This window comes from Pseudoxanthomonas suwonensis (genome assembly GCF_010093235.1).
GTDB lineage: Bacteria > Pseudomonadota > Gammaproteobacteria > Xanthomonadales > Xanthomonadaceae > Pseudoxanthomonas > Pseudoxanthomonas suwonensis.
The window spans coordinates 1-110,452 of the sequence record NZ_PDWP01000011.1; the positions used below are offsets into that span (position 1 = coordinate 1).

The 110,452-nt window shown below is 70.0% G+C and carries 101 protein-coding genes, 2 tRNA genes and 4 pseudogenes; 62 read left to right on the forward strand and 45 right to left on the reverse strand.

Annotated features, from left to right (window positions below; translation table 11 throughout):
• The 3 genes from CSC68_RS06665 to yidD all read right to left on the reverse strand — a co-directional run.
• Positions 1-800: M23 family metallopeptidase (locus CSC68_RS06665; protein ID WP_162202746.1), on the reverse strand; the 800-nt coding region annotated here is incomplete at its 3' end.
• Complete coding sequence (locus tag CSC68_RS06670) at positions 800-2,152, reverse strand: dihydroorotase (protein WP_162202747.1); 1,353 nt, start codon at positions 2,150-2,152, stop codon at positions 800-802. The genes CSC68_RS06670 and CSC68_RS06665, both read right to left, overlap by 1 nt.
• A complete protein-coding gene (gene yidD, locus CSC68_RS06675; RefSeq protein ID WP_162202748.1) occupies positions 2,152-2,394 on the reverse strand; it encodes a membrane protein insertion efficiency factor YidD in 243 nt (80 codons plus the stop codon). Before yidD ends, CSC68_RS06670 begins: the two co-directional genes overlap by 1 nt.
• A gap of 107 nt (positions 2,395-2,501) precedes the next feature.
• Here yidD and dksA point away from each other — a divergent pair, with 107 nt between their 5' ends.
• Positions 2,502-3,617, forward strand: coding sequence for an RNA polymerase-binding protein DksA (gene dksA / locus CSC68_RS06680; RefSeq protein ID WP_162202749.1), 1,116 nt, complete (start codon positions 2,502-2,504; stop codon positions 3,615-3,617).
• A gap of 482 nt (positions 3,618-4,099) precedes the next feature.
• Here the strand turns inward: dksA and CSC68_RS06685 are convergent, their stop codons facing one another.
• The 3 genes and pseudogenes from CSC68_RS06685 to cysS all read right to left on the reverse strand — a co-directional run bounded on the left by CSC68_RS06685 (position 4,100) and on the right by cysS (position 7,249).
• On the reverse strand, positions 4,100-5,338 hold the full coding sequence (locus tag CSC68_RS06685) for an MFS transporter (RefSeq protein ID WP_162202750.1): 1,239 nt from the start codon (positions 5,336-5,338) through the stop codon (positions 4,100-4,102).
• Between the two features lies 1 nt (position 5,339).
• Positions 5,340-5,777 carry a SufE family protein gene (locus CSC68_RS06690; RefSeq protein ID WP_162202751.1) on the reverse strand — a complete coding sequence of 146 codons (438 nt, stop codon included), beginning with the start codon at positions 5,775-5,777 and terminating at the stop codon, positions 5,340-5,342.
• Positions 5,778-5,872: 95 nt separating this feature from the next.
• A pseudogene (gene cysS / locus CSC68_RS06695) lies at positions 5,873-7,249 on the reverse strand (cysteine--tRNA ligase).
• Between the two features lie 145 nt (positions 7,250-7,394).
• Between cysS and CSC68_RS06700 the strand changes: the two are divergent.
• From CSC68_RS06700 to CSC68_RS06760, 13 genes are all read left to right on the forward strand, one after another.
• On the forward strand, positions 7,395-7,949 hold the full coding sequence (locus CSC68_RS06700) for a ribonuclease E domain-containing protein (protein WP_162202752.1): 555 nt from the start codon (positions 7,395-7,397) through the stop codon (positions 7,947-7,949).
• A gap of 305 nt (positions 7,950-8,254) precedes the next feature.
• Entirely contained in the window at positions 8,255-9,268 is a 1,014-nt protein-coding gene (locus CSC68_RS06705; protein WP_162202753.1) for an N-acetylornithine carbamoyltransferase, read from the forward strand.
• Positions 9,269-9,361: 93 nt separating this feature from the next.
• Entirely contained in the window at positions 9,362-10,606 is a 1,245-nt protein-coding gene (locus CSC68_RS06710) for an argininosuccinate synthase (RefSeq protein ID WP_162202754.1), read from the forward strand.
• A gap of 1 nt (position 10,607) precedes the next feature.
• Positions 10,608-11,072: a GNAT family N-acetyltransferase gene (locus CSC68_RS06715; protein ID WP_246193469.1), complete on the forward strand. Its 465-nt coding sequence runs from the start codon at positions 10,608-10,610 to the stop codon at positions 11,070-11,072.
• A gap of 2 nt (positions 11,073-11,074) precedes the next feature.
• Positions 11,075-11,518 carry a GNAT family N-acetyltransferase gene (locus tag CSC68_RS06720; protein WP_162202755.1) on the forward strand — a complete coding sequence of 148 codons (444 nt, stop codon included), beginning with the start codon at positions 11,075-11,077 and terminating at the stop codon, positions 11,516-11,518.
• Positions 11,519-11,532: 14 nt separating this feature from the next.
• On the forward strand, positions 11,533-12,633 hold the full coding sequence (locus CSC68_RS06725) for an acetylornithine deacetylase (protein ID WP_162202756.1): 1,101 nt from the start codon (positions 11,533-11,535) through the stop codon (positions 12,631-12,633).
• Between the two features lie 56 nt (positions 12,634-12,689).
• Positions 12,690-14,021, forward strand: coding sequence for an acetylglutamate kinase (locus CSC68_RS06730; protein WP_162202757.1), 1,332 nt, complete (start codon positions 12,690-12,692; stop codon positions 14,019-14,021).
• 1 nt (position 14,022) lies between these two features.
• Positions 14,023-14,631, forward strand: coding sequence for a GNAT family N-acetyltransferase (locus CSC68_RS06735; protein WP_162202758.1), 609 nt, complete (start codon positions 14,023-14,025; stop codon positions 14,629-14,631).
• Positions 14,628-15,599: an N-acetyl-gamma-glutamyl-phosphate reductase gene (gene argC, locus CSC68_RS06740; protein ID WP_162202759.1), complete on the forward strand. Its 972-nt coding sequence runs from the start codon at positions 14,628-14,630 to the stop codon at positions 15,597-15,599. Before CSC68_RS06735 ends, argC begins: the two co-directional genes overlap by 4 nt.
• Complete coding sequence (gene argH, locus CSC68_RS06745) at positions 15,592-16,887, forward strand: argininosuccinate lyase (protein ID WP_162202760.1); 1,296 nt, start codon at positions 15,592-15,594, stop codon at positions 16,885-16,887. Before argC ends, argH begins: the two co-directional genes overlap by 8 nt.
• A 105-nt stretch (positions 16,888-16,992) precedes the next feature.
• The gene (locus tag CSC68_RS06750) at positions 16,993-17,265 is read left to right on the forward strand and encodes a YciI family protein (RefSeq protein WP_162202761.1); all 273 of its coding nucleotides are present in this window, start codon (positions 16,993-16,995) and stop codon (positions 17,263-17,265) included.
• Positions 17,266-17,269: 4 nt separating this feature from the next.
• Positions 17,270-18,427, forward strand: coding sequence for a glutamate 5-kinase (gene proB, locus CSC68_RS06755; RefSeq protein ID WP_162202762.1), 1,158 nt, complete (start codon positions 17,270-17,272; stop codon positions 18,425-18,427).
• 64 nt (positions 18,428-18,491) lie between these two features.
• On the forward strand, positions 18,492-19,763 hold the full coding sequence (locus CSC68_RS06760) for a glutamate-5-semialdehyde dehydrogenase (protein ID WP_162202763.1): 1,272 nt from the start codon (positions 18,492-18,494) through the stop codon (positions 19,761-19,763).
• Positions 19,764-19,814: 51 nt separating this feature from the next.
• On the opposite strand, the gene CSC68_RS06765 is transcribed toward CSC68_RS06760, so the two are convergent.
• From CSC68_RS06765 to amaB, 9 genes are all read right to left on the reverse strand, one after another.
• Positions 19,815-21,065 carry a CynX/NimT family MFS transporter gene (locus tag CSC68_RS06765; RefSeq protein ID WP_162202764.1) on the reverse strand — a complete coding sequence of 417 codons (1,251 nt, stop codon included), beginning with the start codon at positions 21,063-21,065 and terminating at the stop codon, positions 19,815-19,817.
• Positions 21,066-21,150: 85 nt separating this feature from the next.
• Positions 21,151-21,227: transfer RNA gene (locus tag CSC68_RS06770), tRNA-Pro, on the reverse strand.
• A 66-nt stretch (positions 21,228-21,293) separates the two neighbouring features.
• Positions 21,294-22,214 carry a DMT family transporter gene (locus CSC68_RS06775; protein ID WP_162202765.1) on the reverse strand — a complete coding sequence of 307 codons (921 nt, stop codon included), beginning with the start codon at positions 22,212-22,214 and terminating at the stop codon, positions 21,294-21,296.
• 5 nt (positions 22,215-22,219) lie between these two features.
• Positions 22,220-23,260: a UDP-N-acetylmuramate dehydrogenase gene (murB, locus tag CSC68_RS06780; protein ID WP_162202766.1), complete on the reverse strand. Its 1,041-nt coding sequence runs from the start codon at positions 23,258-23,260 to the stop codon at positions 22,220-22,222.
• A gap of 10 nt (positions 23,261-23,270) precedes the next feature.
• Entirely contained in the window at positions 23,271-24,323 is a 1,053-nt protein-coding gene (locus tag CSC68_RS06785) for a quinone-dependent dihydroorotate dehydrogenase (protein WP_162202833.1), read from the reverse strand.
• 5 nt (positions 24,324-24,328) lie between these two features.
• On the reverse strand, positions 24,329-24,607 hold the full coding sequence (locus tag CSC68_RS06790; protein ID WP_162202767.1) for a DUF4190 domain-containing protein: 279 nt from the start codon (positions 24,605-24,607) through the stop codon (positions 24,329-24,331).
• An 84-nt stretch (positions 24,608-24,691) separates the two neighbouring features.
• A complete protein-coding gene (locus CSC68_RS06795; protein WP_162202768.1) occupies positions 24,692-25,432 on the reverse strand; it encodes a metallophosphoesterase family protein in 741 nt (246 codons plus the stop codon).
• A 1-nt stretch (position 25,433) separates the two neighbouring features.
• Positions 25,434-26,204: a class I SAM-dependent methyltransferase gene (locus tag CSC68_RS06800; RefSeq protein WP_246193470.1), complete on the reverse strand. Its 771-nt coding sequence runs from the start codon at positions 26,202-26,204 to the stop codon at positions 25,434-25,436.
• A 120-nt stretch (positions 26,205-26,324) separates the two neighbouring features.
• A complete protein-coding gene (gene amaB, locus CSC68_RS06805; protein WP_162202770.1) occupies positions 26,325-27,857 on the reverse strand; it encodes an L-piperidine-6-carboxylate dehydrogenase in 1,533 nt (510 codons plus the stop codon).
• A 157-nt stretch (positions 27,858-28,014) separates the two neighbouring features.
• Between amaB and CSC68_RS06810 the strand changes: the two genes are divergently transcribed.
• Together CSC68_RS06810 and CSC68_RS06815 are read left to right on the forward strand one after the other, a co-directional pair.
• Positions 28,015-28,091: transfer RNA gene (locus CSC68_RS06810), tRNA-Arg, on the forward strand.
• A 209-nt stretch (positions 28,092-28,300) separates the two neighbouring features.
• Positions 28,301-28,651: pseudogene (locus CSC68_RS06815) on the forward strand (GFA family protein); the annotation flags it as partial.
• A gap of 238 nt (positions 28,652-28,889) precedes the next feature.
• Here CSC68_RS06815 and CSC68_RS06820 read toward each other — a convergent pair.
• Positions 28,890-29,789, reverse strand: a complete 900-nt coding sequence (locus CSC68_RS06820; protein WP_162202771.1) for a LysR family transcriptional regulator — start codon at positions 29,787-29,789, stop codon at positions 28,890-28,892.
• Positions 29,790-29,884: 95 nt separating this feature from the next.
• Between CSC68_RS06820 and trpB the strand changes: the two genes are divergently transcribed.
• A complete protein-coding gene (gene trpB, locus CSC68_RS06825) occupies positions 29,885-31,099 on the forward strand; it encodes a tryptophan synthase subunit beta (RefSeq protein ID WP_162202772.1) in 1,215 nt (404 codons plus the stop codon).
• A 69-nt stretch (positions 31,100-31,168) separates the two neighbouring features.
• The gene (trpA, locus tag CSC68_RS06830; protein ID WP_162202773.1) at positions 31,169-31,972 is read left to right on the forward strand and encodes a tryptophan synthase subunit alpha; all 804 of its coding nucleotides are present in this window, start codon (positions 31,169-31,171) and stop codon (positions 31,970-31,972) included.
• A 1,173-nt stretch (positions 31,973-33,145) separates the two neighbouring features.
• Here the strand turns inward: trpA and CSC68_RS06835 are convergent.
• The 3 genes from CSC68_RS06835 to CSC68_RS06845 all read right to left on the reverse strand — a co-directional run bounded on the left by CSC68_RS06835 (position 33,146) and on the right by CSC68_RS06845 (position 36,535).
• On the reverse strand, positions 33,146-33,670 hold the full coding sequence (locus CSC68_RS06835) for a methylated-DNA--[protein]-cysteine S-methyltransferase (protein WP_162202774.1): 525 nt from the start codon (positions 33,668-33,670) through the stop codon (positions 33,146-33,148).
• Positions 33,667-35,199, reverse strand: a complete 1,533-nt coding sequence (locus tag CSC68_RS06840) for a DNA-3-methyladenine glycosylase 2 family protein (RefSeq protein WP_162202775.1) — start codon at positions 35,197-35,199, stop codon at positions 33,667-33,669. Before CSC68_RS06840 ends, CSC68_RS06835 begins: the two co-directional genes overlap by 4 nt.
• Positions 35,200-35,296: 97 nt before the next feature.
• The gene (locus tag CSC68_RS06845) at positions 35,297-36,535 is read right to left on the reverse strand and encodes an alkaline phosphatase family protein (protein ID WP_162202776.1); all 1,239 of its coding nucleotides are present in this window, start codon (positions 36,533-36,535) and stop codon (positions 35,297-35,299) included.
• Between the two features lie 191 nt (positions 36,536-36,726).
• Between CSC68_RS06845 and CSC68_RS06850 the strand changes: the two genes are divergently transcribed.
• Both CSC68_RS06850 and hutU read left to right on the forward strand, forming a co-directional pair.
• On the forward strand, positions 36,727-37,179 hold the full coding sequence (locus CSC68_RS06850; protein WP_162202777.1) for a hypothetical protein: 453 nt from the start codon (positions 36,727-36,729) through the stop codon (positions 37,177-37,179).
• Positions 37,180-37,254: 75 nt separating this feature from the next.
• Positions 37,255-38,928: a urocanate hydratase gene (gene hutU / locus CSC68_RS06855; protein ID WP_162202778.1), complete on the forward strand. Its 1,674-nt coding sequence runs from the start codon at positions 37,255-37,257 to the stop codon at positions 38,926-38,928.
• Between the two features lie 390 nt (positions 38,929-39,318).
• Here the strand turns inward: hutU and CSC68_RS06860 are convergent, their stop codons facing one another.
• Positions 39,319-40,326 carry an integron integrase gene (locus tag CSC68_RS06860; RefSeq protein ID WP_162202779.1) on the reverse strand — a complete coding sequence of 336 codons (1,008 nt, stop codon included), beginning with the start codon at positions 40,324-40,326 and terminating at the stop codon, positions 39,319-39,321.
• A 592-nt stretch (positions 40,327-40,918) separates the two neighbouring features.
• Here CSC68_RS06860 and CSC68_RS06865 point away from each other — a divergent pair.
• The 10 genes from CSC68_RS06865 (at position 40,919) to CSC68_RS06910 (ending at position 48,454) form a co-directional block, all read left to right on the forward strand.
• Positions 40,919-41,212, forward strand: coding sequence for a hypothetical protein (locus CSC68_RS06865; RefSeq protein ID WP_162202780.1), 294 nt, complete (start codon positions 40,919-40,921; stop codon positions 41,210-41,212).
• A gap of 99 nt (positions 41,213-41,311) precedes the next feature.
• The gene (locus CSC68_RS06870) at positions 41,312-42,085 is read left to right on the forward strand and encodes a hypothetical protein (protein WP_162202781.1); all 774 of its coding nucleotides are present in this window, start codon (positions 41,312-41,314) and stop codon (positions 42,083-42,085) included.
• Positions 42,086-42,203: 118 nt separating this feature from the next.
• Positions 42,204-42,776, forward strand: a complete 573-nt coding sequence (locus CSC68_RS06875; RefSeq protein ID WP_162202782.1) for a dihydrofolate reductase family protein — start codon at positions 42,204-42,206, stop codon at positions 42,774-42,776.
• 140 nt (positions 42,777-42,916) lie between these two features.
• Positions 42,917-43,615, forward strand: coding sequence for a hypothetical protein (locus CSC68_RS06880; RefSeq protein WP_211365701.1), 699 nt, complete (start codon positions 42,917-42,919; stop codon positions 43,613-43,615).
• 166 nt (positions 43,616-43,781) lie between these two features.
• The gene (locus tag CSC68_RS06885; protein WP_162202784.1) at positions 43,782-44,225 is read left to right on the forward strand and encodes a hypothetical protein; all 444 of its coding nucleotides are present in this window, start codon (positions 43,782-43,784) and stop codon (positions 44,223-44,225) included.
• Between the two features lie 67 nt (positions 44,226-44,292).
• On the forward strand, positions 44,293-45,105 hold the full coding sequence (locus tag CSC68_RS06890; RefSeq protein ID WP_162202785.1) for a hypothetical protein: 813 nt from the start codon (positions 44,293-44,295) through the stop codon (positions 45,103-45,105).
• A gap of 129 nt (positions 45,106-45,234) precedes the next feature.
• A complete protein-coding gene (locus tag CSC68_RS06895; protein ID WP_162202786.1) occupies positions 45,235-46,053 on the forward strand; it encodes a hypothetical protein in 819 nt (272 codons plus the stop codon).
• 76 nt (positions 46,054-46,129) lie between these two features.
• Positions 46,130-46,672: an NYN domain-containing protein gene (locus CSC68_RS06900; RefSeq protein ID WP_162202787.1), complete on the forward strand. Its 543-nt coding sequence runs from the start codon at positions 46,130-46,132 to the stop codon at positions 46,670-46,672.
• A 464-nt stretch (positions 46,673-47,136) separates the two neighbouring features.
• A complete protein-coding gene (locus CSC68_RS06905) occupies positions 47,137-47,481 on the forward strand; it encodes a hypothetical protein (RefSeq protein ID WP_162202788.1) in 345 nt (114 codons plus the stop codon).
• 652 nt (positions 47,482-48,133) lie between these two features.
• Positions 48,134-48,454 carry a DUF2004 domain-containing protein gene (locus CSC68_RS06910; protein ID WP_246193472.1) on the forward strand — a complete coding sequence of 107 codons (321 nt, stop codon included), beginning with the start codon at positions 48,134-48,136 and terminating at the stop codon, positions 48,452-48,454.
• Between the two features lie 345 nt (positions 48,455-48,799).
• On the opposite strand, the gene CSC68_RS06915 is transcribed toward CSC68_RS06910, so the two are convergent.
• Entirely contained in the window at positions 48,800-50,731 is a 1,932-nt protein-coding gene (locus tag CSC68_RS06915) for an FUSC family protein (protein ID WP_162202790.1), read from the reverse strand.
• 60 nt (positions 50,732-50,791) lie between these two features.
• Here CSC68_RS06915 and CSC68_RS06920 point away from each other — a divergent pair, with 60 nt between their 5' ends.
• From CSC68_RS06920 to CSC68_RS06945, 6 genes are all read left to right on the forward strand, one after another.
• Positions 50,792-51,184, forward strand: a complete 393-nt coding sequence (locus CSC68_RS06920; protein WP_162202791.1) for an MAPEG family protein — start codon at positions 50,792-50,794, stop codon at positions 51,182-51,184.
• A gap of 62 nt (positions 51,185-51,246) precedes the next feature.
• Complete coding sequence (locus CSC68_RS06925) at positions 51,247-52,464, forward strand: COG3904 family protein (protein ID WP_246193473.1); 1,218 nt, start codon at positions 51,247-51,249, stop codon at positions 52,462-52,464.
• A 224-nt stretch (positions 52,465-52,688) separates the two neighbouring features.
• Positions 52,689-54,536 carry a DEAD/DEAH box helicase gene (locus tag CSC68_RS06930; protein ID WP_162202792.1) on the forward strand — a complete coding sequence of 616 codons (1,848 nt, stop codon included), beginning with the start codon at positions 52,689-52,691 and terminating at the stop codon, positions 54,534-54,536.
• 148 nt (positions 54,537-54,684) lie between these two features.
• Positions 54,685-56,298, forward strand: a complete 1,614-nt coding sequence (locus tag CSC68_RS06935; RefSeq protein WP_162202793.1) for a GGDEF domain-containing protein — start codon at positions 54,685-54,687, stop codon at positions 56,296-56,298.
• A gap of 53 nt (positions 56,299-56,351) precedes the next feature.
• A complete protein-coding gene (locus tag CSC68_RS06940) occupies positions 56,352-57,080 on the forward strand; it encodes a pseudouridine synthase (protein WP_162202794.1) in 729 nt (242 codons plus the stop codon).
• Complete coding sequence (locus tag CSC68_RS06945; protein WP_162202835.1) at positions 57,074-58,171, forward strand: sensor domain-containing diguanylate cyclase; 1,098 nt, start codon at positions 57,074-57,076, stop codon at positions 58,169-58,171. Before CSC68_RS06940 ends, CSC68_RS06945 begins: the two co-directional genes overlap by 7 nt.
• Before the next feature lies 1 nt (position 58,172).
• Here CSC68_RS06945 and CSC68_RS06950 read toward each other — a convergent pair whose 3' ends face one another.
• The 5 genes from CSC68_RS06950 to CSC68_RS06970 all read right to left on the reverse strand — a co-directional run bounded on the left by CSC68_RS06950 (position 58,173) and on the right by CSC68_RS06970 (position 65,179).
• Positions 58,173-59,114, reverse strand: coding sequence for a DMT family transporter (locus CSC68_RS06950; protein WP_162202795.1), 942 nt, complete (start codon positions 59,112-59,114; stop codon positions 58,173-58,175).
• Between the two features lie 44 nt (positions 59,115-59,158).
• Positions 59,159-59,827: a DUF2238 domain-containing protein gene (locus CSC68_RS06955; protein WP_162202796.1), complete on the reverse strand. Its 669-nt coding sequence runs from the start codon at positions 59,825-59,827 to the stop codon at positions 59,159-59,161.
• A gap of 68 nt (positions 59,828-59,895) precedes the next feature.
• Positions 59,896-60,732, reverse strand: coding sequence for a DUF72 domain-containing protein (locus CSC68_RS06960; RefSeq protein WP_162202797.1), 837 nt, complete (start codon positions 60,730-60,732; stop codon positions 59,896-59,898).
• Between the two features lie 244 nt (positions 60,733-60,976).
• A complete protein-coding gene (locus CSC68_RS06965; RefSeq protein ID WP_162202798.1) occupies positions 60,977-62,608 on the reverse strand; it encodes a serine hydrolase in 1,632 nt (543 codons plus the stop codon).
• 771 nt (positions 62,609-63,379) lie between these two features.
• On the reverse strand, positions 63,380-65,179 hold the full coding sequence (locus CSC68_RS06970; RefSeq protein WP_162202836.1) for a DUF885 domain-containing protein: 1,800 nt from the start codon (positions 65,177-65,179) through the stop codon (positions 63,380-63,382).
• Positions 65,180-65,314: 135 nt separating this feature from the next.
• Between CSC68_RS06970 and CSC68_RS06975 the strand changes: the two genes are divergently transcribed.
• Positions 65,315-65,662: a GFA family protein gene (locus tag CSC68_RS06975; protein WP_162202799.1), complete on the forward strand. Its 348-nt coding sequence runs from the start codon at positions 65,315-65,317 to the stop codon at positions 65,660-65,662.
• A 22-nt stretch (positions 65,663-65,684) separates the two neighbouring features.
• On the opposite strand, the gene CSC68_RS06980 is transcribed toward CSC68_RS06975, so the two are convergent.
• Both CSC68_RS06980 and CSC68_RS06985 read right to left on the reverse strand, forming a co-directional pair.
• Positions 65,685-65,978, reverse strand: a complete 294-nt coding sequence (locus CSC68_RS06980; RefSeq protein WP_162202800.1) for a hypothetical protein — start codon at positions 65,976-65,978, stop codon at positions 65,685-65,687.
• A gap of 73 nt (positions 65,979-66,051) precedes the next feature.
• A complete protein-coding gene (locus CSC68_RS06985) occupies positions 66,052-66,987 on the reverse strand; it encodes a LysR substrate-binding domain-containing protein (protein ID WP_162202837.1) in 936 nt (311 codons plus the stop codon).
• Positions 66,988-67,192: 205 nt separating this feature from the next.
• Here CSC68_RS06985 and CSC68_RS06990 point away from each other — a divergent pair, with 205 nt between their 5' ends.
• Positions 67,193-68,113 carry a DMT family transporter gene (locus CSC68_RS06990; protein ID WP_246193474.1) on the forward strand — a complete coding sequence of 307 codons (921 nt, stop codon included), beginning with the start codon at positions 67,193-67,195 and terminating at the stop codon, positions 68,111-68,113.
• Between the two features lie 3 nt (positions 68,114-68,116).
• On the opposite strand, the gene CSC68_RS06995 is transcribed toward CSC68_RS06990, so the two are convergent.
• Positions 68,117-69,031 carry a peptidylprolyl isomerase gene (locus CSC68_RS06995; RefSeq protein ID WP_162202801.1) on the reverse strand — a complete coding sequence of 305 codons (915 nt, stop codon included), beginning with the start codon at positions 69,029-69,031 and terminating at the stop codon, positions 68,117-68,119.
• Between the two features lie 149 nt (positions 69,032-69,180).
• Between CSC68_RS06995 and CSC68_RS07000 the strand changes: the two genes are divergently transcribed.
• From CSC68_RS07000 to CSC68_RS07015, 4 genes are all read left to right on the forward strand, one after another.
• Entirely contained in the window at positions 69,181-69,546 is a 366-nt protein-coding gene (locus CSC68_RS07000) for a PadR family transcriptional regulator (RefSeq protein ID WP_162202802.1), read from the forward strand.
• Positions 69,543-70,466, forward strand: a complete 924-nt coding sequence (locus CSC68_RS07005; protein WP_162202803.1) for a sensor domain-containing protein — start codon at positions 69,543-69,545, stop codon at positions 70,464-70,466. The genes CSC68_RS07000 and CSC68_RS07005 overlap by 4 nt, the downstream gene beginning before the upstream one ends.
• An 85-nt stretch (positions 70,467-70,551) precedes the next feature.
• Complete coding sequence (locus CSC68_RS07010) at positions 70,552-71,223, forward strand: hypothetical protein (protein ID WP_162202804.1); 672 nt, start codon at positions 70,552-70,554, stop codon at positions 71,221-71,223.
• Positions 71,224-71,467: 244 nt separating this feature from the next.
• The gene (locus CSC68_RS07015) at positions 71,468-72,196 is read left to right on the forward strand and encodes a hypothetical protein (protein ID WP_162202805.1); all 729 of its coding nucleotides are present in this window, start codon (positions 71,468-71,470) and stop codon (positions 72,194-72,196) included.
• Between the two features lie 79 nt (positions 72,197-72,275).
• Here the strand turns inward: CSC68_RS07015 and CSC68_RS07020 are convergent, their stop codons facing one another.
• Positions 72,276-73,523, reverse strand: a complete 1,248-nt coding sequence (locus CSC68_RS07020; protein WP_162202839.1) for a polyhydroxyalkanoate depolymerase — start codon at positions 73,521-73,523, stop codon at positions 72,276-72,278.
• A gap of 108 nt (positions 73,524-73,631) precedes the next feature.
• Positions 73,632-74,495: a pirin family protein gene (locus CSC68_RS07025; RefSeq protein WP_162202806.1), complete on the reverse strand. Its 864-nt coding sequence runs from the start codon at positions 74,493-74,495 to the stop codon at positions 73,632-73,634.
• A 190-nt stretch (positions 74,496-74,685) separates the two neighbouring features.
• Between CSC68_RS07025 and gpmA the strand changes: the two genes are divergently transcribed.
• From gpmA to CSC68_RS07055, 7 genes are all read left to right on the forward strand, one after another.
• Positions 74,686-75,435, forward strand: a complete 750-nt coding sequence (gene gpmA / locus CSC68_RS07030; RefSeq protein ID WP_162202807.1) for a 2,3-diphosphoglycerate-dependent phosphoglycerate mutase — start codon at positions 74,686-74,688, stop codon at positions 75,433-75,435.
• 58 nt (positions 75,436-75,493) lie between these two features.
• The gene (locus tag CSC68_RS07035) at positions 75,494-75,880 is read left to right on the forward strand and encodes a Na+:solute symporter (protein WP_162202808.1); all 387 of its coding nucleotides are present in this window, start codon (positions 75,494-75,496) and stop codon (positions 75,878-75,880) included.
• A gap of 361 nt (positions 75,881-76,241) precedes the next feature.
• A complete protein-coding gene (locus CSC68_RS07040) occupies positions 76,242-78,347 on the forward strand; it encodes a TonB-dependent siderophore receptor (RefSeq protein ID WP_246193475.1) in 2,106 nt (701 codons plus the stop codon).
• Positions 78,348-78,372: 25 nt separating this feature from the next.
• A complete protein-coding gene (locus tag CSC68_RS07045; RefSeq protein WP_162202809.1) occupies positions 78,373-78,684 on the forward strand; it encodes an iron uptake protein in 312 nt (103 codons plus the stop codon).
• 11 nt (positions 78,685-78,695) lie between these two features.
• Positions 78,696-80,180: a PepSY-associated TM helix domain-containing protein gene (locus CSC68_RS07050; protein WP_246193476.1), complete on the forward strand. Its 1,485-nt coding sequence runs from the start codon at positions 78,696-78,698 to the stop codon at positions 80,178-80,180.
• Positions 80,162-80,383 (forward strand): hypothetical protein, encoded by a 222-nt coding sequence (locus CSC68_RS15925; RefSeq protein ID WP_246193477.1) that lies wholly within the window; start codon positions 80,162-80,164, stop codon positions 80,381-80,383. Before CSC68_RS07050 ends, CSC68_RS15925 begins: the two co-directional genes overlap by 19 nt.
• The gene (locus tag CSC68_RS07055) at positions 80,376-80,750 is read left to right on the forward strand and encodes a DUF3325 domain-containing protein (RefSeq protein ID WP_162202810.1); all 375 of its coding nucleotides are present in this window, start codon (positions 80,376-80,378) and stop codon (positions 80,748-80,750) included. Before CSC68_RS15925 ends, CSC68_RS07055 begins: the two co-directional genes overlap by 8 nt.
• Here the strand turns inward: CSC68_RS07055 and CSC68_RS07060 are convergent.
• The 6 genes from CSC68_RS07060 to CSC68_RS07080 all read right to left on the reverse strand — a co-directional run bounded on the left by CSC68_RS07060 (position 80,709) and on the right by CSC68_RS07080 (position 84,393).
• On the reverse strand, positions 80,709-81,188 hold the full coding sequence (locus CSC68_RS07060; RefSeq protein ID WP_246193478.1) for a GNAT family N-acetyltransferase: 480 nt from the start codon (positions 81,186-81,188) through the stop codon (positions 80,709-80,711). The genes CSC68_RS07055 and CSC68_RS07060 overlap by 42 nt on opposite strands.
• 56 nt (positions 81,189-81,244) lie before the next feature.
• Complete coding sequence (locus tag CSC68_RS07065) at positions 81,245-81,625, reverse strand: tautomerase family protein (RefSeq protein ID WP_162202811.1); 381 nt, start codon at positions 81,623-81,625, stop codon at positions 81,245-81,247.
• A gap of 98 nt (positions 81,626-81,723) precedes the next feature.
• Positions 81,724-82,476 (reverse strand): SDR family NAD(P)-dependent oxidoreductase, encoded by a 753-nt coding sequence (locus CSC68_RS07070; RefSeq protein ID WP_162202812.1) that lies wholly within the window; start codon positions 82,474-82,476, stop codon positions 81,724-81,726.
• On the reverse strand, positions 82,473-82,982 hold the full coding sequence (locus CSC68_RS07075) for a GNAT family N-acetyltransferase (protein ID WP_162202813.1): 510 nt from the start codon (positions 82,980-82,982) through the stop codon (positions 82,473-82,475). The genes CSC68_RS07070 and CSC68_RS07075 overlap by 4 nt, the downstream gene beginning before the upstream one ends.
• Positions 82,983-83,008: 26 nt before the next feature.
• Entirely contained in the window at positions 83,009-83,140 is a 132-nt protein-coding gene (locus CSC68_RS16030) for a hypothetical protein (RefSeq protein WP_281353833.1), read from the reverse strand.
• Positions 83,137-84,393, reverse strand: coding sequence for an MFS transporter (locus CSC68_RS07080; protein WP_246193479.1), 1,257 nt, complete (start codon positions 84,391-84,393; stop codon positions 83,137-83,139). The genes CSC68_RS16030 and CSC68_RS07080 overlap by 4 nt, the downstream gene beginning before the upstream one ends.
• 95 nt (positions 84,394-84,488) lie before the next feature.
• Between CSC68_RS07080 and CSC68_RS07085 the strand changes: the two genes are divergently transcribed.
• Positions 84,489-85,427, forward strand: coding sequence for a LysR substrate-binding domain-containing protein (locus CSC68_RS07085; RefSeq protein WP_162202814.1), 939 nt, complete (start codon positions 84,489-84,491; stop codon positions 85,425-85,427).
• A gap of 87 nt (positions 85,428-85,514) precedes the next feature.
• A pseudogene (locus CSC68_RS07090) lies at positions 85,515-87,079 on the forward strand (phospholipase D family protein).
• Between the two features lie 75 nt (positions 87,080-87,154).
• Here CSC68_RS07090 and CSC68_RS16035 read toward each other — a convergent pair.
• The 3 genes and pseudogenes from CSC68_RS16035 to CSC68_RS07105 form a co-directional block, all read right to left on the reverse strand.
• Positions 87,155-87,703 (reverse strand): annotated as a pseudogene (locus tag CSC68_RS16035) (HD-GYP domain-containing protein); the annotation flags it as partial.
• Between the two features lie 24 nt (positions 87,704-87,727).
• Complete coding sequence (mfd, locus tag CSC68_RS07100) at positions 87,728-91,228, reverse strand: transcription-repair coupling factor (protein ID WP_162202815.1); 3,501 nt, start codon at positions 91,226-91,228, stop codon at positions 87,728-87,730.
• 70 nt (positions 91,229-91,298) lie between these two features.
• Positions 91,299-91,844: a GNAT family N-acetyltransferase gene (locus tag CSC68_RS07105; protein WP_162202816.1), complete on the reverse strand. Its 546-nt coding sequence runs from the start codon at positions 91,842-91,844 to the stop codon at positions 91,299-91,301.
• 85 nt (positions 91,845-91,929) lie between these two features.
• On the opposite strand from CSC68_RS07105, the gene CSC68_RS07110 reads away from it, so the two are divergent.
• Positions 91,930-92,838 carry a cation diffusion facilitator family transporter gene (locus CSC68_RS07110; protein ID WP_162202817.1) on the forward strand — a complete coding sequence of 303 codons (909 nt, stop codon included), beginning with the start codon at positions 91,930-91,932 and terminating at the stop codon, positions 92,836-92,838.
• Positions 92,839-92,850: 12 nt separating this feature from the next.
• On the opposite strand, the gene CSC68_RS07115 is transcribed toward CSC68_RS07110, so the two are convergent.
• On the reverse strand, positions 92,851-93,711 hold the full coding sequence (locus CSC68_RS07115; RefSeq protein ID WP_162202818.1) for a 23S rRNA (adenine(2030)-N(6))-methyltransferase RlmJ: 861 nt from the start codon (positions 93,709-93,711) through the stop codon (positions 92,851-92,853).
• 45 nt (positions 93,712-93,756) lie between these two features.
• Here CSC68_RS07115 and creB point away from each other — a divergent pair, with 45 nt between their 5' ends.
• From creB to creD, 3 genes are all read left to right on the forward strand, one after another.
• On the forward strand, positions 93,757-94,443 hold the full coding sequence (creB, locus tag CSC68_RS07120; protein ID WP_162202819.1) for a two-component system response regulator CreB: 687 nt from the start codon (positions 93,757-93,759) through the stop codon (positions 94,441-94,443).
• Positions 94,444-95,883, forward strand: a complete 1,440-nt coding sequence (gene creC / locus CSC68_RS07125; protein WP_162202820.1) for a two-component system sensor histidine kinase CreC — start codon at positions 94,444-94,446, stop codon at positions 95,881-95,883. It abuts the gene before it with no gap.
• 92 nt (positions 95,884-95,975) lie between these two features.
• Positions 95,976-97,310: a cell envelope integrity protein CreD gene (creD, locus tag CSC68_RS07130; RefSeq protein WP_162202821.1), complete on the forward strand. Its 1,335-nt coding sequence runs from the start codon at positions 95,976-95,978 to the stop codon at positions 97,308-97,310.
• 46 nt (positions 97,311-97,356) lie between these two features.
• Here the strand turns inward: creD and CSC68_RS07135 are convergent, their stop codons facing one another.
• The gene (locus tag CSC68_RS07135) at positions 97,357-98,055 is read right to left on the reverse strand and encodes an Hpt domain-containing response regulator (protein ID WP_162202822.1); all 699 of its coding nucleotides are present in this window, start codon (positions 98,053-98,055) and stop codon (positions 97,357-97,359) included.
• Between the two features lie 136 nt (positions 98,056-98,191).
• Between CSC68_RS07135 and rlmD the strand changes: the two genes are divergently transcribed.
• The 5 genes from rlmD (at position 98,192) to secF (ending at position 104,086) form a co-directional block, all read left to right on the forward strand.
• Complete coding sequence (gene rlmD, locus CSC68_RS07140; RefSeq protein WP_162202823.1) at positions 98,192-99,505, forward strand: 23S rRNA (uracil(1939)-C(5))-methyltransferase RlmD; 1,314 nt, start codon at positions 98,192-98,194, stop codon at positions 99,503-99,505.
• An 89-nt stretch (positions 99,506-99,594) separates the two neighbouring features.
• Positions 99,595-100,713 carry a tRNA guanosine(34) transglycosylase Tgt gene (gene tgt / locus CSC68_RS07145; protein ID WP_162202824.1) on the forward strand — a complete coding sequence of 373 codons (1,119 nt, stop codon included), beginning with the start codon at positions 99,595-99,597 and terminating at the stop codon, positions 100,711-100,713.
• A 155-nt stretch (positions 100,714-100,868) separates the two neighbouring features.
• The gene (gene yajC, locus CSC68_RS07150) at positions 100,869-101,207 is read left to right on the forward strand and encodes a preprotein translocase subunit YajC (protein WP_162202825.1); all 339 of its coding nucleotides are present in this window, start codon (positions 100,869-100,871) and stop codon (positions 101,205-101,207) included.
• 58 nt (positions 101,208-101,265) lie between these two features.
• On the forward strand, positions 101,266-103,107 hold the full coding sequence (secD, locus tag CSC68_RS07155; protein ID WP_162202826.1) for a protein translocase subunit SecD: 1,842 nt from the start codon (positions 101,266-101,268) through the stop codon (positions 103,105-103,107).
• Between the two features lie 16 nt (positions 103,108-103,123).
• The gene (secF, locus tag CSC68_RS07160; RefSeq protein WP_162202827.1) at positions 103,124-104,086 is read left to right on the forward strand and encodes a protein translocase subunit SecF; all 963 of its coding nucleotides are present in this window, start codon (positions 103,124-103,126) and stop codon (positions 104,084-104,086) included.
• A gap of 293 nt (positions 104,087-104,379) precedes the next feature.
• On the opposite strand, the gene CSC68_RS07165 is transcribed toward secF, so the two are convergent.
• A complete protein-coding gene (locus tag CSC68_RS07165; RefSeq protein WP_162202828.1) occupies positions 104,380-105,204 on the reverse strand; it encodes an inositol monophosphatase family protein in 825 nt (274 codons plus the stop codon).
• 92 nt (positions 105,205-105,296) lie between these two features.
• Between CSC68_RS07165 and CSC68_RS07170 the strand changes: the two genes are divergently transcribed.
• Entirely contained in the window at positions 105,297-106,100 is an 804-nt protein-coding gene (locus CSC68_RS07170; protein WP_162202829.1) for an RNA methyltransferase, read from the forward strand.
• 216 nt (positions 106,101-106,316) lie between these two features.
• Complete coding sequence (locus CSC68_RS07175) at positions 106,317-108,434, forward strand: putative bifunctional diguanylate cyclase/phosphodiesterase (RefSeq protein ID WP_162202830.1); 2,118 nt, start codon at positions 106,317-106,319, stop codon at positions 108,432-108,434.
• A 4-nt stretch (positions 108,435-108,438) separates the two neighbouring features.
• On the opposite strand, the gene CSC68_RS07180 is transcribed toward CSC68_RS07175, so the two are convergent.
• Complete coding sequence (locus CSC68_RS07180) at positions 108,439-109,086, reverse strand: exopolysaccharide biosynthesis protein (protein WP_162202831.1); 648 nt, start codon at positions 109,084-109,086, stop codon at positions 108,439-108,441.
• Complete coding sequence (locus CSC68_RS07185; protein ID WP_162202842.1) at positions 109,070-110,380, reverse strand: hemolysin family protein; 1,311 nt, start codon at positions 110,378-110,380, stop codon at positions 109,070-109,072. Before CSC68_RS07185 ends, CSC68_RS07180 begins: the two co-directional genes overlap by 17 nt.
• Between the last annotated feature and the right edge of the window lie 72 nt (positions 110,381-110,452).

Here is a 110,452-nt window from a genome sequence, read left to right on the forward strand (position 1 = left end):
CACCGAGATCGACACGGAGTGGTTCGGCGGCAGCGTGTGATGTGTATACGAGACAGGGCCCCCACCGCGCCGATCACCTGGCCTTGTTCGACCCGGTCGCCGACCTTCACGTCGATCCGCGACAGGTGCAGGAAGTTGGAACTGATGCCGAAGCCGTGGTCCAGCAGCAGGGTGCCGCCGGTCAGGTAGAGGTCCGGGGCGGCGAAGGTCACCACGCCGGGCGCCGGCGCCTTGACCGGGGTGCCGGTGGGTGCGGCGATGTCCATGCCCGAGTGCGGCGATCCCGGCTTGCCGTTGTAGACGCGCTGGTTGCCGAAGCGGCCGCTGATCCGGCCCTGCACCGGCCAGATGAAGCGGCGGGCGAAATCGGCGCGGTCGTCGTCGCGGCCGCGCGCGGCGGTGACCTGGGCCTGCTCGCGGGCGATGCGTTCTGCGATGGCCGGCGGCGGATCCACGGTCCTCGGGGGCACGCCATCGACGCGCTGCACTGGCCAGTCGCGCGGGCTGACCGCGATCCGCTGGACGCTGCGGACGCCATCCGGGCGGACCACGGTGACCTCGACCGGTGCGGCCTGGTCGCGGCCGACGCCGAACACCACGGTGCCGTAGCCGGTGGTGCGCAGCACGCGACCGGCGTATTCCACACGGCTGCCGGGCGGCACCTTGCCGATCACCATCGAGCCCTGCGGCACGCTGGCCGGGAACACCACCCGGGTATCGTCCTGGGCCGGGGCGGGCAGGGCGAGGGCGAGCATCGCGGCCAGCAGCGCCCGCCGCGTGGCACGCAGGACAGGCCGCATCAGCGGGCGAACTCCAGGCGACGGCCCGCGGGGGCGCCGACCAGTTCGCGGCCGTTCCAGACCAGCTGGCCGTTGACCCAGGTCGAGGCGATGCGCGAGCGGAAGGTGGTGCCCTCGAACGGCGACCAGCCGCACTTGGACAGCACGTCCTCGCGGCGCACGGTCAGCGGGGCGTCGTCCACCAGCACCAGGTCGGCCCAGTAGCCCTCGCGCAGGAAGCCGCGCTCGGCGACGTCGAACAGCTGCGCCGGGGCATGGCTGGCCTTCTGCACCACCCGGGTGATGTCCAGCCTGCCCTCGTGCACCAGCTCGATCGCCGCCAGCAGCGCGTACTGCACCAGCGGCAGGCCGGAAGGCGCCTGCAGGTAGGGCTTCTCCTTCTCCTCCAGGGTGTGCGGGGCGTGGTCGGTGGCCAGCACGTCGATCACGTCGTCCACCAGCGCCTGGGTCAGCGCGGCGCGGTCGGAGGCGTCCTTGATCGCTGGATTGCACTTGATGAGGTTGCCAAGCCGCGCGTAGTCGGCGCGGTCGAAGCGCAGGAAATGGATGCAGGTCTCGGCGGTGATCTTCTTGCGCACCTTGCCGTCGGCGCCCACCAGCGGGCCGCGCTCGAACAGCGCCAGCTCGTCGGCGGTGGAGATGTGCAGCACGTGCAGGCGGGTGCCGTGCCGGCGCGCCAGTTCCATGGCCAGGCGGGTGGACTTGATGCAGGCCTCGCGCGAACGGATGTCCGGGTGCATGGCGGCGGTCAGGCCGTCGGCGCCGTACTTTTCCTTGAACTCGGCCATCGTGCGGTCGATGGTCGGGGTGTCCTCGCAGTGGGTGATGATCGGGGTCGGGGCCTCGCGGAAGATCCCGTCCAGGGTCTCCGGGTTGTCGACCAGCATGTTGCCGGTGGAAGCGCCCATGAACACCTTGATGCCCGGCGCGGTCTTCGGATCCAGCGAGCGCACCGCCTCGAGGTTGTCGTTGCTGGCGCCCAGGTAGAAGCCATGGTTGCCCCAGGCCCTGCCGGCGGCCGCCGCGTACTTGCCCTCAAGCGCCGCCGCGTCGAGCGTGGGCGGGTTGGTGTTGGGCATGTCCATGAAGCTGGTCAGGCCGCCGGCCACGGCCGCGGCCGACTCGCTGGCGATGTCGCCCTTGTGGGTCAGGCCCGGCTCGCGGAAGTGCACCTGGTCATCGATCATCCCCGGCAGCAGCCAGCGCCCGCGGGCGTCCACGACTTCCTCGCCCGCGCGCGCCTGCAGCCCGCTGCCGATGGCGGCGATGCGCCCGTTCTCGATGCGCAGGTCGCCTTCGGTCTGGCGTCCTTCGTTGACCAGGCGGGCGTTGGTGATGAGAGTGGAGGGCATCAGTGGTGTCCTTGGCAGGAATGCGGGCGCTCGGGAACCGGGTCGTAGCCGCCGGGGTGGAGGGGGTGGCAGCGGCCGATGCGCCGCGCGGCCAGCCAGCAGCCGCGCAGCGGGCCATGCCGCTCGATCGCCTGCATCGCGTATTCAGAACAGCTGGGCACGAACCGGCAGCGCGGTCCCAGCAGCGGGCTGATGAAGCGCTTGTAGAAGCGCAACAGCGCGATAAGCAGGCGTGTAGTCACCGCGGCATGATAACTGGCGACCCGTGAGGTTGCCGCCCGTGGTGGGGTGGGCTATAAAGGCGCGCTTTCCCGCACTGCCGGGGAAAACATCGGAGGAACCTTCGTACGTGGCTGCCAAGAACCCCGTGAAGAAGGCCGCCAAGCCGGCCAAGAAGCCTTCCCCCGCTGCCAAGGCGACCGGGAAGACCGCCAAGCCCGTCGCCAGGAAGGCGGCTGCAGGCAAGGCTGCCAAGCCCGTGAAGGCGGTCAAGGCGGTCAAGGCGACCAAGGCCGTCAAGCCGGCGGCGAAGAAGCCCGCCAAGCCCGTCGTGGCCAAGAAGGCCGCGGCGCCGGCGAAGAAGGCTCCGGCCAGGAAGGCCACGGCGACCAAGCCGGCTCCGGCGAAGAAGACCCCGGCCCCCAAGGCCACCAAGGCCCCGGCCAGCAAGAGCAACACCCGGCCGGTGACCCCGGCCAAGGCTGCCAAGCCGGCGGCGAAGAAAGTGGCGGCCCCCGCCGCGACCGCGAAGCCGGCCAGCAGCAAGACCCCCACCGCCAAGTCCACGAGGACGACCGCGCCCGCTACCCCGACCGCCAAGCCGTCCGCCGCCAAGGCAGCCCCGACGCCGAAGACGGTCGCCGCAACTCCGCAAGAAAAGCCAGTGCCCGCACCGAAATCCCCCAGCTCCAACGCTCCGGCCAAGCCGGTCCCGACCGCCCCGGGGACCCCGGGCAAGGTCGCCGTCGCCGTGGTGTCCAAAAAGACCGACAATGTGAGCCCGGCCCCCACCCGCAGGAAGGTCGTGGAATACAAGATCGACGAAGCCACCGGACGTCCCATCCTTCCGGAAGGCTACAAGCCCTCGCCCGACGAGGAGTACATGAACCCGCTGCAGCTGGAGTACTTCCGGCAGCGGCTGCTGCAGTGGCGCGCCGACCTGGTCGAGGAGTCCAAGCAGACCATCGAGAACCTCAAGGACGAAGTGCGCGACATCGGCGACGAGGCCGAGCGTGCCACCCGCGAGACCGAGAACTCGCTGGAACTGCGTACCCGCGACCGCTACCGCAAGCTGATCGGCAAGATCGACAGCACGCTCAAGCGCCTGGAGGCCGGTGACTACGGCTACTGCGTCGACACCGGCGAGGAGATCGGCCTGGAGCGCCTGGAGGCGCGCCTGACCGCCGAGCGCACCATCGACGCCCAGGAGCGCTGGGAGCACCTGCAGAAGCAGCAGGGCGAGTAAGCCCGCTCCCGCAGGCCTGACGACAAAGCCCGCCTCCCGGCGGGCTTTGTCTTTTTAGCCCCTCGCCGACGGGGGCGGGGAACGGGCGGCGCTTCTCCAACGCCGCTGGCACCACGACCCCACCTCCGCTCCCTCTCCCGGTGGGAGGGGTGCATTGCGTAGCCCGGGCAGGCGAAGCGCACCCGGGGATTCCCCGGTGCGCCAAGGTGGATACCTGCGACACAAGCGCAAAGGACAAACGAAGCCACGGCCTGGAAGCGCCCGAAGACGCGCCATGCCGGGGGCGTGGGGCAACCAGGCCACGGATGGCCCGCGGTGGCGCGTTGGAGCAGGAGGCGCGCGATGCCATGCCCCGGTGCGGCGCGGCTCCGTCCGGGGTCTGCGGCACCCCATGGCGGCCGCCTCCGCCATCGCGGCGCGTCACCGGACGGCGGCCCGGCAAGGCCGTCGGTCTTCGTTGGGCCATGCGGGGCGCGGGTGGGTCAGAGCTTCCGCAGATCCAGCCGCCGCAACTTCGGCGCCTTGACCGCGGTGGTGGCGACCACGCCCAGGGTGACGCAGCCGCCCAGTACCACCGCCGGCACCAGGCCCAGCAGGCGCGCCATCGAGCCGGCATAGAACGCGCCCAGTTCGTTGGACGAGCCGATGAAGATGCCGTTGATCGAAGCCACCCGGCCGCGCATGCCGTCGGGAGTGACCAGCTGCATGATGGTCGAGCGCAGCACCACCGACACGCCGTCGCACACCCCCGACAGCAGCAGGAAGAACGCCGACAGCCAGAAGTGCCGCGACAGGCCGAAGCCGATGATGCACAGGCCGAAGCCGGCCACCGCCCACAGCAGCAGGCGGCCGGCGTTGCGACCAGGCGTGTGCCGCGCCAGCACCAGGCCCACCACGACCGCGCCCAGCGCCGGGGCCGCGCGCAGGATGCCCAGCCCTTCCGGACCGTAGTGCAGGATCTCGTGGATGAAGGCCGGCGCCAGGGAGATCGCGCCGCCGAACAGCACCGCGAACAGGTCCAGCGCCTGCGCGCCGAGCATGACCTGGTTGCCGAACACGAAGCGCAGGCCCTCGCCGATGCTGGCGAACACCGGCGCGCGCGGTCCCGCCGCCGGTGGCTCCTCGACCCGCAGCGCCAGCAGCACGGCGCCCGAAGCCAGCGCGAGCGCGGCGGCGACGCCGTAGGCGACGGTCTTGCCGGCCAGTCCGACCAGCAGGCCGCCCAGCGCCGGGCCGCAGACCAGGCCGATCTGGAAGGCCACGCTGCCGATGCTGGGGCCGCGTGCGAACTGCGCGCGCGGCAGCACCCGCGCGAACAGGGCGGTGTAGACCGGGGTGAGGAAGGCGCGGACCAGCCCGGTCAGGACGATGGCCGCGTAGATCGGCCAGGTTGCGCCCGGCGCGATGCGGCCGGCGGCGACCAGCATCAGCAGCACGGCGGTGGCGCACAGCCCGGCGGTGGCCAGCGCGCCCAGCCGGCGCTTGGGCAGGTGGTCGACCAGGTAGCCGGCGAACAGGGCCATGCCGATGTACGGCAGCACCTCGGCCAGGCCGACCAGGCCCAGGGCGAAGGTGTCGCGGGTCAGCTCGTAGACGTGCCAGCCGACGGTGACCGCGACGATCTGGTAGGACAGGATCGCGAACAGGCGGTAGCCGAGCAGGATCCGGAAGCTGCCTTCGCGCAGCGGCGAACGGAGCAGGCTTTCCGGAGCCGCTTCCACCTCAGGCCTGGGCGCGCGCGGTGTCGCGGATGAAGGCCAGCAGCGAGGCCAGGCCGTTGCTGCGGGTCGGCGAGAGGGGCCTGGCCAGCCCGATGTCGGCGATGTAGTCCGGCTCGGTGGCCAGGATTTCCTCCGCCGGACGGCCGGAGTAGACCCGCAGGGCCAGGTAGATCAGGCCGGAGACGATGGCCGAGTCGCTGATCGCATGGAACTCCAGGCGATCGCGGTTGCCCTGCGGCACGATCCAGACCATCGACTGGCAGCCGTGCAGGCGGTGTTCCTCGGTCTTCCATTCCTCCGGGAACGGCGGCAGCTTGCGGCCCAGGTCGATCAGGTACTGGTAGCGCTCGGCCCAGTCGGCGAAGAACGCGAACTCGTCGCGGATGGCGGCCTGCGCCTCGGCGGCGGTGGGTTCGAGCGGGAAGGGGGTAGTGGTCACGGGTTTCTCGATGATGGTGTGGCCGTCCATGGCGCGACGTGGCGGGCCTGGGATCGCCCTGGCCGGTCATCCATGGCCGGACATCCGCAGGCGCGTCAGGCGCGCTTCCAGCGCACGCCCTGCGGCGTGTCCTCCAGCAGGATGCCCTCGGCCGCCAGCTGGTCGCGGATGGCGTCGGCACGGGCGAAGTCCCGGGACTTCTTTGCCGCGCTGCGCTCGTCAACCAGCGCCTGGATGCGGGCATCGTCGTCGCCGGAGGCGCCGCGGTTGAACCAGGCTTCCGGCGCCTGCTGCAGCAGGCCCAGGGCCAGGCCGGCGCCGAGCAGTTCGGCCTTCAGCCGCGAGCGTTCGCCGGCATCGGTCGCCTTGCGCGCCTCGCCGGCGATGCGGGCCAGCTCGGCCAGCGCCAGCGGGGTGTTGAGGTCGTCGTCCAGCGCCGCCTCGATCGCGGGCGGGATCGAAGCGGTGGCCTCGACGCCGGCCAGGTCGCGCAGGGTGCCGTACAGCCGGTCCAGGGTGCGCACCGACTGCTCGACCAGGGCGTCCGACCATTCCAGCGGCTGCCGGTAGTGGGCCGACATCAGCGCGTAGCGCAGCGCCTCCGGCGGGGGCGCGCGGACCAGGTCGTGGACCTTCTCGATGTTGCCCAGCGACTTGCTCATCTTGGCGCCGCCGAAATTGAGCATTCCGTTGTGCAGCCAGTAGCGGGCGAACGGCGCGCCGCCGTGCGCGCACTGGCTCTGCGCGATCTCGTTCTCGTGGTGCGGGAACTGCAGGTCGATGCCGCCGGCATGGATGTCGATGGTCTGGCCCAGGTGGGCCTAGGCCATCGCCGAGCACTCGATGTGCCAGCCCGGGCGGCCGCGGCCCCAGGGCGAATCCCAGCCGGGCAGGTCGTCGCTGGAGGGCTTCCACAGCACGAAGTCGCCCGGATCGCGCTTGTACGGGGCCACCTCGACCCGGGCGCCGGCCAGCATCTCCTCGGTGTCGCGGCGCGAGAGGCGGCCGTAGTCGGCGAAGCTGGCCACCGAGAACAGCACGTGGCCCTCGGCGGCGTAGGCGTGGCCCTCGGCGATCAGGCGCTCGCACATGGCGATCATCTGCGCGATATGGCCGGTGGCGGTGGGTTCGATGTCCGGGGCGAAGTCGCCGGACACGCCCAGCGCGGCCATGTCCTCGCGGTAGGCGGCGGCGAAGTGGTCGGTGATCACCGAGATCGGCACGCCCTGCTCGGCGGCCGCGGCGTTGATCTTGTCGTCCACGTCGGTGATGTTGCGCGCGTACTTCAGGGCGCCATGGCGCCGGCGCAGCAGCGCGGCCAGGACCCCGAACACCACCGGCCCGCGGGCGTTGCCGATGTGCACGTAGTTGTAGACCGTGGGCCCGCACACGTACATGGTGGGGCAGGCGGGGTCGAGCGGCGCGAAGGCTTCGACCTGGCGCGTCAGGCTGTTGTACAGGCGCAGGGACATCGGCACGGGATACCGGGGGCGGGCCGCGCATTCTAGCCTGCGTGCCGCCGCGGGGCCCGGCCGGGCCGCTGCGGGGCTTTGGTTCAGCCCCGTGCAAGGCGTGCGCCCTACACTGTCGGCTCCGTTCGCCCCCCAACGGTACCGAATGCGACCTTCGACGCGAGTCCCCCTGCTGTGCCTGCTGAGTGCGATGGCGCTGCCGGCTGCCGCGCAGGAGAAGGACCCCCAGGGGGCGCTGCCGGAGCCCCCGATCCGGGTAGTTCCCGTCGAGAACGTGCGTTTCGACTACGCCCAGGTGCTGCGGGTGGAGCCGGTCTACCAGACCCTGCGCGCCAGCCGCACCGAGGAGCGCTGCGACGACGTGCCGGTGGTCGAGGTGCGTTCGCAGCCCAGCGGGGGCGGGGAGTCGCCGGGGGTCTTCGGGCGCATCGTCGAGTCCTTCAAGGGCATGTTCCGGGAGGAGTCGGCCCCGAAGGCCAATCCGCAGACCGCGGCCCAGGCCTCGGCGACGCCGCGCGGCGGGGCCAACTGCCGCCTGGTCCAGGTCGAGCGCCAGTTCCAGCGGCCGATCGCCTACGACGTCGATTACGTCTACAAGGGCACCAAGTACCGTTCGCGCCTGGCCGAGGACCCCGGCAACCGGCTGCGGATCCGGGTTTCGGTCACCCCCTGGGTGGGCGACGCGGCCAGTCCGCCCTGAGCGCCTCCCGCGGGCTTGCACGCGCCGCGGGTGCGTGCGACCATCGACCGCCGATGAATACCGACCTTCAGCCGCATGCTTCGAGCGCCGCCCGGATGGCCTCCGGGATGACCTCGCGTGCGCGTCGACCGGAACCCCACTTTTCCGCTGGGTGACCGGAGCGTCGTGCTGTCCGTTCGAGAACCCAGCCCCAGGCTGGGTTTTTTCGTTTCTGGCACGGCAAAGGTTTCAGGCGCAAGGGACTTCATCCGGACAAGGCACCACCCCATGCCGGTTCGCCGGCCACCACCGCAAGGGATCGATCGATGTCGCTCAAGCACTTCCTCAACACCCAGGACTGGAGCCGCCCGGACCTGGACGCGCTGCTCGCCGAGGCGGCCGCGTTCAAGCGCAACAAGCTGGGCAGTGAACTGAAGGGGCGCTCGATCGCGCTGGTGTTCTTCAATCCCTCCATGCGCACCCGCACCAGCTTCGAGCTGGGCGCCTTCCAGCTGGGCGGCCATGCCATCGTGCTGCAGCCGGGCAAGGACGCGTGGCCGATCGAGTTCGACCTGGGCACGGTGATGGACGGCGACACCGAGGAGCACATCGCCGAGGTCGCCCGCGTGCTGGCCCGCTACGTCGACCTGATCGGCGTGCGCGCCTTCCCGAAGTTCAAGGACTGGAGCTACGACCGCGAGGACCGCGTGCTCAAGGCTTTCGCCAGGTACTCGACTGTGCCGGTGATCAACATGGAGACGATCACCCATCCGTGCCAGGAACTGGCCCACGCCCTGGCCCTGCAGGAGCACTTCGGCACCACCGACCTGCGCGGCAAGAAGTACGTCCTGACCTGGACCTACCATCCCAAGCCGCTGAACACCGCGGTCGCCAACTCGGCACTGACCATCGCCACCCGCCTGGGCATGGACGTGACCCTGCTGTGCCCGACGCCGGAATACATCCTCGACGAGCGCTACATCGGCTGGGCCAACCAGAACGTCGCCGAGAGCGGCGGCTCGTTCCAGGTCAGCCACGACATCGAGGACGCCTATCGCGGCGCCGACGTGGTCTACGCCAAGAGCTGGGGCGCGCTGCCGTACTTCGGCAACTGGGAGCCGGAGAAGCCGATCCGCGACCAGTTCAAGCACTTCATCGTCGACGAGCAGAAGATGGCGCTGACCAACAACGGCGTGTTCAGCCACTGCCTGCCGCTGCGCCGCAACGTCAAGGCCACCGACGCGGTCATGGACTCGCCCAACTGCATCGCCATCGAGGAAGCCGAGAACCGCCTGCACGTGCAGAAGGCGGTGATGGCCGCGCTGGTGCGCGGCCGGTGATTCGGGATTGGGGCTTCGTGATTCGTGATTCGAAAGAGCAGGACCGGATCCCCCCTCCATTGCCTACTACTGATTTCCGAGAGAGACGCCCCCATGTCACAAGCTGCTTCCACCGATCCCGAATCCCGAATCCCGAATCCCGCGGCAGCCAGCCGCGACATCGTCCTGGCCTTCTCCGGCGGCCTGGACACCAGCTTCTGCGTGCCCTACCTGAAGGAGCAGGGCTGGAACGTGCACACCGTGTTCGCCGACACCGGCGGCGTGGACGCCGAGGAGCGCGCCTACATCGAGCAGCGCGCCGCGGAGCTGGGCGTGGCCAGCCACGTCACCATCGATGGCGGCGAGGCGATCTGGAACGGCTTCGTCAAGCCGTTCGTGCAGGCCGGCGAGGGCTACCAGGGCCAGTACCCGCTGCTGGTCTCCGACCGCTACCTGATCGTCGACGCCGCGCTCAGGCGTGCCGCCGAACTGGGCACCAACGCCATCGCCCACGGCTGCACCGGCATGGGCAACGACCAGGTCCGCTTCGACCTGGCGGTCAAGGCCCAGGGCGACTACCGCATCGTCGCCCCGATCCGCGAGATCCAGAAGGAACACACCCAGACCCGCGCCTACGAGCAGAAGTACCTCGAGGAGCGCGGCTTCGAGGTGCGCGCCAAGCAGAAGAGCTACACCATCAACGAGAACCTGCTGGGCGTGACCATGTCCGGCGGCGAGATCGACAAGTGGGAAGCCCCGGGCGAGGGCGCGCGCGGCTGGTGCGCACCGCGCAGCGCGTGGCCGGCCGACCCGCTGCGGGTGACCCTGAAGTTCGTCAAGGGCGAGGCGGTGGAGCTGGACGGCAAGCCGCTGGAAGGCGCGAAGATCCTGGCCCGCCTCAACACCATGTTCGCCCAGTACGGCGTCGGCCGCGGCATGTACACCGGCGACACCGTGATCGGCCTGAAGGGCCGCATCGTGTTCGAGGCCCCCGGCCTGACCGCGCTGCTGGCCGCGCACCGCGCGCTCGAGGAAGCGGTGCTGTCCAAGCAGCAGAACCGATTCAAGCCGGAAGTGGCGCGCAAGTGGGTGGAGCTGGTGTACGAAGGCTTCTACCACGACCCGCTGAAGACCGACCTTGAAGCCTTCCTGGCCTCCTCGCAGGAGCAGGTCAACGGCGAGGTGGTGCTGGAGACCCGCGGCGGCCGCGTGGACGCCGTGGCGATCCGCTCGCCGCACATCCTCAATGCCAAGGGCGCCACGTATGCCCAGTCGGCCGACTGGGGCGTGGAGGAGGCCGAGGGCTTCATCAAGCTGTTCGGCATGAGCAGCACCCTGTGGGCCGAGGTCAACCGCTGACGTGAGCGAAGCGGCCGCCCGCATCCTGGTACGCAGCGCCGGCATGGAGGACCTGCCGGCGCTGGCGGCGCTGTTCGACGGCTACCGCGTGTTCTACGGGCAGCCGACGGACCTGGCGCGCGCCAGCGCGTTCCTGCGCCAGCGCCTGGAGCGGGGCGACTCGCACCTGCTGCTGGCGGTGGACGGGCAGGGCACGGCGCTTGGCTTCACCCAGCTCTATCCGCTGTTCACCTCGGTGGGCACCGCGCCGATCGAGCTGCTCAACGACCTGTTCGTCGCGCCCGACGCGCGCGGCCGGGGCGTCGGCCGGGCGCTGCTGCGCAGGGCCGCCGGTGACGCGCGGGCGCGCGGCGCGTTGCGGCTGGAGCTGCAGACGACGGTGGACAACGCCGCCGCCCAGGCCCTCTACGCCAGCGAGGGCTGGGTGCGCGCCGACGGTTTCATCGGCTTCAGCAAGGGACTGTGACGATGGGCCAGCTGCGCATCAGCGACCACCGGAGCGAACTGGATGTCGACCTGATCCACCGTTTCCTCTCCAGGGAGACGTACTGGAGCAAGGGCATCCCGCGGGAGACGGTGGAGCGGGCGATCGCCGGCTCGCTGTGCTTCGGCGGCTACCTCGAAGGCGAAGGCCAGGTGGCCTTCGCCCGCGTCGTCACCGATGGCGCCACCTTCGGCTACCTGGCCGATGTCTTCGTCCTGCCGGAGTACCGCGGCCGTGGTTTCAGCAAGCAGCTGATGGCCGCGGTGATGGCCCATCCGCAGCTGCAGGGCCTGCGCCGCTTCATGCTGGCCACCTCGGACGCGCACGGCCTGTACGCGCGGTTCGGCTTCAGGGAGCCGGCCCGGCCGCGGACCCTGATGGAAATCCTGCGGCCGGACATCTACCAGTCCGCCGCCGCAACCGCCTGACAACCAGAACACCCATGACCGACCTGCTGGAATCCACCCTCGCGCACCTTGGAAAGCTGGTGTCCTTCGACACCCGCAACCCGCCGCGCGCGATCGCCGCCGAGGGCGGCATCTTCGACTACCTGCGCGCGAACCTGCCTGGCTTCAACGTGCAGGTGGTGGACCACGGCGCCGGCGCGGTCAGCCTGTACGCGGTGCGCGGCACGCCGAAGTACCTGTTCAACGTGCACCTGGACACCGTGCCGGATTCGCCGCACTGGAGCGCCGATCCGCACGTGATGCGGCGCCTGGACGACCGCGTGGTCGGCTTGGGCGTGTGCGACATCAAGGGCGCGGCCGCGGCGCTGGTGGCCGCGGCCAATGCCGGCGACGGCGATGCCGCGTTCCTGTTCTCCTCCGACGAGGAGGCAAACGACCCGCGCTGCATCGCCGCCTTCCTGGCCCGCGGCATTCCGTATGAAGCGGTGCTGGTGGCCGAGCCGACCATGGGCGAGGCGGTGCTGGCCCACCGTGGCATTTCCTCGGTGCTGATGCGCTTCAAGGGCCGCGCCGGCCACGCCTCCGGCCAGCAGGACGCGGCGGCCAGCGCGCTGCACCAGGCCGTGCGCTGGGGCGATCGTGCCCTGGACCACGTGCAGTCGCTGGCGCACGCGCGTTTCGGCGGGCTGACCGGCCTGCGCTTCAACATCGGCCGCATCGAGGGCGGGATCAAGGCCAACATGATCGCGCCGGAGGCGGAGCTGCGCTTCGGCTTCCGCCCGCTGCCGTCGATGGACGTGGACCAGCTGCTGGCGACGTTCGCCGGTTTCGCCGAACCCGCCGCCGCGCATTTCGAGGAGACCTTCCGCGGGCCGAGCCTGCCGTCGGGAGACATCGCCCGCGCCGAGGAGCGCCGCCTGGCCGCGCGCGACGTGGCCGACGCCCTGGGCCTGCCGATCGGCAACGCGGTGGACTTCTGGACCGAGGCCTCGCTGTTCTCCGCCGGTGGCTACACCGCGCTGGTCTACGGCCCGGGCGACATCGCCCAGGCCCATACCGCCGACGAGTTCGTGACCCTGGACCAGCTGCGCGGCTACGCGGACTCGGTTCACCGCATCATCAACGGCCCGCGCTGAGCCCGGACCCATTCCGTACCGGCGCCGCCGGTCCTTCCTTCCACCGACATCCGACCGTGAACGCTCCCGCAACCCCGACCCAGATCCAGACCCGCCAGACCATCGTCCGCCTGCTGTCGAGCATGGCCAGCGCCAAGGAGATCAGCCAGTACCTCAAGCGCTTCTCCCAGGTCGACGCCAAGCGCTTCGCGGTGGTCAAGGTCGGCGGCGCGGTGCTGCGCGACGAACTGGAGGACCTGACCTCCTCGCTGGCGTTCCTGCAGGAGGTAGGCCTGACCCCGATCGTGCTGCACGGCGCCGGCCCGCAGCTGGACGCCGAGCTGTCGGCCGCGGGCATCGAAAAGCAGACCGTCAACGGCCTGCGCGTGACCTCGCCGGAGGCGCTGGCGATCGTCCGCCGGGTATTCCAGGCCTCCAACCTCAAGCTGGTCGAGGCCCTGCAGCGCAACGGCGTGCGCGCCACCTCGATCACCGGCGGCGTGTTCGAGGCCGCCTACCTCGACCAGGCCACCTACGGCCTGGTGGGAGAGGTGAGGAAGGTCAACCTGGCGCCGATCGAGGCCAGCCTCAACGCCGGCTCGATCCCGGTGATCACCAGCCTGGGCGAGACCCCCAGCGGCCAGATCCTCAACATCAACGCCGACTTCGCCGCCAACGAACTGGTGCGCGAGCTGCAGCCGTACAAGATCATCTTCCTCACCGGCACCGGCGGCCTGCTCGACGAGGACGGCAAGGTGATCGATTCGATCAACCTGTCCACCGAGTACGAGCACCTGATCAGGCAGCCGTGGATCCACGGCGGCATGAAGGTCAAGATCGAGCAGATCAAGGACCTGCTGGACAGCCTGCCGCTGGAGTCGTCGGTGTCGATCACCCGTCCGGCGGACCTGGCCAAGGAGCTGTTCACCCACAAGGGCTCGGGCACCCTGGTGCGCCGCGGCGAGCGCGTGCTGCGCGCCGGGTCCTGGGACGAGCTGGACCTGGGCCGGCTGAAGGCGCTGATCGAATCCAGCTTCGGCCGCGAGCTGGTGCCGGACTACTTCCAGCGCACCGACCTGCTGCGCGCCTACGTCAGCGAGAACTACCGCGCCGCGGTGATCCTGGTGCGCACCCCCGAGGGCGTGTACCTGGACAAGTTCGCGGTGCTGGACGACGCCCAGGGCGAGGGCCTGGGCCGGGCCGTGTGGAACGTGATGCGCGAGGAGACGCCGCAGCTGTTCTGGCGCTCGCGCCACAACAACCAGGTCAACATCTTCTACTACGCCGAGTCCGACGGCTGCATCAAGCAGGAGAAGTGGAAGGTGTTCTGGTACGGCATCGACGGCTTCGACCACATCGAGCGCTGCGTGGCCCACTGCGCCACCCGCCGGCCCACCCTGGTCGGCTGACATGGACGCCGCGTTCCTGCACGCCTGGCGCGAGGCGCCCGTACTGGCGGGACGGCACGCCGTGCTCGAGCCGCTGTCGCAGGCCCACGCCGATGCCTTGCGCGTGGTCTCCGGGGAGGGCGGCCTGCACCGGCTCTGGTACACCAACGTGCCGGCGCCGGACCGGGTCGATGCCTACATCGACGCCGCGCTTGAGGCCCAGTCCGAAGGCAGGGTGGTGGCCTTCGCGGTGCGCGATGCCGCCGGCCAGGTCGTCGGCACCACCCGCATGTACGGGCTGGAGCCCGAGGTGCCGCGCCTGGCCATCGGCTATACCTGGTACGCACCGCGGGTGCAGCGCACCGGGGTCAACACCGAGTGCAAGCTGATGCTGTTGCAGCACGCATTCGAGGCGATGGGTTGCGCCTCGGTGTACTTCGAGACCAGCTGGTTCAACCAGCGTTCGCGCCAGGCCATCGCCAGGCTCGGCGCGAAGCAGGACGGCGTCCTGCGCAACCACAAGCGACACGCCGACGGGACGCTGCGCGATACCGTCGTGTTCTCCATCCTCGACACCGAATGGCCGGGGGTGCGCAGCCACCTCCGTTCCCGACTGGATTCACACGCATGAGCAGGAAGTACTCCATCGGCATCGTCGGCGCCCGCGGGCACACCGGCGCCGAACTCATCCGCCTGGTGGCGGCCCACCCGCACCTGGAGCTGGCGTTCGTTTCCTCGCGCGAGCTGGACGGCCAGCGCGTGTCCGAGCACAACGATGCCTACCAGGGCGAGCTGCGCTTCGAGAACCTGGCCCATGACCAGGTCGCGGCCAAGGGCGCGGACGTGGTGGTGATGGCGCTGCCCAACGGCAAGTCCGACGAGATCGTCGCAGGCATCGATGCCGTGGCGCCTGGCACGATCGTGGTCGACCTGTCCGCCGACCACCGCTTCGACCCGTCCTGGTACTACGGGCTGCCCGAGATCACCCGCGGCAACTACCAGGGCCAGAAGCGGATCAGCAATCCCGGCTGCTACGCCACCGCGATGCAGCTGGCGATCTGGCCGATGGTCGAGTTCCTGGCCGGCCCGCCGCAGTGCTTCGGCGTGTCGGGCTATTCCGGCGCCGGCACCACGCCTTCGGACCGCAACAACCCCGAGCTGCTGCGCGACAACCTGATGCCGTACGCGCTGGCCGACCACATCCACGAGCGCGAGGTGTCCTCGCAGCTGCGCGTGCCGGTGGAGTTCATGCCGCACGTGGCCCCGCACTTCCGTGGCATCACCATGACCGTGAACATGTGGCTGCGCGAGCCGCTGAAGGCCGACTGGGTGCGCGCGCGCTACGAGCAGCGCTATGCCGCCGAGCCGCTGGTGGACGTGCTGGAGCAGGCACCGTGGGTCAGCCGCATCGTCGGCCGCCACGGCGTGGAGATCGGCGGCTTCACCGTGGCCCCGGGCGGCAAGCGCGTGGTGGTGGTGGCCACCCTCGACAACCTGCTCAAGGGCGCGGCCACCCAGGCCATGCAGAACATCAACATCGCGCTGGGACTGCCGGAACTGGCCTCGATCCCGGCCTTCAAGGAGAGTGCCCATGGCTGATTTGCTGTGGCAGAAGCCCGGCGTGGCGGTGGACGCGCAGATCCAGCGTTTCCTCGCCGGCGACGACGTGATCCTGGACCGCGAATTCTTCCTGCACGACATCGCCGCCAGCACCGCGCACGCGGAAGGGCTGCAGCGCATCGGCATCCTTTCGGCCGACGAGCTGGAAGGCCTCAAGCGCGAGCTGGCGATCCTCGCCGACGATTTCCGCAACGGTGCCTTCGTCCTGGACGAAAGCTACGAGGACTGCCATTCGGCGATCGAGGCGCGCCTGACCGAGCGCCTGGGCGACGCAGGCCGAAAGACCCACACCGGCCGCAGCCGCAACGACCAGATCCTGGTGGCGACCCGCCTGTGGCTGAAGGAGAAGCTGGCGCGCGTGGCGCAGCTGTCGCGCGAGGTCGCGCGGGTGGCGCTGGACCGCGCCGCCGCCGAGAAGGACCTGCCGATCCCGGGCTATACCCACATCCAGCGCGCCGTGGTGTCCTCGGCGGGCATGTGGTGGGCCGGCTGGGCGGAGGCCTTCATCGACGACGCCATCCGCGCCGCCGACACCCTCAAGCTGGTCGACTGCAATCCCCTGGGCACCGCCGCCGGCTACGGCGTCAACCTCAAGCTGGATCGCGAACACACCACCGCCGCGCTGGGCTTCGCGCGCATGCAGGTCAGCCCGATCTACGCCCAGCTGTCGCGCGGCAAGTTCGAGCTGGCCGCGCTGGAAGCCCTCGGGAGCGCGACCCTGGACCTGCGCCGCCTGGCCTGGGACCTTTCGCTGTACACCACAGCCGAATTCGGCTTCGTCTCGCTGCCGCCGCAGTACACCACCGGCAGCTCGATCATGCCCAACAAGCGCAACCCGGACGTGATCGAGCTGATGCGCGCCACCCACGCCAGCGTGGCCGCCGCGCGCACCGAGATCGAGCAGCTGCTGTCGCTGCCCTCCGGCTACCAGCGCGACCTGCAGTCCTCCAAGGGCGCGATCGTGCACGGCTTCGCCCGTGGCCTGGCCGCGCTGGAACTGCTGCCGGCGCTGCTGGCCAACCTGGAGTGGCGCGAGGACAAGCTGCGCGCGGCGATCGACTCGGGCATGTATGCCACCGACGTGGCGGTCGAGGCCGCGATCGCCGGCGTGCCGTTCCGCGAGGCCTACAAGGCCGCCGCGGCCAGCGCCGACACCGCGGGGCAGGGACGCACGCCGGAGGGCAGCCTGGCCGCGCGCACCTCGCCGGGTGCCGCCTCGGACCTGCGCCTGGCGGAGCTGGAAGCACGCTGGGCCGCGCTGGCCTGATTCGACCTGCTGGCCGGCGTCGTTCGCCGGCCAGCGCAGCGGTAACGCGGGCGGGAGCCTGCCCGCGGCAGTGCACAAGCGGATCGCCGACAGGATGGACGCACCATGAAGCACTACCTCGTCATCGCCATGCGCCGACCGGGCTTCGACCCGGCCGTGGTCGCGCCGCACCTGGCATACCTGGACGACCTGCACGTGCGCGGCCTGCTGGCCAGCGCGGGTGGTTTCGCCGATGGCACCGGCGGCGCCTACGTGCTGCAGGGCATCGACAGCCTGGCCGAGGCGCAGGCCCTCGCCGATGCCGATCCGCTGGCACGGACCGGCAGTTCCGACCTGACCGTACGCGAGTGGAAGCTCGCCAACCGAGGCGACCGCTGAGCGCATGAACACCGCGTCCCCGTTGCAGAACCTGCAGGCCCTGCCGCCCTGGCGCCGGGCGGTGCTCAAGGTCGGCAGCAGCCTGCTGGCCGCCGATGGCGGTGGCGGGCTGTCGCCGCGCTTTGCCCTGGGCCTGGCCCAGTTCGTGTCTTCATCCGTGCTCGCCGGGCGCGAGGTGGTGATCGTCTCCTCCGGCGCCGTCGCCGCCGGCCGCGCCATCCTGCCGCGCGCGGCCGAGGCCGGCGCGGCCATGGCCCAGCGCCAGGCACTGGCCGCGCTGGGCCAGGCGCGGCTGATCGAGCTGTGGCAGCGCTTCTTCGAGCGTCCAGTGGCGCAGGTGCTGCTGACCCACGACGACCTGCGCAACCGCCGCCGCTACCTCAACGCCCGCGCCACGCTCAAGGAGCTGCTGGCGCTGGGCACGCTGCCGGTGGTCAACGAGAACGACACCGTCTCGGTGGACGAGCTCAAGCTGGGCGACAACGACAACCTGGCGGCGATCGTCGCGGCACTGATCGATGCCGACGTGCTGTTCATCGCCACCGACATCGATGGCCTGTACGACGCCAACCCCCGCACCAACCCGGACGCGCGGCTGGTGCCCGAGGTGGCCGAACTCGGCGCCGAGGTGCTGGCCATGGCCGGCGGCAGTGGCAGCGCGGTCGGCACCGGGGGCATGCGCCCCAAGCGGGAGGCCGCGGCCAAGGCCGGCGCGGCGGGCATCGACACGGTGCTGTTCAACGGCCGCCGTGCCGACGTCCTGCGTGAGCTGGTCCACGACCGCCTGCATGGCACCCGCATCCGCGCCGCGCGCAGCCGCATCGCCGCGCGCAAGTACTGGCTGCGGCACGCGCCGCTGGAGCGCGGCGCGCGCATCGTGGTCGACGCCGGCGCCGCCGGCGCGCTGGCCGGCAAGGGCGCCTCGCTGCTGCCCGGCGGCGTGGTCGCGGCCGAGGGCGAGTTCCGCCGCGGCGACATGGTCGAGGTGGTGGTTCGCCAGGACGGCGGCGAGCAGGCCGTCGCCCGCGGCATCAGCCAGTACTCGGCGGTGGACGTGGGCCGCATCGCCGGGCGCCACTCGCGCGACATCGAGTCCATCCTGGGCTACAACTACGGCGGCAACGTGATCCACCGCGACGACCTGGTGCTGCTGGCGTCGTAACACAGGCGCGGCCGCCCGGCCGGACGCGGGGCGGCCTGGTCCAAACCATCCGCAGGGAGCCGACATGAGCGACATCAAGACCCAGGCGCTGCAGGCACGCGAAGCCGCGCTGGCCATCGCCCAGCTGTCCACGGAAGGCAAGAACGCGCTGCTGCGCGCGATGGCCGACGCGCTGGAGGCCGATGCGGCCGCGATCCTCGGGGCCAACGCCCGCGACGTCGAGGCCGCCGCGGCCAAGGGCGTGGGCAGCGCCATGCAGGACCGCCTGCGCCTGGATGAAAAGCGCCTCAAGGGCGTGGCCGACGCGCTGCGCGAGGTGGCCGGGCTGCCTGATCCGGTGGCCCAGGTCACCCGCGCCTACGACCGTCCCAACGGCATCCATGTCGAGCGCGTGCGCGTGCCGCTGGGCGTGATCGCGATGATCTACGAGGCCCGTCCCAACGTGACTGCCGACGCCGCCGCGCTGTGCCTGAAGGCCGGCAACGCGGTGATCCTGCGCGGCGGCTCGGAGGCGATCCACTCCAACACCGCCATTGCCGCCTCGCTCAAGCGCGCCCTGCGCGAGGCGGGGCTGCCGGAGGCGGTGGTGACCCTGGTCGAGGACCTGCGCCGCGAGACCATCCTCGAGCTGATCCAGCTCAACGAGATCGTGGACCTGGTGATCCCGCGCGGCGGCGAGGGCCTGATCCGGTTCGTGGCCGAGCACGCGCGGGTCCCGGTGATCAAGCACTACAAGGGCGTGTGCCACATGTACGTGGACGCCCCGGCGGACCTGGGCATCGCCCTGGACCTGCTGGTCGACGGCAAGGTCTCGCGCCCGGCGGCGTGCAATTCGCTGGAGACCCTGCTGGTCCATGCCGACGTGGCCGCCTCGTTCCTGCCGCGCGCCGCGCGCGAGCTGCGCGGGCGCGGGGTCGAGCTGCGCGGGTGCGAGCGCAGCAGGGCGATCGTCCCGGACCTGGTGGTGGCCACCGAGGACGACTACGCCGCCGAGTACCTGGACCTGATCCTGGCGGTGCGCGTGGTCGACGACCTGGAGCAGGCCATCGGGCATATCCAGCGCTACACCTCCGACCATACCGAGGTGATCGTCACCGCCGACGCCAGCCACGCCGAACGCTTCGTGCAGGCGCTGCGCTCGGCGGTGGTGATGGTCAACGCCTCCTCGCGCTTCTCCGACGGAGGTGAGCTGGGCCTGGGCGCGGAGATCGGCATCTCCACCACGCGCCTGCACTCCTATGGCCCGATGGGCCTGGAGGCGCTGACCGTCGAGCGTTTCGTGGTCCGTGGCGAGGGCCAGGTGCGGCACCCGGACCTGCTGGCGCAGGAGGAGTAGCGCGGCCGTGGTCGTGGTGGCGTGCCGCCTGGTGCGCCGGCCCGGTACCGATCACCAGCGGTCTTCGAGGTAGCCCGGCCGGCAGGCAAGCCAGGCGCCGCACAGCATCAGGCCCACGCATGCGGCCAGGAACGCGAATGATGCGCCCCAGCCATGGGTGCGCGCGTGCAGCACGCCGAACAGCAGCGGACCCAGGCAGCTGAGCGCGTAGCCCACGCCCTGGGCGAAGCCGGACAGCGCGGCCGAGCCGGCGGGCGAGCGCGTGCGCAGGTTCACCAGGGTCAGCGACAGCGCGAAGGTGCCCGGGCCCAGGCCCAGCAGCGACACCCACAGCACCGGCGCGGCCAGCGGCGCCCAGTACAGCCCGGAGAAGCCGGACAGATGGCAGGCCGCGCACAGCAGGGCGATCGGGAACGGATTGCGCACGCGCGCGGCCAGCGCAGGCATCACCAGCGCGCCGGCCAGGCCCAGGGCGGAGAACAGCGCCAGCATCGTGCCGCCGAACGCGGGGCTGGTACCGGCCTCGACCATCAATCCCGGCAGCCAGGTGAACAGCGCATAGGTGACCAGCGAGGTCATGCCGAACATCAGGGCCATGCCCCAGCCCAGGCCGGTCTTCCACACCCGGCCGCGCACGGCCGGCGCGGCCAGTTCCGGCGCCTCGTCGCCGGAGCGCACGGCCTGGTCGTGCAGCCGCGCCAGCGGATTGCGCGGGTCGCGCTCGCGGCGCAGCCCCACCAGCCACGGCAGCAGGGCGGCGACCGCCAGCAGGCTCCACAGGCCCATCGACACGCGCCAGCCGGCCGCGGCGGCCACGGGAACGGCCAGCAGCGCCGGCAGGATGGTGCCGACCTGCAGCACGGTGATGTAGACCGAACTGAGCGTGCCCACGCGATCGGGGAAGTAGCGCTTCACCAGCGGCGGCAGGATCACGTTACCGATGCCCATGCCGGCCAGGGCCACGGCCGAGGCGACCAGCAGGGACGCGCTGGAGCCGCTCAGGGAGCGCCACAGCAGCCCGGTGGCAGCCAGGGCCATGGACAGCACCGCGGTGCGCTCCAGGCCCAGCCTGTGCGCCAGGCGGGGGGTGCCGACGCCGGCGGCGGCGAAGGCGGCGGTGGGAACCATGCCGAGCACGCCGGCCAGCGCCGGGCCGAAGCCGAATTCGTGGCCCAGCATGTCCAGCAGCGGCGTGACCGAGGTGACCGCGGTGCGCAGGTTGAAGGCGGCCAGCACGATGCCGGCCAGCACCAGCACCCGCCCGGATGTCCCGGCGGTGGCTGCGGAAGGGGAAGCATGCATTGCGATGGCCTCGCGGCGGCTGCGGTTTTCCGGATCCCGGAAAGCAAAAACCGGCGCGAGGCCGGTCTGCGTACCGCTTGAAGATTGGTCGGGGAGACAGGATTCGAACCTGCGACCTCTACGTCCCGAACGTAGCGCTCTACCAGCCTGAGCTACACCCCGACAGGGCGCGCATCATAATGGATATCGAAGCAGGTGGGCAAGGTTTTTTTCCAGAATTTTCACGGGTCACTCGCCGGGCTTGGCCGCGGTGCTCGGGGAGCCTGTCGCGGCGCGGCGCGCGAGCACCGCCTCGCGGTGCGCGATGTAGGCGTTGGCGGCCAGGATCACCAGCGCGCCGAGCACGGTCCAGCGGTCCAGCGACTCGCCGAACAGCAGCCAGCCGAACACGGCCACGATCGGCAGCTGCATGAAGCCGATGGGGGTCAGCGCCGAGACCTCGCCCAGCTTCAGCGCACGCGTCCACAGCATGTGGCCTCCGGTGCCGAACACGCCGGCGGCCACCACCCACAGCCAGGTGATGCCCTGCGGCCAGGTCCATACGCCCAGCGCCGGCACCAGGGACATGGGCACCCACAGCAGGGTGGTCCAGATCACGATGCGGTCGGCCGGCTCGGTGGCCGACAGCTGCTTGATCTGGATGGCGACGATCGCCGACAGCAGCGCCGCCAGCACGGCGACCATCGCGCCTTCGCTGAAGCCGGTGGTGCCTGGGCGCACGATCACCAGCACGCCGACGAAGCCCAGCACCACCGCGGCCCAGCGCCGCGCGCGCACGCGTTCGCCCAGCAGGGCCGCCGCGGCGATCGTGGCGAACAGCGGGGTGGAGTAGGACAACGAGATCGCCTGCGCCAGCGGCAGGTGGCCGATCGCCCAGAAGCCGGCCAGCATCGAGCAGATGCCGACCATGCAGCGGAACAGGTAGCGCGGGAAGTGCTGCGTGCGCAGCAGTCCGGGGCCATGACGCAGCAGCAGCGGCAGCGCCGCCATCAGGCCGAAGAAATTGCGGAAGAACGCGATCTCGAAGGTGTGCAGGTGGGCCGATGCAAGCCGGATCGCCACCGCCATCATCCCGAACAGCGCCGTGCTGCCCAGCATCAGCAGCGCGGCGCGCAGCGGCACGGGAAGCGGTTGGCGCGCCCCGGCCATCGGCCTCACCAGTCCGCGCCGACCACGCGTGGCTCGGGCTCCAGCGCCACCCCGAAACGTTCCTGCACCGAGGCGGCGATGCGCCGCGCCAGGTCCAGCAGCTGCAGGCCGGTCGCGCGGCCGTGGTTGACCAGCACCAGGGCGTGGCCCGCCGATACGCCGGCATCGCCCTCGCGCCTGCCCTTCCAGCCGCAGGCATCGATCAGCCACGCGGCCGAGAGCTTGCGGGTGTCCTCCGCATCGCCGGGGAACACCGGCAGCGCCGGATGCGCCTGGTACAGCGACTCGGCCAGGGCCCGCGGCACGATCGGGTTCTTGAAAAAGCTGCCGGCATTGCCGACCTGGGCCGGGTCCGGCAGCTTGCGCCGGCGGATGCGGATCACCGCCTCGGCGGTCTCGCGCGGGCCGGGCGAGGCCACGCCCATGGCGGCCAGCTCCTCGGCCAGTCCGGCGTATCCGAGGCGCGGTGCGGCCGTGCGCGACAATGCGAACTCCACCGCGGTGACGATCCAGCGCCCGGGCTGGCGCTTGAAGGCGCTGTCGCGGTAGCCGAAGGCGCAGGCGTCGCGGTCCAGGCGCACGAAGGCCTGGGCGCCGAGGTCCCAGGCCTCGACGGCAACAATGCGCTCGCCGGCTCCCACGCCGTAGGCGCCGATGTTCTGGATCGGCGCGGCGCCGACGCTGCCGGGGATCAGGGCCAGGTTCTCCAGGCCGGACAGGCCCTGTCCAACGCTCCACATCACCAGGCCGTGCCACTCGGCGCCGGCCTCGGCGCGCACGCGTACCGCATCGCCATCACCGGGCAGAAGCTCGATGCGATCGCCCCCCATCACCAGCACGGCGCCGGGCGCGTCGCCGGCGAACAGCAGGTTGCTGCCACCGCCCAGCGGCAGCAGCGGCAGGCCGCGCAGCTGCGGCAGGCCAAGCGCCTCGGGCAGCAGGGATGCGTCGTTGACCTGCAGCAGCCACGGCGCGCGCGCAGGCACGCCGAAAGTGTTGCGCCGGGTCAGGTCCGCGTCGCGGACCAGTTGGTAGAGAGCCGTCATGCTGCCCCGGTCAAGCGTCGGCGGTGCCGCGGCTGGGTGCTTCCTTGCGCCGGCGCATGGCCTCCACGCACTCGGCCACCAGTTCGGGGCCGCGGTAGACCAGGCCGGTGTAGCACTGCACGAGTGTGGCGCCGGCTGCCATCTTGGCCACCGCGTCGGCGCCGGAAAGGATGCCGCCCACGCCGACCAGCGGGATCGACTCGGGCAGGCGCGCGCGCAACCGGCGCAGCACGAAGGTGGCCTGGTCCATCAGCGGCGCGCCGGACAGGCCGCCGGCCTCCTCCGCGTGCGGCAGGCCCAGCACCCGGGAACGGTCCACGGTGGTGTTGGTCGCGATCACGCCGTCCACCGCCAGGTCCGAAAGCACCCGCGCCGCGGCATCGATGTCGTTGTCGCTCAGGTCCGGGGCGATCTTGACCAGCACCGGCACGCGCTTGCCGTGCTGTGCGGCGAGCCGCTCCTGGGCCTCGCGCAGGGTGCCGACCAGGCGGCGCAGGGCCTGTTCCTCCTGCAGCTCGCGCAGGCCGGCGGTGTTGGGCGAGGAGATGTTGACGGTGACGTAGTCGGCCAGCGGATAGACGCGTTCCAGGCAGTACAGGTAGTCGCCGGCCGCGTCCTCGTTGGCGGTGTCCTTGTTCTTGCCGATGTTGATGCCCAGCAGGCCGCCCTTGCGCCGGGCACGCTCGACGTTGCGCACCAGTGCGTCCACGCCGTCGTTGTTGAAGCCCAGGCGGTTGATCACCGCCTGCGCGGCAGGCAGCCGGAACATGCGCGGCTTCGGGTTGCCCGGCTGCGGGCGCGGGGTCACCGTGCCGACCTCGACGAAGCCGAAGCCCAGCGACAGCAGGGCGTCGATGTGGGCGCCGTTCTTGTCCAGGCCGGCCGCCAGGCCGACCGGATTGGGGAAGGTCAGGCCCAGCACCCGGGTCGGCAGCGGCGGGCAGCGGCTTGCCAGCGCCGCGGTGGCGCCGGTGGAGTAGGCCAGGTCCAGCGCCTTGAGGCCCAGGCCATGGGCGCGCTCGGCATCGAGTCCGAACAGGAAGGGGCGGGCGAGGGAGTAGATCGACATCAGCCCATGGCCCCCAGCCAGGCGATGCCGCCCAGGAACATGAAGACCGCCACCAGGCCGAGCATGCCCAGCATCAGCGGCAGCCAGCCCAGCACCAGGCCGACCGTGGCCAGGCCGTCGCCGTCGAGGGCGCCGGCGGAGCGGCGGATCTCGGCGCGGGCCATGTGCCCGGTGACGATGGCCACCAGCGAGCCCAGCACCGGCATCAGCGTCCAGCCGAGCAGGCCGGTGACGAGGCTGGTGATCGCCAGCGGGCTGGTCTTGGGGTTCGGGTTCATTCGGGTTCCTGCAGGGATCGGATGCGGCCGCCAGCGCGTGCGCAGGAGGCGATTATTCCAGCAAACGCGCCATGGCGCCGCCCTTCACGGCATGTTCCCGGTGCGCAGGGCATGGGCCCAGTCCGGCCGCCCCAGCGCCGCGCCCCGCCGCGCGGCCGCCTCGTGGTCGTATTCCACCGCCACGTCCTCGGCCTGCCAGTGGCCCCCGCGCCGCTCCAGCACGGCGTAGCGGGCATGCGGGGTGCCGGTGCCGGCCTGGTGCCACACCGGGTACGTGGTGTCGAACGCAGGCAGGCCGGCGCTGCCCGGATTGCAGGCCAGGCGGCCGTCGTCCAGGCGCAGCTGCCGCGGGGTGTGCGAGTGGCCGCACAGGACCAGGGCCGCGCCACAGGCATCCGGGTGCTCCAGCCGCGCGGCCACGGCGTGGGCGCTGGCCGCGACCAGGCCCGGCGGGGCGATGTCGTCCAGCAGGTATTGCAGGTCGCTGCCGGGGGTGCCGTGGCACAGCAGCACGTCGTCCAGGCGCAGGCGTGGCGGCAGGGCGCGGATCCAGTCCAGCTGCGCGTCGGCCAGGGCCTGGCGGGCATGGGCGTCGGAGCTGGCCAGTCCGGCCGGGTCGCCCAGCAGCTGGCGCTCGTGGTTGCCGGCGATGGTCGGCAGCTCCAGCGGGATCAACCGTTCCAGGGTTTCCCGCGGCCACAGTGGCCCGGAGGCGATGTCGCCGAGGTTCACGATCAGGTCGCAGCCCCTGCGGGCGATGTCCGCCAGTACCGCGTCCAGCGCGGGCAGGTTGCCGTGGATGTCGGAAACGGCGGCGATGCGCATCTCAGTCCGGGACGCCGAGGAAGATCCGGGTGTCGTAATCGAAATCGACCTGGCCGTCCAGCGCGGTGGCGGCGAAGAGCGCGTCCAGGGCGGCCATCATCGGCGCGTGCCGCGGGTGGCCGGGGCGCGGCGCGTACGAGGAAGACAACAGGCGTCCGCGCAGGGATTCCAGGTCCAGCCGCTGCGAGTGCGGAAAGCGGGCCATGCCGCGCAGGCCGCGGCCGAACCAGCGGCGCATGTGCTCGTCGTCGCCGTAGCGTTCGGAGACGCTGGTGTAGTCCAGCCCGTACTCGCGCAGCAGGCGTTCGTAGCCCTCCAGGAAGGGCGTGCCAGCGAGGCGACGCGAGTTCCAGTACACCGCGACCAGGCCACCCGGGCGCAGGATGCGGCGCCATTCCCGCTTGACCGCCTCCTGGTCGAACCAGTGGAAGGCCTGCGCGGCCGAGACCAGGCCGATGCTGGCGTGGGCCAGGGTGGTGGCCTCGGCGCGGCCGTCGACCGCGCGGAACCCGGGATGGGTGCCGAGCCAGTCGATCGCGGCCTGGCGCATGGCGGCATTGGGCTCGACCGCCACCACGTGGTGGCCTGCATCGAGGAACAGCTTCGAGGAAATGCCGGTGCCGGCACCGATGTCGGCGACCGGCCAGTCCGCTCCGATGCCATGTTGCTCGCGCAGCCAATGCAGCAGCGCCGGCGGGTAGTCGGGGCGGTAGCGGACGTAGTCGGCGACGCGGTCACTGAAGCGGGTGGTGGGGGCGAGGTCGTCCGTCACTGGAACCTCCATGCCGGATGCAACCGGCCACGTGCCGACTGCGTGGGCGGGGCGGCGTGAGGCGCCGCAGTCCACGCGATGCGGCCGGCGGCGGGTGGCCGCCGCCGGCGCAGGTGCTGCTTACAGGTCGAACCTGATGCCCTGGGCCAGCGGCAGCGAATCGGAGTAGTTGATGGTGTTGGTCTGGCGTCGCATGTAGACCTTCCACGCATCCGAGCCCGACTCGCGGCCGCCGCCGGTGTCCTTCTCGCCGCCGAAGGCGCCGCCGATCTCCGCGCCCGAGGTGCCGATGTTGACGTTGGCGATGCCGCAGTCGCTGCCGGCGGCCGACAGGAACTTCTCCGCGGCCTTCAGGTTCTGGGTGAAGATCGAGGACGACAGGCCCTGCGGCACGCCGTTCTGCATCCCGATCGCTTCGTCCAGGCTGCCGTACTTCATCACGTACAGGATCGGGGCGAAGGTCTCGTGCTGGACCACCGGGTTGCTGTTGTCCAGGCCGGTGATGATGGTGGGCAGGACGAAGTGGCCCGGGCGGTCGAGCTTCGCGCCGCCGGTGACCACGGTGCCGCCGGCGGCCTTGGCCTTGGCGATGGTGTCCAGGTACTGCTGCACGGCCTCGGCGCTGTTGAGCGGGCCCATCAGGTTGGCGGTGTCCAGCGGATCGCCGATCTTGCCCTCGACCTGCTTGTACGCCTTGACCAGCGTGTCGAGCACGGTGTCGTAGATGGACTCGTGCACGATCAGGCGGCGGGTGGTGGTGCAGCGCTGGCCGGCGGTGCCGACCGCGCCGAACACGATGCCGGGGATCGCCAGCTTCAGGTCGGCGGTCTCGTCCAGGATGATGGCGTTGTTGCCGCCCAGCTCCAGCAGGCAGCGGCCCAGGCGGCGGGCGACCTTCTCGTTGACGATACGGCCGACCTGGGTCGAGCCGGTGAAGGAGATCAGCGGCACGCGCCTGTCGTCGACCAGCTTCTCCGACAGCGCGGTGCCGGCGTCGTTGATGAGGAAGAAGATGTCCGGGAACCCGCCGGCCTTCAGCGCCTCGTTGCAGATCCTCATCGAGGCGATCGCGGTCAGCGGCGTCTTGTTGGACGGCTTCCAGATGCAGATGTCGCCGCAGATGGCGGCCAGGAACGAGTTCCAGCTCCACACCGCGACCGGGAAGTTGAAGGCCGAGATGATGCCGACCAGGCCCAGCGGGTGGTACTGCTCGTACATGCGGTGGCCCGGGCGCTCCGAATGCATGGTGTAGCCGTACAGCATGCGGCTCTGGCCCACGGCGAAGTCGGCGATGTCGATCATCTCCTGCACTTCGCCGTCGCCTTCGGCCTTGGACTTGCCCATCTCCAGCGCGACCAGCGAGCCGAGCGCGTCCTTGTTCCGGCGCAGGGCCTCGCCGCACAGGCGGATGGCCTCTCCGCGGCGCGGCGCCGGGGTGGTGCGCCAGGTCCTGAAGGCTTCCTGGGCGCGGGCGATGACCGCCTCGTAATCGGCCTCGGTGGTGGCCTGGACCTCGGCGATCACCTCGCCGGTGGTCGGATTGGCCGGGCGCAGCACGCCTGCGCCGGTGGCGTCGGACCAGCGGCCGTCGCCGAGGTAGGTGCCGGAATTGGTGGCGCCGAGGCCAAGGGCCTGGAGCAGCGATGCGGACATGGAATCTCCTGGAATGAAGGGAGCGGACCGCCACGCGGACGGCATCGCCGGGATGCTTGGCGCCGATTCTAACAATCGAAACCATTTCGCATCGGTCCCCCGGGGCGACGGGTACGGATTGGCCGGGCGCGGGCGCCATGCGACAATCCCCGGCCTTGGCCCCGTAGCTCAGCTGGATAGAGCGTCCCCCTCCTAAGGGGAAGGTCGCACGTTCGAATCGTGTCGGGGCCGCCAGCCTCGCGCCGGCCCCGTCCACAATGACGGGGCCGTGTCGTTTCCGGGAGCGGTGTGTGCCGTGCAGATTCTGGAAGGCGGGCGCGTCGACCGGCCGTGGCCATCGCCTCCGCGGGACGGACGGGTGGAGACCGCCGGCCGGTCGTAGCAGACTGGGCCGCTCGCCAGCTGCCACCGGATGCACATGAAGCTTTACCAGGGGCACGTGTCTTTGCGGCCAGGTGCGGGTGTCCGCGCGTGGCGAGCCCATGCGCGTCGGCATCTGCCATTGCGCCAACTGCCGCCGGGAGAGCGGCTCGGCCTTCACCTGGTACGGGGTATGGCCCGCCGCCCGGTTCGAGTCCTCGGGAACGACCGTGCAGTACCGCGGGCAGCACGCGTGCAGCGCCTGCGCCTCGCCGGTCTACTCGCTTGACGCGCACGAGGCCGAGATCAAGCTGGGCACGCTGGTCGAGGCGCCGAGCGGGCTCGTGCCCACCTACGAGCTTTGGGTCAGGCGCCGCGAACCCTGGCTGCCTCCGGTCCCGGGCGCCGAACAGTTCGAGGAAGACCGCTACTGATTGCCGGATTCGCGGCCCCGGCACGGCATTGGCCGTGTTTCCGCCGGAATCCGGTCGCAGGGCCTGGAATACCGCCCCCCGGCCTGGCGCCGCGTAACGGGCATGGGGCAAGGTGGGGCGGGATGGCGCGGAATCACACAGGGAGGAAGGCGCCTTTCCGCAAGCGCGGGTGGCTTCTTTTCCTGGGCGCACGCTTGCCGCGACGTTTGCGGATCCGCGGTGGGCCTTGTCGCCGAGGCTACCCGTCGATCGAGCGCGCCAGCTGTTCCCCCAGCCACCCGGCCAGCGCGCCGATGCGCGGATCGGTGTTGCCACGGGGCACGCATAGCGCCCACTCGCCGCCGGTTTCGACGAAGCCCCAGGGTGCGGCCAGGCGCCCGGCGCGGAGGTCGTCGGCGACCAGTTCCTCCGGTGCGATCGCCACGCCCAGGCCCGCTGCGGCCGCTTCCAGCAGGTAGTAGAGGTGGTCGAAGCCGGTGCCCATCTGCAGGGCCTCCGGGTCGAGCCCGTTGCGGCGCGCCCATTCCGGCCAGGCCGACGGGCGGGAGGCGGTGTGCAGCAGGGGCTCCCCGCGCAGGGCTTCGGCAGGTGCGCCCTGCAGCCGGTGGTGGGAGGGATGACGCGGGCTGAGCACCGGGCCGATCCGCTCCGGGGCCAGGCGGTGCACCTCCCAGCCCGGGGGCCACGGCGGGTTGCCGATCAGCAGCGCCGCCCCAAGCCCGCTGAGGTTTTCGTCGGGCGTGGCCTCGCTGGCGACCAGGTGCAGGCGCAGTTCGGGCAGGTCGGCCGACAGCCGCTCCATGCGCGGGATCATCCAGCGCGCCAGCAGGCTGCCCGGGCAACCCAGGACCAGGGCCGGCGCGGTGGCCGGCGTGCGCAGCTCCGCCCAGGCCTTGCGCAGCGGCTCGAACGCGGCGGCGGCGGCCTCGCCCAGGCGCCGTCCGGTGGCGGGGGGCGCCAGCCCGCGGCCGCGGCGGGTGAACAGCCGCGCGCCCAGCGCTTCCTCCAGCAGCTTGATCTGCCGGCTGACCGCGCCAGGGGTCACGTGCAGCTCCTCCGCGGCCCCCGCCACGCTGCCCAGGCGGGCCGTGGCCTCAAAGGCGCGCAGGGCATTGAGCGGCGGCAGGTCGCGCGACATGTGAGTTTTCCTGACGTATCAAGCCAGACTTTATCGCTTTATGGGGACGCTGTCGTGCGCTAAGGTCAATCCACTTCTACAGGTTTGCCAGGCCGATGACCGCTTCCATCCAGGATTTCCACGCCTATCCCGACGCCAGCGGCCATTTCGGCCGGCATGGCGGCAGCTTCGTCGCCGAGACCCTGATCGGGCCGCTGCAGGAGCTGGCGGCGGCCTACGATGCGGCCCGGGTCGATCCGGAGTTCATCGCGGCCTTCGAGAAGGACCTGAAGTACTACGTCGGCCGGCCCAGCCCGATCTACCACGCCGAGCGCCTGAGCCGGGAAGTGGGCGGCGCGCAGATCCTGCTCAAGCGCGAGGACCTGAACCACACCGGCGCGCACAAGATCAACAACACCATCGGCCAGGCCCTGCTGGCCGCGCGCATGGGCAAGAAGCGGATCATCGCCGAGACCGGCGCCGGCCAGCACGGCGTGGCCAGCGCGACGGTGGCCACGCGCCTGGGCCTGGAGTGCGTGGTCTACATGGGCGCCACCGACATCGAGCGCCAGAAGATCAACGTCTACCGGATGAAGTTGCTGGGCGCCACGGTCGTTCCGGTGACCTCCGGCTCGGCCACGCTCAAGGACGCGCTCAACGAGGCCATGCGCGACTGGGTGACCAACGTCCAGGACACCTTCTACATCATCGGTACCGTCGCCGGTCCCGATCCGTACCCGCGCATGGTGCGCGACTTCAACGCCGTGGTCGGGCGCGAGGCGCGTGCGCAGATGCTGGCCGACTACGGCCGCCTGCCGGACGTGATCACCGCCTGCGTCGGTGGCGGCAGCAACGCCATCGGCCTGTTCCACGCCTTCCTCAACGACCGCGACGTGCGCATCGTCGGCGCCGAGGCGGCGGGCGAGGGCGTGCACACCGGTCGCCACGCGGCCTCGCTTTCGGCCGGCCGGGTCGGCGTGCTGCACGGCAACCGCACCTATGTGCTGTGCGACGACGATGGCCAGATCATCGAGACCCACTCGATCTCCGCCGGCCTGGACTATCCGGGCGTGGGCCCGGAGCACGCCTTCCTGCAGGACAGCGGCCGCGCCGAGTACGTGGGCGTGACCGACGAGGAGGCGCTGGAAGCCTTCCACAGGCTGACGCGCACCGAGGGCATCCTGCCGGCGCTGGAATCCAGCCACGCGGTGGCGCAGGCGATCAAGCTGGCGCGCGAGCTGCCCAGGGACAAGCTGGTGCTGTGCAACCTTTCCGGCCGCGGCGACAAGGACGTGCACACCATCGCCGCGCGCGAAGGCATCCAGCTCTGAGCATGGCCCAGGCCCGCATCCAGAACGCATGACGCGCCACTGGCGCGACCGACCCATACAAGGCGATCCATGAGCCGCTTCGACACCACCTTCGCACGACTGCGCGCCGATGGGCGCAAGGCCCTCATCCCCTTCATCACCGCCGGCGATCCCTCGCTGGAGGCGACCGTGCCGGTGATGCACGCCCTGGTCGAGGCGGGCGCGGACTGCATCGAGCTGGGCGTGCCGTTCTCCGATCCGATGGCCGACGGCCCGGTGATCCAGCGCAGCTCCGAGCGCGCGCTGGCGCGGGGCGCGACCGTGGCCTACGTGTTCGACTGCGTGCGCCGCTTCCGCGAGCGCGATGCGGACACGCCGGTGGTGTTGATGGGCTACCTCAACCCGGTCGAGATCCGGGGCGCGGCGCGATTCGCCGCCGAGGCCGTGGCCGCCGGCGTCGACGGCGTGCTGCTGGTCGACCTGCCGCCGGAAGAAGCGCCGCAGTTCCAGACCGCGTTCAACGAGCTTGGCCTGGCCCTGGTGATGCTCGCTTCGCCGACCACCTCGGGCGAGCGCGCGGCGATGCTCAGCGCCAGCGCGCAGGGGTATCTCTATTACGTCAGTTACGCCGGCGTGACCGGCGCCGACCGCCTGGACACCGGCGCCGCCGGCCGGCGCCTGCAGGAACTGCGCGCCACCGCGAAGGTGCCGGTGGTAGCCGGTTTCGGCATCAAGGATGCGGCCAGCGCGAAGGCCATGGCCGTCGATGCCGATGGGGTCGTGGTCGGCTCGGCGCTGGTGTCGGTGCTTGGCGACGCGGCGGACGCGGACGACGCAGCCGCGCGTGCACGCAGCTTCCTTGCGCCGCTGCGCGCGGCGATCGACGAAGGCTGAACCGCCGCATTCCCCCTCCCTCGGGAGGGGCTTGCGAGGATGGTTCGCGTATTCGCGTAGCCCGGATAAGGCCGCAGGCCGCATCCGGGGCTCTTCCGCGGCGTGCCCGGTCGTGCGCGGGTGCCATTTCCCGGATGCGCTTCGCTTATCCGGGCTACGTGATGTCCCTCGCCCTCCAGGAGAGGGGTTACGAGGATTGTTTCGCGCAGTCGCGTAGCCCGGATAAGGCCGCAGGCCGCATCCGGGGGGCATCCCGCGGTGTACTGGATGGCCCGCGGGCGTGGGATCCCGGATGCGCTTCGCTTATCCGGGCTACGTGATGTCGCCCTCCAGGAGAGGGGTTGCGAGGATTGTTCCGCGGTAGTCGCGTAGCCCGGATAAGGCCGTAGGCCGCATCCGGGGGGCTTTCCGCGGTGTGCTCGGTGGCATGCGGGCGTGGGATCCCGGATGCGCTTCGCTTATCCGGGCTACGTGATGTCCCTCGCCCGCCAGGAGAGCGGTTACGGGGATTGTTTCGCGCAGTCGCGTAGCCCGGATAAGGCCGCAGGCCGCATCCGGGGGGGGCTTTCCGCGACATGCTCGGTGGCCTGCGGGCGTGGGATCCCGGATGCGCTTCGCTTATCCGGGCTACGTGATGTCCCTCGCCCTCCAGGAGAGGGGTTACGAGGATTGTTTCGCGCAGTCGCGTAGCCCGGATAAGGCCGCAGGCCGCATCCGGGGGGCTTTCCGCGACGTGCTCGGTGGCCTGCGGTCGTGGGATCCCGGATGCGCTTCGCTTATCCGGGCTACGTGATGTCCCTCGCCCTCCAGGAGAGGGCTTGCGAGGATTGCTTCGCGTAGTCGCGTAGCCCGGATAAGGCCGCAGGCCGCATCCGGGAGGCATCCCGCGGCGTGCTCGGTGGCATGCGGGCGTGTGATCCCGGATGCGCTTCGCTTATCCGGGCTACGTGATGTTCCTCGTCCTCCAGGAGAGGGGTTGCGAGGATTGTTCCGTGTAGTCGCGTAGCCCGGATAAGGCCGCAGGCCGCATCCGGGGGGCTTTCCGCGACGTGCTCGGTGGCCTGCGGTCGTCGGATCCCGGATGCGCTTCGCTTATCCGGGCTACGTGATGTCGCCCTCCAGGAGAGGGATTGCGCGGATGGTTCCGCGCAGCCGCGTAGGTTATCTGGCCAGTCAGGGGGACGCGGCGGCGAACAGATCCCGCGCGGTTTCCTGCGGTGGGATCGCGCCTTCCAGCTTCAGCAGGAAATGCTTGGTCGGCAGGCCGCCGCCGAAGCCGGTGAGCGAACCGTCGGCGCCGATCACGCGGTGGCAGGGCAGGACGATCGGCAGCGGGTTGCGGCCGTTGGCGGCGCCGACCGCACGCATCGCCGCGGGGCGGCCGACGCGCAGCGCAAGCTGCGCATAGCTGATGGTGCTGCCATAGGGGATATCCCCCAGCGCCAGCCATACCTCGCGCTGGAACGGCGTGCCCTGCGGCGCCAGCGGCAGCTCGAAGCTGCGGCGCTGGCCATCGAAGTATTCCTCCAGCTGGCGGCGCGCCTCGCGCAGCAGCGGATGGTCGCCGGGCATCCAGCCGAGCCTGCGCTGCGGATGGCGGTTCTGCGGGAACTCGATCGCGTGCAGGCCCGCATCGCTGGCGGCCACGGTCAGCGGCCCGACCGGGCTGTCGAACCGGCAGTAGTGGATGGCGCTCATGGGGTTACCTCCGCTTCGATGTGGGAAGGGGCGACGGCCGCAGCCAGCGCGGCCTCGCGCCACAGGTGGATCACCGCGTAGCCGCGCCAGGGGCGCCAGGCCTCGGCGCGTTCGCGCAGCTGGCGCGTGGACAGGCGGGCGCCATCGCCGGATGCGGCCTTCTGCAGGACCAGGTCCTCGGCCGGGAACGCATCGGGATGGCCGAGCGCGCGCAGCGCCAGGTATTGCGCCGTCCACGGGCCGATGCCGGGCAGGGCGCACCAGGCGGCGGCGAACGCCTCCAGCGTCTGCTCGACGCCGAAGCCGACCCGGCCGTCGAGCACGCCGCGTGCGATCGCGCGCACGGTGGCGATGCGCGCGCCGGTCAGGCCCAGGCCGTCGAGGTCGGCATCGGCCAAGGTCGATGCATCGGGGAACAGCCGGTCCAGGCCGGGTGCGCCGTCCAGCGCCACGCCCGGTCCATGCCGCTGCACCAGCCGCGACGTCAGCGTGCGTGCGGCGGCGACGCTGACCTGCTGCCCGATCACCGCACGCACCGCGATCTCCAGCCCTTCCCAGCCGCTGGGCAGGCGCAGGCCGGGACGGCGCTCCAGCAGGGGCCGCAGGCGCGTATCGGCCGACAGCACGGCGGCGATCGCATTCGGATCGGCATCCAGGTCGAACATGCGCCGCACCCGCTGCACCGTGTCGGCCAGCTTCGCCGGCGCCACGCCGTGCAGCTCCAGGCGCAGCGCATGCACCGGTCGCCCGCGCGGCGAAGGCCACGGGCTGACCCGCAGCCATGCCGGCGCGTCGGCATCGCCGACCACGCGCGCATAAGACTGTCCATCCACCCGCTCCACGCCCGGCAGGGCGCGACCGCGCAGGAAGTCCAGCATCGCCGCGAAGTCGTATGGCGGGCGGTAGCCCAGGCGCAGCACCAGCGAACGGTCGGCCGATACCGCCTGCTGTTCCTGCAGGCTGCGCCGCAGCTCGCGCGGCGCCATGCGGTAGGCCTCCTGGAACGCCGAGTTGAACCGGCGCAGGCTGCCGAAGCCGGCGGCCAGGGCCACCTCGGTGATGGGCAGCGCGGTCTCGGTCAGCAGCTGCTTGGCGAACAGCAGGCGCCGGGTGACGTGGACGCCCAGCGGGGCCGCGCCCAGGCGCTGCACGAACAGCCGGCGCAGCTGGCGCTCGCCGACCGCCAGCCGCTCGGCCAGTGCAGCGACCGGGTGCTCGGCGAGGAAGCCCTGGTCGATCAGCGACAGCGCACGTGCCACCACCGCATCGCCACGCCGCCAGGCGCCATCCTCGGGCGCCAGCTCGGGCCGGCAGCGCAGGCAGGGCCGGAAGCCGGCGGCTTCGGCCGCGGCGGCGCTGGGGTAGTAGGCGACGTTGGCCGGCAGCGGCGGCGGCGCCGGGCAGACCGGCCGGCAGTAGATGCCGGTGCTGCGCACGGCGGTGAAGAACAGCCCGTCGAACCGCGGATCGCGGCTGAGGCGGGCACGTTCGCACACGTGCGGATCGGGCAGGGCGGCAACGGAAGACATGGGTGCAGGCTAGCACCGGCACCCATCCCGGACTGGCCGATTCCGGACATCAATGCAGGCGCCGCCGGGAGGGCGCCCGCCGCCGGCGATGCCGGGCTTACGGCGCCTGCAGCGCCGGCAGCAGGGTGTCCGGGTTGCCGTCGCCCGGTCGGGGCTGCAGGCCCAGCAGCCGCAGCAGCAGCGGGTGCACGTCCACGTTGTCGAACGGCGGAAGCTCCACGCCGCTGCGGAAGGCGGGCCCATGGGCCAGGAACACGGCCCGCATCGAGGGCAGGTCCGGGTCGTAGCCATGGGCGCCATGGTCATGGCTGCCCTCGGCGTTGCGCCGCTCGATGGTGGAGCGGCCCAGCGCGTTCCAGCCTTCGTCCATCTGGCAGACGATCGGCGGCACGCGCGGATGCGTGCCATAGGCCAGGCGCGCCGGGATGGCGGCCTTCTCCCAGCACTGGTAGTGCGCATGGCGGCCGGGCAGGCGGGCGCGCAGCGCCTCCTCGTGGCCGGGGCGCGGCCCCAGGCCGATCACCTGGCCGACGCTGACCACTTCCGCTTCCTCGCGTCCGGCGATGTCTTCCACGGCCATGAAACGGGGGGCCTCGGCCATGCCGTGGTCCGAGACCAGTACCAGGTTCGGGGCCACGCCGGCCTGCTCCAGCCGCGCCAGCAGCCGGCCGATGGCCGCGTCGACCTCGCGCACCGCCGCGCGGGTGGCCGCGGCGTGCGGGCCGTGGTCGTGCCCGGCGCCATCCACGCTCTCCAGGTAGACGGCCACCAGGCCGGGACGCGGGCCGGCCGGCGCCAGCATCCAGGCGGCGATGCGCTCGATGCGTTCCTCCAGCGGAATGGAGGCGTCGAAGGCCTGGCCGTAGCGCGGCAGCACGCCGTCGCGCGGGGCCGTGTTGCCCGGCCAGGCCCACACCGCGGTGGCGATGCCGGCGCGCTCGGCGGTGGTCCACAGCGGCTCGGCCTGCCACCAACCGGGCAGCTTCGCCGCCTCGGCATCGGCCACCAGGAAGCGCCCCAGCTGTGGGTCCTTCATCGAGTTGTGGACCACGCCGTGGTGGTCCGGGCGCAGGCCGGTCACCAGGGTGAAGTGGTTGGGGAAGGTCAGCACCGGGTAGGAAGGCCGCATCCATGCGGCGCGCACGCCCTCGCGGGCGAGGCGGTCGAGCACCGGCGGATCGCCGCGGCCCAGCGCGGCGGCGCGTAGGCCATCGATCGAGACCAGCAGCAGGGGGCTTTCGGGACGGGCGCCGGGGCGGGGAACGGAGGCCGAGCAGGCGGCCAGGCACAGCAGCAGGACGGGCAGGAAGGCGCAGCGGCGCAGGAGGCGGGACATCACGGGCATTGCGGTGAACAGGCCCGGAAGCTTGGCAGAGAGCTGTTACAGAAAGCCACCCGTGGCCCGCACCGGTTCCCCCCGACGGCGCCTGGCCGGATCCCCAGCGGCAGCTGAAGGCGGTGCGTACGCAGGCGTGTGGGTCCACCCCGGCACGCGCTATAACGGAGGCGTACCCAACGGAGGTATCGATGAAGCCCACCCTGCGCCCGTTCCGAATGCTGCCGCTGCTGGCCGTGCTGGCGGCCCTCGCGCCGCTCGCCCAGGCCCAGTCGGTGTCGCCGAACCGTTACAGCCATCCCCCCGAAGCGCACAACGACCGCCCCGGGACCTGGGAGCGCTCGCGCCAGGCGAGGGAGGAGGCGCAGCGCCAGCAGGCCGAGGCCAGGCGCCGCTCCGCCACCGAGCGCCACCGGCTTGCGCTGGAGGACAACCGCAGGCGGATGGAGGCGGACCGGGCGCGCAGCGAGCGCCGCATGCAGCACGCCGCCTCGCCCGAGCAGCGCGAGCGCTACCGCCAGGAGTTCGAGGCGCGGCGCATGGCCTACGAGCGCGAACGCGAGCAGATCGAGCGCGAGCGCGAGGCCGAGGAGCGCCGGGCCCAGCAGCACGAGGAGGCGCTCCGGCGCAGGCAGCAGCACTGAGGGCATCGCGCCGCACAAACGGGTGGCGCCGGGTCGCTGCGATAATGCCGGCATGTCCCTTCGAGGTGCCCCGGCATGTCCGATCCACGCCACGATCCGTCCCGCGTCGTCCGCGCGCCGCGCGGCAGCCAGCTCAACTGCCGCAGCTGGCTGACCGAAGCCCCGTTCCGCATGCTGCAGAACAACCTGGACCCGGACGTGGCCGAGCGCCCGGAGGACCTGGTGGTGTACGGCGGCATCGGCCGCGCCGCGCGCGACTGGGCCTGCTTCGACGCGATCCTGGCCACGCTGAAGGAGCTGCGCGACGACCAGACCCTGCTGGTCCAGTCCGGCAAGCCGGTGGGCGTGTTCCCGACCCACCCGGACGCGCCGAGGGTGCTGATCGCCAACTCCAACCTGGTGCCGCACTGGGCCACCTGGGAGCACTTCAACGAGCTCGACCGCAAGGGTTTGATGATGTACGGCCAGATGACGGCCGGATCCTGGATCTACATCGGCTCGCAGGGCATCGTCCAGGGCACCTACGAGACCTTCGTCGAGATGGGCCGCCAGCACTACGGCGGCGACCTCACCGGTAAGTGGATCCTGACCGCCGGCCTGGGTGGCATGGGTGGCGCGCAGCCGCTGGCTGCGTCCATGGCCGGCGCCAGCAGCCTGACCATCGAGTGCCGGCAGAGCCGCATCGACTTCCGCCTGCGCACCGGCTACGTCGACGAACAGGCCGCCGACCTGGACGACGCGCTGGCGCGCATCGGGCGCTACACCAAGGCCGGCCAGGCCCGCTCGATCGCCCTGCTGGGCAATGCCGCCGACGTCCTGCCGGAGCTGGTGCGGCGCGGCGTGCGCCCGGACGCCGTCACCGACCAGACCTCGGCCCACGACCCGCTTCGCGGCTACCTGCCGCAGGGCCTGACCGTGGCCGAATGGAAGGAGGAGCAGGAGGTGGTGCCGGAGCGCGTGCAGGAACTGGCCCGCAGGTCCATGCGCGTACACGTGGAGGCCATGCTCGCGTTCCAGCACATGGGCGTGCCCGTGTTCGACTACGGCAACAACATCCGGCAGATGGCCTTCGATGCCGGCTGCAAGGATGCCTTCGACTTCCCCGGCTTCGTGCCGGCCTACGTGCGCCCGCTGTTCTGCCGCGGCGTCGGCCCGTTCCGCTGGGTGGCCCTGAGTGGCGACCCGGAGGACATCGCCAGGACCGACGCCAAGGTCAAGGAACTGATCCCCGACGACCCGCACCTGCACCGCTGGCTGGACATGGCCGCCGAGCGCATCCACTTCCAGGGCCTGCCAGCGCGCATCTGCTGGGTCGGCCTGGGCCAGCGCCACCGCCTGGGCCTGGCGTTCAACGAGATGGTGCGCAAGGGCGAGCTCAAGGCGCCGGTGGTGATTGGTCGCGACCACCTGGATTCCGGCAGCGTCGCCAGTCCCAACCGCGAGACCGAGGCCATGCGCGACGGCAGCGACGCGGTCAGCGACTGGCCGCTGCTCAACGCCATGCTCAACGTCGCCGGCGGGGCCACCTGGGTGAGCATCCACCACGGCGGCGGCGTGGGCATGGGCTATTCCCAGCACTCCGGCGTGGTGATCGTCTGCGACGGCAGCGAGGCGGCCGACCGCCGCATCGAGCGCGTGCTGTGGAACGACCCCGGCACCGGCGTCATGCGCCACGCCGACGCTGGCTACGACATCGCCATCGACTGTGCGAAGGAGCAGGGGCTGCAGCTGCCGATGCTGGGGCGGTAACGCCGGCGATACGCCGGGAGCCTCCACCCGGCGCGGCCGGAAGACTGGTGCGCCGGTTATCCCGACTCGCGCGTGAGTAAAAAGGGGGGGGGGGCGACAGTCTTTTCCGTTCGCGGGGGAATGGAAATCACCCGGAGCCGGGTGATTTCCGCCGGAAGCGGAGTGGTTTCCACTAAATGGCGACCGGAAGCGGTTGGCGTGTTACCGATTTCTACGCGCTCGAATGGAAACTTCTGGAGCGCCAGTCATTTCAATACGCGCGCGAGGGGAAGGAAATCGGTCGGCGCCCACTGATCTCCGTTGGGGCCCAGCCAGAGCCCGGCCAGTGGCACCGCGATGGTCCTGCGCCGGGTCCGCCAGGTGCCACGGGCGGGGCCCGGGCGGCGACCCTCAGTGGTCCAGCGGGCTCAGCACCCCGAGCGCACCGCGGTTGAGTACGTGCGTGTAGATCTGGGTGGTAGCCACATCCTTGTGGCCCAGGAGCTCCTGCACGGTGCGGATGTCAGCCCCCGCCTCGAGCAGATGGGTGGCAAAACAGTGGCGCAGCGTGTGCGGCGTCACCGGCTTGTCGAAGCCTGCCTCCTGCGCTGCCCGGCGCACCGCCGACTGCAGCACCTTCTCGTCGATATGGTGGCGCCGGCGCACCCCGTCCCGCGGGTCGACCGAAATGCGCGTGGCAGGGAACACGTACTGCCAGCCCGGCTCCGCCGCCGCGTTCGGATACTTGCGTGCGAGCGCGTGCGGCAGGTGTACCCGGCCCAGGCCACAGGCAAGGTCGCGCGCATGCAGCAGGCGCACCTCCGCAAGCTGGCGCATCAGCCCCTCGCGCAGCGCTCCCGGAAGCACGGTCATCCGGTCCTTGCCGCCCTTGCCGTCGCGGATGGTCAGTTCATTACGCTCCAGGTCCACATCCTTGACCCGCAGCCGCGTGCACTCCATCAGCCGCAACCCGCTGCCGTAGAGCAGCCCGGCCATCAACGCCTCCCGCCCGGACAGGCGCTCCAGCAGCCGCACCACCTGCGCGCGCGACAGCACCACCGGCAGTCGCCGCGGCCGCTTGGCACGGACCACGTTCTCCATCCACGGCAGCTCGATGCCCAGCACCTCCCGATAGAGGAAGAGCAGGGCGGCCAGCGCCTGGTTCTGGGTGCTGGCCGCCACGTTGTCCCGCGTGGCCAGCCCTGTGAGGAACGCCTCCACCGCCGCCCCGTCCAGCTCCGCCGGATGCCGCGGCAGCCACGCCCGAACATACCGCCGGATCCAGTACAGATATGCCTGCTCCGTGCGCAGGCTGTAGTGCTTCAGGCGCAGACGCCCGCGCACCTGGTCCAGAAGCCGCGGCCCACCGGGCGGCGTTACGCACCCTGTTATCGCGGCATCCTCGCCGTCATAAGACATATCGGAGCCTCCTTGCCGTCTTTCACCGGAAGCCTGCCGGGCCGGCAGCGTCGCGACAATCAGTCAACCCCGCGATGCCAGTAGGGTTTTCCCCTGATTGACGCCACAGCAGCCGCTCTGCAGACTCGCGCTACGCCCCTTGTCGGGGTCTACTGGTAGTTAGGTGTGCAAGGGGAATTCGGGATGAACTGGGAGCTATCTCTCTCCGCAATGGCGCTTCTAGCGGCCAGCCTAGCTGCCCTCTATGCCCGCTGGAGTGCGAGGGAAGCCAAGAGGTCTAATGACATCGGACGCCTCAACGCGCTTCTGGCGCTTCGGACTCATTACCTTGCATTGATGAGACACCAAGAGCACCTCGCAAAGGTTCTGAGCAACTCCCCAGCCGGACTTCAGGCAGTGCACGAAACGTACGCCGACTTAGACACAAAACTGCGGGAGGTTAGTCGTGAGATCGACAAGCAGCATGCTGGTATCGTCGGCTAGCACACCTAACAATTCATTCAAGCCGACGCCGCTTCGCGGCGCGGCCTAATTCAGGCGTTAGCCATCAGGGGAGAGATCAGTGGTAGACACATATTTCGGAACAGTGCTCATGGCCACTATCCTCGGATTGCTTGGTGGTGTTCTCGCCCATAGCCGCTGGCTACTCAACTTGGGAAAGACTGCCGCAGCTGTAGGCAAGCCACCCTCAAATAGCAAAAAAGCCAAGCAGCTCCGGATCGCTCTCATGTTCTTAGCTATCGGCCTCGGTGGGGCGGCCGGCTTTGTAGTCGGTTTGCTTGGTCACGACCAAAGGCTGCCCTTATTCGCAGTAATGGCACTAGCACTTCTGTCGGGCTTGAGCATTGCATTCTTCGTCCGCTGGCTTAAAGGGTTCGGGCCCTGATGGCTAACAATTCATTCAAGCCGAACCCGCTTCGCGGGTCGGCTTAATTCAGGTGTTAGGCCGCAGGGGAAAGAGTATGACCACCCGAGGGAGAAAGCCGTGGCAGTGATAACCGTCGATCAATGTGGCGACCTTCTTGCCACGTTTGTGGGAAATAGCGCTTCGGCCGACAAAGCGAAAGAACTGGCAAAGACCATTGGCTATAACGATTCGCCACTATTTGGCGCACGGAAGAAGCGAGCCACGCTTGTTAGTGAGCTTGTCATGATCCACACGGCGCTAGTGATCTTCTCAGCCAACCAATCCTTCAACCAGACCACGGCGAAAGCGGTTATTGACTCATTCTTAAGTTGCGCCAGAAAGAGTGTATTCACGCATCTTGAGAAAGAGATGCCAAGCTTTCCAGCGTTGTATGAAAATCGAATGAGAGAGTACTTTCCGATATTCCATCAAGACAGAGCGCCTCTTGGACTCTCTTTCGCGCTAATGAAGCATCTAGGGCTTGATCCGCTCAAGAACCTACAGAGCCAACTTACTTTAACTGAACTGATCACATCAAAAACGAAGCAGACAATTGACGTTCTGAAAGGGCTAAACGTCATCGGGCAGCCGACGCCACCTGAGCTCAGCGAGACAGGAAAGAATCAGAACAGCAAGATAGATTCAGAGATAAATGCTTTCATGGGCTCAATGGAACGGTTCATGGCGCAGACAGATGAGTGGCCTGAGGAGATAAAGATAAAAGCACTTACGGTTGTTAGCATGGTGCTTGATGGGAAAGGGAAAGAGGCGAAAGAGATGTTGACCACAATCCCAAGAAAGTACGCTCTGATTGTGCTGAATCATCTTAATCAACTCAGAAGGCAGCCCTAATGACAGTTGTCGGGCTGCGGCCTAACAATTCGTTCAAGCCGACGCCGCTTCGCGGCGCGGCTTAACTCAGGTGTTAGGCGGCACAACTCACATCTGTGCTGGTCCGAAGGAGAGGGAAGTGACGACTCAGTACTACACTGCATCTAGCCTCGACGGCTACATTGCTACCGAAGACGATTCGCTAGAGTGGCTGTTTCCACTGGCTGATCTTGAGCAAACGACCTACTCCAGCTTCATCTCGGAGGTTGGTGCTATTGCAATGGGCTCGTCCACCTACGAATGGCTACTAAGACATGCTGTCAAGCTGGGTACTGTGGATGAGGGCGTCTGGCCCTATTCGCAGCCCACGTGGATTTTCACCACTCGCAAACTTGACGTTCCAGCAGGAGCGGATATCCGATTCGCTCAAGGTGATATCCAGCATGTCCACGCTCAGATGAAGGAGGTGGCCAACACCAAAAATATCTGGGTCATGGGTGGAGGTGAGCTCGCAGGACAATTCTTTGATGCGGGGCTTCTAGATGAACTCATCGTCCAGATAGGTTCTGTCTCTCTTGGCCGCGGTAAGTCGGTTTTCCCACGTAGAGTCTTCAGTCCCACGCTTAGGCTTACTTCTGTGAACCACATTAGTGAGGGCATGGCCGAGTTGCGTTACAGAATCGACAGGGGTTGCCAAGCCGGTCCCGCCTAACAATGCGTTCAAGCCGAACCCGCTTCGTTACGCGCCCCACATGGCAGGAAGAGCTTGCCATGTGGTTCGCTCCACTACGCTGGTCGGCTTAACTTAGTCGTTAGATGCCGTTGGAAACACTTTCGCAGGCTGCAACATGGATGAACGACAACGAGGGCGTGCTCGCCCTTCTGTTGTTCGTTGCCACGCTCTTCCTCGGCTGGGTCAGCGGCATCTTTAGCTCCCTACGTCGAAAGCCGAAGTTCAAGATCCGGGTGCTTGGGGGTCCAACCTTGTGCTGCATCTACGACGCGGGCGGCGAACAAGATGGCCATAAGACTCACCAGGTGGCATTCGCGCTTTACCTTCGCGTTTCGAACACGGGCAGTGCCGCGTCCAGTCTCGAAGCTGTGCACTTGGGCTACCACTGGAACGTCATTCCATTTAGCCGGCCGTGGTGGAAGTACGGCCTCGGCTGGTTCTGGCTTGACAAGCTCGCGGTGGCCCTTGAGGACTTCCAAGTCAGGATCGGCGGCAGCTTAAAGGTGTTCCCGTTTCTGTTCCAGAAAACGCATCTTTCCCAATTGACACAGGACACCTACCTAGAGCCCGGAAAGTCTGTGTTGGGAGTTGTTTACTTTGAGCAAGCCGAAAGTTGGGGCGGCTTTCAGCCGCGCGTGAAAGACGGCTTGGTGTCGGTCAAACTAAGAGTAGAGGATGCCTTTGGCGGCGCCCATTTCGCGAAGGCTACCGTTCCGCTCGTAACCCTTGAAGAAGCACGCGCGTTCAACCCGTCGTTCGGCAAGACGTACTCCAACCTAGCTGGGACCACGCTGCCGTTCGACCAGAGCGGCATCTAACAATTCGTCCAAGCCGACGCCGCTTGGCGGCGCGGCTTAACTCAGGTGTTAGGCCCCACAGAGGATTGTCGCTTGCTTCATTGCCTCTGCGGAAAGTGCACTACTTGCAGATAAGTCAATACGACCTGATTATCCAACCTTACATTCACAGGGGAGACTAAGGACAGTGAGCGGAAAGATTGCTTTGGGGGCTGTGGCAGGACTTCTCATCGGAGCGACCGGCGGCTATCTCACTGCTCAGTCGCAAGCCAAAGCCGAAGTAGAGTCAGCACAGAACTATCAAGTCGAGCTTGCAAGCAAGAACAACGCGCTCCAAATGGAGAACTTGTCGTTACAGCGAAGGTCTGAAGCGCTGGGAAGCAGCACGTATGATCGACAGAAAATTATATCTTGCATGTTCGAATCAACCACTCGCAGTAATGCGATTAGGGTTTACCTAGATGGCGGCATTATGGGAAAAATACAAGAATCTTACTTTCAGCCGCTGATTCCTGTAGCACTAAAATCTGCGGGCAAAAGCCATAGAACTCGCTGGTCTGATTTGAGTGAAGAGGCTCTTAAACTAGATCAAGAATGCCTTGATCAAGCCATGATTAGACACACTAAATAATGTGGCCTAACAATTCATTCAAGCCGACGCCGCTTCGCGGCGCGGCTTAACTCAGGCGTTAGGCGGCATGACGGACTTACTACGAGTTGATGACTTCAGATGCCACGACCAGCATTTGGTTCATGTGCTGCCGGGGCGTGAGCGCGAAGCCACCTGCTTTGCACGCCAACTCCTAAATCAAGGGGTGCCTGCGGGGCTCTTCATTCGAGGAGAGGATGTTACGGACTGGGGGTTTCTTGAAGATGCGACCGGAGTTGAGCATTTCGAGTTCGTAGACTTCTCGAAAACTCTCTCTTGCACAAAGCTATTGCCAATCAGCCACGCTAAGTATCTCCGCATAGTCGGCCGGAAGCTCTCTATAGATTTCACGATCTTCACATCGTTACGGACGATTTGCTATCAATGGCACCCCGAATCTTCAGGACTCGAGTCCTTGGATGCGCTGAAAAGTGCGTATCTTTATGAAATTGGCAGCGCCAAGAACGCTAGCCCATTCCCATTGCCGCCAAGCGTTGAGACGCTGCAGTTAGTGAGGTATTTCGCCGAGTCTATTGACTTTATTCACGATATGAATCACTTGGTTGACCTGGAAATAATACACGCGCGAAACCTGCGGGCGTTACCCCCACTGCGGTCCCTTAAACAGTTAGAGCTCAAGAACGTCGGTAGGGACAAGTTCGCATACGACTCAATTCCGGAAAGCGTGGAAGCAATTATCATTGAGGCGTGCGCCCCAGTTCATGACTGGGATTTTGTTCGGAAAATTAGCGGTCTAAAGCGATTGGTCGTTTTCAAGACAAAGTGTGCTGCACCATCTTCCGCTGCCAAGAGTGCATTGAGCCTTGTGCCCCTCCGCGACTTGCCAGGTGGAGTAACCTGATGCCGGTGCCGCCTAACAATGCGTTCAAGCCGAAGCCGCTTCGTTCCGCAAAGCACATGGCAGGTAAAGCTTGCCATGTGCTTTGCGGAACTGCGCGTCTCGGCTTAACTTAGGTGTTAGAGGTCACTTATGGCGATCACCAGCGTGCGACTAGAGGGAACCGAGCGCCTCGAGGTCACGATTCGGAACGAGCTTCCAGTCGCCCTCACGGACCTAACCTTGTCGCTTCTCGCGGTGGGCCACCAATTCGAAACCTTTGTCGAGTCGGAGCTGCCAAGTGACGTGCCGGTCGCGAGCGAACTTCTCGTTAAGGAAGTTCGAACCGGCTCCATCGTGTTTGAGCTAGTCGCACAGTCGTTGCCGGTGATTCCTTTGCTCTGGCAAGGCGGCCCGCTTTTGGAGTGGGCGAATTACGCCAAAGACACTGTCATGTGGTTATTGGGCAAGCTGGACAAGCCGCCCAGGAACGTCACAAAGAACGACCTCAAGCAGTGGCATTCGATCCTGGAGCCCGTGGCCAAGGATCATGGCTCGCAGCTCAACTTTACCGTCTCAGATGGCGGCACAGTCATTAATCACTTCTTCGTTAACTCGCTGGAAGCGAACGCCGCGCAAAGCCGCATCACAAGGGAAATCGGCGCTCTGGAGGAACCAAATAACGCCATCTACAAGAAGCGTGTTATGACTTGGTACCAAGCGAAGTTTGACAATTCTTCGCAAACCGGGAACAAGGCGGTCATAGAGAGCATCAGCCCTCGCCCTCTCCGCGTCGTGTTCGACAACAATGCAGTCAAGAACGAAATGTTCGAACAGGGCGTAGAGTTCTCAAAGCCTTGGCATCAACTCGCCTACATCGTGGATGTCCAAGTACAAACGATCAGTGGTCAGCCGCGGGTCGCGACTATTTTGGGGTTTTACCCAGAAGAGACGTTTGACCCCTCGGAGTGACCTCTAACAATTCGTCCAAGCCGACGCCGCTTCGCGGCGCGGCTTAACTCAGGTGTTAGCACTCAAGGGGAAGATCATGGCGGACTATGTTTATGTAGACAATTCCAACCTCTACATCGAGGGTCGGAGGGTCAGTGCAGTCACTCAAGGACTTGCCGACAACATCTTTGAGGCAATGAACGAAGGTATTCTGGATCATGGATACACCATTAGTTTCGGAAAGCTACATGAGTTCCTTTGCGGGACGGACAAGCGGACCATAAAGAGAGCTGCGCTGTTCGGCTCTCGCCCGCCCCCGAATGATGGGATATGGACTTTCGCGCAAAAAGCCGGATTCGAACTTCACTTGGAAGATCGGAACATCAAGAATAAAGAGAAAAAGATTGATACAGGCATTGCCACGCTACTCACCAAAGATGCGTACAAGTCAGGCGACCCGCATGATGACGTTTTTGTACTGGTCGCCGGCGATGCGGACTATGTCCCCACCATCAATGAGCTAAAGAAAGATGGATATTTCGTAGAGGTCGTTTTCTGGGATCACGCATCAAAAGAGTTGCGAGAGGCTGCGTCTAGATTCGTAGGCCTCAATAAGCATCTTGAGAATTTACGGCTTTGAGTGCTAACAGTTCATTCAAGCCGACGTCGCTTCGCGGCGCGGCTTAATTCAGGCGTTATGCCTTTATGAAAGCAGCGCATTTACATTGGGATGAAACCCACCTGCCAGGCCCAGACCCATCCGAGTGGGATCTACGTCCCGAGATGTTTAGTCACTTGGGCTCTCTGTATCTAAGGTGCACTCAAACGAGTCTACCTGATGCGGCGCAGAGGAAACTCGTGAAGAAATGGTGCGAATTGATCCCAACACTCAATGTGACGTCGCTGACTCTAGCAACGAGGACAAGTCAGCAACTGGTAAACGCTGCTTGTCAGCTATCAAACCTCGAGCATCTTCACATAGGATGGGGCGGCGCCAAATCACTGGAGCCAATAGCAAATTGTCGTAAGCTGACCTCTCTTGGAATAGATAGCACGCCATCTTTAACAGGGCTTGCTGTGCTCCGCACATTGAAGAATCTTAGGGTGCTAAGACTCGAGAACATCAAAGAAGCTCAAGATTTAAGTTTCGTCTCAGACATCGAAGGCCTGACAGAGTTCGGCATCTGCGGCAGCATGTGGACAGACCAAAAGGTGGACAGCCTATGGCCCGTGGCCAAGCTTCAGCAGCTTGAGACACTGCACCTTATGGCGACGCGCGTCCTCTGCGACGGACTTGCACCTATTCACGGCATGCCAAAACTCAAGGTACTCAACGCATCTTTTTATTACTCGGCAGCCGAGTTTGCCGCGCTACGGGCGGCTACTCCATCACTCAGGTCTGGCACTCCCTTCGACTCAGAGGGCATCGAGACGTGGAGCGAGGCCTAACAATGCGTTCAAGCCGAAATTGCATTGCTACGTCAGCCACATGGCAGAAGAAGCTTGCCATGTGGCCGGCTATGCGCTGCAATTCGGCTTAACTTCGGTGTTAGGTCGTCGGTTGCAGCGTGCCGCGATCAAGGTCGTCGGAACTGGCGTGAAGTAAGAAGCAGACGAGTAGTGAGGTTGAAGTGAGTGTTGATTTTGAGAAGGTTGACGAGAGGCGGGATATGGGGCCGTTTGATCCATCGCCTTCGGGTCACCTGGTCTACCCTTCCGTTGAGCATTGCAGGCGGGGCATCGGCGCCACATACAAGGATCGATTCTGGTCGAGAACGGCCACAAGGCGAGCACTGCACGACTGGTTGGGGAAGACATGGGATCGAGTCTTTGCCATCCTGTTCGTTCTCCTGATTCTGGGAAGCGGCATCCGGGGGCTTTGAACTCGCCGTCTTGTCCGCTCGACGAAGGTCGTTGTAGTGTCCGATCTGGATTGGGCTAGCAGCACGCGCTGCGTGACGTGGAGCGGCCTAACGACGCTGCTTCGTTACGCGAGCTCAAGCGGCAGGTAAAGCTTGCCAGCCGGCCCGCTCAACTGCGCAGCGCGGCTCAAATCGGGTGTTATGCCGCTCTGGTCGCTTATCCAGGCCAAGGGGAAATGATGTCGGTCGTCAAGGAGAGGGAAAAGCTGGCGCTGGATGCCATCAGGCAGGCCTTCGGCACGGAGGCTGGCGAAGACGGGATCGGCTTGTTTATCGAGCATCATCTGGCCGAGTTGCCGGAGAGTTACTGGCAGGAGCATCTGGGGACCAGTACTCCCGATCCCTCGTCGGTCATCACGCTTCTGGAGCTTCGCTCATCCTGGGGCGAGGGTGAGGTCGAGTATTTCGACTTCACGCTGCCCGGCGAGGTGACGGATTACGTCGTTTCGGTCCATTTCGATGAATCCGGCAGCATTGACGGTATCTCCATGGAGAGCTGACCGGGCTTGCCGTGGCGAGGCCGGCTCCTGCGGCCTGCCGCTTCCTCCGGATTTCATCGGGCTCGCCCGGTTGCGCGGGCCGGTCGTTGGCGTCGGGCGCCGTGCCGGGAGGAAGGACTGCCATGGCTGCGCGGCATCAGGCGTGCACGTCGCTGAGGTCGCCGCGTTCGATCAGCGGTCAGACCTTCGTGGGTCCTGACGGGGGCTTGAAGATGCATGGCGAACCGTCCGCCGTGTGGGCACTGACTGGCTCCCTTGGGGGGGTACGGCCTCCGATGCTGGGCATGGGGCGCGGGATGAGCGGTGCGCTGCCAGCCGTGCCCGGACGGTTCCGCCCAGGCCTGCTCAGGAAGCCTGCAGCTTCTGCCGCAGGAACCGGTGCAGGTCGACCAGGTCGCCTGCGAACAGTGGCGGCAGTCCATGCGGCAGGCGCGGAGGGGGCTCGCCGTGGCTCCAGGCGCGGGCCAGGCTCGACAGCGCCTCGATCGCGGCATCCGCGCTTCCCTGCGCGTCCGGCTTCGCGAGCGCGGAAGCGTCGGCTGGGCTGGCGTCCTGCGTGGCCTGTCCTGCCGCCTCGGGGGCTGGAGTCCCGTCCTGGACAGGCGCATCCCGCTCCAGGTCCCAACACGCGGCCAGCACGCGGTAGACCAGGCGCTGGCAGGCGGCCACCGCGGGCCAGTGCTCGCTGGCGCTGCGACGTTCCTCCGCCGAGCCATCCAGGGCCTGGTCCAGCGCCTGTTCCAGCAGGAAGCTGCGGTGCTGCAGGTCGCGGCGGTCGATCCGCGCCTGCGGCGTGGTCACCTCTCCGCGCGCCAGGTGCGGGCAGACGCGCTGGATCGCCAGCAGGCACTGGCCGATTTCCGAGGCCACGGTGCGGGCGTTGGCGCGCGGCGGCAGCAGGCGGAAGGCCAGCAGGGCGCAGCCGCAGCCGATCACGGTGTCCACGCCGCGCGCCAGCAGCATGCCGGGGATGTCGTCCACCGGCTGGCCGCCGCTGGCGATGGTCAACGCGGCGCTGGTGATGAACACCACCGCCAATGCGTAGTTGCGGACCACCACCATCTCGATGGTTAACTGCAGCGCCATCACCGTCAGCGCCAGCCAGGGCCCGGTCGGATGCAGCCACAGGATGGCGCCGGCCAGGGCGAGTCCGGCCCAGGTGCCAAGGGTGCGTTCGAGGCTGCGCTGGAGGGTGCGTGGCCAGGTCAGGCCCTGGTGCAGCATCAGCAGGGCGGCGGCCACGGCCCAGTACGCGCGTTGCAGGTCGAGGGCGCCTGCGATCAGGCCGGCGGCGAGGCAGGCCAGGCCGATGCGCAGCAGCTGGCGGCGCTGGTTGGAGCCGGCCGCCAGGCCCTCGCGCAGCAGGGTCCACGAGCGCGGGTAGCCATGGGGCACGGTCCCGGACGGCAGGGGACGCGGACGCCGGATCGCCTCCTGGCGTGTTTCCTCGCCCAGCTGATTGACATGGCAGCGCAGCTCATCGCGGCGCTCAGGCGGCAGGGCAGGGTCGTGGCTGGCCGCGAACGCCAGGTGCAGCTCGCGGTTGATCGCGCGCAGCCGGGCCAGCTCGCCGTTCGGGCGCGCCGGGATCGGCTGGAAGCCGACCAGCATCTGCCAGCTGTCGTACAGGGCCTGGGCCGCGCGCCGGCGGGCGCGTGGATGCTCGCGGGCGTCGGCGGAAACCGCCGCGGCCACGGCGCGCGAGGCGGGGAGCACGGCACGCCGTTCCGGCTGGCGCGGATGCAGCAGGATCCCGACGGTATGCAGCAGCCAGGCGCCCATGCCGCCGCCCAGCACCAGCAGGCCGGCCTGCCAGGGCGGCAGGTGGGCGACCGGGATCGCGGTGCTGGCGGCACAGGCGAGCACGAACAGGTAGGCGCCGGCCGGGCCGATGCGCATGGCGTTGCACAGCCAGGTCGCGAACATCGCCACCAAGGCCAGTGCCGGCAGGATGGCCCAGGCATGCGGCTGCAACCACAGCCCGAACATCACCGCCACGGCGAAGCCCAGCGCGACCGCCGCCAGGGCGATGGCGCGGGCGGCATAGGGGCGGTCGCCGCAATACAGGGCGGTGAAGCCACCGATGGTGGCCATCATGCCGGCCGCGGGATCCCCGGCCAGCCAGCCGGCGAGGACCGGGATGCCCATGGCCAGGGCGGCGCGCAGCGAGAAGGCCAGCCGGCCGGGCGGGGCGGGGCGGACCTGGCGGATCGCGTGGAGCAGCCCGTGCGTGGCCGCGGAAGGTGGCTCCGGAACCGGGGGCAGGGGCGTCGACATGCGCATATCGTAGCCCCGGCGGCGTTGCTAACCTGCGTGCACGCATCACAGGAGGTCGAGATGGGTACCGAGATCCACTACCTGGGCCTGGCCGTCGTGCTTGGCCTGGTGCAGCTGTTGCTGGCGGCCCTGCTGGTGACCCGCCAGCGCGGAATGGAATGGAATACCGGCCCGCGCGACGTCACCCCGGGCCCGGCCACCGGCAAGGCCGGGCGTGCCGACCGCGCCTTCCGCAACTTCCTCGAGACCTTCCCGTTCTTCGCCGCGGCCGTGCTGGCCGTGGTCGCCACCGGGCAGGCCGATGCCTGGACCGCCCTCGGCGTGAAGCTCTATTTCTGGGCGCGGGTGGTCTACGTGCCGCTCTATCTCTACGGGGTGCGCTACGTGCGTTCCTTCGCCTGGGGCGTTTCGATGGCGGGTTTGCTGCTGGTGCTGCTGCCGTTGTTGCGCTGAACGCAACGCTGGTGTTCATGGGCGGTTGTCCGGCGGGCGTACACAGCCTCTAGACTGGGCCCATGCAAGCCAAGAGACCCGCCGTGCCTCCTTCCGTCCTGCGCCGTAGCCTGTGGGTCTTCCTGATGCTGGTCGCAGGCATCGGGGTGCTGGTCGCGTGCCAGCGCCTGGTCGAGGACGAGGGCGAGGTCCAGACCCAGCCGGTGGCATCGCCGGAGGAGGGCGGTGCGGTCAGCAGCGCGCCGATGGCCGAGGAGACGGTGGCCGCCGAGCCGCCCCCGCCGGCCCCGGAGCCGGAACCTGCCGTCGACTGGTCGCCGCGCGAGCTGGCCGCCGGGCAGGCATGGCTCAGCTGCAGCCTGGACTACCGCGAGGGCGACGGCGAACCGCTGCCCTCGCTGGACCGCGAGGTCCTGCGCGAGCGCATGGAGGCCTGCCGCGCGGGCGACGTGGTGCGCGTGCGCTACGTAGGCAAGGTCGCCTCCGACCTCACCGTGCTGGTGCAGCGGGTGACGCTCATGGCCGAGGAGCTTGGCCTCGGCCACCGCGTGCTGGACCTGGACTCCACCGGCGGCCAGGTCGAGGACGCGATCCGCGCTGGCGACTGGATCGGCAACCACCACTGGACCCTGTGGGTGCGCGAGGACTCGGTCTGCCACAGCGCCTGTGTGTTCGTGCTGGCCGGCGGCGACAGCCGGGTGCTGGCCGGGCGGGTGGGCATCCACCGCATCATCCGCCTCAGCTCCACCGCCACCAGCCGCCATGAGCTCAACACCGAGCTGCAGGCGGTCTACGGCACGGTGCGCGCCTACCTGGAGCGCAACGGCGCCTCGCCGCTGCTGGCCGACGTGATGAAGACCGTGCCCAACCGCAGCCTGCGCCTGCTGACCCAGGAGGAGCTGGCGGCCTACGGCCTGGATGGCAACAACGCCGCCCAGGACGACCTCGACCGCGTGCGCCTGCTGGCCAAATGCGGCGACGACTTCATGCAGCGCCGCGACCGCTGGGTGCGCGCGTTCGAGGAGCGCTGCCGCGCCGAGCGCGAGGTGTTCGCGCGCAACGCCTGCGGCCTGGAGCTGCGTCGCGGCCTGGGGTTCCCGGACGACGAGTGCCCGGCGGAGAGCCCGCTGGCCGAGTTCAACGCGGTCGAGCCGACGCTGGGCGCCGCCGCGGATGCGACGGCGGGCGGGGACGACCCTGCAGGCGCCGAGCCCGTGCCCGGGGCCGACGTGGCGGCCAAGGGCAGCCCGGACGTCGACGGGACTGCCGGCGGGGGCTGAGCGCTCCTCCCTGCACCCGGCGGTGCCGGTGTCCGGGGTGAGGCCGGCCCGGTCGCATCCGGGTGCGGCTTCGCGGCGGATAAACGCCTTGCCGGGGCATGATGCACTGAACGGACGGCAGGTCCGCATTCAGCCGCGAGGCGACAAACCTCGCGTTGCAGCGCACAATGGTCAACTTTCATGTACCCCCGCCGCGCCCCCAGGCGCCGCCGCCGGAGTCCCGGATGTCTTCCCCCGACCAAGAAACCCCTGCCGCGCCGAGCTTCGGCGACCTCGGCCTTCCCCAGCCTTTGCTGGCCGCCCTGACCGAGGTCGGCTACGAAACCCCGTCGCCGATCCAGGCCGCGACCATCCCGGCACTGCTGTCCGGTCGCGACGTGCTGGGCACCGCCCAGACCGGCACCGGCAAGACCGCGGCGTTCGCCCTGCCGGTCCTGTCGCACCTGGACCTGAAGCTGGCCCGGCCCCAGGCCCTGGTGCTGGCGCCGACCCGCGAGCTGGCCATCCAGGTCGCCGAGGCGTTCCAGCGCTACGCGGTGCAGATGCCGGGCTTCCAGGTGCTGCCGATCTACGGCGGCCAGGGCTATGGCCCGCAGCTGCACGCGCTGCGTCGCGGCGTGCACGTGGTCGTCGGTACCCCCGGCCGCGTCATCGACCACCTCGAGCGCGGCACCCTCGACCTGTCCGGGCTCAGGAGCCTGGTGCTGGACGAGGCCGACGAGATGCTGCGCATGGGCTTCATCGACGACGTCGAGGCCGTGTTGCAGAAGGTCCCCGAAGAGCGCCAGGTGGCGCTGTTCTCGGCGACCATGCCGCCGCCGATCCGGCGCATCGCCCAGACCTACCTGCGCGATCCGGTCGAGGTGACCATCGCGGCCAGGACGACCACCTCGGCGAACATCCGCCAGCGTTACTGGTTCGTCAGCGGCATGCACAAGCTCGACGCGCTGACCCGGATCCTGGAGGCCGAGCCGTTCGACGCGATGATCGTGTTCGCGCGCACCAAGGCCGCCACCGAGGAGCTGGCCAACAAGCTGCAGGCGCGTGGCGTGGCCGCGGCCGCCATCAACGGCGACATGCAGCAGCAGCAGCGCGAGCGCACCATCCAGCAGCTCAAGGACGGCCGCCTGGACGTGCTGGTGGCCACCGACGTGGCCGCGCGCGGCCTGGACGTGGAGTGCATCAGCCACGTCCTCAACTACGACATCCCGTACGACACCGAGAGCTACGTCCACCGCATCGGCCGCACCGGCCGCGCCGGGCGCAGCGGCGAGGCGATCCTGTTCGTCACCCCGCGCGAGAAGGGCATGCTGCGCGCGATCGAGCGCGCCACCCGGCAGCCGATCGAGGAGATGCGCCTGCCGACCGTGCAGGCGGTCAACGACCGCCGCGTGGCGCGGTTCTTCGAGCGCATCAGCAGTGCCCTGGAGGCCGGTGGCCTGGAGGAATACCGCGAGCTGGTCGACCGCTATGCGACCGAGCACGACGTGGGCGCGGCCGAGATCGCCGCCGCCCTGGCGCGCCTGCTGCAGGGCGACGTGCCGCTGCTGCTGGAGGCCCGCGACGAGCCGGCCCCGCGCGAGCCGCGCCCGGCCCGCGAGCCGCGCGCGTTCGAGGAGCGCGAGCGTGGCCCGCGTCTGCCGCGCGGCCGCGACGACGACTTCGCCCCGCGCGCCCCGCGTGCGCCCAAGCCGCCGCGCGAAGCGCCGCAGCCGGGCATGGAGACCTACCGGGTCGAGGTCGGGCACGTGCACGGGGTCAAGCCGGGCAACATCGTCGGCGCGATCGCCAACGAGGCCGGGCTGGAGGCGCGCTACATCGGGCGCATCGACATCCACGAGGACCATTCGATCCTCGACCTGCCGGCCGGCATGCCGCCGGAGATCATGAACCACCTGCAGAAGGCCTGGGTGGTCGGGCAGCAGCTGCGCATCACCCGCTGGGACGGCAGCCATGCCCCCTCGGCGGACGCGCCGCCGGCGCGCGGGCGTTTCCGCCCGGGCGGGCCGCGTCCCGGTCCGCGGGCGGCCAGGGCGCCGCACCGGAAGGGGCCGCCGCGCCCGCGCGGCTGAGCCTCGCGGCATCGCGCCGGGCACGGCGTGATGCCGCCATCCAGTACGGGCAGCGGGCCCTGCGGCCTCGTATCATTGCCCCGTGAACCCGCAGCGGACACCCCCGAGCCGTCCGCGGCTCCCCCGATGGACCTGGCCCAGGTTCGGAGTGGCGCTGCTTGCCGTCCTGGCAATCGTGGTCGTCGTGGTCGGGTTCACCGGGCGCGCGGCGCGTTGGCCCACCGATGCCTACCTGGTGACCGGCCAGGCCACGACCGAGCCTCCACAGCTCCGCGAATGTCCGGCCGATGCACCGTTGCCCGGGGCCCGGGCCGAGGTGCGTCCGCCGCCGGGCGGCTGGCCCGGCGTGCCGCAGGCCGTGAGCGTGTTCAACGTGTTCGGCGGCGAGGTGCGGCTGGAGTATGCCGGGCGCGTGCTGTGCGGACACATGCATGACGCGCGCACGCGCGATTCGCGTTTCCGTGCCGGGGTCGGCATGGTGATCGTGCCGCAGGCGGGCAGCCAGGAACCGGTGGTGGCCTACTGGTCGCCGCCGCTCAAGCCCGGCTGGATCCCGACCATCCGGGTGGGGGCGCCGAGCGAGGTGCAGCACGTCGATACCCTGCGGCTGGTGGTCCGCACCGCCTGCCTGGCGGTCGCCCTGGTGTTGGCCGCGACCGCGCTGATGGCCTATCCCGGCTCACGCGACTGGACCTTCCTCGGCTACGCGCTGCTGTGCGCGCTGTCGGTGGTCTGGCAGGGCATGCTCAGCGGCCTGGTCGGCTATCCCGAACCCTGGCTGCCGGTGGTCGGGCATGAGCAGCGCTGGTTCGTCGGCCTCTCCTGCGCGGGCCTGGGCGCGATGCTGTGCGGCATGTGGCTGCTGGTGGCCGGCCCCGGGCTCGATGCGCTGGTGCGACGGCGGATGGTGCTGGCCACGTTCGTGAGCTGGCTGGCCGCCACGGTCTTCGCGCTGCTGGCCCCGGAGGCCTGGCTGTCGTCGACCGCGGTGGGTGTCGAGCTGGCCTTCCGCCTGGTCTACCTGGCGATCCTCGGCTGGGCGCTGCAACGGCTCTGGCACCACCAGTACGGCGCGATCCCCGCGCTGGCGGCGATGGCGCCCTTCGCGGCCATTGCCGTGCTCGAACGGGCCGGAAGCCGCCTGTTGCTCGAGTACCGGGTCGAGGCGATCCAGCTGTCGATCACCTGGTTCCTGGCCGTGAGCGCCTACGCCCTCAACCTGCGCCTGGGTCGGCTGCGCCGCCAGCGCGACGAGATGCAGCAGCTGGCCGAGACCGATTCCCTGACCGGGCTGCCGAACCGCCGCGCCGGGTTGCGCCGGCTGGACGAGCTGTTCGCGCGCGCACGGCATCATGGCGCGCCGCTGAGCGTGGCGTTCGTCGACATCGACCACTTCAAGTCGATCAACGACGAGTACGGCCACGAGGCGGGGGATCGCGTGCTCATGGCCGCGGCGGAGGCCCTGCGCGGGGCGGTCCGCGGCCCGGTCGAGGCCGCGCGCATGGGCGGCGAGGAATTCCTGGTGCTGTTGCCCGGGGTAGGCGCGCATGCCGCCGTGCAGCGCATGGAGGCCCTGCGCGGACGCCTGGCCGCGCAGGGCAGCGGGCTGCGGCTGGATGGCCTGGTGCTGACGGCCAGCATCGGCGTGGCCTCGCTCCAGGCCAGCGACGCCGACGCCGCGGCCCTGCTGCGGCGGGCGGACGGGGCCATGTACGTGGCCAAGCGGTCCGGGCGCGACCAGGTGCAGCTGGCGACCTGCTGAACTCCGCTGCGCCGGGCGCGGCGGAGGTGGCCCGGGCAGCGGATAATGCCGCCATGACCGAAGAAGCCATCCGCCTCAACAAACACATCGCCGGAACCGGCTTCTGTTCGCGCCGCGAGGCCGATCGCCTGATCGCCGAGCGCCGGGTGACCGTCAACGGCCAGCCGGCCGGGGTCGGCGCGGTGGTGGGCGAGGGCGACGAGGTCCGGATCGACGGGCAGCCGCTGAATGCCCGTGCAGCCAAGCCGGGCAAGCGCCGCCACGTCTACATCGCCCTGAACAAGCCGGTCGGCATCACCTGCACCACCGAAAGCTCGGTCAAGGGGAACATCGTGGACTTCGTTGGCCACGAGCAGCGCATCTTCCCGATCGGCCGCCTGGACAAGGACTCGGAAGGCCTGATACTGCTGACCAGCAACGGCGATATCGTCAACGAGATCCTGCGCGCCGAGAACGGGCACCAGAAGGAGTACCTGGTGGCGGTGAACAAACCGGTGACCGACGAGTTCCTGCGCGGCATGTCCCGCGGCGTGATGGTGCACGGGCAGATGACCCTGCCGTGCCGGGCCAGCCGCATCGCCAAGTTCGGCTTCCGCATCGTGCTGCGGCAGGGCCTGAACCGGCAGATCCGGTTGATGGCCGCGGCCTTCGGTTACCGCGTCACCCAGCTGCGCCGCGTGCGCATCGACAACATCAAGCTCGGCGCGCTCAAGCCCGGGCAGTGGCGCAACCTGACCCTGGAGGAACTGCGGGGCCTGCTCCCGCAGTTCACGGACTGGTGAGCGCGGACCTGCCCGCGGTAGCTCCACGTCCGGCGCGCCCGGACAACGAGGCCGAGCGGCTGGCGGCGCTGCGCGCCTCGCGCCTGCTGGATACGCCGCGGGAGCAGTCCTTCGACGACCTGGTCGCGCTTGCGGTGGCGGTGACCGGCGCATCGATGGCGGCGGTCTCCCTGGTCGACGCCGAGCGCCAGTGGTTCAAGGCGCAACATGGATTCAACGCCTGCGAAACGCCGCGCGACGTCGCCTTCTGCGCGCACACCATCCTCGATCCGCAGCGCGTCCTGGTGGTGGAGGATGCGACCCGCGACCCGCGCTTCGAACACAACCCGCTGGTCACCGGCGAGATGGGCATCCGCTTCTACGCGGGCGTGCCGCTGCTGGATGCCGAGGGCCACGCGCTGGGCAGCCTGTGCGTGTTCGACACCCGGCCGCGCCCGCTGGGCGAGGCCGAAATGCGCGCGCTGCAGGCGCTGGCCCGCCAGGCCGGCTTCCTGATCGAACTGCGCCGCACCACCGAGGCGCTCAACCTGTACGTCAACGAATGCGCCTGGTACGAGCGGCGGCTGCTGCACTATTCGGAACTGCTGGAGGCACAGAACGCCGACCTGGCGCGGCAGACCCGCACCGATCCGCTGACCGGCCTGGCGAACCGCCGCGGCTACGGCGAAGTGCTGGGCGCGGCGCTGGAGCGTGCCGAACAGGAGGGCACGCCGTTGTCGGTGGCGATCGTGGACCTGGACCACTTCAAGCGGGTCAACGATTCGCTGGGGCACGGCGAGGGCGATCGCGTGCTGGTGCGGGTCTCGCAGGCGCTGGACGAGAAGATGAAAGGCGTGGGCCTGGCGGCGCGCTACGGTGGCGAGGAGTTCGCGCTGCTGTTGCCTGGCGCCGACCTGGAGCATGCCCACGAACATTGCCGGATGTTGTGTCGCGCGCTGGCGGTCATGCAGGACTGCGGCGGGGTGACCGCCAGCATCGGCGTCGCCCAGTGGCGTCCCGGCGAGGAGCCCGGAGCTGCCCTGTCGCGCGCCGACGCGGCGCTTTACCGTGCCAAGCTCGGCGGCCGCAACCGGGTCGAACTGGCTTCCTGAGTCAGTCGACCAGCTGCCGCGCGGCGTCCGGCGCCGTAGCCGCCGCGGGGGCGCGCCGGCGTGACAGCAGCGGGTCCAGGAACACCGCGCCAAGCACGATGGCCACGCCCAGGTAGAACTGGCCGCTGAGCTCGCGCTGCTCGCCCAGCAGCAGCGCGGCCAGCACGATCGCGTACACCGGTTCGAGGTTGGTGATCAGCTGCACCGCGTAGGCGCTGAGCTGGCGCAGCGCCATCAGCGCCAGCGCGAACGGCAGCAGGGTGCAGGCCAGGGCCAGCAGGAGCAGCAGCCCGCCATCGCGCGGGCCGGGCAGGGCCAGCAGCTCGCCGGCGAACGCCGGCAGCAGCAGTGGCATCAACGGCGCCAGGGCGGTCAGGGCCAGGGTGCCGGCGCCCAGTTCCAGCGCGGTGACGGTGAGGGGATCGGCGTGGTCGACCAGGCGCTTGTTGAGCGAACCGAACATCGCCACCAGCAGGGCCGACACCGCGCCCACGGCGACGCCCGCGCGCATGCCGTCCGGCACCCCGCCCACCACCAGGGCCACGCCCGGCAGCACCGCCACGCCCAGGACCAGCTCGCGCAGGCGGAATGGGCGGCGTGCGACCCACGGCTCGATCACCGCGGTGAACACCGGCGCCAGGGCGATGCAGGTGGCGGCCACGGAGGCGTTGGCCAGCTTGATCGCGCCGTAGAAGGTCAGCCAGTGCAGGCCCACCAGCACGCCGATGCCGGCGTAGCCGGCGGCCAGCCGCGGCGTCAGGGTGCGTAGGCCGCGCCAGACCCGTGGCAGCAGGGCCAGGGCGGCGACCACGATCAGCATGCGCCACCACACCAGGGGCAGCGCCGGCAGTTCGATCAGCTTGCCGAGGATGGCGGTGAAGCCCCACAGCAGCACGCAGAAGTGCACCTGCAGCAGGGCACGGGTATGGGGGTTCATCGGCATGGCGCATTATCGCCCGGCAGCGCGCCCGGCGCCCGTCGCCGAAGTCATGGATTGGCGGTCGGACGGCCCGGCGCCAGCCAGCCGGCCAGGCCCAGCGCGGCCACCGAGACCATGGCGCCGAGCATCGCCAGCAGCATGTCCTTCTGTGCGTCCCACTCGTCGCCCTGGGTGCCCAGGTAGGCCTGGCCGAGGTCGCCGCCGAACACGCTGGCGGCGAGCCATTCGAAGATCTCGAACAGCAGCGCGTGCGACATGATGAAGGACACCGGCAGCACGTAGCGCCACGGTCCGCGCGGCGGGGCCACCCGCTCCAGCAGCTGCACGCAGACCGGGGCCAGCAGCAGGCCGTAGCTGAAGTGCACCAGCCGGTCGTAGGTATTGCGCTGGAACCCGAACAGGGCGTCGACCGAGAAGCCGAAGTTGCGCTGGAAGAATGCGTCGTACGGCACTTCGGCGTAGGTGTAGTGCGCGCCGACCGCGTGCAGCACCCCGAACGCGAACAGGCCGATGCAGCTGGGCCAGGCCAGGGGCATGCGCCGCCACACGAACGGCAGCGCCGCCACCGCGACCACCACCAGTGCGTTCTCCAGCGCCCAGTCCTCGCGGTAGCTGGGGTCGATCGCCAGTGCGATCCAGACCACCGCATAGGCGGCGAGCAGGGCCAGGGCATGGCGGGTGGGAACGGGGCGGCGTGCGGGTGCGGCGTGGCTCATGGGCGCGCATCCTCGCACGGACCACGCACGCCGGGCAGCGGCGGCCGCCGCTGCGGCGACGGGCGGCCTCAGGCCGCGGACAGGCGCTGCAGCAGGGCCTGGGCCGCGGCCGGGTTGCGTTCCTTGGCCGCCGCGATGAAGAACACGAAGGCCTCGCGTGGCTGGCCCGGGGGCAGCAGCGGGCCGACATGCGGCAGGTCGTCCGGATCGCGGCCCTCGCTCCAGTCCCTGGCGCGCGCGGCCCAGGCATCCAGCTCGGCGCCGGTGTAGCCCTGTGGCAGCCCGGCGCGGGCCTGCATGATCCGTGCATAGGTGAAGTCGGCAGTGATGTCGCCGAAGGACGGATGCTCGTCGGAGGCGGCCGAGACCAGGGCGATGCCGTGGCCGCGCAGCAGGTCCAGCAATTGCGGGGTGAACAGGGCCGCATGCCGTAGTTCCAGCGCGTGGCGCAGCGGGAGGTCGCCGGCCTGGCGCGGGAGCAGGGCGAGGAAATCGCCCAGCGCATCCAGCGACGGGCTCTGCCCGCGGTCGAACTGCCACAGGATCGCGCCCAGGCGGTCGCCCAGGGTGGCGATGCCGCCGACGAAGTCCTCCACCTGCGCGCCGGTGCCGGCGAGGCGGCGGCTGGCCATGATCCGCTTCGGCGCCTTGGCGGTGAACACGAAGCCGGGCGGGGTTTCGTCGCGCCAGCGGGCATAGGTGTCCGGCTTCTGCGCGCCGTAGTAGGTGCCGTTGATCTCGATCGCGGTGACATGGCGGCTGGCGTATTCCAGCTCGCGCCGCTGCACCAGCTTCTCCGGGTAGAACACGCCGCCGCGCCAGGGGGCGTAGGTCCAGCCGCCGATACCGACGTGGATGCGGGGAGCGCCGGGCGTGGCGGGCGCGGGATCGAACAGGTCGGACATGGCGGCGGCCGGGCTGGGGGAACACGGATCCTAGCGGAGCCGCCGTGCCGCGGGTGCATGGCAAAAGCGCCCGTCACCTGGCGTTTGCCGGCACGACGTGCTTGCGCTGCGCGTGCCGGCGACTTGGATGCGTAGCCCGGGTAAGCGAAGCGCACCCGGGGCCGACGCGCCTGCCGGGACTCGCAAAAGCGCCGTCGCCCGGCGTTGCCGGCACGTCGGCGCTGGCGCTGCGCGTGCCGGCGGCTTACTCGACCGGCTCCAGGACCAGGTCCTGGAAATCGAAGCTGAAATCGGTGAGCTCGGAGGCCGCTTCCATCCGCGCCTCGCGCACCTTGCCGTCGGCGTCCAGGCTGAAGGTCACGAAGGCATCGCCGTTGAGCGTGCGCTCGTCCCACTTCGCCAGGAAGGTGTCGTGCTGCCAGTGCTCGAGGCGGCCGACCAGCAGCGGGCTGGCACCGAAGCGCATGCCCAGGCGGCCGTTCTCCAGGGTGACGTGCACGTCTCCATACCAGCGGTCGCGGTAGGTGCCGGCATAGCCGGACAGCGGCAAGGAGGGCTTGCTGCGCGCATTGCGCGCCTGCACGCGCTTTTTCCAGGCCTCCTCGGCGCGCCGGCGGGACTTGTCCGCGCCTGCGGCATAGGCCGCCACCCAGTCGTTGCGTTCCGCCGGCTGGATGAAGGCATCGAGCACGTGCATGGTGATGGCGTTGAACGCGGGGCCGGATTCCTGGTTGGTCAGCACCACCACCCCCAGGCCCAGCTCCGGCACCAGGGTCACGCGCGAGACGTGGCCCGGCCAGCCACCGGAATGCCAGACCAGCTTGTGGTCGCGATAGGTCGACAGGAACCAGCCCAGGCCATAGCCGAGGAAGTCCGGCTTCGTCGCCGCCAGCTCCGGCACCGGAGGCTCGCTGATGTCCATCGGCGAGTGGAGCGACCACATCTCCTTCTGCCGCTCCGGCGAGAACAGCGCCTGCCCGCGGCCATCGGCATCGGTGTAGCGACCGCCGGCCAGCTGCGCGTTCACCCAGCGCGCCATGTCGTGCGCGCTCGAGTAGAGGCCACCGGCGCCTGATGCGTTGTGCCAGGTCACGTCGAAGGTCGGGCGCAGGGTGGTGAAGTCGGCCCTGGCATGGCCGGTGGCGGCGCGGTCGCCCGGACGCAGGGCGTCGGCATTGGCGCGGGTGTCGGCCATGCCCAGCGGGTCGAGGAAGCGCTCCTGCAGGAAGTCCGCGAACGACTGCCCGCTGGCCTGCTCGATCACCAGGGTCGCCGCCGCGTAGAGGATGTTGTCGTAGGCGTAGCGCTCGCGGAAGCCGGTCTTCAGCGGCACATGGGCCAGGCGCCGCACCACTTCGGCGGTGTCGTAGGTGCTGCCCGGCCAGAACAGCAGGTCGCCCGCGCCCAGGCCCAGGCCGCTGCGATGCGTGAGCAGGTCGCGCACCTTCATGTCCGCGGTCACGTAGGGATCGGACATGCGGAACCACGGCAGGTGGTCGGTGACCCTGTCGTCCCAGGACAGCCGGCCCTCGTCCACCAGCACGGCCAGCGCCGCCGCGGTGAAGGCCTTGGTGTTGGAGGCGATGGCGAACTGGGTATGGGCATCCACCGGACCGGCCTTGCCCATCTCGCGCACGCCCCAGCCGCCTTCGAACAGGACCTGGCCATCCTTGACCACGGCCACCGCGATGCCCGGCACCTCGAAGCGATCGCGCACCCGCTCCACGAATGCGGAAAGCTGCGCCGGGTCGAGGCTCGCGGCCTGCGCCCCGGCGACCTGCGCGACCTCATCGGCGGCGCGTACCGGCGCGGGTGCGGACGCGGCCAGGCCCAGCGCGAGCAGGCAGGACAGGTGCAGCGACAGGGAACGGGGCATGGCCGGGATCCATGTTTGGAGGATTGGCCGATTCTAGGCCGCGCCGCCCGCCTCCCGCAGCGCCCGGCGCCCGAATCCCGGATGCAACCAGGGTCCCGGCGGTGCGCGCGTGCCTCCATGTGCGACCACGCTAGCGCGGCTGTCCATGGCCGTTGCCAGGACACACTTGGCGCATCGCGTTTTCGGCAGGCGCGTCGGCCCCGGGTGCGCTTCGCTTACCCGGGCTACGCATCCAAGTCGCCGGCACGCGCAGCGCAAGCACGTCGTGCCGGCAAACGCCAGGTGACGGGCGCTTTTGCGAATCCCGGATGCAACCAGGTGTCCCAGCCGCCCGGGCGCACCTTCCCGTGCGACCACGCTAGTGCCATCGATGGCCGTTGCCAGCACACACTTGGCGCATCGCGTTTTCGGCAGGCGCGTCGGCCCCGGGTGCGCTTCGCTTACCCGGGCTACGCATCCAAGTCGCCGGCACGCGCAGCGCAAGCACGTCGTGCCGGCAAACGCCAGGTGACGGGCGCTTTTGCGAATCCCGGATGCAACCAGGGGCACGGCCGCCCGGGCGCACCTCCCGTGCGATCTCGTTAGCGCGGCCGTCCATGGCCGTTGCCGACGTTGGCGCATAGCATTCTCGGCAGGCGCGTCGGCCCCGGGTGCGCTTCGCTTACCCGGGCTACGCATCCTACGCATCCGCGCCCGTCGTCCCGGTGAGGCCGGGGTCGTGACCGCTCTTGCGAATCACGAATCACCAATCACCAATCACCAATCCCGGTCTTACTCGATCGGCTCGTCCAGGATCAGCTGGCGCACGAAGCGCACCGGCGGCGCGCCGTAGGACAGGACCTGGTCGTGGTAGGCCTTGGCCTGAAAGGCTTCGCCGCGCTGCTGTTCCACCGCCTTGCGCATGTCGAAGTGCTCCTGCACGCCGACGAAGTACGTCGGCAGCTGCGCGGAGGTGAGCTGGGCGCGCACCCACTTGCCCGCAGCCTCGCGTTCCTGCTGGAAGGTCTGGCGCACCATCAGGTCCATGGCCTGCTCGCGGCTCCAGCCGTCCACGTGCACGCCCTGGTCCAGGATCGCGTTGGCGATGGTGCGCAGGTAGAACTTCAGCTGCACCAGGCGGAACAGCGGGTCGTTGTCGAGGTAGCCGGCGTCGGCCATGACCTTCTCGGTGTAGACCGCCCAGCCCTCGGCGAACATGCCCGAGCGCATCACCGCGCGCAGGGTCGAGGGATGGCGCGCCGAGTGCCAGCCTTCCAGGTAGTGGCCGGGCGTGCCCTCGTGGATGCTCAGCAGGTGGATCATGCGCGAGTTGTATTCGCGCAGGAACGAGTCGACCTGCTCCTCGGTCCATTCGTCCGGGATCGGCGAGACCGCGTAGAAGGTCTTGAGGTGCTTGTCCAGCGGGCCGGGCGAGTCGCAGTAGGCCACCGCCACGCCGCGCTGGAACTCCGGCATCTCGATGATTTCCACCGGGGCATCCGGCAGGGTGACCAGGTCCTTCTGCCGCACGAACTCGGTGGCCTGGGCCAGCGCCGCCTCGGCGTCGGGGACCACACGGTCGCGCGCCGGGCGTTCGGCATAGGCCAGCTCCAGGGCGGCCTCGATCGCCGCCTGCTGCTGTTCGGGGGCAGGCGAGTCCGGCAGCGCGGGCGCATCCGCGCGGCCCGAAAGAACGTCGCGGGCGATGCCGTACATCTCGTCGCGCACGCGGGCCAGCTCGGCCTCGGCGCGCTGCTTGATCTCGGCGCGCGACAGCGAGGACAGCAGGGCGAACTGCAGCTTGCGGTCGTACAGGTCCGCGCCGATGCGGAAGTCGCCCTTCGCGTTCGGCACCAGGGTCTTGTCCAGCCATTGCTGGTGTTCGGCCACGGCCGCGCGCAGGCCTTCGATCGCCGCCTCGGCAGCCTGGCGGTCGCCGGCTTCCAGCTGGTCCAGCGACGGGGTGACGAAGGTATCCACCAGGCCGAGCAGGCCTGCGTTCTGGCGGGCCACGGTCTCGGCATGGATCTTTGGCACCCGGGCCGGGTCGAGGTTGGCGCGGGCCTGTTCCAGCAGCGCGGGGATCTTCTGCATCCGCGCGGTGGCGGACTTCAGACGCTCCGGCAGCGGCGCGAAGTCGCGCGCCATCAGCCCGTAGATCGCGCTGCCGGCAAGGCCGCTGTACACCTGCGGGTCCCATGCCCAGGCCTGGAACACCTCGGCGCTCCAGATGTCGTACTCCAACTGGTTGCGCAGGATCGCCGCGTCGACCTGGTTCTCGCGCGACAGCGTGGTGGTGTCGAGTGCATCGAGTTCGGCCAGCAGGGCGCGGGTGGCCTCCAGCGCCTGGCGGCGGCCCTCGGCGGACAGGTCGTCGATCTCCGCGTCGTAGCGGTGGTCGCCGATCTGGGTCGCGCTGACCGGGGACAGCCGCATCCAGGTATCCAGCGCGCGCTGGGACAGTCCGGCGAAGGCGGCATCGGCCGGGCTCTGGGCGGTGGCGGCGGGCGTGGCGCCGTGGTCCGGGGCTTCGGTCTTCTGGCAGGCGCCCAGCGCGGAGAGCAGGGCGATGGCGAGCAGGCAGGGACGCAGCATCGGGGTCATGGGCTTCGCAGGGTGTGGTGAAAGCGGCCAGCATAGGCCCATCGGCGCCCGCTTTGCCCCTGTCATTTGGCTTGGCGGCCCGCGGGGCATAGGCTGGCCCCGGGATCATCCAGGAGGGGAGCCATGAAATACCAGGGAAGCTGCCATTGCGGCGGCATCGCCTTCACCGTGGAAGGCGAGATCGGCCAGGTGGTCGACTGCAACTGCTCCATGTGCCGCCGCCGCGGCGCGCTGATGTGGTTCCTGCCGGCCAGCGCGTTGAAGCTGTCCACGCCGCGCGGGCAGATGGGGACCTACCTGTTCAACCGCAGGCACATCCGCCACCACTTCTGCCCGAACTGCGGCATCGCCCCGTTCGGCGAGGGGGATGCGCCGGACGGCACCCCGACCGTGGCAGTCAACGTACGCTGCCTGCCCGAGGTCGACCTGGCCACCCTCAAGGTGGTCCACTTCGACGGCGCCAGGCTGTAGGCGCAAGGGTGCGCCGGGGAGGCTATTCCTCCCCGGCCTCGAACTCGACCACCAAGCCCATGCGCACCGAAAGTTCCTCCACCGCCGCGCGCACCCGGCGGGCGGTGTAGTCGTTCGGGGCCTCGACCTCCAGGTCGTGCGCGCCGGGGCCGATGTCGTCGGACAGTCCCGCCGAGCTGGAGTCCTCGTCGTCCAGCCTGGGCATCAGGTCCGCGACTTCCTCGACGTGCTCGATGCCCTCGATGCTCTGCAGGAGGTCGGCGACGGCGCGCAGGTCGTCCGGGCTGCCGATGATGCGTAGGCGAAGCAGGGGCATGGCGGCTCTCCTCGTGTGTGGCAGCGAGCCTAGCCACGCCGGTTTCAACGCCGGGTGAGGAATGCGGCCCGGCTCAGGCCCGGCGGCGGGAGCGCGCCGGGCGACGCCCGGGTGCATCGGCCCACGGGGCTTGCTGGGCCTGCTGCTTGATCCAGTCGATGAACCGCGACGCGGCCGGGGACAGCGGCCGGTGCGCCGGGTAGACCGCGTAGTAGGCGAAGCGCGCCTTCATCACCGGACCTGGCAGCCGCACCAGTTCGCCGCGTTGCAGCCAGTCCAGGGCCAGGTGGCGGCGGGCCAGGGCCGCGCCGATGCCGAACGCGGCCGCGCGCATGGCGTCGGAGCTGTCGCTGAAACTGTGCATCGCCGGCAGCTCCAGCCCGCGCACGCCGGCGGCGCGGAACCAGTCGCGCCAGCCCTGCTGGGTGAGGTCGGAGATCAGCGGCAAGGCGGCGATCTGGCGCGGTTCGCTGATCCCGGCCACGCCGGCCAGGCGCGGCGAAGCGACCGGGAACATCGCATCGTCCATCAGGTGGTGCGCCACCAGCCCGGGCCACTGGCCGGGCCCGTAGCGGATGGCCAGGTCCGGCCCGCCTTCGTCGAAGCGCGCGAACACCGGCGTGGTGTCGATCTCCAGGCGGATGTCCGGATGCGCTGCGCAGAACTGCGGCAGGCGCGGCAGCAGCCAGCAGTGCACCAGCGAATGCACGGTGCTGATCTTCAGCAGCCGGGTGCCTGCGTCGGGCCTGAGGTTGCCGGCCACCGCCGAGACATCCGCCAGCGCCGCGGTCGCCGCGTCGGCCAGCTGCCGGCCCTCGGGCGTCAGGGTGACGCCGCGTGCGTGGCGCTGGAACAGGGTCGAACCCAGCAGCGATTCCAGCTTGCGTACGTGGTGGCTGACCGCGCTGGCGGTCAGGTGCAGTTCCTCGGCGGCATGGGCAAAGTTCTGGTGTCGCGCCGCGGCGGCGAACACCGCCAGGGCCGGCAGCAGGGCAGGGCGGATGACCATGGGAGGCATGAACCAGATTTGTGGCTCGCACCGATACTACGCGCTTGTCGCCATCGGCCGCGACGCGGAAGCTGTCGCCATCGAACCGGCGCTGCCATGTCCGGAAACGGCGAGCAGGGTGGCAGTCACCGGTGCAGCATCGTCCCCAGGCCGTGGCGCCGCGTCGGCGCCCGGACGGCCGTTCCGATACCCGAGGAGATACCCGATGGATGGCTCCAAGCAATGCCTGGATGCTGGCGCTGCCGCATCCCCACCCGTTGCACCGGCGGATGCGGGCCGCGACTGGCGCACGCCGCTGGAACTGCTCGCGCTTGGCGCGGTGTGGGGCGGCTCGTTCCTGTTCATGCGCGTGGCCGCGCCCGAGTTCGGCCCCTATGCGCTGGTGGAGCTGCGGCTGGCGCTGGGCGCGCTGGTCCTGCTGCCGTTCCTGTGGCTGGCGCGGGCGCGGTTCCCGCTGCGCATCTGGCCCAAGCTGGCGGCGATCGGCGTGGTGAACTCGGCCCTGCCGTTCCTGCTGTTCGCCTGGGCGGCACAGCGCGCGCCGGCGGCGATCGGCGCGATCTGCAACGCCATGGTCGTACTGTTCGCCGCGCTGGTCGCGTACCTGGCCTTCGGCGAGAAGATCGGCACCCGCCGCGCGCTGGCGTTGCTGACCGGCTTCATCGGCGTGGTGGTGCTGGCCACGGCCAAGGTCTCGGGGCTGAGCATCGGCCCGGCGGTGCTGGCGGGCGCCACGGCTGCGCTGCTGTATGGCATCGGCCTGAACCTGGTGAAGCGGCACATGGTCGGGCTGCCGCCGGCCGCTTCGGCGGCGGTGACCCTGGGTTGCTCGGCCGTGCTGCTGCTGCCGCTGGCGATCAGCCACTGGCCGGCGCAGGACGTGTCGGTGGCGGCCTGGGGCGCGGCCGTGGGCCTGGGCGTGCTGTGCACCGGACTGGCCTTCATCTACTTCTACGGACTGATCCACCGCATCGGCGCGGCGCGCACTTCCACCGTGACCTACCTGGTGCCGCTGTTCGGCGCGCTGTTCGCCTGGATCTTCCTCGGCGCGCCGGTGACGCCGACCATGCTGGTGGCCGGCGCCATCATCCTGGGCAGCGTGGCCATCAGCCAGCGCGCCCGCTGAGCGTCATTCGGCGGCCACGCGCACCGGCAGGGGCACGTTGCACAGGTCGATGTGGCCGGCCGGGCGGTGGTAGAACGCGTCGCGGCGGTTGCGGCGCGATTCCACCAGCTCGGCGAAGCTTGCGCTGTCGGTGCGCAGGGCCTGCAGGCGCAGGCGCTCGCCGGCCGGCAGGCTGCTGGCGAGGCGCACCGAACGGATCGGCACGTGCATGGCCGGGTCTTCGTGGAAGCCCATCGGTTCGGGCCCGCGTGGCAGCGCGCTGAGCAGTTCCATGCCCTGGACCACGCGCCCGACCACGGTGATGTTGCGGTCCAGCTGGCGTGGCGACTGGCCGATGACCACGTACAGCTCGGCGCCGACGCTGCTGTCCGGCTCCAGGTCGCGGCCCGCGCCGACCATGCCGTAGCAGTGCGCCAGCCAGGCCTTGCCCGCGACCGGATCGCGCCCGGCCGGGAAGCCCTCGGCGAAGCCGACCTGCGGCGCCCAGCCGTCCGCGTCCGGCAGCTCGGTGAACTCCAGTCCCGCGGCACTGCGCTCGAACTCCGCCGGCAGCCTGCGACGGGCGCCGCCGAGGTCCCTGGCGCCGGCCGGGTCGTCGGCGTTGGCGTCGCCGAACTGGACCACGAAGTTGTCCTGCACCCGGTAGATCGCGGCTCCGTCCCAGAAACCTTCGCCGGCCAGGGTGCGGATGTTGCGCACGTGGGCCGGGGCGAACCCGGGGGCCAGTTCGATCACCACCCGTCCGCTGTCCAGGTCCATGTACAGGGTCCGCTCCGGGTCCAGCTCGCGCCAGTCGGCCGCCGGGGCCGACGCGAGGATCTCCTGCATCCCGCGGACCTGGGGCTGGGCCGGGGCATGGAGGGGGGCGAGGGCGGCGCACAGGGCGCAGGCGAGCAGGGCGGGGCGCAGCAGGGACATGGGCGTCACCGGCGGGGAGGAAGCCCGGATTCTGGCCGCGGCGGGCGCCAGGAACCAGTCCGCCGGCCCGGATGACTATCGGCACATCCGCTATACCGAACTTAAGAATAGATTGGCCCGAGCCTGCAGGAGCAGGCGAGGAGCGATCCATGACCGACACCGAGGCACAGCTGAAGAAGTTCCAGAAGGAGCTCAGCGCCGGGACCGTGTCGCTGACCCTTCTGGCTGTCCTGGCCCGGGCGAGCGAGCCGCTGTACGGCTACCTCATCGCCAAGCGCCTGGAGCAGGTCGGTGGCGGGGTGCTGGCCGGCAAGCAGAGCGCCCTCTACCCGGTGCTGCGCAACCTGGAAGGGGCCGGCCTGCTGGACAGCCACGTCGAGCCGTCCGACGCCGGTCCGCCGCGCCGCTGCTACCGCATCACCGCCGGCGGCCGCGAGGTCCTGGCGCAGTGGGCCGCCGCCTGGCGCGCCACCCGAGATTCCGTCGATTCCGTCCTGGAGGGGGTACCCGCATGAACGCCACGCACGGCCGGCCACTGCCGACCACCATCCCGCAATACCTGGAGCAGCTGCGCGAGGCGCTGCGTGGCGCCGACCCGGCCATGATCCAGGACGCCCTCTACGACGCCGAGGAATACCTGCGCTCGGAGCTGGCCGAACAGGCCGGGCGCGACGAGGCCGAGGTGATCGCTTCGGTGGCCGGCAGCTACGGCGCGCCGGAGGAAGTGGCCGAGATCTACCGCGAGACCGAGGTCACGGTGAACCGCGCGCTGCGTCCGCCGCGCCCGCGCCAGCAGCGTTCGCTGCCTGGCCGTTTCTTCGGCGTGGTCGCCGATCCGTACACCTACGGCGCGCTGTTCTACATGCTGCTGTCGCTGGCCACCGGCGTGTTCTATTTCAGCTGGGTGGTCACCGGCGCGAGCACCTCGCTCGGCCTGCTGGTGCTGATCATCGGCGTGCCGCTGCTGCTGCTGTTCCTGCTTTCGGTGCGGCTGCTGTCGCTGGTGGAAGGACGCATCGTCGAGGTGCTGCTGGGCGTGCGCATGCCGCGGCGGCCGCTGTACACCCAGCGCGACAAGCCCTGGCTGACGCGCATCGGCGAGCTGTTCACCGACGGCCGCACCTGGACCGCGATGGCCTACCTGCTGGCGATGCTGCCGCTGGGCGTGGCGTACTTCAGCTTCACCGTGACCCTGCTGGCGATCAGCATCTCGCTGGTGGTGGCGCCGGTGGCGGCGATGTTCGGCTGGTGGCATGGCCCGGGCATCTACCTGGAGGGGCTGCACTTTTCCCTGGCCGACAACCTGCCCGGATCGCTGCTGGCGTTCGTGGTCGGCGTGCTGCTGCTGTTCGTGACCCTGCACCTGGCGCGCCTGGTCGGCCGCTTCCACGGCTGGCTGGCCAAGCACCTGCTGGTACGCAACCCGGTGGTCTGAAGGCCACCGCCGCCGGCCGGTGCCGCGGGCGCCGGCCGGTCTTTCCCGAGTCCTTCCACTGCATGCCGTCAAGGCAGGAGCCCGTATGTCCAAGGAAAGTGCAAACGTGCCGAGCTCGAACCTGGTGCTGTGGTCGCTGGTCGTCGGAGCGTGGGGCCTGCTGGCCGTGCAATGGTTGCTGCCGGATGCCCGTGCCACGGCCAGGACGGCGGCCGCGCCGCAGGCCTTCGGCGAGAGCAGCGTCGAGCGGATCAACGTGGTCGATGGTAACGGCCGCACGCGGCTGGTGATTGCCAACAGCGAGCGTTTCCCGGATCCGGTGGTGCGCGGCAAGGTTCATGCGCGCAGCATCCGCAACGCCGCCGGCATGGTCTTCTACGATGCCGACGGCGTGGAAACCGGCGGCCTGGCCACCATGACCAGTCCCGGAGGCCAGCGCATGGCCGGGACCATCTTCGACTTCAACCACCAGCCCACCGACGGCATCGGCATCATGAAGTCCGAGAGCGCGGACGGAAGCAGCTGGATGGCGGGCCTGGCCATCGCCGACCGACTGCCGTACGCCGGGGGCGATATCCAGACCACCGAGGGCGTGTCGCGGATCATGCTGTCCAACCGCAACCGCGATGCCTCGCTGGAGATCACCGATACCAGCGGGCGGCCGCGCATCCGCATCGGCGTCGATGCCAACGACGTGCCGCGGGTCGAGGCCCTCGATGCAGACGGCAAGGTGGTGGGCCAGTTGCCCCAGGCCTGAGCATCCCGGCGCGACAGGAACAAAGGCCGCCCATGGGCGGCCTTTCCGTTTCGGCGAACATAGGCGCGAGCCCAGCCCGCGCATATCCGGCGACGAAGTCACGCACCTGCGCCGCGTCCGCGATCCTTTCACCTGGTGTGTTTGGCTGGCCGTCTGCATGGATGGTCCACAGGCGCTGTCGGTGCGCAATCCGGTGGTAACTTCACCCGCGCCGTGATCGTGCGGCGTCTATGGAGAGGACGACATGAAGCAGAGCACCGCGATGCGCTGGCTGCTGGCCTATTCAGGGGCGTTGACGGTGGCCGTATGTGCCTTCCTGCTGACTGGCGCGGCTGCGCCGGGCAAGCGTGCCAGCTTCGAGGAGATCGACGTGCAACGCATCAACGTGCGCGAGCCGGACGGCACGCTGCGCCTGGTCGTATCGAACCGGACGCGTTTCCCGGGCTGGATCTTCCGCGGCGAGGAGCACCGCCATCCGCGCGAGGTCGCCGGCATGCTGTTCTACAACGATGAGGGCACGGAGAACGGTGGCCTGGTCTTCGGTGGCTCGCGCGGTCCGGATGGAAAGCCCCGTGCAGGAGGGCATTTTTCCTTCGACCAGTACGAGCAGGACCAGGTAGCCACGTTCGGTCAGTACGAAAGGGATGGCATCCGCTGGGCGGGAGTCACGGTGCTGGACCAGCCCGATGGATCGGTCGAGCCGGTGGTCGAGCACCTGGAGGAGCTGAACGCATTGCCGGCGGACGAGAGGCAGAAACGCCAAGTCGAACTTGCCGGCGGGCCGGCCCATGTCCAGCGCGTGTTTCTGGGCAAGGACCATGAGCGCTCCTCCCTGCTGTCCCTGAAGGACGCCGAGGGCAGGGTCCGGCTGGTGCTGAGGGTGGCCGCCGACGGCGCTGCCGCAGTCGAGTTCCTGGACGAGGCCGGCAAGGTGGTGCGCCGGCTGGCGCCAGAGGACATCACCGCGCAGTGAGCGCGCAGCCGGGCATCCCGGTCCTGCAAGAAGAAAGGCCGCCCATGGGGCGGCCTTTCCGTTGTGCCATGTGTAAGGTTCAGTCGCGCGCGTACCTGGCGATGAAGTCGCGCACCTGCGGGTAGACCTTCTCGCGCCAGCGGCGGCCGCTGAAGATGCCGTAATGGCCGGCGCCTTCCACGGTCAGGTGCTTCTGGTGCGACTTGGCGATGCCGCTGCACAGGTCGTGCGCGGCCTCGGTCTGGCCCTGGCCGGAGATGTCGTCCAGTTCGCCCTCGATGGTGAACAGGGCGGTGTCCTTGATCGCCGACGGATCCACGCGCTCGTCGCCGATGACCCACTCGCCGCGCGGCAGCAGGAATTCCTGGAACACGATGCGGATGGTGTCCAGGTAGTACTCGGCGGGCATGTCCAGTACCGCGTTGTACTCGTCGTAGAAGCGGCGGTGCGCCTCGGCGTCCTGCAGGTCGCCCTTGACCAGGTCCGAGTAGAAGTCCCAGTGCGACATGAAGTGGCGGCTGGGGTTCATGGCGATGAAGCCGGCGTGCTGCAGGAAGCCCGGGTACACCGCGCGGCCCTGGCCCGGGTACGGCGGCGGCACGGTGTGGATGACGTTGTTCTCGAACCAGGACAGCGGATTGCGCGTGGCCAGGTTGTTGACCGCGGTGGGGCTGCGGCGGGCGTCGAGGGGGCCGCCCATCATCACCAGCGAGCGCGGGATCGGCTCGCCGCGTCCGGCCATCAGCGACACGGCGGCCATGACCGGGACGGTCGGCTGGCAGACGCTGATCACGTGCAGGTCGCGGGCGCCGATGTGGCGGATGAACTCCTCGATATAGGCGACGTAGTCGTCCAGGCCAAACGCGCCGGCCTCGGTCGGCACCATGCGCGCGTCGACCCAGTCGGTCACGTAGACCTTGTGGTCGCGGAGCAGGGTGCTGACGGTGTCGCGCAGCAGGGTGGCGTGGTGGCCGGACAGCGGCGCGACCACCAGCACCACCGGGTCGTCCTTCATCGCGGCAATGGTCGCGGCGTCGTCGCTGTAGCGCTTGAAGCGCACCAGCCGGCAGAACGGCTTGCGCAGCGCCTCCTGCTCGAGCACCGGGACCTGACGGCCCTCGACCTCGACCTCGTGGATGTTCCAGGCCGGCTTTTCGTAATCCTTGCCCAGGCGGTGGACGAGCTCGTTGCTGGCGGCGATGCGTTCGGCGCCCGGCAGCGAGGAAGCCCAGCTGGTGGGGTCGGAGAAGATGCGCGCGTTGGCTTCGGCCAGATGGACCCAGGGGGCCATCATGGCGCGGTTCAATTCATGCAGCTGGTAGAGCATGGAGGGACCACGCTTGGAGTCTGGCTGTTGCATCGCAACATCGTAACCGAATCAGGCGTGTGCACGGCGTGCCTGTCGCTATCGCGATGAGACGGCCTCCTGTCCGGTTCAGCGCTGGGGCAGGGGGATGAATTCCGGGTCGCCCTCGATGCTGCCGAAGCGGCCCTCGAGCCAGTCCTGCTTGGCCTGCTCGATCCGTTCCTTCGAGCTGGACACGAAGTTCCACCAGAGGTGGCGGTGACCATCCAGCGGCTCGCCGCCCAGCAGCATGGCCTTCAACGGGGTGAGGGCCCGCAGTACCGGCCGCGTGCCGCGATCCGGCAGCACCAGGTGGCGCGCGGGGATGTCCCTGCCATCCAGCTGCGCCTCTCCCTCGAGGATGTACAGCGCCCGTTCGGCATGGCCGTCGTCCAGGGCCAGCTCCGCGTCCGGCGCCAGGTCGATGGCGACGTTGAGGGTGTCGCTGAACACCTGCACCGGCGACTCCTCGCCGTAGGCACGCCCGGCCAGGACCCGCAGCCAGGCGCCGGCGCGCTGCTGCTGCGGCAGTGTCGCGGCCGGGTGGTGGAAGAAGGCCGGCGCGGTCTCCTCATGGGTCTTGGGCAGCGCGATCCAGGTCTGCATGCCGTGCGCCTGGCTGCCGGCCACCCGCTCCGCGGCGGGGGTGCGCTCGGAGTGGGCGATGCCGCGCCCGGCGGTCATCCAGTTGATGTCGCCCGGACGGATCACCTGGTCCGACCCGAGGGTGTCGCGATGGTGGATCGCGCCGTCCCACAGGAAGGTCACCGTGGCCAGGCCGATGTGCGGGTGCGGGCGCACGTCCATGCCGTGGCCGCGTTCGAACACCACCGGTCCCATGTGGTCGACGAACACGAAGGGCCCGACGCTGCGTGCCTGCAGGGTGGGGACGGCCCGGCGCACCAGGAAGCCGTTGCCGAGGTCGTGGACGCGGGGTTCGACGATCGTTGTCATGGGGCGCTCCGGCGGGAAGACCGGGCGCAGCATTGCACGGTCCGGCGGCAGGCGCGTACACGGGCGGCGCGACGGTGCTTTCCGTCCGTTCCTGCGGCGTCGCCATACGCGCCGGAACGGACGGAAACCGTGCGCCTTGCCGCTAGAATCGGCGACTCGCTTCCGACCCACGAACCGGAGACCCCACACAGTGACCCGCAAGCTTGTCCTGCTGCGCCACGGCCAGAGCCAGTGGAACCTCGAGAACCGCTTCACCGGCTGGGTCGACGTCGACCTGACCGAGCAGGGCCGTGCCGAGGCGGCCGCCGGCGGCCGGCTGATGCGCGAGGAGGGCCTGCGCTTCGACGTGGCCTATACCTCCACCCTCAAGCGCGCCATCCGCACCCTCAACCTCGCGCTGGGCGAGCTGGACCAGGACTGGATCCCGGTGCACAAGAGCTGGCGCCTCAACGAGCGCCACTACGGCGCGCTGCAGGGCCTGGACAAGGCCGAGACCGCTGCCAAGCACGGCGAGGAACAGGTCAAGATCTGGCGCCGTTCGTACGACATCCCGCCGCCGGCGATGGATCCGTCCGACGCCGGCCACCCGGCCAACGACCCGCGCTATGCCGGCCTGGACCGCAACGTGCTGCCGGCGACCGAGTCGCTGGCCACCACCCTGGACCGGGTGCTGCCGTACTGGCACGACGCCATCGCGCCGTCGCTGAAGTCGGGGAAGACGGTGCTGGTGGCCGCGCACGGCAACTCGCTGCGCGCGCTGTACAAGTACCTCAACGACGTCTCGAAGGAAGACATCCTCGAGCTCAACATCCCCACCGGCATCCCGCTGCTGTTCGAGCTGGACGACGAGCTGAAGGTGGTCTCGCACCGCTACCTGGGCGACCCGGAAGCGGCGGCCCGCGCCGCCGCGGCCGTCGCCGCCCAGGGCAAGGCGAAGTAGGACACCACCCAGGCACCCGGCTCCGGCCGGGTGTCGCGTTTCGTGCGGAGCACACCCCATGCGCATCCAGCGAACCCGCGCGCGCCTTGCCGGCATCCTCGCGATCACGGCCGTGGTCGCCCTCCAGGCCGTGATCGGCTTCGGCTGCCATGGCCAGGACCTGCACGCGTTCGCCGTCGGGTTCGGGGTCTTCGTGCTGCCGCCCCTGGTGCCGGCTCTGGTAGCGCTGGGCACCGCCAATCCGCTGCGGGCGGTCGGCGCCTGCGCGCTGTTCGCACCCTGGCTGCTGTGGGCCGGTTACGTGGGCTGCATCCGGCCCGATGCCGGGGGTGGGGCGTCCATGGCATATGTGCCGGTACTGCTGTACGGCTTCCCCAGCGCCGTGCTGGGTGCGCTCCTGGCCGGGCCGGTGTGCCGCCGGCTGGGCATCGCCATCGACCCCTGATCCGCGCCGTACAGCAGGTGCGGGATCGTGGTGCTTGCGGAATGAGAGCGATTCGCATTTAATGCGCGCAGCAGCTCCACCCAGGACGGCCGCAGGGACCCGCGGCCGCCGATGCAGCGCCGGGAAAGGCGAGGCACTCCAAGGCAGCAGGCTGCACAGCCCGGCACCGGACGCATGAGCGGCCGGCCAGGGCGTTACCGCTGCCGCCACCGCCATGCCACTGCTCCATGCCGCCCCAACGCCTGAAACCGCCATCGCGGTTGGCTTGGGCGGGCGGGGCCGGAGCCCGGCGACCGGCCTTCCATGTCCTTCCCGGAGCCGTCACGTGAGTCCTCGCTGCACCCCGTCGTTTCCCGTCCCGATGCCTGCCCCCCGCCGCCGCACCCTTGCCGCGTGCGTGGCGATGGCCCTCGCGCTGGCCGCGCCCGCCGCGTCCGTGCTGGCCGAGGAGAGCGGCGTGCCGGCCGCCCCCGAGCTGGACGCGGTCCTGGTGGTCGCGCAGCGCGCCAGCCGCGCCAGTACCGGCGCCACCAACCTCGACCTGGAGATCAAGGAGACCCCGCAGTCGATCAGCGTGGTCACCGCCGAGCAGATGCACCTGTTCGGGGCCGACAGCGTCAACGAGGCCCTGCGCCTGGCCACCGGCGTGCAGGTGGACGAGTGGGAGACCAACCGCACCAGCTACAGCTCGCGCGGTTTCGACATCCTCAACACCCAGATCGACGGCGTCGGCATGCCCAACAGCTGGGGCATCGCGACCGGCGCCTTCGACACGGCCGGCTACGAGAAGGTCGAAGTGATCCGCGGCGCCAACGGCCTGCTGACCGGGGTGGGCAACGCGGCCGGCACCATCAACTACGTGCGCAAGCGCCCGACCAACGAGCGGCAGGGCAACGTGGGCATCAGCCGCGGCACCTGGGACACCACCCGCGCCGAGCTGGACTACTCCACGCCGTTCACCGCCGACGGTACTTGGGCCGGTCGCGTGGTGGCCGCGCACGAGGACGGCCATTCCTGGCTGCGCGCCAACAGCAACGAACGCGACTTCGTCTACGGCGTGGTCGATGGCCAGGTGGGCGCAAACGGCACCCTGGCATTCGGTTATTCCTACCAGCGGGCCAAATCCGACGGGATCATGTGGGGCGCGCTGCTGTTTGCGAACAACGACGGCACCCAGGCGCAGTGGCCGACCAGCGCCACCACCACCCAGGACTGGACGTACTGGAACACCACCAACCACACCGCCTTCGTCGAATACGCCCATCGGCTCGGCGACGCCTGGCAGCTGAAGGCCGCCTACAACTACCGCCGCGCCACCGGCGACGACCGCATGTTCTATGCCTTCGTCGGCGGCGACGGGTTGGACCCGGATACCGGCCTCGGGCTCCAAGGCTTTCCCTGGGGCGGCGACGACCGGCAGACCGCGCACCTGGGTTCGCTGGTACTGGATGGCCGCTTCCAGTGGCTGGGCCGCGAGCACGAGCTGGTGGTGGGCGCCAGCGTGTCGCGCAGCGACACCGACGGCTGGCAATACGACGCCGACCCGGCGTCGCCGGCCTGGGGGGCGCTGCCGGCCTTCCCGTATCCCACCGACGCCATCCCCGAGCCGGCCTGGGGCGAGCGCACGCTGTACTCGGTGCTGGACCAGCGCCTGAAGCGCGTGTTCGGCGCCACCCGCATTGCCATGACCGACCGCTTCAAGGCCATCCTCGGCGCCAACTTCGCCGAGTACCGGCGCAGCGGCGACCTGGAGGGGACGGCGTTCGACCAGACCACCCGCCATACCAGTCCCTATGCCGGTTTCACCTTCGACTTCAGCGACCAGGTGCTGGGTTACGTCAGCTACTCGGACCTGTACCAGCCGCAGGACCAGGTCGACGAGGACAACCGCTACCTCGATCCCAGCAAGGGCGTGAACTACGAAGCCGGCATCAAGGCCAGCTGGCTGGACGACCGCCTGCTGACCACCGTGGCCGTGTTCAAGGCCGACCAGCAGAACCTGGCCACGCCGGTGGGCGTCAACGACCTGGGCACCTACATCTATGCCGGCGTGGACGTGGAATCGCGCGGCGTGGAACTGGAAGCCACCGGCCGCATCAACGACCACCTGGACGTGGTGGTGGGCTATACCGCCCTCGAGCTGGACGGACTGGATGGCGACGACACCTATTCCTGGGTGCCACGCCGCAGCGCCAACCTGCTGCTCGGCGGCCGCGTGCCCGGTTACGAAGCCTTTTCCTGGGGCGTCGGCGGACGCTGGCAGGGCCGCATCTTCAACGGCACGGTCAGCCAGGACAGCCATGCGGTGCTCAACGCGTACGCGGCCTGGGACTTCCTGCCCAACGCGACCGTGCGCATCAACGCCGGCAACATCGGCGACGAGAAGTACATCAACACCCTCCGCTACGGTGCCGGCTACTACGGCGCCCCGCGCAACTACACCCTGAGCCTGGACTGGCGTTTCTGACGCCGGCCCCGCAGGAGACGCAGCCATGTCCGCCACGACCGTCCGTTCCCGCCCTCCACGCCTGCAGCTTGCCGCGCGGGTAGGCGCCGGCGTGGTGGGCGGCTATGTCTTCGCCTGGGGCTTCATCGCCGCCGGCATGGCGTTGATGTTCAAGGCCGGGATGGAATTCCACGATGCCGAGTTCGTCGCCAGCGCGCTGGGCCTGCTGCTGTGGCTGGTGGCGCTGCTCAGCGTGGTCGCCGGGCGCCGCCATCCGGCCTGGGCCTGGCTGGGGCTGGTCGGCGGCGGCGCGCTGCTGGCGGCGCTTGGCTCGTTCGTGCAATCGACGATGGCCTGAAGGAGGCGCGCATGTTCCAGAACTTCCGCCAGGCCATGGCATGGCTGCATACCTGGTTCGGCCTGGTCCTCGGCTTCGTGCTGATGGCCGCGTTCTTCTTCGGCGCCCTGTCGGTGTTCGACCGCGAGATCGACCGCTGGGCGCTGCCGGCCACGCGCTTCGAGCCGCAGCCGATGCCCTCGTTCGAACGGGTGCTGCGGCCGGCGTTCGAGCGCCTGCAGCCGGATCCGGCCCTGGTCGAAGCGATGCGCCCGCGGGTGGACGGACCGATGCCGGAACGCTTCGACCGCATCGCCTACTGGAGCGCCTACACCACGCATCGCGATCCGGTGCTGGCGATCTACGCCGGCTGGGAGGTGCCGGGCGCGAAGAACCCCGACGAGCAGCTGTATGCGCTGGGCACGATCGATCCGCGCGACGGCTCGGCGCTGAGGGACGACCAGCTCAAGATCGGCAGCGGGTTCTTCTACCCGATGCACTACAGCCTGACCGTGGACTGGAAGAACCTGGGTTTCTGGATCGTGGGCCTGGCCGCCATGGCGATGCTGGCGGCGCTGGTCAGCGGCGTGGTCATGCACCGCCGGTTGTTCCGCGAACTCTTCACCTTCCGTCCCGACCGTGCCCGCCTGCGCAGCGTGCTGGACCTGCACAACCTCACCGGCGTGGTGGCGCTTCCGTTCCACTTCTTCTTCGCCTTCACCGGACTGCTGATCTTCGCTTCGACCTACTACTTCCCGGTCGGTCACACCCAGCTGCACGACCTGCACGAGATGCACGAGAAGCACGAGGCCGCCGCCCTGGGCCTGCCGCACGGCCGTTCCGGCGTGGCCGCGGGGCTGGCCAACGTGGATGCGATGGTGGCCGAGGCGCAGCGACGCTGGGAGGCGCGCGGCATGGCCGGCGACGTAGGCTTCCTGGTGCTGCAGCACGTGGGCGATGCCAACGGCTACGTCAGCGTGTACCGCGCCGGCACCGACCGCATCGCCCTGGTCGGGCAGGGCATCCACTTCAAGGCCGATACCGGCGAGCTGTTGCGCGAGGATCCGCCGGCCACGCCGGCCTGGCGCGCGGCCGAGTTCCTCACCGGCCTGCACCTGCAGCATTTCCGCCACTGGCTGCTGCGCTGGCTGTACGTGTTGGGCGGACTCAGCGGGGCGGCATGCATCGCCACCGGCTTCCTGTTCTTCGTGGAGAAGCGCAAGCGCCAGCATGCCGCGCGCGGCAGCCAGGGGGCGCGCATCGTCGACGCACTGGCGGTGGCCGCGGTGACCGGCATGGTCCTGGCGACCCTGGGCATCCTGGTGGCCAACCGTGTGTTGCCGGAGCACCTGCCCGGGCGCGGCGACTGGGAGCGGTGGGCGTCTGGGGCACCTGGCTGGCGTCGCTGGTGCATGCAGCCTGGCGCAGCGCGCCGGTGGCGCGCGGACTGCCCAATCCGGCCTGGCGCGAGCAGGCCTGGGCGATCGCGCTGCTGGCCGTGGCCGCACCGGTGCTGAACTGGATCACCACCGGCGACCACCTGCTGCGCACCCTCGGCCAGGGGTACTGGCCGGTGGCGGGCGTGGACCTGTCGCTGCTGGCGGCCGCGATGATTGCCGGTTCCGTCGCGGTCCGGCTGGGGCGAAAGGCCCGCGCCGCCGCGGCCGCAGCCGCGCTGCGTGAGACTGCGGCCGGGCAGGGGGAGGCGGTGCATGCCTGATGCCCTCCTGCATGCCGCGACCCTGCTGGCCTGCGTGGCCGGCATGGGCTGGCTGGCGCTGGCAATGGACGTGCATGCGTGCCAGGCCTGGGGCAGGGCGCTGGCGCCGGGCGCTGCGCGCCTGCTGCGGGTGCTTGGCGGCACGGCGCTCGTCGTCGGCCTCCTGCTGGCCCTGGCCGCCGACCACGCCAGCATGGCGGTACTGCTCTGGGTGATGGCCCTGGCCGGTGCGGCGCTGGCGGTGGCGTTCGCCTTGGCCTGGCGTCCGCGCTGGTTGCGCTGGCTGGCGCCGTGGATCGGCGTGGCGGTCAGGACCCCTGCAGCATCAGCTGCCAGTAGCCGACGTCGATCCAGCGGTCCTGCTTGAAGCCGACCTCGCGGAAGCGGGCCACGTTCTGGAACCCGAGCCGTTCGTGAGGGCGACGCTGGCCTCGTTGGGCAGGGCGATGCCGCCGATCGCGGCATGCAGCCCGGCCTTGCGCAGCCCGTCAAGCAGGGGCGAGTAGAGCGCCTTGCCGATGCCGCGGCCGGTGCGGGCCTGGTCGAGGTAGACCGTCGTCTCGACCGAGTAGCGGTACGCGCAACGGCCCTTCCAGCGCGATGCATGGGCGTAGCCGAGGATCGTGCCGGCTTCCTCCGCGACCAGCCATGGCAGGCCGCCATCGAGGGTTTCGGAGATGCGCGTCGCCATCTCCGCGGCCGCTACCGGCTCGGTCTCGAAGGTGATGCAGGTGCCGGCGACGTAGGGGTTGTAGATCGCGGCGATGGCCGCGGCATCTTCGGGCGTGGCACTGCGGATCTGCATGCGGGCTCCGGTGCGTGGGGTGGGCGTGCGGATGCTAGCGCGGCCCGCGCGGCCGGTCAGGCGTGGATCAGGCGGCCGCCGGCGAAGGACCAGTTCTCCCAGGTGGTTTCCTTGAAGCACACCATCACGTGCTCCGGATCCAGGCCCTGGGCGGCCAGCCGCTCCATCAGGTCGGCCAGCAACCGTTTCTTTACTTTCACGCTGCGGCCCACCGACCACAGGATCTCGACCAGGACGAAGTCCTCGCCCCGGGGCGAGCCCAGGTCGGGGTAGCTGGGGTCGTAGCGGAAGTCCGCCGCGTCCAGCTCGATTACGCGCTGGAAGCGGTCGGTCTCCGGAACCCCGGAGGCGACCAGCGCGGCTGGCACGGCATCGAGCACGCTTGCCTTGAAGGCGGGAGGCTTGGGCTTGCGGACGGTGACGGTCACCAGCGGCATGACGGTGCTCCTTGCGCGGGATGCCGGGGCAGCATACGTCCGCCCGGCGCCCACGTGCGCCGGGCGCCATATTTCCGTTGCGGAACGGCGGGCCGGCGCTACAGGCCGCCGGTGACCGCAAGCACGCTGCCGGTCCCGTAGGACGCCTGCGCGGACAGCAGCCAGGCCACCGCCGCGGCGACTTCCTCCGGCTGGCCGGGACGCTGCATCGGGATGCGCGCGGCGACCCGCGCGGCGCGCCCGGGTTCGCCGGCGCGTGCGTGGATGGTGGTGTCGATGGTGCCCGGTGCCACCGCGTTGACGTGGATGCGCTGCGGTGCCAGTTCGCGCGCCAGGCCCACGGTGAGCGCTTCCAGGGCGGCCTTGGAGGCCGCATAGGCCACGTATTCGCCGGGGGAGCCGGTGCGCGCGGCCACCGAGCTGATGTTGACGATGTCCGAGCGTGCGTCGCGCCCGCGCCAGCGCAGCGCGGCCTCGCGGCACAGGCGCACCGGCGCGGCCAGGTTCACCGCGAGGATGCGTTCCAGGCAGGCGTCGTCCAGCGCCTCGATCGGGCCCAGCTGCCCGGTCACCCCGGCATTGTTGATCAGCGCGGCCACCGGTCCCAGCGCCTCGGCAGCATCGAACAGTCGCGGCGCGGCATCGGCGGCGGTGACGTCCAGGCGCAGCGCCCGGCAGCTGCGCGCGGATGGATCCAGCGCCGCCTGCAGCGCGGCCGCTTCCGCATCCGAGGACGAATGGGTGAACAGCACCGCATGGCCATCGGCATGCAGCCGTTCGACGATGCGGCGGCCGATGCCGCGGCTGCCGCCGGTGACGATCGCCACCGGACGCATGTGGGAAGGGTTCATGCCTCGACCTCCGGGGCCGGATCCGTGGATGGCGTGCCGCCTGCCTCGACCGGCGGCAGTTCGCATTCCATCACGATGTTGCAGCGGGCGTACCGGGGGTGCGGGCCGCGATGCACCGCGCGGAAGCCGAAGGCCTCGTAGAGGTGGATGGCGGCTCCCAGGCGCGTGTTCGACAACAGGCGCACGCGCCTGGCGCCCAGCTGGCGCGCCCGCTGCAGCGCCGTGGCCAGCAGGATCCGGCCCCAGCCCTTGCCGCGTTCGCCGGCGGCCACGGCCATGCGCGCCAGCTGCATCATCCCGTCCTCCTCGCGCAGCAGCGCGCAGGCACCGATGACCTCGCCGCGGTTGCTGAGGGTCAGGATCGAGCCGCCCTCGCGCACGATCCGCATCGGGTCGCGCGCCAGCGCGCGGTCGGCTTCCTCGAGCCGGAAGTACTCGCCGATCCAGGCCTCGTTGAGGCGGATGAAGTCGGCGGCATGCTGTTCGTTGTCGTAGTGGATGCGCATAGGAACTCCATGGAGCGGGGTTGGGGTCATCCGCACAGCGCCGTGGTCCAGGCGCCCAGCCAGGCGGAGACCACGCGCGGGTGCAGCCAGGCCGCGAACAACAGCACGCACGCCACCGCGGCGGCCAGCAGCGCGACGGCGGCGCGGAGGCGGCTCATGCGGCGGCCGGCGCGGGGGAGCGGAGCAGCGGGCGGTCGTCGATCGGCCAGTGCAGGGCGGCGGCGAGCACGCCCAGGGCGATGGCCAGCAGCCACACCAGGGCGTAGGAACCGGTCGCCTCGAACACGCGCCCGCCCATCCACACGCCCAGGAACGAGCCCAGCTGGTGGCCGATGAACACCAGGCCGAACAGGGTGCCGAGGTAGCGCAGCCCGAACACCCCCGACAGCACGCCATTGGTCAGCGGCACCGTGCCCAGCCACATCAGGCCCATGACCGCGGCGAACGGATAGAGCGTCCACGGCCCCGGCGGCAGCAGCACGAACAGGGCGATGGCGACGCTGCGCGCCAGGTAGAGCCCGGCGAGCAGGTACTTGGGCCGGTAGCGGCCGCCGAGCACGCCGCAGGCGTAGATCCCGGCCACGTTCGCCAGCGCGATGGTGGCCAGCGCGGCCACCGCCGCCTCCGGCGCCAGGCCGCGGTCGGCCAGGTAGGCGGGCAGGTGGTTGGCGATGAAGGCCAGCTGGAAGCCGCAGGCGAGGAAGCCCAGGTTGAGCAGCCAGAAGCCACGGTGGCCACAGGCCTCGCGCAGGGCTTCGCCCAGCGCTTGCGGCGGTGCGGACTGCGCACCGGCGGCCGGGCGCGGTTCGCGCAGCACCCGCGCCAGCGGCAGCATCAGGGCGAACGCCGCGGCGCCGGCCAGCAGCGCGCCCTGCCAGCCCAGGCCTTCGATCAGCCCCTGAGTCGCCGGCACCAGCAGGAACTGGCCCAGCCCGCCCAACGCGCCGGCCATGCCCACCGCCCAGGCCCGGCGCTCGCCGGGCAACTGGCGGCTGACCGCCGCATAGACCACGCCGAACGCGGTCCCGGCCAGGGCCAGGCCGGTGACCACGCCTGCCGCCAGCACGAACCCGGCGGCGGTGGTGGCCCGGGTCATGCCGTATAGCCCGAGCACGTAGAGCACCACGCCGCTGGCGACCACGCGCCCGGAGCCGTGGCGGTCGGCGACCATGCCGGCCAGCGGCTGGGCCAGGCCCCAGACCAGGTTCTGCACTGCAAGGGCCAGGCCGAACAGTTCCCGCGACCAGCCGCGGGTCCCGGTGACCGGCAACAGGAACAGGCCCTGCACGTGGCGCAGGCCCAGGGCCAGGCCCATCACCGCGCCGGCCGCCACCACCACCATCCACACCCGGGCCCGGCCGGGCCCGGGTTCGCATGCGGTCATGGAATCCTCAAGGATGCGGGAAGTCATGGCGGCGATCCGTGTAAGCTGCGGTTGCCGCCATTAACCGTGGTCGGAGCGTCCGGCTCAAACGAGATTTCGGACTGCCTGCATGCGCTGGAGGAATGCGAGTGGACCTGCACCGGTTGCCTTCGCTGGACCTGCTGCGCGGCTTCGTCGCCGTCGGACGGCGGCTGAGCATCACCGAGGCCGCGCGCGAACTGTGCCTGACCCAGTCGGCGGTCAGCCGCCAGGTGCAGGCGCTGGAGGAGCAGCTGGGGACCCGGCTGTTCCGCCGCGGCCATCGCTCGCTGGCCTTCACTGCCGAGGGCGAACGCCTGTTCCGCAGCGCCGACGCCGCCCTGCAGCAGCTGCAGGACGCGCTTGGCGCGGTGCGCGAGCGCGCCCGAAGCCGGCCGGTCACGGTCAGCGCCACCATCGGCTTCACGGGGCTGTGGCTGCTGCCGCGCCTGAGCCGGTTCCAGGCCCGGCATCCCGGCGTGGACGTGCGGGTGTCGGCGCACAACCGCGTGGTCGACCTGCGCAACGACGGGGTCGACCTGGCGATCCGCTACACCAGTGCCGAACGCGCGCCGCCCGGGGCGCGCCTGCTGTTCCATGAGACCGTGGTCCCGGTCGCCAGCCCGGCGCTGCGGGTGGGCGCGCTGGAGGGCCCGGAAGCGCTGGCCGGGCTGACCCTGCTGGAGTTCGAGAAGCCTGGCTATCCCTGGATCCAGTGGCTGCCCTGGCTGGCCTCCATCGGCTGGGGCCAGGCACGCCCGCGCGCGATCCTGCACTTCAACCAGTACGACCTGGTGATCCAGGCCGCGCTGGCCGGGCAGGGCATCGCCCTGGGCCGGCGCGAACTGGTGCGGCCCTTGCTGGAGGAGGGGCGGCTGGTGGTGCTGGACCAGCTGCCGGCGCCGGCGTCTTCCGGGCATGGCTACTGGCTGCTGCAGGCCGAGGCCGAGTTGCGCCCGGAAGTGGCGGCGGTGGCTGCCTGGATCGAGGAGGAGGCAGGCCAGGAGGCGACCGCGCCGCTGCATCGGCTGCTGGCCGAGTAGGCTGGACGCGGCGGCGCGCCCGCATGCGGCGTCCTTCCGGGTCCGTGCCTACAATCCGCCCACTCCTCTGGTGGGTTTGCGTGCGCGATGAAGGCAAAGGCGAAGAAGGTGCTCAAGTGGGGCGGGATCGGCCTGGCGGCGTTCGCCCTGGCCTCGGTCCTGTCGCTTTACGCCTATGGCCGCTTCGCCGAAAGCGCGCGCGGCGAGGTGGTGATGGCGCTGCCGCTGGCCGACGACCAGACCCGGATCGACCGCGCCGTCGTGCCGATGACCGATGCGCGTCCGGGCCAGACCGGCATGGTGATCCTGGGCGACAACCTCGACGCCTTCGCCGTGCGCGCGATGACCGCGCGTTCGGCCGGGCGCAGCCTGACCTGCAGTACTACATCTGGCACGACGACTTCACCGGCAACATGCTGCACCACGAGGTGCTGCAGGCGGCCGACCGCGGCGTGCGCGTGCGCCTGCTGCTGGACGACATGAACGTGCACGGCAGCCATTCGGTGCTGGCGGCGCTGGACAGCCATCCCCTGATCGAGGTCCGGCTGTTCAACCCGACCCGGGCCCGCGAGGGCACCCTGGTGCGCGGCGCGGAGCTGCTGCTGCGCTTCGTCAGCCTCAACCGGCGCATGCACAACAAGATCTGGCTGGCCGATGGCCGGGTGGCCGTGGTCGGCGGGCGCAACATCGGCAACGAGTACTTCGACGCCGCGGCCGACGTGAACTTCATGGACACCGACGTGGCCGTGATCGGCGTCGCCGCCCGACAGGCCGAGGAAGTGTTCGACGCCTTCTGGAACAGCGCCAGCGCGATCCCGCTGGCGGCACTGGTGGAGGCCGCTCCGGATGCGCTGGACAAGGTGCGCGCCAGCCTCGACGCCGGCCTGGAGTCCGACCGTGCCGGCCCGTACCTGGAACGCCTGCGCGCCTCCGACCGGGTGCGCGAGCTGCTCCAGCGCCAGTCCATGCACTGGACCGACAACGCCATGATCGTTTCCGATCCGCCGCAGAAGGCCGAAGGCGCGCCGCAACGGCCGGACTGGATGACCCCGGTGCTGGTCGCGCGCGTGAGCACCGCCCGCCGCGACCTGAAGCTGATCTCGCCGTACTTCGTGCCCGCCCATGCCGGCGTGGAGTGGCTCGCCGGCATGCGCCGGCGAGGGGTGGACGTGAGCATCCTCACCAACTCGCTGGCGGCCAACGACGTGCTCGCCGTGCACGGGGGCTATGCCGGATACCGGCGGCCCCTGCTGGAAGCCGGAATAAAGCTGTACGAGCTCAAGCCGCACGGCGCGGTCAACACCAGCCTGTTCGGCTCCAGCGGCGCCAGCCTGCACACCAAGGCCTACGTGGTCGATGGCAGCCACGGCTTCATCGGTTCGTTCAACCTCGACCCGCGCTCGGTCAAGCTCAATACCGAGATGGGCCTGATGTTCGAGCATCCTGCCGCGGCCGCCGAGCTGGAGGCCCTGTACGCGGTGAAGACCTCGGCCCAGACCTCGTACCGGTTGAGCCTCGACGATGGCCGGCTGCGCTGGCACGACGATGCCGCCGATCCGCCGGTGGTCTGGGACGACGAGCCGGAGTCGAAGGCCTGGCAGCGTGCAGCCGCGCGCGTGATCGGCTGGCTGCCGGCGGAGGCGCAGCTGTAGGCGGGCCGCCTCAGGCGCGGCGCCGGGGGCGCGGCGCAGCACCGCTTCGAGCTGGCGGTAGGCCTCCGGGTCGATGCGCCGGCCACGGTCGTCCGCCAGTGCGGCCATCGCCGCCTTCGACGACAGCGCGGGCCGGTAGGGGCGGTCGGAGGTCATCGCGTCGTAGGCGTCCGCCACGGCCAGGATCCGCGCCTCCAGCCGGATCGCCGCGCCCGCCAGGCCGTCGGGATAGCCGCTGCCGTCGAAGGCCTCGTGGTGGTGCCGGATCAGGCCGGCCCCCTCCATGGCATCGTCGCGCTCGGTGGCCCGGAACAGCTGCTCGCCCAGCTCCGGATGCAGGCGCATGCGCTGGCGGCGCGCCTCGTCGAGCCGGCCCGGGTAGAGCAGCACGTCGTCGCGCACGCCGATCTTGCCGATGTCGTGGAAGCGTGCAGCCAGCGCCAGGTGGCCCAGGCGTGCCTGGCCGAGGTCGAAGCACTGGCCGAGCAGCATGGCCAGGCGGCAGACGCGGTCGCAGTGGGCGTCGGTGTAGGCGTCGCGCTGTTCGAGCGCCAGTGCCAGCGCCCTGAGCGAGGCGCTGGCGCCGCCGAGGGGGATCGGCGGCGCGGAGGTGGGGGCGTGCATCGGGGGGGCGAGCGGCAGGCGCGCTCAGTTGGGGGCAAGGGCGGTCAGCAGTCCGCGCGCGGCGTTGAAGCGGTCGGCGGCCTCCGGCAGCGGCAGGCGCACCTTGAGCTTGTCCGGGCCGTCCATCGCGTACAGCTTCGGCTGCTGCTGGATCATGCGGATCACCGACATCGGATCGACCTTGGGCTTGGCCTCGAACACGATGCGGCCGCCGTTCTCGCCAAGCTCCAGCTTGCGGATGCCCAGGGCATCGCACTGCAGCTTCAGCTCGGCGATGGCGAACAGGTTCTTGACCGCGTCCGGCAGCAGGCCGAAGCGGTCGATCATCTCCACCTGCAGCTCGCGCAGCGTCCCGCCGTCGCGCGCGCTGGACACGCGCTTGTACAGGGTCAGGCGGGTATGCACGTCGGGCAGGTAGTCGTCGGGGATCAGCGCCGGCACGTTGAGCACGACCTCGGCGCCGCGGACTTCCTCGCCGGCATCCAGGTCCGGCAGCTTGCCCTGGCGGATGCTGCGCACCGCGCGCTCCAGCAGTTCGGTGTACAGGCTGAAGCCGACCTCGGCCATCTGTCCGCTCTGGTCCTCGCCCAGCAGTTCGCCGGCGCCGCGGATCTCCAGGTCGTGGGTGGCCAGGGTGAAGCCGGCGCCGAGCTCGTCCATGGAGGCGATCGCCTCCAGCCGCTTCTCCGCGTCGGGAGTCATGGCGCGGCGGTCCGGCGGCACCAGCAGGTAGGCGTAGGCGCGGTGGTGCGAACGGCCGACGCGGCCGCGCAGCTGGTGCAGCTGGGCCAGGCCGAACTTGTCGGCGCGGTTGATGATGATGGTGTTGGCGTTGGGGATGTCGATGCCGGACTCGATGATGGTCGAGGCCAGCAGCACGTTGAAGCGCTGCTTCTGGAAGTCGAGCATCACCCGCTCCAGCTCGCGCTCGGGCATCTGCCCGTGGGCCACGCCGATGCGCGCCTCCGGCACCAGCTCGGAAAGCTGGCGCTGCATCCGGCCCATGCTTTCCACGTCGTTGTGCAGGAAGTACAGCTGGCCGCCGCGCGACAGTTCGCGCTGGAACGCCTCGCGCAGCTGGTTGTCGTCCCAGGGCACGACGAAGGTCTGCACCGCCAGCCGGTTCGGCGGCGGGGTAGCGATGATGCTGAGGTTGCGCAGCCCCGCCATGGCCATGTTGAGCGTGCGCGGGATCGGGGTGGCGGTCAGGGTCAGCAGGTGCACGTTGGCGCGCAACGCCTTCAGCGCCTCCTTCTGGCGCACGCCGAAGCGCTGTTCCTCGTCGACGATGACCAGGCCCAGGTCCCTGAACTTCACGTCCGGCTGCAGCAGGCGGTGGGTGCCGACGATCACGTCGATCTCGCCGCGCGCGACCTTCTCCAGCTCCGCCTCGATTTCCTTCTTCGACTTGAAGCGCGACAGCACCTCGACCTTGAGCGGCCAGTCGGCGAAGCGGTCGCGGAAGTTGCGGTAGTGCTGCTCGGCCAGCAGGGTGGTGGGCACCAGCACCGCCACCTGGCGGCCGCCGCTGGCGGCGGCGAAGGCCGCGCGCACCGCGACTTCGGTCTTGCCGAAGCCCACGTCGCCGCAGACCACGCGGTCCATCGGCTGGCTGGACTGCAGGTCGCGCAGCACCGCCTCGATCGCCGCGTGCTGGTCCGGAGTTTCCTCGAACGGGAAGCCGGCGGCGAAGCCCTCGTACATGGCGCGGTCGATGTCCAGCGCCAGGCCGGCGCGGGCCTGGCGCCGGGCCTGGATCTCCAGCAGCTCGGCGGCCACGTCGCGGACCTTCTCCTGCGCCTTGCGCTTGGCGCGGGTCCACTGCTCGCCGCCCAGCGAGTGCAGCGGCGCGGTTTCCGGCGATGCGCCGGAGTAGCGGCTGACCAGGTGCAGCTGCGCCACCGGCACGTACAGGCGGTCGCCCTTGGCGTACTCGATGTCCAGGGACTCGCCGGGCATGCCGCCGATGTCCATCGCTACCAGGCCGCGGTAACGGCCGACGCCGTGGTCCTCGTGGACGATGGGCGCGCCTTCGGTCAGTTCGCCCAGGTCGCGGATGATGGCTTCCGGCTCGCGCCCGGCGCGGCGGGCGCGGCGCGGCTGGGTGGCGCGCTCGGGGAACAGCTGGCGCTCGGTGAGCACCACCAGCTGCGGCTCGTCCAGGGCGAAGCCGTCTTCCAGCGGGGCCACGGCCAGGGCGAAGCGCTCGTCGCCGTCGCGGAAGGCCGGGAAGCCGGCCAGGGTCTTCGGTTGCAGGCCCGCGGCCTGCAGCACCTCCAGCAGGGCCTCGCGGCGGCCGGGCGAATCGGCGGCCACCAGCACCCGGCCCGGATAGCTGGACAGGAAGCTGCGCAGCGCTTCGCCGGCGCGCTGGTGGTCGGGCCCGGCGATCGGCAGCGCCGGGGCCGGCTGGTCGCCCAGCGCGGCGGCGTCGGCCGCATGGGTGTGCCCGGGACCGCAGACCTCGATGCGGATGCCGCGGTTGAGCCGCTCGCGCAGCGCTTCCGGCGCCAGGTACAGCTCGGCCGGCGGCAGCACCGGGTGTTCGACGTCGTGCCGGCGCTGTTCGTAGCGGCTGGCGGCCTGCTGCCAGAACGCGTCCGCGCAGCCGCCGGCACCGGCGGCCAGCACCGGCAGCACGCTTACCGGCAGGTAGTCGAACAGGGTCGCGGTGGACTCGGAGCCGTCGCGGCCCGGCGGGAAGAACAGCGGCAGGGAGTACTCGATGCCGGCCGGGGCGATGCCGGCCTTGAGGTCCTGGTACAGCGCGCTGCGCCGGGTATCGACGTCGAAGCGCTCGCGCAGGGCGTCCATCACCCGCGCCAGGCTGGCTTCGTCCATGGGCGTCTCGCGCCCGGGCAGCATGTGCACCTCTTCGATCCGGTCCAGCGACCGCTGGCTTTCCGGGTCGAAGCTGCGGATCGAATCGATCTCGTCGTCCAGCAGCTCGATCCGCAGCGGCGCCTGCGCGCCCATCGGATAGACGTCGAGCAGGCCGCCGCGCACGGCGAAGTCGCCCGGATCCAGCACCTGCGGCACGTTGCGGTAGCCGGCCGCCTCCAGGCGCCGCTTCTCCGCGTCCAGGTCCAGGCGCTGGCCGGCCTTCAGGTCGAAGCTGCTGCCGGAGATGTAGCGCAGCGGGGGCAGGCGCTGCAGCAGGGTCTGCACCGGGACCACCACGATCCCGCGCTCCAGCCGCGGCATGCGCTGCAGCGCGGCCAGGCGCTGGCTGACGATGTCCGGATGCGGACTGAAGCGGTCGTAGGGCAGGGTCTCCCAGTCCGGGAAGGGCACCACCGGCAGGTCGGCCCCGGAGCCCAGCAGGGGGTGCAGGTCGGACTCGGCCTGGTGGGCGGACAGCGTGTCGCGGGCCACGAACAGGATCGGGCCGGGATGGGCGCGGGCGGCCTGGACCAGGTGCCAGGCCAGTGCGGAGGGCGAGGCGGGCGCGTTCCACCAGGCGCGGGCCTGGCCACGCCGGGGAAGCGGGGGAATGGAGGACACGGCTCGTTTGGACGACGGCATGAGCCGTCCATTGTAGCCGCCGGGGCGCGCCCGGCCCGTGTGCGCCGGCTACGGCCGGCGCGGCGGGGGCTCAGTCCTGGCCGAGGTCCAGCACCACCCGCACCAGGCCCGCGGGCACCTCGGCCTCGGGGTCGAGGCGGAAGCCCATGGAATCGGCCAGTTCCCGCATCGGCAGGTTGGTCTCGGGGATGTCGCCGAACAGGCGGTCCACCGAGCGGCCGCGGGCCCACTTCACCAGCTTCTGCAGCAGGTGCCGGCCCAGGCCCAGGCCGGCCACGTAGCGGGCGAGCAGGATCGCGCACTCGGCCTCGCGCGTGCCCGGTACCCGGCGCGCGCGCCCGAGGCCGGCGATCATGGCCTCGCCGGGCGGGAACGGCTCGGCGCCGACCAGCAGCAGCTCCTGCCGCGGGTCGGGCCGGGCCAGCTGGCCGGCGGCGTCGAGGTCCAGCTCGCCTCCGGTGCCGGCGAAGCGCACGCGGATCTCCTCCGGACCCAGCAGCCCGAACGCGGCGTGCAGCGGCGCGGCGTCTTCCGGGCGGATCGGACGGATCAGGATGGCCCTGCGGTTGGGCAGCACGAATTCCTCGTGCCAGGGGGGAAGCCGGTTTCGTGGCATGGCGCCGATATTCCCACATCGCGATGCACGCGGGGAGCCGGGTGGCCTTGCTAGACTCCGCCGGCTCCCGCAAAGGAAGGCCAAGATGGCTGGCAACGGTGATTCGACGCGCGCGATCTTCTTCGCGCTGGGCGCCAACCTGGCGATCGCCGTGGCCAAGGGCGTGGCCGCCTTCATCACCGGCTCCGGCGCGATGCTGGCCGAGACCGTGCACTCCTTTGCCGACTGCGGCAACCAGCTCCTGCTGCTGCTGGGCCTGCGCCAGTCGAAGCGGCCGGTGAGCCAGGAACATCCGCTCGGCTACGGCCGCGCGATCTACTTCTGGTCGTTCCTGGTGGCGGTGATGCTGTTCAGCGTCGGCGGCATGTTCTCGGTCTACGAGGGCGTGCACAAGCTGCGGCACCCCGAGCCGCTGGAACAGTGGTGGTGGGCCGCCGGGGTGCTGGCCTTCGCCATCGTCGCCGAGGGCATTTCCATGCGGGCCTGCCTGCAGGAGATCCGCAAGGCCCGCGGCGACCGTTCGCTGTGGGGCTGGTTCCGCGAGAGCCGCCAGGCCGAGCTGGTGGTGATCTTCGGCGAGGACCTGGCGGCGCTGACCGGCCTGGTCCTGGCCCTGCTGGCGGTGGGCCTGGCGGTGGCTACCGGCAATCCGCTGTGGGACGCGCTGGGCACCATCGCCATCGGCGTGCTGTTGATCGTGGTCGCGGTGCTGGTGGCGATCGAGGTCAAGGCCATGCTGATCGGCCAGAGCGTGGATCCGGTGCTGCAGGCGCAGATCACCGGATTCCTCGCCGGACGCCCGGAGATTTCCGAGGTGCTGCACGTGATCACCCTGCAGCAGGGCAACGACGTGCTGGTCTCCACCCACGCGCGCATGCGCCGCGTGGACGACGGCCGGGCCATGCTCGCGGACATCGACACCGTCGAGCGCGCCCTCAAGGCGACGTTCCCGGTGGTGCGCTGGAGCTTCTTCGAACCCGAGGGCGAGGACTGAGCGCGGCGGCGTTCAGCCGTCGTCGCGCTTGAGCCACTCCAGCCGGGTCGAGGCCCCGGGCCCGCCCAGGTGCTTCTGCAGGAAGGGCAGGACCGGCGCGATCGCCTCGTCCAGCTTCCACGGCGGATTGACCAGGGCCATGCCGCTGCCATTGAGCCGCAGCGGCGAATCGTCCGGATGCACCATCAGCTCGGCCAGCAGCACCGAGCGCGCCGGCGATCCGGCCAGCTTGCGGAAGAACGGCTGCAGCGAGCGGCGCTGCTTGATCGGGTACCAGATCGCCAGGCCCGCCTGCGGCCAGCGCTGCAGCACCTCGCGCACCGCATCGGTGATCCGCGGGTACTCGGCTTCCTGGGCCTCGTATGGGGGATCGACCAGGACCAGCCCGCGCGCATAGCGCACGCCGTCCACCCGCGGCGGCAGCAGGGCGCGCACCGCGTCGTAGCCGTCGCGCGCATGCACGGCGACGCGGCCGTCGTGGGCGAACAGGGACTTCAGTTCCGCCGCCTCCTCCGGATGCAGCTCACAGGCGGCCAGCCGGTCCTGTTCGCGCATGGCCTGGGCCGCCAGCAGCGGCGAGCCGGGGTAGGCGAGCAGGGTGTCGACCGGGTTGTTGGCGGCCACGGCGTGCAGGTAGCGGGCCACGGCCGGCGGCGCGTCCTTGCGCCCGGCCAGGGCCAGGACCCCGCCGGCCGCCTCGCGGGTGCGCCCGGCGGCCTCGCCCTGCAGCAGGTAGCGGCCGCGGCCGGCATGGGTGTCGAGCACGAAGAACGGGGAGTCCTTGCGCAGCAGGGCGTCCAGGTACGCCAGCAGGACGACGTGCTTGAGCACGTCGGCATGGTTGCCGGCGTGGAAGGCGTGGCGGTAGTTCATGCGCGCAGCATAGCCGCCGCCATGGGGCGCGACTATGCTTGGCCGATGCCACCCGCGCCGCTGATCCTCATCGCCGACGACGAACCGGCGATCGCCGACACGCTGCTCTATGCCCTGCGCAGCGAGGGCATGCAGGCCGAGCACTGCCTGCTCGGGCGGCAGGCGGTCGAACGGGTCCGCGCCGGCGGGATCGACGTGCTGGTGCTGGACGTGGGCCTGCCGGACATCGGCGGCTTCGACGTGTGCCGGCAGATCCGCGCCTTCAGCGACCTGCCGGTGATCTTCCTCACCGCGCGCGGCGAGGAGATCGACCGCGTGCTGGGCCTGGAGCTGGGCGGCGACGACTACGTGGCCAAGCCGTTCTCGCCGCGGGAGATGGTGGCGCGGGTGCGCGCGCGCCTGCGCCGGCGCGCGGCGGCCGATGCCGACGTGGCCTGGCAGGAGCGCGGCGGGTTCACCGTCGACCGCGCCGGCCACCGCATCCGCCACCGCGGCCGGCTGCTGGACCTGACCCGCTACGAATACGCCCTGCTGGAGGCGCTGCTGCAGCGGCCCGGGGCGATCCTCAGCCGCGCCCAGCTGATGGACCGGGCCTGGGACAGCACCGCGGCCAGCGGCGACCGCACGGTGGATACCCACATCAAGACCCTGCGGGCCAAGTTGCGTGCTGCCGGCGCCGAACCCGACCCGATCCGCACCCACCGCGGCCTCGGCTACGCGATCGAGGCCTGAATGCGCCTGGGCCTGCGCCTGTTCCTGGGCTTCTTCCTGATCGTCGGCCTGGCCGCGTTCTTCGTGGTGCGGGTGTTCGTGGACGAGGTAAAGCCGGGCGTGCGCCAGGCCATGGAATCGACCCTGGTCGACACCGCCAACGTGCTGGCGGTGATGGCTGCCGCCGACCTCAAGGCAGGGCGGATCGGCGAGGGCGGGTTCGCCCGGCATCTTGAACAGGCGTCGCGCCGCGACCCGGCCGCGCGGATCTGGGACGTGCCCAAGCACGGCATCGACCTGCGGGTGACGGTCACCGACGCGCGGGGCATCGTCGTGTTCGATTCGCGGGGGCAGGACCTGGGCCGCGACAACTCGCGCTGGAACGACGTCTATCGCACCCTGCGCGGCGAATACGGGGCCCGTTCCAGCCCGGAATCGCCCGGAGACGAACCGGCCACGGTGATGCACGTGGCCGCGCCGGTGTTCGATCCCGACGACTCCGGGCGGCTGATCGGCGTGCTGACCGTGGCCCGTCCCAACCGCAGCCTGGAGCCGTTCATCGAGGCAGGGCAGCGGCGCATGCTGGGGCAGGGCGCGTGGCTGATCGGCCTGTCGGCCCTGGTCGGGGTGCTGGTGACGGCCTGGCTGTCGCATCGCATCGGCCGGCTGGCGCGCTATGCGCGGGCCGTGGCCGCGGGCGCGCCCGCGCCGCCGCCGCCATCCCGCCGCGACGAGATCGGCGACCTCGGCCAGGCGCTGGAGGAGATGCGCCGCCGGCTGGAGGGTAAGGCCTACGTGGAGCAGTACGTGCAGTCGCTGACCCACGAGATGAAGAGCCCGCTGGCGGCGATCCGCGGCGCGGCCGAACTGCTGCAGGAGCCACTGCCGGAAGCCGACCGCCAGCGCTTCGCCCGCAGCATCCTCGAGCAGCAGGGGCGTCTTACCGAGACCATCGACAAGCTGCTGGCCCTGGCCGAAGTGGAGCAGCATGGCTGGCTGCAAAGGCGCGAGCCGGTGGAGCTGGGTGCCCTGCTGGAAGAGGTGGCCGCGGCCGCCGAACCGAGCCTGGCCAGCGCCGGGGTCGAACTGCAGCTGGAGCTTCCGCCGCAGCCCCTGCGGGCCAATGGCGACCGTTTCCTGCTGCGCCAGGCCCTGACCAACCTGGTGGACAACGCGCTGGCCTTTGCTCCGCGCGGCAGCACCGTGCAGCTGTCGCTGCGGGTCGAAGCAGGCCAGGCCGTGCTGCGCGTGCTCGATCGCGGCCCTGGCGTGCCGGACTACGCGCTGGAGCGGGTGTTCGAACGTTTCTACTCGCTCGCACGGCCCGACGGCCGGCCACGCAGCTCCGGGCTTGGACTTCCGTTCGTGCGCGAGGTCGGGCGGTTGCATGGTGGCCAGGCCCGGCTGGCCAATCGCGACGGCGGCGGCGCCGAGGCCGGGCTGTCGCTGCCGCTGGGCTGAAGCCCCGACTTCACATTCGCTTCAAGCAGGACCCATCGGGGCGACACCTGCGGATCCGACGATGCGCCGCGTATCCACTGCGGAGCATCCCGATGACATCCTTCAAGCTGCTGTTGCGGTTCCTCACGATCGGCGCGCTGTTCCTGGTGCTGCTGGTTCCCCTGGCGATGATCCGCGGCGTGGTCACGGACAGGCAGGTCCACCGCCATGCGGCCGAACAGCGGGTGACCGAAAGCATGGCCGGCCCCCAGCGGCTGGTGGGCCCGCTGCGGGTCGTGCCCTGGACCGCGGCGCGCCAGGTCAACACCACCGTCGCCGGCAGGATCGAGTTGCGCGAGGAGACCGTGTCCGGCTACCTGGTGCAGGCGCCCACCACCTTCCATGCCGGCGGCGAGCTGCTGCCGGACCTGCGCAGGATCGGGCTGTACGACGTGCTCGGTTTCCGCTGGCAGGCGGACGTGCAGGCGACGTTCGAGCCGCTGCCGCTGCCGGCGGTCGAGGGGCGCCGCTACGGCACCCCGTACCTCGTGCTGGGCGTGGACGACGTGCGTGGCCTGGTCGGCCAACCGGTGCTGGAAGTGGACGGTACCGCGGCCAGGCTGGAGTCCGGCACCGCCGGCCTGGCCGGCAGCATCGAAGGCCTGCACGCGCAGCTGGCACCGCTGGCCGACGATGCGGCCCTGCTTGCGGGAGGCCAGGTGCGGCTGCGCATGGACCTGACCGGTACCCGTTCGCTGGCGATCGTGCCGGTCGGCGACAGCAATGAAGTCCTGCTGCACTCGGACTGGCCGCATCCGCAGTTTGGCGGGGACTTCCTGCCGACCCGGCGCGAGGTGCGCGCCGACGGCTTCGAGGCCAGCTGGAGCGTGTCGTCGCTGGCCAGCAGCGCGCGGTCGCAGGTGCTGGGGGCCGCGCGTGGTGGCGAGCCGGAGCGGTCGGTCGGCTCGGACAGCATCGCGGTCAGCCTGGTCGATCCGGTGGACGTGCATACCCGGGTGGACCGCGCCAGCAAGTACGGGGTGCTGTTCGTAGTCCTCACCTTCGTCGGCTTCGCCCTGCTGGAGCTCGTGCGCGGGCTGCGCATCCATCCGTTGCAGTACCTGATGGTCGGCCTGGCCCTGGCGATCTTCTTCCTGCTGCTGCTGGGCCTGGCCGAGCACATCCCCTTCGGCCGCGCCTACCTGGCCTCCGCCGCGGCGTGCATAGGGCTGCAGTTCGCATATCTGTCGGGCGTGCTGCGCAGCTGGTGGCGTGCCAGCGTGTTCGCCGGGCTGCTGGCCGGGCTGTACGGGGTGCTCTACAGCCTGCTTGTCTCGGAGGACAACGCGCTGCTGATGGGCTCGCTGCTGCTGTTCGGCGTACTGGCCACGGTGATGCTGGTCACCCGCCGGGTCGACTGGTACGAGCGCTCGGCGACGCTGGGCTGAGCTGGCAGGTCGCGCCCGGGCGCGCGGGCGTCCGGGCGTGGCGACCTCAGCGCAACAGCTCGCGGGCGACGTGGTCGAAGTGCTCCAGCGCCTGGTGCGACTCCGGGGTGCGGCGCAGGGATTCCACGGCCGCGGCCAGGCGGCGGGCCCCGACCAGGCCGCAGCCGGCCTGCAGCCGGTGCAGCCGGGCGCGTACCGCCACCGCATCGCCACGGCGGGCGCTGGCCAGCACTTCCTCGCGTGCGCCGGGCAGTTCGTCCAGGAACATGCGGCGCAGTACGCGCACGTTCTCCACGTCATGGTTGAGCGCGGCGGCGGCCGCGGCATTGTCCCAGTCGGGCAGGGCGCCGCCGGAGGCCAGGGCGGAGCGCACGGCCTGCAGCAGCTGGGCGGAGGTGAGCGGCTTCACCAGCACCTCGCGGAAGCCGGCCTGCAGTGCGGGCGCGTGGGCCTCCGGATCCGAATGCGCGGTATGGGCCAGGGCCGGCGGCGGATCATCGGGCCAGTGCGCCCGCAGCTGGCGCAGCAGGTCCGGGCCGGAGCCATCGGGGAGGTTGAGGTCGATCAGCCACAGGTCGTGGCGTTCGGCCGCGCCGTGCGCCAGCGCCTGCCGTTGGGTGGCAACCAGGTCGACGGTTGCCGGATAGGACTCCAGTACGGCCCGGAAATAGGCCTGGCTGATGCCGTCGTCTTCCACCAGCAGTACCCGCGGGCGAGCGGGCGGGTTGGGTTCACGCGTTCCCATGCGGCTGACTCCCTGTCGGCTGGCTGCATCCTAGCGCAGTGGCGCGGTCCCGCAACCGCGGCATTTCACATTCCGGACACGCGGTCCTCCCGTTCCGGGATAATGCCCGGCCCCCCGCAGCCCAAGCCTTCGCCACGTGGCCCGACTCGACCGCACCCCGTTCCAGCTCCAGATCCTCGACCTCAGCCACGATGGCCGCGGCGTGGCCCGCCGCGAGGACGGCAAGACCGTGTTCGTCGCCGGCGCCCTGCCGGGCGAGACGGTGGTGGTCGAGCTGACCGCCCGCAGCCGCCGCTTCGACGAGGCCCGCACCCTGGAAGTGCTGGAGGCGTCGCCGGACCGCGTGCTGCCGCGCTGCCCGCATTTCGGCACCTGCGGCGGCTGCGTGCTGCAGCACCTGGACGAGGGCAAGCAGATCGGTGCCAAGCAGCACGTGCTGCTGGAGAACCTGGAGCGGATCGGCAAGGTCCACCCGGGCGAGGTGCTGCCGCCGCTGACCGCCGGCAGCTGGGGCTACCGCCGCAAGGGCCGCTTCTCGGTGCGCCGGGTCAACAAGAAGGACAAGACCCTGGTCGGCTTCCGCGAGCAGGACCCGCGTTTCGTCGCCGACCTGCAGGAGTGCCATACCACCATCCCGGAGATCGGGATGAAGGTGGCCGCGCTGTCGGCCCTGGTCGACGGCCTGCAGGCGCGCGAGAGCATCCCCCAGATCGAGTTCATCGCCGGCGACGACGCCATCGCCCTGACCGTGCGCCACCTGGTGCCGCTGTCGGAGGCCGACCGCGCGGCGCTGGCCGCGTTCGGCCGCGAGCACGGCTTCAGCATCTTCCTGCAGCCCAAGGGCCTGGACAGCGTGCATCCGCTGGAGGAGCCGGCGCCGGAGCTGTCCTTCCGCCTGCCGCAGTGGAACGTGGAGCTGGCGTTCCAGCCGCTGGACTTCATCCAGGTCAATGCCCGGCTCAACGAGAAGATGATCGCCCGCGCCCTGGAGATGCTGGATACCTCGCCCGACCACCGGGTGCTGGACCTGTTCTGCGGGCTGGGCAACTTCACCCTGCCGCTGGCGCGCCAGGTGCGCGAGGTGGTGGGCGTGGAGGGCGACCCCGGCCTGGTGGCCCGCGCCCGCGCCAATGCCGAGCGCAACGGGCTGGCCAACGCCCGGTTCTTCGCCGCCGACCTGACCCAGGACCAGCGCGGCACGCCGTGGATGCGCCAGGGCTTCGACCGCCTGCTGCTGGATCCGCCGCGCTCCGGCGCCGAGGAGGTGCTAAAGCAACTGCCGCTGCAGGACATCGACCGCATCGTCTATGTGAGCTGCCATCCCGGATCGCTGGCGCGCGACGCCGGCTTCCTGGTGCACGAGCGCGGCTACAAACTCGTGTCGGCCGGGGTGATGGACATGTTCCCGCATACCGCCCACGTGGAAAGCATCGCGCTGTTCCAGCGCTGAGGCGTCCAGCGCCAGGCCAGCCCGCCGCCGGCCGGGCGCCCTGCGGGGCGATCGGCGACAATACGCGGCCCCGAAGTCCGACCGAGCCCATGTCCCGACTGCAGTTCCAGCTCCAGACCACCGATGGCGCCGCACGCCGCGGCCGCCTGACCTTCCCGCGCGGCACGGTGGAGACGCCGGCGTTCATGCCGGTGGGCACCTATGGCTCGGTCAAGGGCATCCTGCCGGACCAGGTGAAGGCGCTGGGCGCGCAGATCATCCTCGGCAACACCTTCCACCTGTACCTGCGCCCGGGCCTGGACGTGATCGGCGACCACGGCGGCCTGCACGGTTTCGCCCGCTGGGACGGACCGATCCTGACCGACTCCGGCGGCTTCCAGGTGTTCTCCCTGGCCCACCGCCGCAAGATCACCGAACAGGGCGTGACCTTCGCCTCGCCGACCGACGGCGCCCGGGTGTTCCTGGGGCCGGAGGAGAGCATGAAGATCCAGAAGGTGCTCGACTCGGACATCGTCATGATCTTCGACGAGTGCACCCCGTACCCGGCCACCGAAGACGTGGCCCGGCGCTCGATGGAGCTGAGCCTGCGCTGGGCACGGCGCTCGCGCGACGCCCACGACGGGCTGGGCAACGACGCCGCGCTGTTCGGCATCGTCCAGGGCAGCGTCTACCACGACCTGCGCAGCCGCTCGCTGGACGGCCTGCAGGCGATCGGCTTCGACGGCTACGCCATCGGCGGCCTGGCCGTCGGCGAGCCGGAGGCCGAGCGCAATGCCATGCTCGAGCACCTGCACCCGCGGCTGCCGGCCGACCGCCCGCGCTACCTGATGGGCGTGGGCCGCCCGGAGGACCTGGTCGAGGGCGTGGCCCGCGGCGTGGACATGTTCGACTGCGTGATGCCCACCCGCAATGCGCGCAACGGCCACTACTTCACCTCCTTCGGCACGGTGCGCATCCGCAACGCCCGCTACGAGCGGGACCTGGACCCGATCGAGCCGGGCTGCGGCTGCGTGGCCTGCAGCGGCGGCTACACCCGCAGCTACCTGCGCCACCTGGACCGCTGCAACGAGATGCTGGCGCCGATGCTCGGCACCCTGCACAACCTCTGGTACTACCAGAAGCTGATGGCCGACATGCGCGCGGCCATCGAGCAGGGCCGGTTCGAGGCGTTCCGCCGCGACTTCTACGCCGCGCGCGCCGGCGGCTGAGCCGGTCCGGCGGCGCCGGGCGGGGGCAGGGTGCCGCTGGTCGGCCCGGCGGGAACCGGAGGCGCCCCGGAAGGGTCCCAGTTCCGTTGCAATGGGGGCCGGGCGCCCCTATGGCATAATCCACGGCTATTTTCAGCCTAGACCAGGAACCACCAATGAGCCTTCTCGCCACCCTGAGCCCGACCGCCATCATCGCCGCGGCCCCCGCGCCGCAGGGCGGCGGCTTCGGCATGCTGCTGTTCCCGATCATCCTGATCGCGATCATGTACTTCCTGATGATCCGCCCGCAGATGAAGCGGCAGAAGGAGCACCAGGCCATGCTGGGCAAGCTGCAGCGCGGCGACGAAGTGCTGACCAACAGCGGCATCGCCGGCGTGGTCACCGAGATCGGCGAGAACTTCGTCACCGTCGAGATCGCCGACAACGTGCGCATCCGCGTGCAGAAGGCCGCCATCGGCAACGTCCTGCCCAAGGGCACCCTGAAGGGCGCCTGATCCCTCCGTTCCACCATTGAGCGTGGTCCCGCGGGGCGGGGCCGCGCGGGGTCCCGCAATGCTCGAGTTTCCCCGCTGGAAATACCTGGTCATCCTGGTCGTGCTGGCGGTCAGCGCGCTGTACGCGCTGCCCAACGTCTACCAGAGCGACTACGCCGTGCAGATCACCGGCAACCGCGGCGCCGCGCTGGACCAGGCGCTGGAAGGCCGCGTCTCCGGGGCGCTGGCCGCCGCCGGCGTGACGCCCAAGTCGGTCGCGGTCGAGGGCGACAACCTGATGGTCCGCCTGGCCGATGCCGACGCCCAGACCCAGGCGGCCGACGCCCTGCGCGGCAGCCTGGGCGAGAACTACACCGTCGCCCTGAACCTGGCCTCCAACGTGCCGGACTGGCTCGACCGCATCGGCGCCCGGCCGATGGTGCTGGGCCTGGACCTGCAGGGCGGCGTGCACTTCGTGCTGCAGGTCGACCAGAAGGCCGCGCTGGAGAAGCGCGTGGACGCCTATGCCGAGGACGTGCGGGTGACCCTGCGCGACCGCCGCATCCGCTACACCGGGGTCGACCGCCGCCCCGACCACACCATCGTGGTCAACCTGGGCAGCGGCGCCGATCCGGAGCAGGCCCGCACCGTGCTGGCCCAGGCCATGCCGACGATGTCCGTCGGCGTGCAGGGCAACCGCCTGGTGGTGCGCATCCCGGAAACGGAGCTCAACCAGATCGCCGGCTCGGCGATCGAGCAGAACATCGCCACCCTGCGCAACCGCGTCAACGAGCTGGGCGTGGCCGAGCCGATCATCCAGCGCCAGGGCGAGGAGCGCATCGTGGTGCAGCTGCCCGGCGTGCAGGACACCGCCGAGGCCAAGCGCATGATCGGCGCCACCGCCACCCTGGAGTACCGGGCGGTGGTCGAGGGCAACGCGGCCGACGCGCTGGCCACCGGCCGTATCCCGCCGGAGGCCAAGGTGTATTACCGCCGTGACGGCTCGCCGGTGCTGTTGAGCAAGCGCGTGATCGTCACCGGCGACCAGATGGTGGCCGCGCAGAGCTCGGTGGACCAGAACGGCCTGCCGGCGGTCAGCGTGACCCTCAACAACGTCGGCGGCGACCGCATGTTCGACTTCACCAGCGCCAACGTCGGCAAGCCGATGGCGGTGGTGTACACCGAGCGTATCCCGCAGGTGTCCATGGTCAATGGCGAGGAGGTGCGCAGCTTCCGGGTCAAGGAGGAAGTGATCTCCGTGGCCAACATCAACGGCGTGTTCGGCAAGAACTTCCAGACCACCGGCCTGGAGAAGACCGAGGCCGACGACCTGGCCAAGCTGCTGCGCGCCGGCTCGCTGGCCGCGCCGATGGACTTCGTCGAGGAGAAGATCGTCGGCCCCAGCCTGGGCAAGGAGAACGTGGAGCGCGGCGTGACCGCGGTGCTGTACGCGTTCCTGTTCACCCTGGTGTTCTTCGGCGTGTACTACCGCATGTTCGGCGTGCTCACCGGCATCGCGCTGCTGTTCAACCTGCTGATCGTGGTCGCGGTGATGTCGCTGTTCGGCGCCACCATGACCCTGCCGGGCTTCGCCGGCCTGGCCCTGTCGATCGGCCTGTCGGTGGACGCCAACGTGCTGATCAACGAGCGCATCCGCGAGGAGCTGCGCGCCGGCGTGCCGCCGAAGGCGGCGATCGCCAATGGCTACGAGAAGGCGTCCGGCACCATCTTCGACGCCAACCTCACCGGCATCCTCGCCGGCGTGGCCCTGTACGCCTTCGGCACCGGTCCGCTGAAGGGCTTCGCCGTGACCATGGTGATCGGCATCTTCGCCTCGATGTTCACCGCGATCACCGTGTCGCGTGCCCTGGCGGTACTGCTGTACAGCCGCCGCAAGAAGCTCAAGTCCCTGGCCGTCTGAGGGAAGGAACCAGCACATGAATATCTTCCCGCTTTCGTTCATTCCCCACGAGCCGCGCATCGACTTCATGAAGATGCGCTGGGTGGCGATCATCATCGCCGCGCTGCTGTTCGTCGGCTCCATCGCCGGCATCGTGAAGGGCTTCAACTACGCCCTGGACTTCACCGGCGGCACCGTGGTCGAGGTGCGCTTCGCCCAGTCCATGCCGGTCGACCAGGTGCGCGAGCGCCTGGCCGCCGCCGGCTACGAAGGCGCCCAGGTGCAGAGCTTCGGCAGCGGCAGCGACGTGCTGGTGCGCCTGCAGCCGCGCGACGGCGAGACCACCACTGATGCCAACAACCGCACCGCCCAGGAAGTGCTGGCGGCGGTAAGCACCGCGGAGAACCCGGCCACCCTGCTGCGTACCGAGTTCGTCGGTCCGCAGGTGGGCCGCGAGCTGGCCCTGAACGGCCTGTACGCGGCGATCTTCGTGGTGGTGGGCTTCCTGATCTACATCGGCTTCCGCTTCGAGTTCAAGTTCGCGGTGTCGGCCACCCTGACCACGATGTTCGACGTGCTGGTCGTGGCCGGTTACTTCGCCTGGAGCGGCCTGGACTTCGACCTGACCGTGCTGGCCGGCCTGCTGGCGGTGATGGGCTTCTCGATCAACGACACCATCGTGGTGTTCGACCGCGTGCGCGAGAACTTCCGCACCCTGCGCGCGGAGCCCAACGAGATCTTCAACCGCTCGATCAACCAGACCCTGTCGCGCACCATCATCACCTCGCTGGTGTTCTTCCTGTCGGTGCTGGCGCTGTACCTGTACGGTGGCGGCTCGCTGGAAGGCCTGGCCCTGAGCCAGATGATCGGCGCGGTCGTCGGCACCCTGTCCTCGATCTTCCTGGCCTGCCCGCTGCTGACCATCGGCTTCCTCAAGGTCACCAAGCAGGACCTGCTGCCCAAGGCCAAGGACGAGGAGGCGCTGGCGCGCCGCCCGTAACCGGCATCCGCAGCAGCCTCTGGTAAAGCCGCCTCCGGGCGGCTTTTCCTTTGCCCGAAAGCTGGGGAAAGGGCGGGGGGCTGGAGCTCGCCCGCGCGGTACGGCTGCGATCCCGGCCCCTCGCCCCAGCCCCCGTTCCGCGTTCTGCCGGCGCCGGGGTGCCGGCGCTCGATGGCATGCGCCGCGTGGCGCGCGAGCGATGCCACCCCGCCCCAAAGGGAAGAGGGGGCCAGAAGCCGGGCACAAAAAAAGCCGCCTACCCCGGAGGGGCGGGCGGCTTTCTTGGCCGATCTTCAGTCGAAGGCGGCGGCGTAGCCGGTGTTGACGACCAGCTTCTGCAGCTCGTCGGCGACGCGGACGTTGCCGGCGATGATCTGGCGGCCGTCGGGGCCGCGCTCGTCCATGCGCGCGGCGTTGGCGCCGCGGAAGTCGCACACCCGGCCACCGGCCTCGCGCACCAGCAGCACGCCGGCGGCGATGTCCCAGGCCTTCACGCCGGCCTCGAAATAGGCATCGAGGCGGCCGCAGGCCACGTAGGCCAGGTCCAGGGCGGCCGAACCGGTGCGGCGCACGTCCTCGGCGTGGGCCAGCAGTGCGTCCACGCACTTGAGCTGGGCGCTGGCACGGGCGCGCTCGCGCGGCGGGAAGCCGGTGCCGATGACGGTGCCGGACAGGTCCTTGCGGTCGGCCACGCGGATCTTCTTGTCGTTGAGCACCGCGCCGGCGCCGCGGCTGGCGGCGAACAGCTCGTTGCGCAGCGGGTCGAAGATCACCGCGTCGATCGGCTCGCCGTTGTCGACCAGGGCGATGGACACGCAGTAGTGCGGGAAGCCGCGCAGGTAGTTGCTGGTGCCGTCCAGCGGATCGATCACCCACTGGAAGCGCCCGTTGCGGCCGACGGTGTGGCCGCTTTCCTCGCCCAGGACGCCGTAATCCGGATAGGCACGGCGCAGTTCCTTCACGATCACCTTCTCGGCGTCGGCGTCGACCTCGCTGGCGTAGTCCATGCGCTGCTTCTGGACCACGTTGAGGGAGTCGAGGCGGTTGATGTTGCGCAGCAGGACGTTACCGCCCAGGCGCGCGGCCTTGACCATGACGTTGACGGCGGGGTTGAGCATGGCAAAGGCTCCCGGGAAAGGCTGTGGCGGACGGGCGAATTAAAAGAGCGTTCCGGCGCTCGTGGCCGGTCGCGCAGTTTACCATCTGCACCATGTCCGAATCCCCAATCCATCCTGATTCCCCGGCCGGACTGGCCGCGGCCAACATCCGCATCGTCCTGGTCGGCACGCAGCACCCGGGCAACATCGGCGCCGCGGCGCGCGCGATGAAGACCATGGGCCTGTCGCAGCTGGTCCTGGTCAGTCCGGAGAAACCCCTGGACGACACCGCCTACCGGCGCTCGGCCGGTGCCGAGGACGTGCTCGACCGCGCGCCGGTGCATGCCGCCCTGGCCGAGGCGGTGGCCGACTGCCGCATGGTGCTCGGCTGCACCGCGCGCAGCCGCCGGGTGCAGCTGGAGCAGCTGGAGCCGGACGCGGGGGCGCAGCGGGCGTTGCAGGCCACGGCCGAAGGCCCGGTGGCGATCGTGTTCGGCCGCGAGCGTACCGGCCTGACCAACGAGGAACTGCAGCTGTGCCACGCATCGGTCCACATCCCGTCGGACCCGGCATTCAGTTCACTGAACCTGGCCGCCGCGGTCCAGGTGCTGGCCTACGAGGTCCGGCTGGCGGTGCTGGCGGCCGATCCGGTGCCGGCAGAACCGCCGCCGCCGGATGCGCAGCCGGCGACCCACGAGCAGGTCGAGGGCTTCTTCGCCCAGCTGGCCGAGACCCTGGACGAGATCGATTTCCACAAGGGGCGGGCGCCGGATTCGGCCATGCGCAAGCTGCGCCGGCTGTTCCTGCGTACCGGCCTGACCGTGCACGAGGTGCGGCTGCTGCGCGGCGTGCTGGCCGACGCCCAGCGCATGGCCCGGCTGGCAGCCGCGGCGGGGAAGGGGCCGCTGTTGCCCTGAACGGCTTTCCGCTAGGCTTTGCCGGTCACAGGGGGACCAGACGTTGTCGAGCATGCGCATTCCGGTACCGGCCGCGCGCCGCGCGCTGCCGGGCGTAATCCCGTACGGCTCCGCGCCGGCCGTTGCGGTATCCGTCCCCAGGGGCGATTCTGCGGTGGTCGTGGTCGTGGTCGTGGTCGCGCCCGGCCGGCGCCCGATGCCTTGTCCGGAGGCTGAATGAAGCTGCGCATGGGCCTGCAGGCCAGGTTCCTGGCCTCGATGTCCCTGGTGCTGGTGGTGGTGCTGGTGCTGCTGGCGCTGCTGCTGCAGCGCCAGCAGGTCATGCGCCAGGAGTCGGAGGAGCTCAGCCGCGCGGCGATCCACGAGCTGATCGACGCCCACCTCCAGGCACGCGCGCGCACCCTGGCGATGCAGATGGCCACCAGCCTGGCCCGGCCGCTGGACGAGGCCGACCAAGAGGGCATCGACGTGCTGCTGCGCGAGCAGCGCCAGGACGGCCTGGTCCGCTACCTGCAGGTCATCGACGCGCACGGCCGCGTGGTCCAGGAGGCCGGCAGCGTGGACACGGGGCCGTTCCGGGCGATCGATCCGCCTGCCGGCGCGCCGCCGGTGGCCGAGGTGGTTGCCCGGCTGGACGACGACGTGTTCGAGGCGATCGCCCCGATCCGCCGCGACAACCGCCGCCTCGGCCAGGTGCGGGTCGGGCTGTCGCTGGAGGTGGCGCACCGCTTCGAGGAGCAGAACGTGCAGCGCCTGCGGGCGCGGGTGGACGAGCTGGCCCGGCGCCAGGGCGCCTGGGTCGCGCTGCTGCTGGGCCTGCTGCTGGCGGTGGTGCTGGGCATGGCCTGGTACGTGCAGCGCGTGCTGGTCCGCCCGATCCGCGACCTGGCCGCCTCGGCGCGGCGGATCGAGGCCGGCGACTACAGCGTCCAGGTGCAGGCCAGCGCCCGCGCCGACGAGCTGGGCGAGCTGGAGCGTGCGTTCAACCGCATGAGCGAGAGCATCGCCCGGCACGACCGCGAAGTGCGCCGGATCGCCTACACCGATCCGCTGACCGGATTGACCAACCGCCTGGCCTTCCGCGAGGCGCTGGAACAGCGGCTGGCGCAGGCGCGCGGGTCCGGGCGGCAGCTGGCGCTGCTGTTCGCCGACATCGACGATTTCAAGCGCGTCAACGACACGCTCGGCCACGAGGCCGGCGACGCGGCGCTGCTGCAGTTCGCCACCCGCATCCGCGAGGCGGTCGCCCGCCATGGCGGGCCGGACGCGCTGCTGGCGCGCTTCGGCGGGGACGAGTTCGTTGTCCTGGTCGAAGACGCGCAGGTGCGGCCGGTGGCCACGCGGCTTGCCGAGGTGCTGGTGGCCGAACTGCGCGATCCGCTGGACATCGAGGGGCGCCAGGTGTTCCTGGGTTCCTCGATCGGCATCACCCTGTTCCCGGATGACGCCTCCGGCGCCAGCGCGCTGATGAAGAACGGCGACATCGCCATGTACCAGGCCAAGACCGCGGGCAAGAACGGCTTCCGCTTCTACAGCCGGGCCATGGACCACGCGGTTGGGCGCCGCGCGCACCTGGAGCAGGAGCTGCGCGGCGCATGGGAGCGCGGCGAGGTCAGCGTGGTGTACCAGCCGATCTGCCGCACCAGCGACGGCAAGGTGGTCGGCGCCGAGGCGCTGCTGCGCTGGCAGCACCCCGAGCTGGGCACGATCGCGCCGTCGGCCTTCATCGACGTGGCCGAGCAGAGCGGCCTGATCGACCAGCTCGGCCCGCGCGTGCTGCGCCAGGCCTGCATGGAGGCGGCGCGCTGGGTGCGGGAGGGCGACCCGGAGCCTCCGTTCGTCTCGGTCAATGTCTCGCCGCGCCAGCTGCGCCACGGCGAGCTGCCGGACATCGTCGCCCAGTGCCTGCGCGAGTCCGGGCTGCCGGCCGGCTGCCTGCACCTGGAGCTGACCGAGACCGCGCTGATCAGCGACGAGCTGCAGGCCGGCGCGCTGCTCACCCGCCTGCATGGCAACGGGGTCAAGGTGTGGCTGGACGACTTCGGTACCGGCTTCTCCGGCCTGAGCCACCTGCGCCGGGTGCCGGTGGACGGGCTCAAGATCGACCGCAGCTTCATCGCCGACCTGCAACGCGACTCGGACGACCTGGCCCTGACCAGCGCGATCATCGCCATGGCCCATTCCCTGGGCATCACCGTGGTGGCCGAGGGCGTGGAGAAGCAGGCCCAGCTCGACCTGCTGGCCGAACGCGGCTGCGACCTGGTGCAGGGCTACTGGCTGGGCCATCCGCTGGGTGCGGACGAGCTGGCGGCGAAACTGGCCGGAAGGGACTAGACGTTCAGTCCTGGCGCAGGCCGCCGATCCAGTCGGCCAGCAGCTGCGCCAGCTCGCCGGACCCCAGCGCCATCACGGTGATCGTGGCGGCCGAGACGATCCACAGGGCCACCAGCAGCGCCCCGTCCCGTTCCAGCAGGGCCAGCGCGAACAGCAGGAGCAGCCCGGCGAAGATGTAGTTCGTCATCGGGATCGGCAGGGCCAGCAGCAGGCCCAGCACCGCCACCAGGGTCCCGGTCAGGGCGTTGGCCGCGCGGCTGCCGGCCAGGCCCTGCAGGCGCGGGCGCACCAGGTGCTCGAGCCTCCCCAGCCAGGGCGCGATGCGTTCCCGGAAGCGGTTGAGGGTGCGCCGCATCGGGCCGCGGCGGGCGACGAAGCGGGGCAGCCAGGGCCGCGACAGCCCGGCCACCAGCTGCAGGCCGATCAGCACCACCAGCGGGCCGGCGACCACGCCGGCGGCTCCGGGTACGGGGATGAAGCCCGGCAGGATCGACACGAACAGGAACATGCCGAAGGCGCTGCGCCCGAGGCCACCCAGCAGGTACTCCAGGCTCAGCAGTTCGTCGGGATCGCCCTGCGCGAACGTATCCAGCAGGCGCACGAGGCCGCTGCGGGGCGGGGTGGGGCCGGCGGGATCAGTCGGCGTGCCCATCGTCCCCGCCCGGCAGGCGGCTCAGCAGCAGCTTGTCGATGCGGGCGCCGTCCAGGTCCACCACCTCGATGCGCCAGCCGGCCCAGTCGAAGTGTTCGCCCACGTGCGGGATGCGGCCGAAGTGCGCGATGCACATGCCAGCCAGGGTGTGGTAGTCGCCTTCCTCGGTATCGGGCAGCGCCGCCCCGTCCATCAGCTCGCGCAGGTCCTCCGCGGGCAGGGCGCCGCCGACCAGCAGCGAGCCGTCGTCGCGGGTGACCACCAGCGCCTCGCCGTCGTTGTGCTCGACCGCCTGGAGCCGGCCCAGGACCGCGCCCATCACGTCGCTGACCGTGACCAGGCCCTGGATCTCGCCGTATTCGTCCACCACCAGCGCCATCGATTGCTGTTCCTCGCGGAAGATTTCCAGCAGCTTCATCGCATGGGTGGACTCTGACACGAACAGCGTGTGCCTGAGGTCGCGGAACAGGCCGCCGTCGATGCCGCCGGGGGTATGCACCAGCGACTTGACCTCGAGCACGCCGGCGACGTCCTCGTCGCTGCCGCGGTAGACCGGATAGCGCGAGAACCGGTGCTCGCGCATGGTCTGCAGGTTTTCATCCAGCGGCGCGTTCGCGTCCAGCCAGGCGATCCGGTTGCGCGGGGTCATCAGGCTGTCGGCGGTGCGGTCGCCCAGGCGCATGACCCGGTTCATCATGTCGCGCTCCTGCGCGTCGATCACGCCCTGCTCGTGGCTTTCGGCCACCAGCATGCGGATCTCCTCCTCGCTGATCGTGCTGACCTGGTCCTTGCCCAGGCCCACGGCGCGCAGCACCAGCCGGGTGCTCTGCGACAGCAGCCACACGAACGGGAAGGCGGCGCGCGCCAGCCAGCCCATGGGCATGGCCACGAAGCCGGCGATCCTCTCCGGCGCGGTGATCGCCAGGCGCTTGGGCACCAGCTCGCCGAAGATCAGCGTGAAATAGGTGATCAGGGCCACCGCCAGCAGCTTGCCGAGGCCGGCCGAGTACTGGCCCAGGGCGGGGAAGACCTTGTCCAGCCAGCCGCCGATGGCCAGGCCGATCGCCTCGCCGCCGAACAGGCCGGTGAGGATGCCGATCAGGGTGATCCCGATCTGCACCGTGGACAGGAAGTTCTCGGGCTTCTCCGCCAGCGACAGGGCACGGGCGGCGCGCTTGCTCGCCTGGGCCAGCTGCTTGAGCCGGCTCTTGCGCGAGGTCATCACCGACATCTCCGACATCGCGAAGAAGCCGTTGAGCAGGATGAGGGCGAAAACGATCAGCAGCTCAGCCACGCGGGCGTACCCCGCGGCGTGCATGGGAGGACTGCTGGATGGGCCGGGCCGTCAGGGCGCGGCCCATCCAGC

Coding starts and splice junctions, on each gene's coding strand:
- CSC68_RS06890 (WP_162202785.1), top strand. CDS start 44,293: ATGACGGACTTACTACGAGTTGATGACTTCAGATGCCACGACCAGCAT.
- trpA (WP_162202773.1), top strand. CDS start 31,169: ATGAGCCGCTTCGACACCACCTTCGCACGACTGCGCGCCGATGGGCGC.
- CSC68_RS06820 (WP_162202771.1), bottom strand. CDS start 29,789: ATGTCGCGCGACCTGCCGCCGCTCAATGCCCTGCGCGCCTTTGAGGCC.
- CSC68_RS06850 (WP_162202777.1), top strand. CDS start 36,727: ATGAAGCCCACCCTGCGCCCGTTCCGAATGCTGCCGCTGCTGGCCGTG.
- CSC68_RS07040 (WP_246193475.1), top strand. CDS start 76,242: ATGCCTGCCCCCCGCCGCCGCACCCTTGCCGCGTGCGTGGCGATGGCC.
- secD (WP_162202826.1), top strand. CDS start 101,266: ATGCTCGAGTTTCCCCGCTGGAAATACCTGGTCATCCTGGTCGTGCTG.
- CSC68_RS06750 (WP_162202761.1), top strand. CDS start 16,993: ATGAAGCACTACCTCGTCATCGCCATGCGCCGACCGGGCTTCGACCCG.
- CSC68_RS07115 (WP_162202818.1), bottom strand. CDS start 93,711: ATGAACTACCGCCACGCCTTCCACGCCGGCAACCATGCCGACGTGCTC.
- CSC68_RS06790 (WP_162202767.1), bottom strand. CDS start 24,607: ATGAACCCGAACCCCAAGACCAGCCCGCTGGCGATCACCAGCCTCGTC.
- CSC68_RS06995 (WP_162202801.1), bottom strand. CDS start 69,031: ATGTCCCTGCTGCGCCCCGCCCTGCTCGCCTGCGCCCTGTGCGCCGCC.
- CSC68_RS06950 (WP_162202795.1), bottom strand. CDS start 59,114: ATGCCGATGAACCCCCATACCCGTGCCCTGCTGCAGGTGCACTTCTGC.
- CSC68_RS06965 (WP_162202798.1), bottom strand. CDS start 62,608: ATGCCCCGTTCCCTGTCGCTGCACCTGTCCTGCCTGCTCGCGCTGGGC.
- CSC68_RS07010 (WP_162202804.1), top strand. CDS start 70,552: ATGTCCAAGGAAAGTGCAAACGTGCCGAGCTCGAACCTGGTGCTGTGG.
- secF (WP_162202827.1), top strand. CDS start 103,124: ATGAATATCTTCCCGCTTTCGTTCATTCCCCACGAGCCGCGCATCGAC.
- amaB (WP_162202770.1), bottom strand. CDS start 27,857: ATGTCCGCATCGCTGCTCCAGGCCCTTGGCCTCGGCGCCACCAATTCC.
- CSC68_RS06920 (WP_162202791.1), top strand. CDS start 50,792: ATGGGTACCGAGATCCACTACCTGGGCCTGGCCGTCGTGCTTGGCCTG.
- argC (WP_162202759.1), top strand. CDS start 14,628: ATGAGCAGGAAGTACTCCATCGGCATCGTCGGCGCCCGCGGGCACACC.
- tgt (WP_162202824.1), top strand. CDS start 99,595: ATGTCCCGACTGCAGTTCCAGCTCCAGACCACCGATGGCGCCGCACGC.
- murB (WP_162202766.1), bottom strand. CDS start 23,260: ATGACGGCTCTCTACCAACTGGTCCGCGACGCGGACCTGACCCGGCGC.
- CSC68_RS07165 (WP_162202828.1), bottom strand. CDS start 105,204: ATGCTCAACCCCGCCGTCAACGTCATGGTCAAGGCCGCGCGCCTGGGC.
- CSC68_RS07170 (WP_162202829.1), top strand. CDS start 105,297: ATGTCCGAATCCCCAATCCATCCTGATTCCCCGGCCGGACTGGCCGCG.
- CSC68_RS07055 (WP_162202810.1), top strand. CDS start 80,376: ATGCCTGATGCCCTCCTGCATGCCGCGACCCTGCTGGCCTGCGTGGCC.
- CSC68_RS06735 (WP_162202758.1), top strand. CDS start 14,023: ATGGACGCCGCGTTCCTGCACGCCTGGCGCGAGGCGCCCGTACTGGCG.
- CSC68_RS07020 (WP_162202839.1), bottom strand. CDS start 73,523: ATGCTCTACCAGCTGCATGAATTGAACCGCGCCATGATGGCCCCCTGG.
- CSC68_RS06710 (WP_162202754.1), top strand. CDS start 9,362: ATGTCACAAGCTGCTTCCACCGATCCCGAATCCCGAATCCCGAATCCC.
- CSC68_RS06910 (WP_246193472.1), top strand. CDS start 48,134: ATGTCGGTCGTCAAGGAGAGGGAAAAGCTGGCGCTGGATGCCATCAGG.
- CSC68_RS06840 (WP_162202775.1), bottom strand. CDS start 35,199: ATGTCTTCCGTTGCCGCCCTGCCCGATCCGCACGTGTGCGAACGTGCC.
- CSC68_RS06975 (WP_162202799.1), top strand. CDS start 65,315: ATGAAATACCAGGGAAGCTGCCATTGCGGCGGCATCGCCTTCACCGTG.
- CSC68_RS06980 (WP_162202800.1), bottom strand. CDS start 65,978: ATGCCCCTGCTTCGCCTACGCATCATCGGCAGCCCGGACGACCTGCGC.
- CSC68_RS07105 (WP_162202816.1), bottom strand. CDS start 91,844: ATGCCACGAAACCGGCTTCCCCCCTGGCACGAGGAATTCGTGCTGCCC.
- CSC68_RS07070 (WP_162202812.1), bottom strand. CDS start 82,476: ATGAACCCTTCCCACATGCGTCCGGTGGCGATCGTCACCGGCGGCAGC.
- creC (WP_162202820.1), top strand. CDS start 94,444: ATGCGCCTGGGCCTGCGCCTGTTCCTGGGCTTCTTCCTGATCGTCGGC.
- CSC68_RS07015 (WP_162202805.1), top strand. CDS start 71,468: ATGAAGCAGAGCACCGCGATGCGCTGGCTGCTGGCCTATTCAGGGGCG.
- CSC68_RS07110 (WP_162202817.1), top strand. CDS start 91,930: ATGGCTGGCAACGGTGATTCGACGCGCGCGATCTTCTTCGCGCTGGGC.
- CSC68_RS07180 (WP_162202831.1), bottom strand. CDS start 109,086: ATGGGCACGCCGACTGATCCCGCCGGCCCCACCCCGCCCCGCAGCGGC.
- CSC68_RS06925 (WP_246193473.1), top strand. CDS start 51,247: ATGCAAGCCAAGAGACCCGCCGTGCCTCCTTCCGTCCTGCGCCGTAGC.
- CSC68_RS06990 (WP_246193474.1), top strand. CDS start 67,193: ATGGATGGCTCCAAGCAATGCCTGGATGCTGGCGCTGCCGCATCCCCA.
- CSC68_RS06930 (WP_162202792.1), top strand. CDS start 52,689: ATGTCTTCCCCCGACCAAGAAACCCCTGCCGCGCCGAGCTTCGGCGAC.
- CSC68_RS07075 (WP_162202813.1), bottom strand. CDS start 82,982: ATGCGCATCCACTACGACAACGAACAGCATGCCGCCGACTTCATCCGC.
- CSC68_RS06775 (WP_162202765.1), bottom strand. CDS start 22,214: ATGGCCGGGGCGCGCCAACCGCTTCCCGTGCCGCTGCGCGCCGCGCTG.
- argH (WP_162202760.1), top strand. CDS start 15,592: ATGGCTGATTTGCTGTGGCAGAAGCCCGGCGTGGCGGTGGACGCGCAG.
- CSC68_RS06845 (WP_162202776.1), bottom strand. CDS start 36,535: ATGTCCCGCCTCCTGCGCCGCTGCGCCTTCCTGCCCGTCCTGCTGCTG.
- CSC68_RS06955 (WP_162202796.1), bottom strand. CDS start 59,827: ATGAGCCACGCCGCACCCGCACGCCGCCCCGTTCCCACCCGCCATGCC.
- CSC68_RS06705 (WP_162202753.1), top strand. CDS start 8,255: ATGTCGCTCAAGCACTTCCTCAACACCCAGGACTGGAGCCGCCCGGAC.
- CSC68_RS06835 (WP_162202774.1), bottom strand. CDS start 33,670: ATGAGCGCCATCCACTACTGCCGGTTCGACAGCCCGGTCGGGCCGCTG.
- creB (WP_162202819.1), top strand. CDS start 93,757: ATGCCACCCGCGCCGCTGATCCTCATCGCCGACGACGAACCGGCGATC.
- CSC68_RS07000 (WP_162202802.1), top strand. CDS start 69,181: ATGACCGACACCGAGGCACAGCTGAAGAAGTTCCAGAAGGAGCTCAGC.
- CSC68_RS07065 (WP_162202811.1), bottom strand. CDS start 81,625: ATGCCGCTGGTGACCGTCACCGTCCGCAAGCCCAAGCCTCCCGCCTTC.
- CSC68_RS06700 (WP_162202752.1), top strand. CDS start 7,395: ATGCGACCTTCGACGCGAGTCCCCCTGCTGTGCCTGCTGAGTGCGATG.
- CSC68_RS06865 (WP_162202780.1), top strand. CDS start 40,919: ATGGCCACTATCCTCGGATTGCTTGGTGGTGTTCTCGCCCATAGCCGC.
- CSC68_RS06765 (WP_162202764.1), bottom strand. CDS start 21,065: ATGCATGCTTCCCCTTCCGCAGCCACCGCCGGGACATCCGGGCGGGTG.
- CSC68_RS06860 (WP_162202779.1), bottom strand. CDS start 40,326: ATGTCTTATGACGGCGAGGATGCCGCGATAACAGGGTGCGTAACGCCG.
- CSC68_RS07085 (WP_162202814.1), top strand. CDS start 84,489: ATGCGAGTGGACCTGCACCGGTTGCCTTCGCTGGACCTGCTGCGCGGC.
- CSC68_RS06985 (WP_162202837.1), bottom strand. CDS start 66,987: ATGGTCATCCGCCCTGCCCTGCTGCCGGCCCTGGCGGTGTTCGCCGCC.
- trpB (WP_162202772.1), top strand. CDS start 29,885: ATGACCGCTTCCATCCAGGATTTCCACGCCTATCCCGACGCCAGCGGC.
- CSC68_RS06880 (WP_211365701.1), top strand. CDS start 42,917: ATGAACGACAACGAGGGCGTGCTCGCCCTTCTGTTGTTCGTTGCCACG.
- CSC68_RS06670 (WP_162202747.1), bottom strand. CDS start 2,152: ATGCCCTCCACTCTCATCACCAACGCCCGCCTGGTCAACGAAGGACGC.
- CSC68_RS06760 (WP_162202763.1), top strand. CDS start 18,492: ATGAGCGACATCAAGACCCAGGCGCTGCAGGCACGCGAAGCCGCGCTG.
- CSC68_RS07080 (WP_246193479.1), bottom strand. CDS start 84,393: ATGACTTCCCGCATCCTTGAGGATTCCATGACCGCATGCGAACCCGGG.
- CSC68_RS06795 (WP_162202768.1), bottom strand. CDS start 25,432: ATGCGCATCGCCGCCGTTTCCGACATCCACGGCAACCTGCCCGCGCTG.
- CSC68_RS16030 (WP_281353833.1), bottom strand. CDS start 83,140: ATGAGCCGCCTCCGCGCCGCCGTCGCGCTGCTGGCCGCCGCGGTGGCG.
- mfd (WP_162202815.1), bottom strand. CDS start 91,228: ATGCCGTCGTCCAAACGAGCCGTGTCCTCCATTCCCCCGCTTCCCCGG.
- CSC68_RS07050 (WP_246193476.1), top strand. CDS start 78,696: ATGTTCCAGAACTTCCGCCAGGCCATGGCATGGCTGCATACCTGGTTC.
- CSC68_RS07045 (WP_162202809.1), top strand. CDS start 78,373: ATGTCCGCCACGACCGTCCGTTCCCGCCCTCCACGCCTGCAGCTTGCC.
- CSC68_RS06725 (WP_162202756.1), top strand. CDS start 11,533: ATGACCGACCTGCTGGAATCCACCCTCGCGCACCTTGGAAAGCTGGTG.
- creD (WP_162202821.1), top strand. CDS start 95,976: ATGACATCCTTCAAGCTGCTGTTGCGGTTCCTCACGATCGGCGCGCTG.
- CSC68_RS06940 (WP_162202794.1), top strand. CDS start 56,352: ATGACCGAAGAAGCCATCCGCCTCAACAAACACATCGCCGGAACCGGC.
- CSC68_RS07175 (WP_162202830.1), top strand. CDS start 106,317: ATGAAGCTGCGCATGGGCCTGCAGGCCAGGTTCCTGGCCTCGATGTCC.
- hutU (WP_162202778.1), top strand. CDS start 37,255: ATGTCCGATCCACGCCACGATCCGTCCCGCGTCGTCCGCGCGCCGCGC.
- CSC68_RS07025 (WP_162202806.1), bottom strand. CDS start 74,495: ATGACAACGATCGTCGAACCCCGCGTCCACGACCTCGGCAACGGCTTC.
- CSC68_RS07135 (WP_162202822.1), bottom strand. CDS start 98,055: ATGGGAACGCGTGAACCCAACCCGCCCGCTCGCCCGCGGGTACTGCTG.
- CSC68_RS06915 (WP_162202790.1), bottom strand. CDS start 50,731: ATGTCGACGCCCCTGCCCCCGGTTCCGGAGCCACCTTCCGCGGCCACG.
- CSC68_RS07060 (WP_246193478.1), bottom strand. CDS start 81,188: ATGCAGATCCGCAGTGCCACGCCCGAAGATGCCGCGGCCATCGCCGCG.
- CSC68_RS07005 (WP_162202803.1), top strand. CDS start 69,543: ATGAACGCCACGCACGGCCGGCCACTGCCGACCACCATCCCGCAATAC.
- CSC68_RS07035 (WP_162202808.1), top strand. CDS start 75,494: ATGCGCATCCAGCGAACCCGCGCGCGCCTTGCCGGCATCCTCGCGATC.
- yajC (WP_162202825.1), top strand. CDS start 100,869: ATGAGCCTTCTCGCCACCCTGAGCCCGACCGCCATCATCGCCGCGGCC.
- CSC68_RS06900 (WP_162202787.1), top strand. CDS start 46,130: ATGGCGGACTATGTTTATGTAGACAATTCCAACCTCTACATCGAGGGT.
- CSC68_RS06720 (WP_162202755.1), top strand. CDS start 11,075: ATGGGCCAGCTGCGCATCAGCGACCACCGGAGCGAACTGGATGTCGAC.
- proB (WP_162202762.1), top strand. CDS start 17,270: ATGAACACCGCGTCCCCGTTGCAGAACCTGCAGGCCCTGCCGCCCTGG.
- CSC68_RS06960 (WP_162202797.1), bottom strand. CDS start 60,732: ATGTCCGACCTGTTCGATCCCGCGCCCGCCACGCCCGGCGCTCCCCGC.
- CSC68_RS06895 (WP_162202786.1), top strand. CDS start 45,235: ATGGCGATCACCAGCGTGCGACTAGAGGGAACCGAGCGCCTCGAGGTC.